Below are 112,894 nucleotides of genomic sequence, written 5' to 3'. Positions count from 1 at the left end.
CGCGTTCGGCGACGGACCGTATCGAGGCGCGGCCGTCGGCCTGGAGCATGCGCAGGATGTCCTGATCTATGGCGTCCAGCGGTCGAGGGGGCGGCAGGGCCGGGCCGTGCTCCGGCAGCTCGGCCATTTGTTCAGGTGCCATGTGCCCCCGCCTTCCTACCATGGACGTACTGCGTTCATTGCAGGCTGTGCAGAACCGTTTGTCCACAGCCTGAGGGTGCCTGTAGCCAAAATGCGTCAACGACCGAACAATCGGTAGGTGAGACGCGTCACAGCCGTGCCGCGTCCCGGAAGCCACTCCGACGAGGAGGTGCCGTATGACGGTCATGGAGCAGCGGGGCGCGTACCACCCGACACCGCCGCCCACCTGGCAGCCCCGCACGGACCCCGCGCCACTGCTGCCCGACGCGCTGCCGCACCGCGTGCTCGGCACCGACGCGGCCGCCGACGCCGACCCCGCGCTGCTGCGCCGGCTCTACGCAGAGCTGGTGCGCGGCCGCCGGTACAACGCGCAGGCCACGGCCCTGACGAAGCAGGGCAGGCTCGCCGTCTACCCCTCCAGCACCGGCCAGGAGGCCTGCGAGGTCGCCGCCGCGCTCGTCCTCCAGGAGCGCGACTGGCTCTTCCCGAGCTACCGCGACACGCTCGCCGCCGTCGCCCGTGGCCTGGACCCCGTGCAGGCGCTCACGCTGCTGCGCGGCGACTGGCACACCGGCTACGACCCGCACGAGCACCGCGTCGCCCCCCTGTGCACCCCGCTCGCCACCCAGCTCCCGCACGCCGTGGGCCTCGCGCACGCCGCCCGCCTCAAGGGCGACGACGTGGTCGCGCTCGCCCTGGTCGGCGACGGCGGCACCAGCGAGGGCGACTTCCACGAGGCGCTCAACTTCGCCGCCGTCTGGCAGGCCCCGGTCGTCTTCCTCGTCCAGAACAACGGCTTCGCGATCTCCGTCCCGCTCGCCAAGCAGACCGCCGCCCCGTCGCTGGCCCACAAGGCCGTCGGCTACGGGATGCCGGGCCGTCTGGTCGACGGCAACGACGCCGCCGCCGTGCACCAGGTCCTCGCCGAAGCCGTGGCCCACGCGCGCGCGGGCGGCGGTCCCACGCTGGTCGAGGCGGTGACCTACCGCATCGACGCCCACACCAACGCCGACGACGCGACCCGCTACCGCGGCGACGCCGAGGTCGAGACCTGGCGCGCGCACGACCCGATCGCGCTCCTGGAGCACGAGCTGACCGAACGCGGACTCCTCGACGAGGACGGCATCCGGGCCGCCCGCGACGCCGCCGAGACCATGGCCGCCGATCTGCGCGAGCGCATGAACCAGGACCCGGTGCTCGACCCCATGGACCTCTTCGCCCACGTGTACGCCGAGCCCACCCCCCAACTGCGCGAGCAGGAGGCACTGCTCAGGGCCGAGCTGGCGGCGGAGCGAGAAGGGGCGCACCGATGACCACCGTCGCGCTCAAGCCCGCCACCATGGCGCAGGCGCTCACCCGCGCCCTCCGCGACGCCATGACCGCCGACCCCACCGTGCACGTCATGGGCGAGGACGTCGGCACCCTCGGCGGTGTCTTCCGGGTCACCGACGGGCTCGCCCAGGAGTTCGGCGAGGACCGGGTCACCGACACCCCGCTCGCCGAGGCGGGCATCCTCGGCACGGCCGTCGGCATGGCCATGTACGGGCTCAGGCCGGTCGTCGAGATGCAGTTCGACGCCTTCGCCTACCCGGCCTTCGAGCAGCTCATCAGCCATGTCGCCCGCATGCGCAACCGCACGCGCGGGACGATGCCGCTGCCGATCACCATCCGCGTCCCGTACGGCGGCGGTATCGGCGGCGTCGAGCACCACAGCGACTCCTCCGAGGCGTACTACATGGCGACTCCGGGGCTCCATGTCGTCACGCCCGCCACCGTCGCCGACGCCTACGGGCTGCTGCGCGCCGCCATCGCCTCCGACGACCCGGTCGTCTTCCTGGAACCGAAGCGCCTGTACTGGTCGAAGGACTCCTGGAACCCCGAGGAACCCCAGACCGTCGAGCCGATCGGCCGCGCGGTCGTGCGCCGCGCCGGCCGCAGCGCCACCCTCCTCACCTACGGCCCGTCCGTGCCCGTCTGCCTGGAGGCCGCCGAGGCGGCCACGGCCGAGGGCTGGGACCTCGAAGTCGTCGACCTGCGCTCCCTGGTGCCCTTCGACGACGAGACGGTCGCCGCGTCGGTACGGCGGACCGGACGCGCGGTCGTCGTCCACGAGTCCGGCTCCTACGGCGGCCCGGGCGGCGAGATCGCGGCCCGCGTCACCGAACGCTGCTTCCACCACCTGGAGGCGCCCGTGCTGCGCGTCGCCGGATTCGACATCCCCTACCCGCCGCCGATGCTGGAGCGCCACCATCTGCCCGGCGTCGACCGCATCCTGGACGCTGTGGGACGCCTGCAGTGGGAGGCGGAGAACTGATGGCTCACGTGCTGGAGTTCAAGCTGCCCGACCTCGGCGAAGGGCTCACCGAGGCCGAGATCGTCCGCTGGCTGGTCCAGGTCGGGGACGTCGTCGCGATCGACCAGCCGGTCGTCGAGGTCGAGACGGCCAAGGCGATGGTCGAGGTCCCCTGCCCCTACGGCGGCGTCGTCACCGCCCGCTTCGGCGAGGAGGGCACGGAACTGCCCGTCGGCGCGCCGCTGTTGACCGTGGCCGTGGGCGCGCCCGCCTCCGGCGTCACCGCCGACGAGGGCTCCGGCAACGTGCTGGTCGGATACGGCACGGGAGCGCCTCCCGCGCGGCGCAGGCGGGTACGGCCGGGGGAGCCCGTCCGGTCCGCGGCGCCTGAGACACCCGCGGCACAGCCCACCGCCGTCGAGACCGCGGCCGCGTCGGTCGCCCGCCCCGGGCGGTCGGACGGATCAGTGCAGGCCGCCGCCCCCGAGCGACCGGACGGACCCGTGCCGGTCATCTCCCCGCTCGTCCGCCGACTCGCCCGCGAGAACGGCCTGGACCTGCGGACGTTGCACGGCTCGGGCCCCGACGGGCTGATCCTCCGGGCGGACGTGGAGCACGCGCTGCGGACCGCCACGGCCTCGGTGCAGGCACCGCAGGCCGTGACCGCGCAGCCCGTCGCCGCGCCCGTCGCGCACCCCGCGCCCGCTGAGACCCCCTCCGGCACGCGCCTCCCCCTCCGCGGCATCCGCGGTGCCGTCGCCGACAAGCTCTCCCGCAGCCGACGCGAGATCCCCGACGCCACCTGCTGGGTGGACGCCGACGCGACGGAACTGATGAACGCCCGTACGGCCATGAACGCGGCAGGCGGCCCCAAGATCTCCCTCCTCGCGCTGCTCGCCCGGATCTGCACCGCCGCGCTGACCCGCTTCCCGGAGCTCAACTCGACGGTCGACATGGAGGCCCGCGAGGTCGTACGGCTCGACCAGGTGCACCTCGGGTTCGCCGCGCAGACCGAACGGGGGCTGGTCGTGCCCGTCGTACGGGACGCGCACACCCGGGACGCGGAGTCGCTCAGTGCCGAGTTCGCCCGGCTGACCGAGGCGGCGCGGACGGGGACGCTGACGCCCGGCCAGCTGACCGGCGGGACGTTCACGTTGAACAATTACGGCGTCTTCGGCGTCGACGGCTCCACGCCGATCATCAACCACCCCGAGGCCGCGATGCTCGGCGTCGGCCGCATCGTCCCCAAGCCCTGGGTGCACGAGGGCGAGCTGGCGGTACGGAAGGTCGTCCAGCTCTCGCTCACCTTCGACCACCGGGTGTGCGACGGAGGCACGGCAGGCGGCTTCCTGCGGTACGTGGCGGACTGCGTCGAACAGCCGGCGGTGCTGCTGCGCACGCTCTGATCACCGGCTTCGACGACTGGCTCGCCCGTCGGCACCGATCGCGCTCCGCCACCGGCCCCACGGGCGGTGAACCCGGCCCCCACCGGGCCGTGAATGCGCGGCCTCCCCTCGTTCCCTGTGATCGTGACGGCACGCATACTCGGGGGATGACCGCGTACGAGCCCCCGGGCGGCCCCGGTACCGAGGCGTTCGACGCCGTCGTGCTCGCCGGAGGCGCCGCCCGGCGGCTCGGCGGCGCCGACAAACCCGCCGTACGCGTGGGCGGACGGGCCCTGCTCGACCGGGTGCTGGCCGCCTGCGCCGGGGCCGGGACGACCGTCGTCGTCGCCGACCGCCGCCCCACCGCGCGGCCCGTGCTGTGGGCCCGCGAGGAACCTCCCGGCGGCGGACCCCTCGCCGCGCTGGACGCCGGACTCCGGCACACCGCCGCCGCGTACGTCGTCGTCCTCTCCGCCGACCTGCCGTTCCTGGGCGAGGAGACGGTACGGCGACTGATCGACGCACTCCAGGACAGCGCGGGCCGCGCCGACGGCGTCCTCGTCACCGACCCCGACGGCCGTGACCAGCCACTCGTGGCCGTCTACCGGGCCGAGGCCCTGCGCCGTGAGCTCTCGCGGCTCGCCGTCGAGCACGACGGACTGACCGGGCTTCCCCTGCGGCGGCTGACCGCCGCGCTGCGCCTCACCCGAATCACCGACCCCGTCGCGTCCTTCGACTGCGACACCTGGGACGACATCGCCGCCGCCCGCGCACGGATCAGGGAGCATGGCCACGTGTTGGATGAATGGATTTCCGCAGTCAAGGACGAGCTGGGGATCGACCTCGACGTCGACATCACCGAGCTACTCGACCTCGCCCGTGACGCCGCCCACAACGTGGCCCGGCCCGCCGCCCCGCTGACCACGTTCCTCGTCGGCTACGCCGCCGCCAAGGCAGGAGGAGGCCCCGAGGCGGTCACCGAGGCCGCCCGCAAGGCCTCCGCCCTGGCCCTGAGCTGGGCCGCCGAGGACGCCCCGGACGTCCCGGATGCCAAGCCGGACGCAGGGACCCGCACCGGCACCGGCCAGGACACCGCCCCGGACGCCGGATGACCGCCCAGGACGCCGAGGAACTCGACGTGGAGGAGGCACTGGCCGTGGCCAACGACAGGGTGGCCAGAGGGCAGGGCGAGCCCCCCTCGTCCCGCGAAGCCCCTACGAGCGGTCAGGCCGGCGCGCACCGGGCCAAGGACGACTCCCACCACCAGGCCACCTCCTGGCCGGAGGCCCGGGCCGTCGCCGAGCGCGCCGCCCGCTCGGCCGGACGCCGGGCCCCCGTGTCCGTCACCGTCGACAACTCCCTCGGCCTCGTCCTCGCCGCCCCCCTCACCGCCCTCACCGATCTCCCCTCCTTCGACACCTCCGCGATGGACGGCTGGGCGGTCGCGGGGCCCGGCCCCTGGGACGTACGGGAGGACGGTGTGCTGGCCGGGCAAGCGGAGCCCGGGCGGCTCACGGACGGGGAAGCGGTCCGTATCGCCACCGGCGCGCGCATCCCGCCCGACACGACCGCCGTCCTGCGCAGCGAGCACGGCCGCACCGACGACAAGGGACGGCTGCACCCGACCCGGGACCTGGCGCACGGGCAGGACATCCGCCCACGCGGCCAGGAGTGCCGCACCGGCGACCAACTGCTGCCGCTCGGCACGCAGATCACCCCGGCCGCGCTCGGGCTCGCGGCAGCCGCCGGGTACGACACCTTGAGCGTGCTCCCCCGCCCACGCGTCGAACTGCTCGTCCTCGGCGACGAACTGCTCACCGACGGGCTCCCGCGCGAGGGCCTGATCCGGGACGCCCTCGGCCCGATGCTGCCGTCCTGGCTCCGGGCACTCGGCGCCGAGGTCACCGCCGTACGCCGCCTCGGGGACGACGCCGACGCCCTGCACCGGGCCGTGAAGAAGTCCTCCGCCGACCTCATCGTCACCACGGGCGGCACGGCTTCCGGACCCGTCGACCATGTCCATCCCACCCTGCGCCGGATCGGCGCGGAACTCCTCGTCAACGGCGTGAAGGTGCGCCCGGGCCACCCCATGCTGCTGGCCCGCGTCAAGCAGGACCAGCACCTCGTGGGCCTGCCCGGCAACCCCTTGGCCGCCGTGTCCGGGCTGGTCACGCTCGCCGAGCCCCTGCTGCGGACCCTCGCCGGACGTGCCGCCCCGGAGGCGTACACGATGCCCCTGCGGGAGGCGGTGCACGGGCACCCGTACGACACCCGGCTCATCCCGGTCGCCCTGCGTGGCGACGACGCCGTGCCGCTGCACTACAACGGTCCCGCTATGCTCCGCGGCATCGCCACCGCCGATGCCCTTGCCGTCGTACCGCCCGGCGGCGCCCGCCCCGGCCAGGAGCTGGAACTGCTCGACCTGCCCTGGGCGACCGCGGGGATTCAGGTGTGTTTCACGTGAAACATCCGTATGCCCAACTGCGCATGCGGACAACGTTGTTTCACGTGAAACAACGGATAGGCGGGGGCGAAGTACAGCCAGGGGATGTACGTCGAAACGGGGAGTGTTTCACGTGAAACTGCCGGGCTATGACGTGATCGCCCGCAACGCGGACGAGCGTCTGGTGACCCACCAGGTGAGACTGCCGAGAAGAGAGGTCGAGCGCCCGATCCGTCAGGTCGGCAAACGGCTGGCGATGGCGCTGTTCGTGCTGGTCTCCACCGCGCTCATCGTCTACGCCGACCGCGATGGCTACAACGACAACTCCGACGGCGCCGTCGATCTGCTCGACGCGTTCTACTACGCGACCGTCACCCTCTCCACCACCGGGTACGGCGACATCGCGCCCGTCAGCGATGCCGCCCGGTTCACCAACATCTTCGTGATCACACCGCTGCGCGTGCTCTTCCTGATCATCCTGGTCGGCACCACGCTGGAGGTCCTCACGGAGCGCACACGTGAGGAATGGCGACTGAACCGCTGGAGGGCGGCCTTGAGGGAGCACACCGTTGTCGTCGGCTTCGGGACGAAGGGGCGGTCGGCGATCCAGGCCGTCTGCGCGACGGGGCTGAAGAAAGAGCAGGTCATCGTCGTGGACCCCAGCTCCAAGGTCATTGATGCGGCCACGGCCGACGGATATGTGGGGATCGTCGGGGACGCCACCCGCAGTGATGTGCTGCTACAGGCGGAGGCACAGAAGGCACGCCAGATCATCATCTCGACCGCGCGGGACGACACCGCCGTACTGGTCGCGCTGACCGCCCGCCAGCTGAACCGCGGGGCGAAGATCGTGGCCGCCGTACGCGAGGAGGAGAACGCACCGCTGCTGAAGCAGTCCGGGGCCGACGTCGTGATCACCAGCGCCAGCGCGGCCGGGCGGCTTCTCGGGCTCTCCGTGCTCAGCCCCGCCGCCGGCATGGTCATGGAGGACCTCATCCAGCAGGGCAGCGGGCTCGACATCGTCGAACGGCCGGTCATAAAGGCCGAGGTGGGGCGCAGCGTGCGGGAGACGGAGGACCTGATCGTCAGCGTGCTGCGCGGGCATCGGGTGCTCGGCTACGACGACCCGTCCGTCGGCGCACTCCAGCTGACGGACCGGCTCATCACCATCGTCCGCGCCACACCGAGCACGAAGGTCACCCCCGAGACCAAGCACCTGCCGTAGCGGGAACGAAAGGGCGCCCCCAGGGGACGTGATCCCCTGGGGGCGCCTCTGTCTCTCGACCGCTACTTGCGGTTGTACAGCCGCATCGTGATCGGTCCGAAGACCAGCACGAACAGGGCGGACCAGCCCAGCGTCCAGGCGATCTCCGCGGTCGGCCACTCGCCCGCCATCAACTCGCGGACCGCCGAGGCCAGATGCGTGACCGGGCTGTTGTTGACGAAGGCCTGCAGCCAGCCCGGCATGGTGCTCGGGTCGACGAAGACGTTGGACAGGAAGGTCAGCGGGAAGATCACCATCATGCTGACGCCCATCACGGACTTCTCGGTGCGCAGCATGAGCCCGAACATCGTCCAGATCCACGAGAAGGCGAACGAGAAGACGATGAGCAGCGCGACCCCGGCGACCACGCCCACCACCCCGCCGTCCGGGCGGTAGCCGAGGATCATGCCGACGGTGAGCATCACCACGGACGCGATCGCATAGCGCAGGGCGTCGCCCAGCAGATAGCCGACCATCGTCGACGGCCGCCAGATCGGCAGGGAGCGGAACCGGTCGAAGACACCCTTCTCGATGTCCGTGTTGACCGAGACCCCGGTGTACATCGTGATCATCACGACCGACATCACCAGGATGCCCGGCAGCAGGAACTGGATGTACTCCTTCGGGGAGCCGGCCAGGGCGCCGCCGAAGAGGTACGTGTACATCAGCACCATCATGATCGGGAAGGCGGTGACGTCGAAGAGCTGCTCCGGTACGTGTTTGATCTTGAGCATGGCCCGCCAGCCGAAGGTCAGCGACGCCGACAGGGCGCTGGGCCGTGGCGGCCGCTCCTTGGAGATGAGCAGCGCGGCGAGCGACTCGGCGCTGACGGGGGCGAGGTCCTTGCTCTCGGTGGTGGTCGCGGTGCTCATGCCGCCGCCTCGTCCTTCTTGTTGACGACCTGGGAGTCGTGGGCCTTCGTGTCGTGTCCGGTGAGGGCGAGGAACACCTCGTCCAGGCTGGGCTGGCCCAGCGAGAAGTTGTCGACGGTGATGCCGGTGCGGGCCAGCTCGGCGAGCGCCCGGGCCGCCGCCTCGGCGGCACCCTGTCCGTTGGCGGATCCCGCGCCGACGCGTGCCGTCAGCGCCACCGGGTCCGGCTCGCGCTGGACCTCGGCGTCGAGGGCGAGCCGCAGCACCTCCTCGGCCTGCGGCCGCTGGGCCGCGTCGCGCAGGCGCAGATGGACGGAACCGGCGCCGACGGACGCCTTCAGCTCGCCCTTCGTGCCCTCCGCGATCACCTTGCCCTGGTCGATGACGGCGATCCGCGACGCCAGCTGGTCCGCCTCGTCCAGATACTGCGTGGTCAGCAGCACCGTGGTGCCCTGCGCGACCACCGCGCGCACGATGTCCCACACCTGGTTGCGGCTGCGCGGGTCCAGGCCGGTCGTCGGCTCGTCCAGGAACAGCAGGTCGGGGGTGTTGAGGATGGACGCGGCGATGTCGATACGCCGCCGCATGCCGCCCGAGTAGTGCTTGACCTGCTTCCCTGCCGCCTCGCTCAGCCCGAAGGCCTCCAGCAGCTGCTCGGCGCGATGTCGTGCCGCCCGTTTGTCGTGGCCGAGGAGCCGGGCGAGCAGCACCAGGTTCTCCGTGCCGGTCAGGTCCTCGTCCACGGACGCGTACTGCCCGGTCAGGCTCACCCGGCCGCGGACCTCGTCGGCCTCGTGGACGACGTCGTGACCGAAGACGTGCGCCTCACCGCCGTCGGGTCGCAGCAGGGTGGCGAGCATCTTCACCGTGGTCGTCTTTCCGGCGCCGTTCGGGCCGAGGACGCCATAGACCGTGCCGGCCGGCACGGCCAGGTCGACGCCGTCGACGGCCCGGGTCTCGCCGAAGGTCTTCACCAGACCGGCGGTCTCGATCGCGAGGCCGGACGTCTGTGCGCTCATCTCTGGGATCCTTCCGCGTGCGGGGCCCGTGTCCGGGGCTACGCAAAGGGAGACCACCGGCACCCCCGAAACTCATCGGTCGCCGCGCGGGAAAGCACGACTGCTCCGGTATCGGGTGAAGCACGTCGGCGAGAAACCGTGCGGCCGTAGAGTCTCCACGGTCTCTCCAAGGGAGGCCGATCGCACCTCAATTAGGACCAACGGCGCAGCGGAATCGGACCAATGAAGCAGCGGGGGCGGACCGGGGACGCAGGCCGACCGGGACCGGGGCGGTGCGTGGAGGCCGAGGAGTAGCGTCCCCTTCATGCATGCGATCACGATTCCTGAACCCGGTGGACCCGAGGCGCTGGTGTGGGACGAGGTCCCCGATCCGGTGCCCGGCGAGGGCGAAGTGCTCATAGACGTGGCGGCGAGCGCGGTGAACCGCGCCGACCTGCTCCAGCGACAGGGCTTCTACGACCCACCGCCCGGCGCCTCCCCCTACCCCGGCCTGGAGTGCTCCGGACGGATCGCGGAGATCGGACCCGGGGTGTCCGGGTGGAGCGTCGGCGACGAGGTGTGCGCGCTGCTCTCGGGCGGCGGCTACGCGGAGAAGGTCGTCGCCCCGGCCGGCCAGCTGCTGCCCGTGCCCTCCGGCCTCGACCTCGATCAGGCCGCCGCGCTGCCCGAGGTGACCTGCACGGTCTGGTCGAACGTCTTCATGATCGCCCACCTGCGCCCCGGCGAGACGCTCCTCGTGCACGGTGGCTCCAGCGGCATCGGCACGATGGCCATCCAGCTCGCGAAGGCCGTCGGCGCGAAGGTCGCCGTCACCGCGGGCACCAGGGAGAAGCTCGACCAGTGCGCCGCCCTGGGCGCGGACCTCCTGATCAACTACCGCGAGCAGGACTTCGTCGAGGAGGTCCGGAAGGCCACCGACGGCAGGGGCGCGGACGTCATCCTCGACAACATGGGCGCCAAGTACCTCGACCGCAATGTCCGGGTCCTCGCCGTCAACGGCCGTCTCGCGATCATCGGCATGCAGGGCGGTATCAAGGGCGAGCTGAACATCGGCGCCCTCCTCGCCAAGCGTGCCGCGATCAGCGCGACCTCGCTGCGCGCCCGCCCTCTGGAGGAGAAGATCACCATCGTCGCCGCCGTACGCGAACATGTGTGGCCGCTGATCGCCGGCGGCCACGTACGCCCGGTCGTCGACCGTGAGATCCCCATGAACGACGCGGCCACGGCCCACCGGGTACTGGAGGAGAGCGGCCACATCGGCAAGGTGCTCCTGGTCGTGCCGTAGCCGGCCGGAACGCCGTACGAGCCCTGGTCGAGCGCCGGCTCAGTACCGCCGTATCCGCAGCCCGACGAAGGCCAGCCCGAGGCCCAGGCCCATCAGCATGAGGCCGGTGCCGAGGGCATGCAGGACGGGCTCCTCGGCGGTCTCCGTGCCGGTTCCGGGCGGTGCGGTCGGGAAGGGCAGGGCGGCGTGCTGTGACGGGTCGGGGGCGATGCCCGCGTCCGGCCCGTCCGGTTCCGTGCCGGGCTCTTCCGAGGGCGCGTACGCGTCGTCCCCCGGTTCCACGGGACCGACGTCCTGGCGCCCGGGCCGCTCCCGGCCCTCGCCCGCGCGGCTGCCGGCCCAGGAGCCGGCGGGGTCGGGCTCGGCGGCGTACCCGGCCGTCACGGCCCCTGTCACCAGGACCACGAGCATCACCGTGACGAGGACCAGTCCCGTCACGCGCACCGAGCGGAGCGAAGGAGCCACGCCCCCAGACTCACACGCCACCCGCGCCCCGGCATCTCGGAACCCGGCCGCCCTCGGCTCGCCGACGATCGCCGCGACACCCCACCGAGCAGCCGGAACCCGGTCCGCCGTGAGAGAACAGCCTGTACGTAAACGGTGGATCACCCGCGTGGGGGGCACCACGGTGATGAGGTGTACGCGTGCGAGAGAATGGCGGCATGGAGATGCCGAGGAACGAACGGTCGCCCGAACAGCCCCAGATCCTGGTCGTGGGCCAGGACGGCATGGCGGTGGGCGGTGGAGGAGACGATGACTCCCGCGAGGTCCCGGTGACGGAGATGGTGGAACAGCCGGCCAAGGTCATGCGCATCGGCAGCATGATCAAACAGCTGCTCGAAGAGGTGCGGGTGGCTCCCCTCGACGAAGCCAGCCGGGCCCGGCTGAAGGAGATCCACGCCAGCTCGGTCAAGGAACTGGAGGACGGCCTGGCGCCCGAGCTGGTCGAGGAGTTGGAGCGGCTCTCCCTGCCCTTCACGGACGAGGCGATCCCCAGCGACGCGGAACTGCGGATCGCGCAGGCCCAGTTGGTCGGCTGGCTCGAAGGCCTCTTCCACGGGATCCAGACGACGCTGTTCGCCCAGCAGATGGCCGCCAGGGCCCAGCTGGAGCAGATGCGCCGCGCGCTGCCGCCCGGCGTCGGCGGCCACGAGGGCGACGACGACCCGCGCACGCTCGGCCGCTCGGGCGGCCCGTACCTCTAGGCCTCCGGCCACCCCCCACCACCCGTACGTACACAAAGGGCCCGGCACGTGAAGTGCCGGGCCCTTCCTACGACACGGGGGCCGAGGGCCCCGGGCGTCAGGCCGGGTTGCCCGTCGACACCTTCAGGATGATCGACGGCATGTCCTTGGGGTCGACGTCCTCGTCGGCGGTGGGGTACTGCTCCATGACCGTGCCCTCGCCGTACGTGTTCTCGTCGACGTCCTGGGTGTCGTACTGCCAGCCCGCCGCCTGGAGGCACTTCTTCACCGAGTCGATGTTCTTGAAGGTGAAGTCAGGCAGTTCGATCTTCTCGGGGTCGTTGTACGACTCCGTGGGTTCCGTGCACTCGGTCGAATCGATGACCTTCGACGTGTCCGGACCCTTGTGTCCCTCGACCACGGTCGGCGAGGCCGACGACGTCGGGGTGTTGTCGCCGCCCGCGGTCTCTGTTCCGTCGTTCAGGCTGAGCGCCGCGATCAGGCTGCCGACCGCGACGATCGACACGACGATCGCGCCCACGATGACGCCCTTGTTGCTCTTGCCGCCCCCGGAATGCCCCGCCGAGAGCGACGACTGCTGGGGCGTGAGGTTGTACGGCGGTGGGGTGGCGGCGCCCTGCTGCGGCGCGTACGCGGCGGTCTGCGGCGGCGTCTGGTAGCCGCCCTGCTGCGGGTAGCCGTAGGACGGGGCGGGCGTCGGAGCGGGTGCGGGCGTCGGCGGACCGTACCCGCCCGTCGCGTGCGGCTGGTACGGCGTCTGGACGCTGCCCGACTGCGGTGCGCCGGTCTGGTCGATCGGCGGGAAGACGGCGGAGGACACCCCCGCGCCGCTGGACGTCTGCGCGCCCGGCACGATGCTCGGCGCGACGGGCTGGAGGGACGCGGCGACCCGCAGGCACTCGTCGCGCATCGCCTCGGCGCTCGGGAACCGCTCGTTCGGGTTCTTCTTCAGCGCGCGGGCGACGATGGCGTCCACGGCCGGCGGCAGCGCACGGTTGATCGAGGAGGGAGCCACCGGCTCCTCCTGGACGTGGGCATACGCTATGGCCAGCGGCGAGTCCGCCTCGAACGGCAGCCGCCCGGTGGTCAGTTGGAACAGCATGATGCCGACCGAGTACAGGTCGGAGCGCGCGTCCACACCGCGGCCGAGAGCCTGCTCGGGCGAGAGGTACTGCGGGGTGCCGACGACCATGCCGGTCTGCGTCATCGACGTGACACCGGACTGCATGGCGCGGGCGATGCCGAAGTCCATGACCTTCACGACGTTGCGCTTGGTCATCATCACGTTGCCCGGCTTGATGTCCCGGTGGACCAGGCCCATCTCGTGGCTGATCTCCAGCGCCGCCAGAACGTCCGCGGTGATCTTCAGGGCCTTGTCGGCGGGCATCGCGCCGAGCTGTGCGACATCCGCGTCCAGCACCGAACCGAGGGGCTTGCCCTCGATGTACTCCATGACGATGTACGGCGTCGTCATGCCGTCCATCTCGTCCTCGCCGGTGTCGAAGACCGAGACGATGTTCGTGTGGGTGAGCTTCGCCACGGCCTGGGCCTCACGGCGGAAACGCTCACGGAAGGCCTGTTCGCGACCCAGCTCGGTGTGGAGTGTCTTGATCGCGACCTGTCGGTCGAGCACCGAGTCGTACGCGAGGTGGACGGAGGCCATGCCGCCCTCGCCGAGCAGGTCACGCAGCTGATAACGCCCGCCGGCTAGCGACCGCCCCGCGTACCGGCCCTGTGCGGCGTCCTGGCTCATCTTCCTGCGTCCCCCATCGGCGCGCGCGGAAGCTGCTGGCGTGGCTTCCGCGATCGGTGATCCCCTGATGATGCTGGTGATCCTTTGTGCTATTCCCGGCCAAGTCTGCCCCAGGCCACTGACACGTCAAGCGCGGTGCCCGATCCGTGACCGTACGCGAAAGAAGCGTCGCGGAAGCGTTACAGGGGGCGTACGCCCGGTACACAGAACTTGCACGAGTGAGCGCGCTGCGGGTTTCATGGCCGATCAACCTTTTGGATCCACCGTGAACCCGTCCAGAACCCGTCGCGCATCCAACTCGGACCGGCCTGTTGCATGAAGGCTGTAGCGTGGCCGACGGAGACCGTAACAAGAACCGCGCGGACCGCGGGCAGAAACGACGGCGAGGACTGATGGCACAGCAGCAGCGCTCTCAGGGCCCGTCCGACCCCGAGGCGACTGGCGGCGGCATGTCAGACGCGCCGGAGTTGTGGGGCAACGGCGGGCTTGTCGGCGATGGCCGGTACCGGATGACCCACAGACTCGGCCGGGGCGGCATGGCCGAGGTGTTCGCGGCCGAGGACGTACGCCTCGGCCGTACGGTCGCGGTCAAACTGCTCCGGTCCGACCTCGCCGAGGACCCCGTCTCCAAGGCCCGCTTCACGCGCGAGGCCCAGGCGGTGGCCGGCCTCAACCACCACTCGATCGTGGCGGTCTACGACTCCGGTGAAGATGTCGTGAACGGCACCCCGGTTCCGTACATCGTCATGGAACTGGTCGAGGGCCGCACCATCCGCGATCTGCTGATCAACGCGGAGGCGCCGGGGCCCGAGCAGGCGCTGATCATCGTCTCGGGTGTCCTCGAAGCGCTGGCCTACTCGCACCAGCACGGCATCGTGCACCGCGACATCAAGCCGGCCAACGTCATCATCACCAACAGCGGCGCGGTGAAGGTGATGGACTTCGGCATCGCGCGTGCCCTGCACGGTGCCCAGTCGACGATGACGCAGACCGGCATGGTCATGGGCACGCCCCAGTACCTCTCTCCGGAACAGGCGCTCGGCAAGGCCGTCGACCACCGCTCCGACCTGTACGCCACCGGCTGCCTGCTCTACGAACTGCTCGCGCTCAGGCCGCCCTTCATCGGCGAGACCCCGCTCTCGGTGGTCTACCAGCATGTTCAGGACATCCCGGTGCCGCCCTCCGAGGTCTCGGAGGGGGCGGCGCCGCCGGAGCTCGACGGCCTCGTCATGCGCTCCCTCGCCAAGGAGCCGGACGACCGGTTCCAGACGGCCGAGGAGATGCGCGGCCTCGTCCAGTACGGCCTGCAGATGCTGTACGACCAGGGCGGCCACACCGGCACCTGGAACACCGGGCCCGTCGCCACGCACGAGGGCAGGAACACGCCGCCCGGCGGCATGTCCGGCACGGCGGTCATGCCGCACCCCGGTGACATGGGCACCTCGCAGACCCCGCAGCCGATCCTGCCCGGGTACGGCGGCGGCGGTGGCCGGGGCGACGACGGCGGTTTCGAGGGGCACGGAAACCGGGGCAGCGGCCGAGGCAAGCTGTGGATCCTCGCCGTTCTCGCGGTGATCGCCATCTCGGCGGGTGTCGCGCTGGCGCTGAACAACAACGGCGGCGGCAGCGGCGGCGGCACCGAGACCACCAAGTCGCCGACGGCCTCGACGTCCAGCAAGGACAAGGACGCCAGCGAGTCGCCCAGCGACGAGGCGACCGAGGAGACCACGGACGAGAGCACCAGCTCGGGTGACAACGGCGGCGGCTACACGCCGTCGTACACCCAGTCTCCGTCCTTCAGCCAGTCGCCGACGCCGAGCCAGCCGACGCAGAGCCAGCCGTCGGAGGAGGATCCGACGACGACGGATCCGACGCCTTCGGGCGACGGGGAGGAGTCGCCCCCGCCGGAGGAGTCGCCCGACGACGGCAGCGGCGGCGACACCGGTGCCATCACGAGCGGTGCCATCGGCGGCGAAGAAGGTCAGTGAGCCGAGGCGTTCGTGGAGTGGCCCCTCCCCGGGTCACTCCACGAACGCCTCGCACACCGCGTCGTACTCCCGCGTCCACCACACCACCAGCGCCGAGGCCGCCGGGAACTGCGGATCGGCGCGGGTGTCGCCGCGCTCGTAGTGCCAGCGCAGCATCCAGAAGTCGTTGAGCCGCTCCCACCACACGCGGTGCACGGCGGCCGCGAGTTCGGCCGGGGCGGCGCCCGTGGCGCGGCGGTACGCGCGCGCGTAGGACCGCACTTTCGCCAGATCGAGGGCGCCGACCGGGCGCACGAAAAAGATCACCGCCGCCCGGACCGCCTCCTCCGCGCGCGGCTGCACACCGAGCCGGTCCCAGTCGAGGATCGCGGCGGGCACGTCCGGAACGTCGTCCCGGTAGAGCACGTTGAACGGGTGGAAGTCCCCGTGCACCCATCCCACCGGACCGCCCCTGGGCGGCCGCCGCTGCGCGTGCCGCTCCAGCAACTCCCGCCGCTCCAGGAGCCGGTGCCGGGCGAGCGCGTCGAAGGCGTCGGCCGGCCGACGACGCCGTACCCGGTCGAGCAGACCGTCGATGAGGGCGAAGGTGCCGACGGGATCCGCGCTCTCGGCCCCTACGCCCCCCGCGGCCGCCGCGTGATCTTCGGTGCGAGCCTTGGCGGACGGCCCTCCCCGGGCCTGCCGCTGGGCCGGAATCAGCCGTCGCCGCACCGGCGGCACCGGCTCCCGCCCCCGTATCGCCGGGTCGTGCACCGGCATCACCCGCTCCAGAGACGCGTGTACGACGCCCAGGAGCGCCCCCAGTCGGGCGCACTGCCCGGTGGTGAGCTGGCCGCCGTGCCGGTGGCGCCCCTCGATCCAGGGGTGCAGGGCGTAGGCGTGGCCGCCGACGACCGCGACCGTCCGTCCGTCGCGTCCGGCGAGCGGTGGGGCCACGGGGACGCCGAGGTCGGCGAGGCGCTGGGTGGCCCGGTGCTGGCGGACGATCGCGGCCGGATCGGCGGTCTCGGGGTCGAAGTGGTGCTTGAGGAAGTACCGGCCGTGGGTGGTGGAGAGCCGGTAGCCGCGGTTGAGCAGGCCCTCGTCGACGGGTTCACAGGTCAGGGCGGACCCGGCGGTGTACTGCTCCAGTAGGGGGCCCAGAGGGGGCGCGTGGAGCACAGAGGGTGGTACAGATGAGCGCGGCACGCGCCAGATGTTAGGGCACGCGCCGAGCCGCTGACCTCAGGCTTGTCACAGACAGTCGTTAGTGGTCACAGAGTGCACAGAACCGAACTGTGGCTCGACGCGCAGACATACGGGTTTGAGCCCTCCGGGGGTATCGCCGCGTCCGGACGGGTGGCCTGCGGCGAAGTCTTCCCGTGGCCGGGGTGGCCGGGATAACGTGCCGGTGTTCCGGCCCCCTGCCAGGCTGTGACCAGCGACTGTTCCCCACGGACGCGACTTACTTGGACCCCCTAGTACCGAATTACTTGGAAATCCAAGGAAAATCGCAGGTCAGTAGGGGTTTCACAGGAATGTGGCGCACTGGGTAACGTGCCTCGTGCAGGGCGCTCGCCGGGGCACCTGTCACGTCTGTTCCCGGCCAAGGGCACCCACCCCGTGCACGGGTTACCGGGATCAGGCGAGCCGCACTGGTCTTCCGGCAACCCCGGGGGCCGGACCGACGGAGGAGCACACGTGACCGTGGAGAGCACTGCCGCGCGCAAGCCGCGACGCAGCGCCGCAGGCAAGACCGGCACCACCGGCAGCAAGGCGGCCGGCACCACCGGAACCAGGCGCGCCACTGCGAAGAAGCCGACCGATGGCCGGCCCGAACTCGTTCAGCTGCTGACGCCCGAGGGCAAGCGCGTCAAGAACGCCGAGTACGACCCGTTCGTCGCCGACATCACCCCCGACGAGCTGCGTGGTCTGTACCGCGACATGGTGCTGACCCGCCGCTTCGACGCCGAGGCCACCTCCCTGCAGCGCCAGGGCGAGCTGGGCCTGTGGGCCTCGCTGCTCGGCCAGGAAGCCGCCCAGATCGGCTCCGGGCGGGCCACCCGCGAGGACGACTACGTCTTCCCGACCTATCGGGAGCACGGCGTCGCCTGGTGCCGCGGCGTCGACCCGACCAATCTGCTCGGCATGTTCCGCGGCGTGAACAACGGCGGCTGGGACCCGAACAGCAACAACTTCCACCTCTACACGATCGTCATCGGCTCCCAGACGCTGCACGCCACGGGCTACGCCATGGGCATCGCCAAGGACGGCGCCGACTCGGCGGTCATCGCCTACTTCGGTGACGGCGCCTCCAGCCAGGGCGACGTCGCCGAGGCGTTCACCTTCTCCGCGGTCTACAACGCGCCGGTCGTCTTCTTCTGCCAGAACAACCAGTGGGCCATCTCCGAGCCCACCGAGAAGCAGACCCGGGTACCCCTGTACCAGCGCGCCCAGGGCTTCGGCTTCCCGGGCGTCCGCGTCGACGGCAACGACGTCCTCGCCTGCCTCGCGGTCACCAAGTGGGCGCTGGAGCGGGCCCGCCGGGGCGAGGGCCCCACCCTGGTCGAGGCGTACACGTACCGCATGGGCGCCCACACCACCTCCGACGACCCCACCCGCTACCGCCACGACGACGAGCGCGTCGCCTGGGAGGCCAAGGACCCGATCGCGCGCCTGCGCGGCTACCTCGAGTCCGAAACGGACACGAACGAGGGATTCTTCGCGGAACTCGAAACGGAGAGCGAGGCGTTGGGAAGGCGAGTGCGCGAAGTGGTGCGTGCCATGCCCGACCCGGACCACTTCGCCATCTTCGAGAACGCGTACGCGGACGGACACGCGCTCGTGGACGAGGAGCGCGCCCAGTTCGCCGCGTACCAGGCGTCGTTCGCCGATGTGGACGAAGAGGAGGGCAAGTAGCGATGACCACGCAGACAGCCGCGCAGCCGGCCGTGAAGAGCCTGGCGCTCGCCAAGGCGATCAACGAATCGCTGCGCACGGCCCTCGAGGCCGACCCCAAGGTCCTCGTCATGGGCGAGGACGTCGGCAAGCTCGGCGGTGTGTTCCGGGTGACGGACGGCCTGCAGAAGGACTTCGGCGAGGACCGGGTGATCGACACCCCGCTCGCCGAGTCGGGCATCGTCGGCACCGCCATCGGCCTCGCCCTGCGGGGCTACCGCCCAGTCGTCGAAATCCAGTTCGACGGCTTCGTCTTCCCCGCGTACGACCAGATCGTCACCCAGCTCGCCAAGATGCACGCCCGCTCGCTGGGCAAGGTCAAGCTCCCCGTCGTCGTCCGTATCCCCTACGGCGGCGGCATCGGCGCGGTCGAGCACCACTCCGAGTCCCCGGAGGCCCTGTTCGCGCACGTGGCGGGCCTGAAGGTGGTCTCGCCGTCGAACGCGGCGGACGCCTACTGGATGATGCAGCAGGCCATCCAGAGCGACGACCCGGTGATCTTCTTCGAGCCGAAGCGGCGCTACTGGGACAAGGCCGAGGTCAACCGCGAGGCCATCCCCGGCCCGCTGCACAAGGCCCGTGTCGTCCGCGAGGGCACCGACCTCACGCTCGCCGCGTACGGCCCGATGGTGAAGCTCTGCCAGGAGGTCGCCGACGCGGCCGCCGAGGAGGGCAGGGCCCTGGAGGTCCTGGACCTGCGGTCGGTGTCTCCTTTGGACTTCGACTCGATCCAGGCCTCCGTGGAGAGGACGCGTCGGCTGATCGTGGTCCACGAGGCGCCGGTGTTCTTCGGCTCGGGCGCGGAGATCGCCGCCCGCATCACCGAGCGGTGCTTCTACCACCTGGAGGCCCCCGTCCTCCGGGTCGGTGGGTACCACGCCCCGTATCCGCCGGCCCGCCTGGAGGAGGAGTACCTGCCGAACCTGGACCGGGTGCTCGACGCCGTCGACCGCTCGCTGGCGTACTGAGGGAGAGGTCCGTGACGACGATGACAGACACGTCTCTGCGCGAGTTCAAGATGCCCGACGTGGGCGAGGGACTCACCGAGGCCGAGATCCTCAAGTGGTACGTCCAGCCCGGTGACACCGTCACCGACGGCCAGATCGTCTGCGAGGTCGAGACCGCCAAGGCCGCCGTCGAACTGCCCATCCCGTACGACGGCGTCGTACGCGAACTGCACTTCCCCGAGGGCACGACGGTCGACGTCGGCACGTCGATCATCGCGGTGGCCGTGGCGGGCGGTGCCGCACCGGCATCGGCCCCGGCCCCGGCTTCGGCTCCGGCCGGGGAGGCCGCTCCCGCCGAGCCCGCGGTGAAGTCGGCGCCCGCGCCCGCGTCGGCACCGGCGGCCAAGAAGCCCGAGGGCCGCAAGCCGGTTCTCGTCGGCTACGGGGTCGCCGAGTCGTCCACGAAGCGCCGCCCCCGCAAGGGTGTCCCGGCAGCCGCCGTGCCCGCCGAGGACACCCTGTACGCGGCTACCGCGATCCAGGGCGTCCAGGGCGAGTTGAACGGGCACGGTCATGCCCCTGGCGTGCAGCGTCCGCTGGCGAAGCCGCCGGTGCGCAAGCTGGCCAAGGACCTCGGCGTGGACCTGGCGACGATCACCCCGTCCGGCCCGGACGGGATCATCACCCGCGAGGACGTGCACGCGGCGGTGGCCCGGCCGAAGGCGCCCGAGCCCGTGGCGGAGGCGCCCGCGGCCCCTGCCGCGCCCGCCGTCGCGCCGGCGCCGGCGGTTTCGTACGACGGCGCGCGCGAGACCCGTATCCCCGTGAAGGGTGTCCGGAAGGCGACGGCGGCGGCGATGGTGGGCTCGGCGTTCACCGCGCCGCATGTCACCGAGTTCGTGACGGTCGACGTGACGCGCACGATGAAGCTGGTCGAGGAGCTGAAGCAGGATAAGGAGATGCAGGGGCTGCGGGTGAACCCGCTCCTCCTGATCGCCAAGGCCCTGCTGGTCGCGATCAGGCGTCACCCGGACATCAACGCCTCCTGGGACGAGGCCGCCCAGGAGATCGTCGTCAAGCACTACGTGAACCTGGGCATCGCCGCCGCCACACCGCGCGGCCTGATCGTCCCGAACATCAAGGACGCCCACGCGAAGACGCTGCCCCAGCTGGCCGAGTCGCTGGGCGAGCTGGTCTCGACGGCCAAGGAGGGCCGGACCTCCCCGGCCGCCATGCAGGGCGGCACGGTCACCATCACCAACGTCGGCGTCTTCGGCATCGACACCGGCACGCCGATCCTGAACCCGGGCGAGTCCGCGATCCTCGCCGTCGGCGCGATCCGGCTCCAGCCGTGGGTCCACAAGGGCAAGGTGAAGCCCCGGCAGGTGACGACGCTGGCGCTGAGCTTCGACCACCGGCTGGTGGACGGGGAATTGGGCTCCAAGGTGCTGGCGGACGTGGCGGCGATTCTTGAGCAGCCGAAGAGGCTGATCACTTGGGCGTAGGGGCGTGACCGGGCAGGCTCAGCGCGAAAGGGCTGGCCGCAATCTCGACTCGCGGCCGGCCCCTTCTGCTTCAACGGCGTGGAAGCCGTCGGATTCATGTCTCGGCACCACTCCCGACCTGCGGGAACGCTGAGACCGTAACCTCCAGTTACGGTCTCAGGAATCTCTCGCTGAGACCGTGACCTCCAGTCACTGTCTCAAGAATGTCTCGATGCCACTCCGGGACGTGGCCCGTCGTCGCGAAGGGACAGCCCTGTCCTGTTCGGCTGTCGGTCAAACGGCTGTGCTGCCGACCATGAGGATCTTGACGGAGACGGTTCCACCGTCGAACTCGTACGCGGCCCTGTAGACGCCGACGCGCAGGCGTCGCAGGTTGGTGTTGCCGAGCTTGCCGCTCGTGGTGGGCTCGGGATTCCGGGCGAGTGCGCTGATCGCTTGGACGAGGGGTTTCACTGCGTCGCCGTCGCGGTCTCGGAGTCGCTTGAGGCCTTCGGAAGCGCCTCGCTCCCAGATGATCGTGTAGCTCAAGGGGCTTCCGCTCCGGCGACGAGGGCTTCGATTTCGGCTTGGGTGGATGTGGGTCCGCCTGCGGATCGCGCGTACAGGGACACGGTCACGTCGGCGAACTCGATTGCCCGCTCGCGTGCGTCCTCGTCGGGCGCCGAGTCGGCGAGCGCCTGGGTCCACCAGTGGTTGAGGAAAGCCTCGAAGCCACCGGAATCAGCGAGGGAGCCCAGTTCCGCGTAGAAGCCGGCCCGGTGATCGAGTCGCAGGGCGGCTCCGATGCCGTCGATGTCACGCCGCACGACCACGCTGTTGAATCCCGTGACTTCTCGTGCTTCTGCCACCGTGCTCTGCCACTCGGCTGTCATCCTCGTCCCCTTTCGCCGTGCGGCCAAGGTACCGCCGCAGCACCTTCGGAGACGGCCGAAGAGCCTACGCATCCCCCCTCCCGGAACGTCCAGCTCCGCCCAGATCCTCTTGCCCACGGTGAGCTTCTCGACGGCCCAGCGGCTGGCGAGCGCGCGGACGATGAGCAGCCCACGCCCGGATGGATCGGTGTCCTCGACCCAGCGCGGCTCCGGTAGCCGTTCACCTCTCGTGCGGACATGGCAACTGGCGATCGTTCCGGGCCTGTTGCAGACGGCGGACTATGCGCGGGCGCTCGCGGTCGGCAACGGGTACTGGGAGGACCCGGACGAGATCGAACCGTTCGTCGAGTCCCGGATGGCACGCCAGGCTCGGCTGGACGGGGATAGAGCTCTGGAGCTGTGGGCAGTCGTGCACGAGAGCGCTCTGCGCCAACTCGTCGGTGGACGGGACGTCATGCAGGCGCAACTGGGCCACCTGCTGGACATGGCACGGAGGCCGAACGTGAAGCTGCAGGTGCTCCCATACCTTGCGGGTGCTTATCCAGGCATGACCAGTGCCTTCACCATTGTGTCGTTCGCCGAGCCGGGCGCGCTGGACGTGGTCCACACGGATACCACCTCGTCCACCCTCTGGCTGGAGAGCAATACTGATGCCGACCACCACAACGTGCTCTTCGACCGCGTCACGCGGCTGAGCCTCGCGCAGGGCAACTCGGTCAGCCTGATCGACGGGATCCTGAAGGAGATGTAGTCGGCGTGCCCGCATTCGAGTTCGTCAAGTCCAGCTACAGCGGCGGCAATGCGGGTCAAGAATGCGTCGAAGTCGCTCGCAACGTTCCCGGCACCGTCGCCGTCCGTGACTCCAAGGAGCAGGACGCGGACGGGCCGATAGTCCGGCTCGCGCCGGGGGCGTGGGCCGTCTTCGTGGAGTACGTGGGGCCAGTTCGAGGCTGAAACGGCGAAGGGGTCCACCGCGTACTGCGGTGGACCCCGTCCTCGTAGAGCCTGACAGGCCTGGCGCGACTTTACAGCGCCTTGAAGCCGTAGTTCAGGAGCGTCGTGGCGTCCGATGCGCGGGCGCCGGCCGACGAGGCGGTGAGGACCGTGCCGTAGATCGTCTTGCCGTTGCGGGTGGCGGCGAAGACGAGGCAGTACTTGGCCTGGGTGCCGGATCCGGTTTTGATGCCGATCGTGCCCGAGTAGCTGGTCAGCAGCGGGTTGGTGTTCGTCCAGGTCGGCATCGTGCGGGTGCCGCCCGACTTGGTGATCGTCTTGGCCGTGTACGACTTGGTCTTCACGATCGTCTTGAACGTGGAGTTCTTCATCACGTTGCGGCCGAGCGTGGTGAGGTCCTTCGGCGTCGAGTAGTTCGAGCCGTTGCTGATGCCGTCGAATGAGTCGAACTTCGTGTTCGTCATGCCGAGGCTCTTGGCGGTCGAGTTCATCTTGGAGATGAACGACTTCACCCGGGCCGCGCGCGTCGAACCCGTACCGAACTTGTCGGCGAGGGCATACGCGGCGTCACAGCCCGACGGCAGCATCAGCCCGTAGAGGAGCTGACGGACGGTGACCTTGTCACCGACGATCAGGCGGGCCGAGGAGGCCGTGTTCTTGACGATGTAGTCGCTGTACGCCTTCTGGATGGTGACCTTGGCGTCCAGGTTCAGGTTCTTCTGCGACAGCACGACCTTGGCGGTCATGATCTTGGTGGTGGAGCCCGTGGCGCGCGTGGTGTTCGCGGTCTTGCCCCAGCTCTTGCCGGTGGCCGGGTTGATCACGAACCCGCCCTTGGCGTTGATGGTCGGCTTCGCGACCGCGGCCTGCGCGGGAGCGGAGCCGACGACTCCGGTCGCGATCATCGCACCGGTGGTCACGACGACTGCAGCGGCTCTGCGGACACGTGCGCCCTTTATGGCGGTAATCAAGTCAGTACCCCGATTGCGTCAAATGTCTGAGGAGTGCGGCCACTTGGGCTCCGGTTGCGGGCAAGCAGGGCCGCTTCTCGTGTGACAAGTGAGTAGCACAAAAGGTTGTGCGCCGGGTGAGGTGGGGGTCAATTCAAGTCCATCTCACAGTCCCTTGACGGGTTCAGGGTGGGGGTTACCGTCCCGGATCGTGGACGGTGACAGCGATGGGTACGTGTTGTATCTATGCTGTGGGCATGCCCTCCGCCCCAGCCCCCGCCGTGAAGCAGCCGCCCGCCGCCGACCGTGTCTACGCCCACGTCAAACAGGGTGTGCTGGAGCGTCATTACGAGGGCGGCACGCTGCTCACCGAGGGCGAGCTGGCCGAGGCGGTCGGGGTGTCCCGGACGCCGGTGCGGGAGGCGCTGCTGCGGCTGGAGGTCGAGGGGCTGATCAAGCTCTACCCGAAGAAGGGCGCGTTGGTGCTGCCCGTCTCCGCGCAGGAGATCGCGGACGTCGTCGAGACCCGGCAGCTGGTCGAGGAGCACGCGGTCCGCAAGACGGTCCCGGCCTCGCCGCAGCTGATCGAGCGTCTGGAAGGCCTCCTGGAGCAGCAGAAGGCGCAGGCCGCCGCCGGGGATCTGGCGGGCGCGGCGGTGACCGACCGCTGTTTCCACGCCGAGATCGTCCGCAGCGGCGGCAACGCGATCCTCTCCCGCCTCTACGACCAACTCCGCGACCGGCAGCTGCGCATGGGCGTGGCCGTCATGCACGCCCACCCCGACCGCATCACCAAGACGCTCACCGAGCACGAGGAGATCCTCCAGGCGCTGCGCGCGGGCGACGCGGAGGCGGCCGTGGACCTCGTGCACCGGCACGTCAGCTGGTTCTCCAACCTGGCCCGGGGGGAGGTCCGTTGAGCCGCCCCGCCATATCCTCGTCCGCCGGGTCCCTGCCCGGGGATCCGCCCGGCGGCCGCCGCGCCCTCGCCGTCTGGGGTGTCGGCGTCTCCGTCTACTTCGTCGCCGTCATCTTCCGTACGTCGCTGGGGGTGGCCGGCCTCGACGCCGCCGACCGTTTCCATGTGGGCGCCTCCGCCCTGTCGACCTTCTCGATACTCCAGCTGCTGGTCTACGCGGGCATGCAGATACCCGTCGGCCTGCTGGTCGACCGGCTCGGTACCAAGAAGGTGCTGACGCTGGGCATCCTGCTTTTCACGGCCGGCCAGATCGGCTTCGCGCTGTCGCCGTCGTACGGCACGGCGCTGGCCTCGCGGGCTCTGCTGGGCTGCGGCGACGCGATGACGTTCATCAGCGTGCTGCGGCTGGGCAGCCGCTGGTTCCCGGCCCGGCGTGGACCGATGATCGCGCAGATGGCGGGCCTGGTCGGCATGGCGGGCAACCTGATCTCGACGCTGCTGCTGGCCCGGCTGCTGCACGGGGTGGGCTGGACGGCGGCGTTCGCGGGCAGTTCGGTCGCCGGGCTCGTCGTCCTCGTCCTGACCCTGCTGTTCCTGAAGGACCACCCCGAGGGACACGAGCCGGAGCCGTTCCCGCACCACGGGGCGGCGTACGTCCGGCGGCAGATCGCGGCGTCCTGGCGGGAGCCCGGCACCCGGCTCGGGCTGTGGGTGCACTTCACGACCCAGTTCCCGGCGATGGTGTTCCTGCTGCTGTGGGGGCTGCCGTTCCTCGTCGAGGCGCAGGGGCTGAGCCGGGGCACCGCCGGTGAACTGCTCACCCTCGTCGTCCTGTCCAACATGGTCGTCGGACTGGTGTACGGGCAGATCGTCGCCCGGCACCACGCCGCGCGGCTACCGCTGGCGCTCGGGACGGTGCTCGCCACGGCGGCGGTCTGGGCGACCACGCTCCTGTACCCCGGCGAGCACGCGCCGATGTGGCTCCTGATCGTCCTGTGCGCGGTCCTGGGCGCCTGCGGTCCGGCCTCGATGCTCGGCTTCGACTTCGCCCGCCCGGCGAACCCGCCGGAGCGTCAGGGCACCGCCTCGGGGATCACCAACATGGGTGGTTTCGTCGCCTCCATGACGACCCTGTTCGCGGTCGGCGTCCTCCTGGACCTGACCGACGACGACTACCGCATCGCCTTCTCCGCCGTCTTCGTCCTCCAGGCACTGGGCCTCAGCCAGATCCTCCGCCTGCGCGGCCGCGCGGCGCGCCGCGAACGGGAACGCCTGGTGGCGAGCCGGGTGGAGACGGTGCACGTACCGGCGTGAAAGGCCTGCCGCGGCGGCGCCCGGGCGGGCGGACGCGGTGGTGGGGACGGTGACGGAGACGGCCTTCGACCAGGTCGCGTGACCGCACGCACCGCACTGCGCCCGGGCCGTCACTACGGCCGGGCGGGAGCCGCCGGGAGTTACACGGTCACTGCGAACGCCCGCAGGATCGCGGCGATCAGATGGGGCTCGCCCTCACCCTTGATGCGGTCGGCCACGGCGTCGGCGGTCACACGGCCGCAGGCCAGCCGGACGTAGGTCTCCCAGTCGAGCGTGAGGGTGGCGGCGGGGCCGAGGGCGGGGGTGGTCTCCAGGGTGCCGCGGCCCTGGATGTCGACGCGGACGGTACGGAGGAACTCCACCGGGCCGTGCACGTCGAAGACGACCGCCGAACTGCGCGGCGCCTGCGCGTCCTCGGCGACGACCTTCGGCAGCACCGAGAGCAGCTCGTCACGGACGACGTACGCGCCCGGTGAGTCCAGGTTCCCCGGCTGGCCCAGCGCGGCGCGCAGGTCCTGCTCGTGGACCCACACGTCGAACGCGCGGTTCCGCATGGCCTGTTCGAGGGTCAGCTCCGTGCCGAGCGGGCCACGCACCTTGTGACCCGGGTCCCGCGACTCGTTCCGCAGCTGGCGGTTGCGCCGGATGATCGTGTACTCCAGCTCGGACGTCATCTCCGGGGCGGTGTGGTGACGACGGGCGTCGACCTGCATCTCCATGTACCGCTGGTGCTCGGTCCGTACGTGGTACAGGTCGCGCGGGAGGGTGTGGATGGGCCGCGGGTCGCCGAGCATCTCGCAGTCCAGGCCGATGACGTGGGAGACCACATCACGCACCGACCAGCCGGGGCATGGTGTCCGCCGGTTCCACTCGCCCTCCACGAGCGGCGTCACCAGCTCGGATATCGCGTCCACGGAGTGGGTCCAGGCGTCGGCGTAGGGCTGAAGAGTGGGATGCAGACTCACGGAACGGGACCCCTCGGGCGGTCGGTACCTGTCAGTACGGTCGATGCGTATCGGTATGTGGGTGGCGGATTTCAGTGGGGGCGTCGGCGTTGACGGCGGTGGAGTGGGCGTCGGCGGCTGTCAGTGGGTGCTGTGGAACGTTAAGTTACGCTGCCGTGAGGCACCCCGGCAGTGCTTTCGTGTGACGATCGTAGGCCGGTGTGGACGGCTCGAATGCCAGGACGGTGGTAGTGTGCGCGCCTCGCTCATCCAGATCAGCGTAGATGAGGATGAATCGGTCGATTCGCGCAGGCGGCGTGTGGCGTCGCTGGTGCGGGACCAGGCCGGTGCCGATCTCGTCGTCCTTCCGGAGCTGTGGACCACGGGTGCTTTCGCGTTCGAGTCCTTCGCCGCCACGGCCGAGCCGCTGGAAGGGCCGACGTACGAGGTGATGGCCAAGGCGGCGAGCGACGCGGGTGTCTGGCTGCACGCGGGCTCGATTCCCGAGCGTGCTGATGCGGACAGCGGCTCCGCCGCGGGCGACGGGCTCCTTTACAACACCTCCCTCGTTTTCTCACCCTCCGGCGATCTCGCCGCCGCCTACCGCAAGATCCACCGCTTCGGCTTCGACAAGGGCGAGGCGGTACTGATGGGCGCGGGCTCGGAACTCGTGACGCTCCGCCTCCCCGAGACGACCCTCGGCGTCGCCACCTGCTACGACCTCCGCTTCCCCGAACTCTTCCGCGGCCTCGTCGACGCCGGCGCCGAGACCTTCGTCGTCCCCGCCGGCTGGCCCGAACGCCGCCGTGCCCACTGGACGCTGCTGGCCCGGGCGCGGGCGGTCGAGAACCAGGCGTACGTCCTTGCCTGCGGAACGGCCGGTACGCACGCGGGAGTTCCCCAGGCCGGCCACTCGATCGTGGTCGACCCCTGGGGCGAGGTCCTGGCCGAGGCGGGCTCCGACGAGGAGATCCTCACGGTCGACTTCGACCCGGGGAAGGTCGCGACGACGCGGGAGCAGTTCCCGGCGCTGAAGGACAGGCTGCTGGGGCTGGAGACGCCGCGCGGCTGAGATGACCCCTGCGGGCCGTTCCTTCTCCGCTGACGCGTGCCGACCGTTCCGTCTCCGCTGACGCGTGCCGACCGTCCCCTTGCCGCTGCCCCCGGTCGGCCGTCCCTTCTTCACTGCCGTCAGTCGTCGTCCCTCTCCTTCTCCGCCAGGTGGATCACGCACACCGCGACGGCGATCAGCAGGGCCGGATCCGCGTCGTCCCTCACGACGTCGAGGCCGTACGTCTCGCGGACGCGCAGCCATCTGCGGGAGATGTGCGCGAGGAGTTCCCCGTCGTACTCGATGACGAACTCGCGGTCGAGGATCTTGCCACTGACGTCGAGTTCGGTGCCGTCAGCCAGGGAGACCCGGTAGTGGTTGCGCAGGAGGGACAGGCGTTTGCGGCGGACGGTGGCGAGGGGCTCGCCACCCCGTTCGACGACCATCGTGTCGCGCAGGGCGAACATCTTCTGGCGGATGTCGATCAGTACCTGACCCTGGGTGTCCTTCAGCTCGAAGGTGTCCCGCAGTCGCATGGCCTTGCCGTCGACGAGGAAGGCCTTTCTGCCGTGCTCGTCCTCGATCCAGTAGTCGTCACCGATGCCGAGGAGCCGGTCGCGTACGAGGAATCTCATGCCTTCAGGCGTTCCCCCGGGCTCGCTCCGAAACGTCGCCTATAGGCCGAAGGGCTCAGCCCGGTCTCCTGACGCAACCGCGCGCGGAGGTTCGCGGCCGTCCCGAGTCCGCTGCGCTCGGCGACCACGTCGAGGCGCTCCTCGCCGCGCTCGATGAGCCGCCGGGCCAGGGTCACCCGCTCCCCGATGAGCCAGGCCAGGGGGGTCGTGCCGAGCTGGGAGCGGAAACGGCGGTGCAGGGTGGCGGGCGACACGGCCGCGCGGGCGGCGAGGTCCGCGACGGTGAGCGGTGCGTCGAGCCGCTCCTGCGCCCACGCCAGCACGGGGCCGAGGGATGCGTCCGGTACGTGCGGAAGGGGCCGCTCCACGAACTGCCGCTGCCCGCCGTCACGATGAGCGGCGAACACCAGCCGTCGGCTCACCGCGTTGGCGAGCTCCGCGCCGTGGTCGCGGCGCCAGATGTGCAGCCCCAGGTCGAGTGAGGCCGCACTCCCGGCCGAGCTCAGCAGGTCGCCGTCGTCCACGTAGAGCACGTCCGGTTCCAGCAGGACCTTCGGATGCAGTTCCCGGAACGCATCCGCCCAGCGCCAGTGGGTCGTGGCGCGGCGCCCGTCGAGCACCCCCGCCTCCGCCAGCGCGAAGGTGCCGGTGCAGAAGCTCACGACCCGCGCCCCGCGCGCGTGGGCGCGCCGGATGGCGTCGAGCGCGGCGGCCCCGCGCGGCACGACGTTGTCCGGCCGGCCCGGTACGACGAGGGTGTCGGCGTCGTCGACGGCGTCGAGCCCCGCCACCCCCGTCATGGTGAAGAACCCGTGGTTCATCCGGACCTCGGGCCCGGGCGTGCACAGCGTCACCTCGTACAGCGGCCCGGACAGTCCCAGCTCGGGCCGTGGCAGGCCGAACAGCTCGGTCGCCACGCCGACCTCGAACGGGTTCGTGGCCTCGTCCACGACCACCGCGACGCGATGCGGAATCGGCGGGTTCGGGCTCCGGTGGTGCGAGGATCCTTGCTGCATGTGCGATTCCTAGCACTCGTACGGCGCAGGCGGCACCCCGCACGATGACCACATGGAAACCACGCGAGCCACGCAAGCCCCGGAAGTCCCGGAAGTCCTGGAAGTCACAGAAACTGCGGAAGCCGCGCAAGTCACGGAAACTGTGGGACTCACGGAACCGATCTCCCTGGCGGAGGCCCTCGCCTCATTCGACGCCCTGTGGAGCCCCCGCATCGTCACCACCGTCAACGACTACGACGTCCGCGTCGCCAAGGTGGAGGGCGAGCATCTCTGGCACGTCCACGAGAACACCGACGAGTTCTTCCTCGTCGTGGAGGGCGAACTGCACATCGGCCTGCGCGAAGCGGCGGGCGAGCGCACGGTCGTCCTGCCCCGGGGCTCGGTCTTCACCGTCCCGCGAGGCATCGAGCACAAGCCGTACGCCCCGGCCCGCGCCGCGATCCTCGTCATCGAGCCCACCGGCACCCTCACCGTCGGCGACCGGCACGAGGAGGTCCCGGACCATGTGGACGCGACGACGGGGCATGCGCTGAGCTGACCCGCGAGGGTTGTCCACAGGCCGGTGCACGAGGTTGTCCACAGGCTCGCGGGCGGGCCGCCGGCAAGTGGCACTCTTGATCCATGAGCGATTCCACGACCCAGCACCCGGCACCCCGCCGTGTCCGCGTCCGCGCCCCCGAGCTGATCGGGAAGGGCGGCTGGCTTAACACGGGCGGGAAGCGGTACACCCTTGCTGACCTGCGAGGGAAGATAGTGCTGCTGGATTTCTGGACGTTCTGCTGCATCAACTGTCTGCATGTCCTGGACGAGCTGCGGGAGCTGGAGGAGAAGCACCGGGACACGGTGGTGGTCATCGGGGTGCACTCGCCGAAGTTCGCACACGAGGCGGAGCACGGGGCGGTGGTCGACGCCGTCGAGCGATACGGCGTGGAGCATCCCGTGCTCGACGATCCGGAGCTCGCCACCTGGAAGCAGTACGCGGTACGGGCCTGGCCGACGCTCGTGGTGATCGACCCGGAGGGGTATGTGGTCGCTCAGCACGCGGGCGAAGGGCATGCGCACGCCATCGAGCGGCTGGTCGCCGAGCTGGAGACCGAGCACGGGGCCAAGGGCACGCTCCGGCGCGGCGACGGGCCGTATGTGGCGCCGGACCCCGAGCCGACGGTGCTGCGCTTCCCCGGCAAGGCGCTGCTCCTGCCGGACGGCGACTTCCTCGTCAGCGACACCACCCGGCACCAACTGGTCCGGCTGGCGGCGGACGGCGAGAGCGTCGTACGACGGTACGGGTCCGGCGAGCGCGGGTTCGTGGACGGCAGCGCGGAGCACGCCCGCTTCAGCGAGCCGCAGGGGCTGGCGCTGCTGGACAGCGGCGCCGTGGTGGTCGCCGACACCGTGAACCACGCCCTGCGCCGGCTCGACCCGGCCACCGGCCATGTGACGACGCTCGCGGGCACGGGCCGCCAGTGGTGGCAGGGCTCGCCGACCTCCGGTCCCGCGTGGGAGGTCGACCTGTCCTCGCCGTGGGACGTGGCGGTCTTCGGCGGCAAGGTGTGGATCGCGATGGCCGGTGTGCATCAGCTGTGGACGTACGACCCGGCGGACTGCACCGTGGCGGTGGCGGCCGGCACGACGAACGAAGGGCTTGTGGACGGGCCGGGCGGCGAGGCCTGGTTCGCACAGCCTTCCGGGCTCGCGGCCACTGCCGAGCGGCTCTGGCTGGCCGACTCCGAGACGTCCGCGCTGCGCTGGGTGGACCTCGACGGGGTGGTCCACACGGCGGTCGGGACGGGGCTCTTCGACTTCGGGCACCGTGACGGCGCCGCCGGACAGGCGCTGCTCCAGCATCCGTTGGGTGTCACGGCCCTGCCCGACGGTTCGGTGGCGGTCAGCGACACGTACAACCACGCGTTGCGCCGCTACGACCCGGCGACGGGCGAGGTCACCACGCTGGCGACGGACTTGAGAGAGCCGAGTGACGCGGTGCTCGTCGGGGACGACATCGTGGTCGTCGAGTCCGCCCGGCACCGGCTGACCCGGCTGCGGCTGCCGGAGGAGACGGTGAAGGTCGAGGCCGTCGCCCATCGCACCCAGCGTGCGGCCACCGAAGTCGCCCCCGGCAGCCTGCGGTTGGACGTCGTCTTCCAGGCTCCGGCAGGGCAGAAGCTCGACGAGCGGTACGGCCCGTCGACCCGTCTGCTCGTCTCCTCCACGCCGCCCGAGCTGCTGCTCCATGGCGAGGGCGCGGACACGTCCCTGTCACGCGCGCTCGAACTGAACCCTTCCATATCCGAGGGCGTGCTCCATGTCTCGGCGATGGCGGCCTCCTGCGACGACACCGCGTCCAACAGCGGCTCCGCCGCGTACCCGGCCTGTCACGTCCACCAGCAGGACTGGGGCGTGCCGGTCCGGCTCACGGAGGGCGGGGCGGACCGGCTGCCGCTGGTGCTGGCGGGGATGGACACGGGCGACGGGGATGACGAGGACCAGGGCATCGACGGACGCGTCTGACGCTGTCCGCCCTCGCCCCGCTGTCCGCCGGGACGGTCACACACCCCCGTACCCGTCGCGGTTGTGCCGGGTTTCGTCGATGACCGGAGTCGAGGGCGGAACCACCACCCGCCTCCGCTTGGCGATGCTGCTGAACGTCGCGACTCCGATGAGTCCGACGATCATGAAGATGATGCCGACCAGGTCGAGGTTGACCCCCTGCATGTCCCAGTCGGTGGCGAACGTGAGGATGGCTCCCACGGCGATCAGAATGATGCACCCGCCCAGGCCCATGAGTGTTCCCTCCCAGTGTCCGGTTGGGTCGGCCGGTCGATCCGGTCGTTCGGTCCTACCGGTCGACACCGGGTACCCGGACAGGCCGGTCGGTAACTAGGGGGTGCTGGGCGGGACTTTCAGAGCACTCCCTAGCCCTCCAGGAACGCCACCAACGCGTTCGCCAGGAGGTACGGGTCCTTCGCGCCGCACAGTTCGCGGGCGCTGTGCATGGAGAGGATGGCGACGCCGATGTCGACGGTGCGGATGCCGTGGCGGGCGGCGGTGATGGGGCCGATGGTGGTGCCGCAGGGCATGGAGTTGTTGGAGACGAAGGTCTGGAAGGGCACGCCGGCCTTCTCGCAGGCGGCGGCGAAGACGGCGCGGCCCGAACCGTCCGTGGCGTAGCGGTTGTTGACGTTGACCTTCAGGATCGGGCCGGCGTCCGCGCGGGGGTGGTGCGTCGGGTCGTGGCGTTCCGCGTAGTTGGGGTGGACGGCGTGACCGGTGTCGGAGGAGAGACAGACCGTGCCGGCGAAGGCACGCGCCCGGTCCTCGTAGGAGCCGCCGCGGGCGAAGACCGAGCGCTCCAGCACCCCGCCGAGGAGCGGGCCGTCCGCGCCGGTGTCCGACTGGGAGCCGTTCTCCTCGTGGTCGAAGGCGGCGAGGACGGGGATGTGGGGGAGTTCGTCGCCGGAGGTGGCGACGGAGGCGAGTGCCGCCGTACCGGCGTGCACGGAGAGGAGGTTGTCCATGCGGGGACCGGCGAGCAGTTCCTTGTCGCGGCCCAGGTACGCGGGGGGCTCGATGGAGTGGGTCATCAGGTCCCAGCCGGTGACCTCGCCCGAGGGCAGGCCCAGCTCCTCCTCCAGGAAGGCGATCAGGTCACCGTCGCTGACGTCGTCGCCCAGACCCCAGACGGGCTGGAGGTGACGTTGTTTGTCGAGCTTGAGGCCCTCGGAGGTGACCGAGCGGTCGAGGTGGATGGCGAGTTGGGGGACGCGGAGGAGGGGTCTGTCGACGTTGACGAGGCGGCTGGTGCCGTCGCGCAGGGAGAGGCGGCCGGCGAGGCCGAGGTCGCGGTCGAGCCAGGAGTTGAGCAGCGGTCCGCCGTAGATCTCGACGGCGACCTGGCGCCAGCCGTGCGCGCCGCTGTCGGGGCGGGGTTTCACCCGCAGATTGGGGGAGTCGGTGTGGGCACCGACGATGCGGAAGGGGGTGTGCGGTGTGGCGCCCTCCGGCACGTACCAGGCGATGATCGCGCCGCCGCGCAGGACGTACTTGCCGCCCAGCGAGCCGTCCCACGCGTCGGTCTCCGAGACCTGTCGGAAGCCGGCCTTCTCCAGCCGTTCCGCGGCGCTCGCCACCGCGTGGTACGGGGACGGGCTGCTCGTCAGGAACGTCATGAGGTCGTCGGTGTGGCCGCGATCGAAGCGTGGGGGTGTGCGCATGGGGTTCACCTTAACGACGTACGAGGGCCCGCTCCCGGGGGATGGGAGCGGGCCCTCGTAGGGAGCCTGTGGAGGGAGGGGCGCCGGACGGCCGGGCAGGGTCCGTCCGGCGCCATGGCCGGGGTGCGGCCGAAGGGCGGCTGTCTAGAACGCCGCCTCGTCCAGCTCCATCAGATCCAGGTCGACGCCCTCGGAGAGCTTGCGGGCGAGGGTGACGCCCGGCAGGACGTTGGCCGCGAAGAACTTCGCCGCCGCGATCTTGCCGGTGTAGAAGGCCTTGTCCTTTGCCGAAGCCGTCTCCAGCTTCTCGGCGGCGACGGCGGCGCCCTTGAGGAGCAGGTAGCCGACGACCACGTCACCGGAGGCCATCAGCAGGCGGGTGGTGTTGAGGCCCACCTTGTAGATGTTCTTGACGTCCTGCTCGGTGGCGGCGAGGTCGGTGAGGAGGAGGCCGACCAGGGACTCCAGCTCGACGGCGGCCTTGGCGAGGTGCTCACGGGCACCGGCCAGCTGCTCGCCGCCCTCGCCGAGCGCCAGGAACTTCTTGATCTCCTCGGCGAGGGAGTTCAGCGCGGCGCCTTGGTTGCGGACGATCTTCCGGAAGAAGAAGTCCTGGCCCTGGATCGCGGTGGTGCCCTCGTACAGGGTGTCGATCTTGGCGTCGCGGATGTACTGCTCGATCGGGTACTCCTGCAGGAAGCCGGAGCCGCCGAAGGTCTGCAGCGACTGGGCGAGCTGCTCGTAGCCCTTCTCGGAGCCATAGCCCTTGACGATGGGCAGGAGCAGGTCGTTCAGGGCCTCCAGGGCGGAGATGTCCTCGCCCGCCGCCTCCTTGACCTGGATCTCGTCCTGGATGGAGGCCGTATAGAGGACGAGCGCGCGCATGCCCTCGGCGTACGCCTTCTGCGTCATCAGCGAGCGGCGGACGTCGGGGTGGTGCGTGATGGTGACCTTGGGCGCGGTCTTGTCCATGAAGTTCGCCAGGTCGGGGCCCTGGACGCGCTCCTTGGCGTACTCGAGGGCGTTCAGGTAGCCCGTCGACAGCGTGGAGATCGCCTTCGTGCCGACCATCATGCGGGCGAACTCGATGATGCGGAACATCTGGCGGATGCCGTCGTGCTTGTCACCGATCAGCCAGCCCTTGGCGGGGTGACGGTCGCCGAAGGTCATCTCGCAGGTGTTGGAGGCCTTGAGGCCCATCTTGTGCTCGACGTTCGTGGCGTAGACGCCGTTGCGCTCGCCCAGCTCGCCGGTCTCGAAGTCGAAGAGGTACTTCGGGACGAGGAAGAGGGACAGGCCCTTGGTGCCGGGGCCGTGGCCCTCGGGGCGGGCCAGCACGTAGTGGAGGATGTTCTCCTCCATGTCGTGCTCACCGGAGGTGATGAAGCGCTTGACGCCCTCGATGTGCCAGGAGCCGTCCTCCTGCTGGATCGCCTTGGTGCGGCCGGCGCCGACGTCCGAGCCGGCGTCCGGCTCGGTGAGGACCATGGTGGAGCCCCAGGTCTTGTCGACCGCGATCTGGGCGATCTTCTTCTGGACGTCGTTGCCCTCCTCGTAGAGGATGCCGGCGAACGCCGGGCCGGAGGAGTACATCCACACGGCCGGGTTCGAGCCGAGCAGCAGCTCCGCGTACGCCCAGATCAGGGAGCGCGGGGAGGTGGTGCCGCCGATCTCCTCGGGCAGGCCGAGCCGCCAGTACTCGGAGTCCATGAAGGCCTTGTAGCTCTTCTTGAAGGTGGCCGGGACCGGAGCGGTGTTCGTCTCCGGGTCGAACACCGGCGGGTTGCGGTCGGCATCCGCGAAGGACTCCGCCAGCTCGTTCTCCGCGAGACGGGCCAGCTCCTCCAGGATGCTCTTGGCGGTGTCCGTGTCCATCTCCGCGAACGGGCCGGTGCCGTACAGCTTGTCGCGCCCGAGGACCTCGAAGAGGTTGAACTCGATGTCGCGGAGATTCGACTTGTAGTGCCCCATGGCGACGGCTCCGTAAGAGAGAGATCGGCGAGGCACTGGATCCTCGCGCTAGTTCACGTACCAACAAGTAGCTTCTATGCCGATGATGCTACCCATCAGTAATAAGAAGCAACCCCGATCGGGTCATCTGTGACTCGTTACGCTTTGCCGCATGTACGGCTACGACCAGAGCGCCGGCCCTCAGCAGCAGTACGCCCCGCCGCCGCAGCAGCAGATGCCGGGGCAGATGCCCGGCGGCCCGATGGGCGGTTACGGGCAGCAGCCACCGCTGTACCCCGAGCCGTCCCCACCCTCCCTCGCGGACGCGGTCCGCGCCTTCACCACCGGGCAGATGGCCGCGGAGGACTTCCAGCAGGTCTTCGCGACGTCCAAGGTGTACTGCCCGCGCGGCGACAACCCCGGGTTCCTGGCGCTGCACAACACCCAGCAGCCGGTGATCCCGATGTTCACCTCGCTCAAGGAGCTCCGCCGGTACGCGGGCAAGGAGTCCAAGTACTTCGTCATCACCGGCGCGGAGGTGATCGATCTGCTGCCGACCGGCTACGGCTTCGTCCTCGACATGGAGGGGGAGCACCGGATGGTCTTCGACGCGAAGGCCGTGGAGCAGATGGTGGAGTTCGCGATGCGCCGGATGTATGGCTAGACGCCATTGCTGCGCAGACGGCTGAGAGGCACCGCGCCATGCGCTGCTGACCGGCGCCCACGTCCTGAGTGACGCCCGGAGGGAATGCCCTCCGGGCGTTCTTCGTTGGGGCTGGCAGGAAGTTCAATAATCAACTAAACTGAGCGCACAAGGAGGTACCGACATGCCTGCAGTGACTGTCGAGAACCCGCTGACCCTGCCCCGTGTCGTCGCGCCGACCGACGCGGTGGCCCGTCCGGTGCTCACGGTGACGACCGCGCCCAGCGGTTTCGAGGGCGAGGGCTTCCCGGTCCGCCGTGCGTTCGCCGGGATCAACTACCGCCACCTCGACCCGTTCATCATGATGGACCAGATGGGTGAGGTGGACTACGCGCCGGGAGAGCCCAAGGGCACCCCCTGGCACCCCCACCGCGGCTTCGAGACCGTCACGTACATCATCGACGGGGTCTTCGACCACGAGGACAGCCACGGCGGTGGCGGCACCATCACCAACGGTGACACCCAGTGGATGACGGCGGGCTCGGGCCTCCTCCACATCGAGGCGCCGCCGGAGTCCCTCGTCATGTCCGGCGGTCTCTTCCACGGCATCCAGCTGTGGGTGAACCTCCCGGCCCAGGACAAGATGATGGCCCCCAAGTACCAGGACATCCGCGGCGGCCAGGTCCAGCTCCTCACCACCCCCGACGGCGGTGCGCTGCTCCGCGTCATCGCCGGTGAGCTGGACGGTCACGAGGGCCCGGGTATCACCCACACCCCGATCACCCTGCTCCACGCGACGGTCGCGCCGGGTGCGGAGATCACCCTGCCGTGGCGCGAGGACTTCAACGCCCTCGCGTACGTGCTCGCCGGGCGCGGCAGCGTCGGTGTGGACCGGCGTCCGATCCACCTCGGCCAGACGGCCGTCTTCGGTGCCGGTTCCTCGATCACGTTCCGGGCGGACGAGCAGCAGGACTCCCACGCGCCCGACCTGGAGATCGTCCTGCTGGGCGGCCGGCCGATCCGTGAGCCCATGGCCCACTACGGCCCGTTCGTCATGAACACCCGCGAGGAGTTGCAGCAGGCGTTCGAGGACTTCCAGAAGGGGCGGCTGGGGACGGTTCCGGCGGTCCACGGGATGACTGAGGGTGGTCTCTGAGACTCACCGTCTCAGCGTCTCGATCACTGAGGAACTCCGGTACGGTACGACGAGGCCCGAAGCCGCAACTTGGATTTGCGACTTCGGGCCTGTCCTATGCGGGGTCCGCCGCTACGGCTTACGGCAGGACGTACACCGGCGCCCCGTCCGGAGCGCAGCCCGTCTGCCGGACGCATCCCCGCTTGACCAGCATCCGCAGGCAGTCGTTGACGCGGTCCTGGGGCAGCCCCGTACGAGTGGAGATCACCTCCAGGCGGTGACGGGCCTCGCCGCGCACCAGCGCCGGAGCGAGAAAGGCCGCGACCGCGTGCACGTCCTCGGTGACCACGAGGTTCTTCGCCTTCCAAGCGGCGAGGAGGTCCTGGGGGGTCAGTTCCGGTTCCGGGGTGGGCCTGGAGGGACCGCCGGGGTGCCTGAGCGTTGCGGCGATGTCCTGCAGGCTGCGGCTGATCTGCCTCAGCAGGTCGTTCCGCTCCTCCTGGAACTCCGTCAGCATCTCGTCCGCCCGGATGTTCCGCTCTTCGAGTCGGACGATGGCGTCGGCCACTTGCTGGGGCATGGCGTAGGCCGTGCCGCCGGTGGGGGCGGGTTGTACGGGGTGGGTTCGAGGGCGTAGGAGCCGTCGCGCTGGATGGTCTCGATGACGTCGGACACCCAGTTCTTGGAGGGCTGCGCCTCCGGCTTTGTACACCCGTTGACTAGTTGGATGAGCCCCTGAAGGTTCACCGTCTTCATCGTCTTGCGAAGCCCGTGACCTGCGATATTGCGCGTTGCGTCGCTCTGATCGACGCTTCGCGCAATATCGCCGAGTGTTGTCACATGTTGTTGCGCGACCATGTTGTGTACGGCGTCTCGCGTGTTGGCGTAGCCGAGGTTCCCCGCCACGTCCATCGCCGGGAACCAGTGCGTCCCGTCCGGCAGCGTGAGCCTGCGGACCCGTGCCCCCGTCGCCGCGAACACGAAGTCGTTGATGCGCTGCGGCCGGTGCGGGGGGAGTGGGTGTGTGTGGGTATCCGTGGTGGTGCGGACGAGACCGAGGCGGTGGCCGTGGCGGAAGCCTGCGTGGACACGCCGACCAGCGTGGGGGCCGATCCTTCCAGGCAGAGGTTCCTGATCGACCGGGGGTGACGGGCCTCGCGGTGGAACGCGGCGGGCCTTCGAGGTGGTCGACGGGTTCATGCTGGGCCGCGCTACCCCAGGGACTCGCCGTCCGACCCGTCCGACCCGTCCGACCCGTCCGACCCGTCCGACCCGTCCGACCCGTCTGATCCATTCGGTCCGTCCGGTCCGTCCGACCCGTCTGATCCATTCGGTCCGTCCGGTCCGTCCGGTCCGTCCGACCCGTCTGATCCATTCGGTCCGTCCGGTCCGTCCGGTCCGTCCGACCCGTCTGATCCATTCGGTCCGTCCGGTCCGTCCGACCCGTCCGGTCCGTCCGGTCCGTCCGATGGTGCCGGCTCGTACAGCTCGAACCAGATGCTCTTGCCGTCGCCGCGGGGGTCCACGCCCCAGGCGTCCGCGAGCATGTCCATGAGGACGAGGCCGCGGCCGGAGGAGGCGAGTTCGCCGGGGTGGCGCTTGTGGGGGAGGTCGTCGCTGGCGTCGGTGACCTCGATGCGCATCCGGCGCTTGCCGCCGTCGCCGGTCATCTCGGCGACGAGGAGCGCGTCGGCGTCCGTGTGGACGAGGACGTTGGTGAGCATCTCGGAGACCAGGAGGACGGCGGAGTCGACCTGGTCGTGGCAGTTCCAGTCGTGGAGCAGTTCGCGTACCTGTTGGCGGGCACCGGCGATGCGCTCGGGCTCGGCCTGGGCGACGGTCAAGGCGGTGCGGCGCACGGGGGGCCGTACGGCGGTGGTGTCCCCGCAGCCACAGCCCTCGCTCTCCCGGCACAGCAACAGCATCGCGATGTCGTCCTCGCGACGGTCGGCGAGCGGACCGGGGGTGTGGTGGGAGGAGGGACCGTGCACACCCTGGACGAGCGCGTCGGCCAGTGCCTCCAATCGGCCCGGCGCCAGGCCGATCGGTTCCGCACGGCCCGGCGGGCGGGCGGGCGATTCCGGGTTCGCCGGTGCGAGGGCGCCGGCTTCCTGCCGGCCCTGCCTCAGCCCATCGACGACCGAGCCACCGGAATCCCGCCCCTCGCCGTCCACCCGATCGGCCCCCCGCCCACCAGCCGGCCCCTCCCCCTCCCCCTCCTCATACGGTCTCGCGTCGAAGGACTCCAGGATCGTGCGGATGCGGCGCCAGCCCGTGTCGAGGTCGTGGCCGCCCGTCTCGATCAGGCCGTCCGTGCAGAGGAGCATGGTTTCGCCGGGCTCCAGGACCAGGCGAGTGGTGGGGTAGTCGGCGTCGGGGTCGATGCCGAGGGGGAGGCCGCCCGGGGTCGGGCGGACGAGGACCGTGCCGTCGGCCATGCGGATCACCGGGTCGGGGTGGCCGGCGCGGGCGATGTCGAGCACGCCGGACACCGGGTCGACCTCGACGTAGAGGCAGGTCGCGAAGCGCAGGTCGGTGAAGTCGGCGGCGGAGTCGTTGGTGACGCCGTGCAGGAAGCGGGAGGCGCGGGAGAGGACGGCGTCCGGGGGGTGGCCCTCTGAGGCGTAGGCGCGCAGGGCTATACGGAGCTGGCCCATGAGACCGGCGGCGCGTACGTCGTGGCCCTGGACGTCGCCGATGACGAGGGCGAAGCGGCCGCTGGGCAGGGCGATCATGTCGTACCAGTCGCCGCCGACCTGGAGTCCGCCGCCGGTGGGGACGTAGCGCGCGGCGACGCTCATGCCGGGTATCTCGGGGCCGAGCGTGGGGAGCATCGTGCGCTGGAGGCCGTCGGTCAGCTCGCGCTCGGTCTCGGCGGCCCCGGCGCGGGAGAGGGCCTGGGCGAGCATGCGGGCCACGGTGGTGAGCACCGAGCGCTCGTCGGGCGTGAAGGTGACGGGGTAGGTGAAGCCCGCCATCCACGCGCCCATCGTGCGGCCGGCGACGATCAGCGGCAGGAACGCCCAGGACTGGCGGCCGAACTGTTCGGCGAGCGGCCAGGCGGTGGGGTAGCGCGCTTTGTACTCCTCGGGGGAGGAGAGATAGACGGCGCGGCCGGTGCGGACCACCTCGGCGGCCGGGTAGTCCGTCTCCAGCGGCATATGGGTGAAGGGACCCTCGTCGCCCTGGCTGTGCCCGTGGTGCCCGATGACGGTGAGGCGGTCGGCCTCCACCCCGAAGACGGCGAGCCCGTCCGGGGAGAAGCCCGGCATCGCCAGGCCCGCCGCGACCCGCAGCACCTCCGCCGTGGACCGCGCCTCGGCCAGCGCCCGGCCCGCGTCCAGCAGGAACGCCTCGCGCGAGCGGCGCCAGTCGCCGGTGACGGACGGGGCGCGGGCGGCGGTCTCCGGCGACGGCTCGGTGACCTCCTGGATGGTGCCGATCAGTTCGAAGGACTTGTGCACCGGGTCGAAGGTGGGTTTCGAGCGGCTGCGGACCGTGCGGAGCACCCGGCCCCGGTCGTCCATGACCCGGACCCGTACCTCGGCGAGGGTGTCCTCGACGACGGCGAGCTGCACGACCGAGACGATCTCGTTCCAGTCGACGGGGTGCAGGCGCGACCGAGCCCCGGCCTGGGTGAGTGTCGTCGGCTCCGCGGGCAGCCCCAGGAGCCTGGCGGCTTCGGCGTCCAGGGTGACGGTTCCGGCAGCGCTGTCCCAGGTCCACAGTCCCGTCGCGAGGGCGGACAGGACCTCCCCCACGGTGGGCGGGAGCTCACCAGTGCGCATTGACCCACTCTAAGAACAGCTGATCGGACCGTGCCACCGTAGCGCTCCGCCGGGACCGGGGCGGGGCTTTGGGACGAGGCCGTGGGAAGCAGTGGGTTCGTGGGGCTGCTCGCGCAGCTCCCCGCGCCCCTCGCGAAGTTCCCCGCGCCCCTTGCGGGGCGCCCCGGCCGGTACCCTGGGTTCCGTTGTTTCACGTGAAACACGGACAGTGAACCGTCAGTGAACCGTGCGACACGGCCCCAGATCCCCGATCAGCGAAGACTGGATGAACGACGATGCATCGGTACAGGTCCCACACCTGCGGCGAGCTCCGCGCCTCTGACGTCGGCACCGACGTCCGGCTGAGCGGCTGGCTGCACAATCGGCGCGACCTGGGCGGCATCCTCTTCATCGATCTCCGCGATCACTACGGCATCACGCAGCTGGTGGCCCGTCCGGGCACCCCGGCGTACGAGGCGCTGGACAAGATCTCCAAGGAGTCGACCGTCCGCGTCGACGGCAAGGTCGTCTCCCGCGGCACCGAGAACGTCAACCCGGACCTCCCGACCGGCGAGATCGAGGTCGAGGTCGGCGAGGTCGAGCTGCTCGGCGCGGCCGCCCCGCTCCCCTTCACGATCAACGCGGAGGACGGGGTCAACGAGGAGCGGCGTCTGGAGTACCGCTTCCTCGACCTGCGTCGCGAGCGCATGCACCGCAACATCATGCTGCGTACGGCCGTGATCAGCGCCATTCGTCACAAGATGACGGCCCTCGGGTTCAACGAGATGGCCACGCCGATCCTGTCGGCCACCTCCCCCGAGGGCGCCCGCGACTTCGTCGTGCCGTCGCGCCTCAACCCGGGCAAGTTCTACGCCCTCCCCCAGGCCCCGCAGCAGTTCAAGCAGCTGCTGATGATCTCGGGCTTCGACCGGTACTTCCAGATCGCGCCCTGCTTCCGTGACGAGGACGCGCGCGCGGACCGTTCGCCGGGCGAGTTCTACCAGCTCGACGTCGAGATGAGCTTCGTCGAGCAGGAGGACGTGTTCCAGCCCATCGAGAAGCTCATGACCGAGCTGTTCGAGGAGTTCGGGAACGGCCGGCACGTCACCTCCCCCTTCCCGCGCATCCCGTTCCGTGAGGCGATGCTCAAGTACGGCTCCGACAAGCCGGACCTGCGCGCCCAGCTGGAGCTGGTGGACATCACCGATGTCTTCGAGGGCTCGGAGTTCAAGGCGTTCGCCGGCAAGCACGTGCGGGCGCTGGCCGTGCCGGACGTCTCGGCCCAGCCGCGCAAGTTCTTCGACCAGCTCGGCGAGTACGCGATCGAGCAGGGCGCGAAGGGCCTGGCCTGGGTGCGGGTCGCCGAGGACGGTTCGCTGTCCGGCCCGATCGCCAAGTTCCTCACCGAGGCGAACGTCGCCGAGCTGACCAAGCGTCTGTCGCTTGCCGCCGGTCACGCGGTGTTCTTCGGCGCGGGCGAGTTCGAAGAGGTCTCGAAGATCATGGGCGCGGTGCGGGTGGAAGCCGCCAAGCGTGCCGGGCACTTCGAGGAGGGCGTCTTCCGCTTCTGCTGGATCGTCGACTTCCCGATGTACGAGAAGGACGAGGAGACCGGCAAGATCGACTTCTCGCACAACCCCTTCTCCATGCCGCAGGGCGGCCTGGAGGCCCTGGAGACCCAGGACCCGCTGGACATCCTCGGCTGGCAGTACGACATCGTCTGCAACGGCGTCGAGCTGTCCTCCGGCGCGATCCGGAACCACGAGCCCGAGATCATGCTCAAGGCCTTCGAGATCGCGGGCTACGACCGTGACACCGTCGAGGAGCAGTTCGCGGGCATGTTGCGCGCGTTCCGCTTCGGCGCCCCGCCGCACGGCGGTATCGCGCCGGGCGTCGACCGCATCGTCATGCTCCTCGCGGACGAGCCCAACATCCGCGAGACCATCGCCTTCCCGCTCAACGGCAACGCCCAGGACCTGATGATGGGCGCGCCGACGGAGCTGGAGGAGGCGCGGCTGCGCGAGCTGCACCTGTCGGTGCGGAAGCCGCAGCCGAAGTAGGTAATGTCCGGCCAGCCGAAAGTAAGGCAAGCCTTTCTCGGGCTGTTCTGAAAAGGGTCCTGAAGTCGTCCGTCGATTTCAGGGCCCTTTTCCGTGCCTGGGGAAAAGGCATCGTTTTCTCAGCTCGCTGACAGCCTTCTTATCTAACTTCCCGGCGCATGACAGCCAATCAAAAGGATCAGCAGCCCCAAGAGCCGACCGGAAGGGAGGACGTGACGGACTCGCGGGATGTGACGCGCCGCAAGGTCGTCGTGGCGGGCGTCGGTGTCGTCGCGGCGGTGGGTCTGGGCGGTGCCATGGCGGCGAACGCCGTCGCCGGCGAGAAGAGAGAAGAACCCGGCGGCCGCGGTCCCCTCCCGGAGGAGTGCTACCTGCTGACGTCGGAGACCATGGAGGGCCCGTACTACATCGACGCGGACAAGCTCCGCCGGGACGTCACCGAGGACCGTGAGGGCATCCCGCTCCTGCTCCGCCTCAAGGTGATCGACTCCGAGACATGCCGGCCGATCCGCAACGCGGCCGTCGACATCTGGCACTGCGACGCGGTCGGCGTCTACTCCGGCTACGAGGACGTGGGCAACGGTGATGGCGGCCCGGCCCCCACCGGCCAACCCCCGACCGGTGAGCCCCCGAGCGGCGATCCCTCCGGCCCGCCCCCGGGCGGCGGCCACCAGGAGCCGACGGACGACACCCGCTATCTGCGCGGCACCTGGCGCACGGACCGGCAGGGGTTCGTCACCTTCAAGACCGTCTTCCCGGGCTGGTACACGGGCCGCTGCGTGCACATCCACACGAAGGTCCATGTCAACGGCGAGTGGACGGACGCGGGCTATGAGGGCGGCACCACCTGCCACACCGGCCAGTTCTTCTTCGACGAGGAGTCCGTTCTCGCCTCCGCGGTCGTGGAGCCGTACGCGTCCAACACCGCCGACCGTACGACGCTCGACGAGGACGGGCTCTACGACGGCAGCGGCGCCCAGGGCGGCCTGCTGAAGCTTCGTTACGACGAGCGGGACATCTCCAAGGGTGTCCGGGCCTCCCTCACGGTGGGTGTGGACCCGGAGGCCACGAACACCGGCACGGACTAGTTCGCACCGTTCGGCGCGAGGCCCGGAACTCCACCCCCTGGGTTCCGGGCCTTTGCCGTGCCCTCGTCGCCGCATCGGGTACCCGCTGGGGAAGTCATCAGGAGACGCACAGGATTCTCGACGGACGGTCACAGCGGGAGGGGGTGTCATGGGACGTACAGGGTGAGAAACCCGTACGAGCCGTTACAAGCCGTACGGGATGTACGACCCGTACGGGACGCGCCGCCGTAGGGGACGCACCGCCCGTCGGGGACGGAACAGGGACGGAACGTCGGAATGCTGGAGGAGGCCATGAAGCTGGCCGTGCTGGTGGCAGTGTTGCTGATCGTCGGGGCGGTGGTCGCGATCGTCGCGCGGCGGCGGTCCGTGGACGAGCCCGGCCCCGCGTCCGACCTCGACGCGGAGGCCGACGCCAACCGCTGGGTGGTACGGCTGGGCGGCAGCCTGGCCGGTATCGACGTCCGGGCGCAGGCCGGGGCGGGCGGCAGCGCGGCCCACGCCCTGACCGACGCCACCGAATGCCTCCGCACCGCCCGCGCCCAGCTGACCAAGGCCCGCACGCCCGACCAGTACGCCCAGGTCACACGGACGGCGGTCGAGGGACTGCACCGTGTGCACGCGGCGCGTACGGCACTGGGCATGGACGCGGGCCCGAGAGGGGGCGCGGGTTCGGGTGTGGCAGGTCAGGTCGAGGGGTCGGCGTCGGCTTCGGTGCCGGTTCGTACGGCGGTCAGCAGGCCGCTCGACCAGGTCAGCCGGGTCGTACGGAAGTCCGAACGCCCCTCCAGAACCGCGAGCAGGTCGAGGTCGGTCACCGCCGCATCGTGACCCTCCGGCCTGTCGGGGGCCGGCTTCGGAACTACCGATTTCCCGCCCGCGTCCTACTGATCATGACCACGCCACCAGCCACCACTTCCGCCACCAGTCCCGTCCCCACCCCCACGACCCTCGGCGAGGAGATCCTCCTCCTCTCCCTCGATGACACGACAGGAGAGGCCCGGCTCCCCCTGCGAACGCCCTACGCGATCGCGGCGGCGGCCCTGCTGGAGCGGGCCCTGGCCGCCGACACCGACGACACCGCCAACACCGACGACACCGACGCAGCCGTCGGCACCGCCGGCTCGGCCGAGGCGGTGCTTCCGGACGACGCGGAGAAATGGGTCGCGGAACACCGTACGGAGGAGTACGAGGCCGCCCTCCAAGGCCTGCTGGCCAAGGGCCTGATCCGTAAGGAGAAGCGCCGCGTCCTGCTCGTCTTCCGTACCACCGGCTACCCGGAGTCGGACGGCACGGTGGAGGCGGCACTGCGTGGCCGCCTGGCGAAGGTGGTCCTGGAGGGCGCCGAGCCGGACCACCGCACCGCCGCCCTGATCACCCTCCTCCACCACGGCGACCTCCACACCCTCGCCTTCCCGGACGCCGACTCCGACGACTCCCCGGCCAAGCGGCGCATGACCGAGACAGCCGAACGGCACTGGGCCGACCCGGCCCTGCGCCGTATGGCCGAGACGGCGGCGGCGGCCTCGGCCGCCCTCACGGCGGCGACGATGGCGACGACGGTGGTGGTGATCACGGCCGTGACATGAGCGGTCGGGTGGTGAACGGTCAGACGGTGACGACGAGCTTGCCCCGGGGGTGGCCGTTCTCCAGGTGGCGGAGGGCCGCGGGTGCCTCCGAGAGGGGGTACACGCGGTCGATGGCCGGGGTGATGCTGCCCTTCTCGGCGAGGTCCTTGAGGGTCACGAGGTCCTCGCGGCGGGCGACGGAGACGAGGTTGCGCAGGTTCTGCCCGATGAACGGGGAGAGCAGCACGGCCCGGAGACCTCGGCTCATACCGCCGAAGAAGCCGGTGCCGCCCTCGCCGCCGACGATGACCAGGGTGCCGCGTGGGGTCAGGGCGCTGCGCAGCACGGGCAGGGAGCGAAGGCCCGCGTTGTCGACGATGACGTCGTAGCGGTGGGGGCTGTCGCTGATGTCGGCTGTGGTGTAGTCGATGACGTGGGTGGCGCCCAGGGAGCGGACGAGGTCCGCGCCGCCGGGACCGCAGACGCCGGTGACCTCGGCGCCGTACATCGTGGCGAGTTGGACGGCGTACGTCCCCACGCCGCCGGACGCGCCGATGACGAGGACCCGTTGACCCGGCTGCGGGCGGGATGTGCCGCTGAGGGCCTGGAGGGCGGTCATGCCGGAGACGGGGAGGGCGGCGGCCTGCTCGAAGGTGAGGTTGGCGGGCTTGAGCGCGATCTTGTCGGCCTTGGCGCGCGCGTACTCCGCGAACGAGCCCTCGCAGTTGCCGAAGACCTCGTCCCCCGGCTTGAAGTCGGTCACCTTCGCCCCGACCGCCTCGACCCGCCCGGCGCCGTCCCAGCCCCGCACGGGGTTCTTGGGCTTACGCAGCCCCAGCACGGCACGGGCCACGTACGGCCGGCCCGTCATCAGATGCCACACCTCGGGGCCCACACCGGCGGCACGCACTTCGACCAGCACCTCGTCGTCCCGGGGGACGGGGCGGTCGATGTCGCGCAGTTCCAGGAGGTCCGCGGTGCCGTAGGCATCCTGAACGATCGCCTTCATGGCGTAACTCCCCTTTGTGACTCCCGGCACCGTACGTCCCGGTTCCTCTGAGCATCCCGGCAGCTCGAACGCCTGACCAGATTCCTGGGGACGGTCTTGGGGGTGGGCGCGATGAGTTTTCCTACGGCGGAAGCCTTACCGGCTGACGACCTGGTGAGCTGGGTGGGGTGCCGTTCGCTGTCTCTTCAGGTGAACAGATCCCTGGCGTCGGTCGCGGCCCAGGCACGGTCGAACCAGTGGGTGAGGGTGTCGAGGTCGGTGCAGGTGGTGATGCGTTCCCGGATGTCGTCGGGTGGGTGGATGCCCTTCCACTTCAGAGTGCGGAGGATCCCATCGGCGCGGCTCTCGGCCATTCCCTTGGCGTATGCGACGGCCCAGCCTTCCGCGTACTCCGGGGACCATCCCTCGATCTTGCCGCGCAGATAGGAGATTTCCTGTGGCGAAAGCCCTTCTCGTTTGAGGATCTCCCTGAATCTCCCGTGGAGTTCCTCCATCGCCTTTTCCAGAGGGAGCCCTACGAGAGCCACTGCGGCCATCAGGGACGTGGCGATTCCCGAGACTTCTTCTTGTAGTTCAGGATTCAGTTCCAGAGCCATACGCGCACGCTAGGAGCGCGTGGGGCACGGAGTCCTGCGAACGGAATGTGATCACTCTTTCGTGGGGCGTGCGGGTGTTCGGCGAGTGCTGGTGAGTGGGGGCCACGCAGTTGAGGGCGCCTGGGGCCTGTGGTCCCTGGCGCCCTCGGCGTCGGCCAGATGTGGTCCGGGCCCCCTTACTGGGCTTCTGACTCCTCGGAGAACAGTTCCTCCGCGTGCGTGACTGTGCCGGATCGGTCGAGCCAGTTGTTGAGGCGGTCGAGGTCGGTGCAGGTGGTGATGCGCTCGCGGGCGCTCATCGAGACAGGAATGCCACGTACTTCCAGTACGCGCAGAACCCCCTTGGCCTCGCCCTGGGCCTGGCCCGCAAGATACGTCTCCTCGAAGAGGGTTCCCCGTCCCGGGAAATAAGTGCCGACCATCTTTTGCAACCCTCTCCATGTCTCGCGGGCCGGAGTGTCCCTCAGGCCTACTTCCAACATCTCACACCAGTATTTCGCCGTGTCCCTGTCGAAGGACCGCATACCGCGGGCCAGCATGTTCAGTATGGCGGTGATTCTCTTGCCCTCGCTATGCACGATCGCCGAGAACGTCGCGATCGCCGGCTGCCGCGCCACCGAGGACTCGTCGGTGATCTCCGGAACGTTGTCCGGTCCCAGGACGAACGGTTGCGTGATCTGGGTCGTCCAGGTGCCGACCCGGCTCATGAAGGGTCCGACCGCCCAGGCCGCGGTGGGGCGGTTCTTGCACACGGTGATGAGCAGCACCGGCAGGTTGAACTTCGCGTGCAGGTAGGCGACGTAGTAGGCCCAGCTGATCCCCTTGCCCGGGGCTTGTTTGGTCTGGGCCTCGATCGCGATCAGGAAGCCGTCGCCCTCGGACGGCTCGACCTTCAGCACCGAGTCCACACGGCGCTCCAACGGCCGGATCTCCGTGGTGTCCGGGGTGAGCGCCTGAATGAACGCCTTCGGTGGCGGCGGTAGTCCCAGCGCCTCGAAGACAGGGGTGAGAACCTCCGGATGATCCTGGAAGATCCGGTGTGCGGCCTCGTGGGTGGATGTGACCATGTGGGCAACCTAGGTGGATCGAGCCCCCGGGCATCCGGCCGATCGGGGTGCGTTCACTCCTTCGGGAACCGGAAAAACGTTCACGCCGCCCTGGCCAGCTCGCACCACACGAACTTGCCCTGGTGTACGAGGTCGTGCTGCACGAGCCCGTGCTGCGTACGCGTGTCGCCGACCGTCGCGTGGCGCGAGCCCAACTCGACTCGCTCCTGTCTCAGTCGGAGATGCCCACGGTGACCGTGCGGGTCATCCCGTTCGACGTCGACGGCTTCGCGGGGGCCAGCGCGGAGTTGCTGTACGCGGGTGGCCGGGTCTCCGCGTTGGACACGGCCCAGCGGGACACTCCGCAAGGCGTGGCCTTCATGGACGCGGCGGCGCAGCTGCGGTCGATGCGAACGCTCTTTCGTAAAGTGGAGGGGGTGTCCCTCGACCCGGTTCGGTCGCGGGACTACATCCACCGCTTGGCGAAGGAGCTGTAATCGTGGCCCAGTGGCAGAAGCCGACCTTCTCCAGCGGGACCGATGGAAGCAACTGTGTTGAACTCGCCGGCAGCGGGACCGGAGTGCTCCTCCGCGAGAGCGACGACCCGACTCGAATACTTCCCGTCTCCCCCGACGCCTTGGCCGCCCTCATCCGGAGCACCCGTCGTTCATGACTCACCAGCCCCCGGAGTTCACCGAAGCCCTGGCCGCCGTCCTGCGCGACCTCCGTGTCCAGGGCCCCGTCCAACCCGACGTCCGCGAGGAGGACGACTACCCCGGCGTCATGCTCTTCGCCCCCGACGGCTCCGGGCACGGCGTTTACGCCGAGCCGGACGGGCGGCCGGCGGTGCTGCTCGCCGAGGTGGCGGGTCAGGTGCAGGGGTGGGCGGTGGAGGCGTTGTGGGCGGCGGGGGTGTCTGCGGTGTGGCCGCAGTGCCCGGAGCATCCGGATACCCATCCGTTGAGGGCGACTGTCGAGAAGGGCGCGGCGGTGTGGGTGTGTCCTCGGAGCGGGGCGGTGGCTTGTCGTGTGGGTGAGTTGGGTTTGGGAGGGTGAGACGCGCTCGGCCGGGGTCAAGGGCTGAGTTGCCGGCGAGCTCATCACCACGCCGATGGGGCCAGCGGTGGCTATTGATCTGTCGCCGGACGCCTCAACCCCGCCCGGTACCGGGGCTGCTCGCCGATCACGGTCGTGGCGTGTCGTGGCCGTCGCCGGTGATCGCTACGCCGATGTTGCCGCCTGCCGCGATGGAACGCGTGCCCGATGCCGTGACCGTCACGCTTGCCCCGCCGCCGGACGGCAACAGTTCCGCCAGCTCGCGCCGCAGCTCCGCGTCCTCGCGCACCGCCCGCTTGATCTGCTGGCGCAGGGCCGCCGCCGCGTCCTCGTCCTCCGGTTCCGACGCGGCGTCGGCGACCGCCGACTCCAGTTCCGCCCGTCCCTGGTCGTCCCGGCGGTGCCATACCGCCTGGAGCATCCGGCGGCCGATGTTCGCCGTGGCCTCCACCGCCGCGCTCTCCGCCCGCGTCAGCACGCCGGTGCCGTACGCGACCACGGCCGCCGTCAGGTACGGGCCCGCCTGGCCCACCAACTGAACAATCTCCGCGCTCATCCCCAGCCCCTTCCCCCGCACGGCCCGTCGCCAACACAGCGTAGGGGAGCGTAGGGATACGCCACTTCCCGTAGGTCGGAAACGCCGGATGAGCACGTATCGGTTCCGGCGGTCAGCGCTTCAGGGCTCGGTACCGCTTCAGCAGGGCCGACAGCTTCGCCGGATCCTTTCCGCCGTTCAGCTCCGTCAGGAGGTCGTCGGGGCAGAGTTCGTACAGGTCGCCCCACCAACCCCGGCGACGGTTGTCGTAGATGCGGTAGCCGCCGGGGACGCCTCGGGCCACATAGCGCCGCTTGCTCACCAGGTACTCACCAAGGGTCGTCCTCCGTCGGGGGATTCAGCGCCTCCTCTTCCAGGAGGCGTTCGGCGATGTCGTCGGCCCAGGTCTGGGCCCATTGGCGGAGTGACATGGTGGCCCGGTCGTCGAGGCCGTGGCGAGTGAATTCCCGGTCGGCGAGCCACTCGATGCCCTCCAGACGGGACTGGAGGTCGGCGAGGTCGAAGCCGGCGGAGGTGTGGCGGCGGGCCAGTTCCTCCAGTTCGGGGAGGGTCCAGCGGTCGGCGGCGGCGTGGACCGCGATGAGGTCCCGCGGGGCGCCCCGGTCGGCCAGGGCGCGGACCTTGGTGCCGACCACGTCTTCGAGGGAGAGGGCCGGTCCCAGGGACGTCTCGACCGGGGGGTGCCACAGGGTTTCCTTGAGGATGTCGAGGGTGCGTTCCTCGGCCGTGGTCGGGTCGGTGATGCGGAGGCGGGCGGAGAGGGGATCGGTCTCCACCTCCTCCAGCAGCCAGCCTCGTTCCGTCAGGCCTGTCCGGACCGTGGCGGCGATCTGGTCCATGGGGGCCGGGTGCTCCGTCGCCACTTCCAGGTGTCGGCCGGGCGGTCTCGCCTCGGTCAGGCCGTGCGCCCGTACCGCGTGGTCGCCGGTCAGGGCCAAGGCGTAGGGGGTGCCGATCGTCAGGATGTCGGTGAGGAGGTGGTGGACCGGGTCCGGCTCGGGGAGGCCGAGGTCGAGGTCGGGGCCGAGGCCGTTCACGTGGTGACCTGGGGGATGGTCTCTGGGGTGACCTGTGGGGCGGTCTCTGGGGTGGTCTGTGGGGTGGTCGTGGCGGGTGAGGGTGGGGCCATGGGGGGATTATCACGGCCCCGGCCCCCGTCGACCGGTCAGTACGGCCGTCGGCCCACCCAGTTGCCCGGTGGGTCGAAGTTCGCCACCACGTACGTCCAGCCGTTGCCGCACCTGACCTTCGCCGCGCCGATCCGTGTCGTGCTGCGCCACACCACCTGGGTGTAGTGGAGGCACGGCTTGCCGCTTACACAGGTGTTTGAGGCGCGGTCGTAGTCGGGCTTCTCCTCCACCCACAGGCGGGCCGCGTCCGACATCGAGAAGTCGGGGCTGGATCCCTTGGCCAGGTTCTCGCCGTACCGGCTGTTCGAGTGGATGAGGCGGCAGTCGTCGACGCGCAGACGGGCCCAGTAGCGGGCGTGGGAGGCGAGCGTGCGGTCCCAGACCAGGGGTGGGACGCCTACGTCCGCTCGCGCCTTGTTGACGATCGTCATGAAGCCGTTGATCTCCGGCTTTCGCGCCACCGCGGTGCCCGCCCCCGTAGCCCCCGCCGCCGCTTCGACTGCCTCCACGATGGCCGGTGGCGGAACGACGGCCTGTGCCGTAGCGGGCGTCGGCGCCAGTGTCGTCGGCGTCAGTGTCGTCGCCGCCACCATCGCCACCGCGGCGATCGTCCGCAGTCCGTGCTGCCGCACGATGCGTACCTCCTCGATCCTCGATCCTCAACTTCCCTACTGACGTCGCCACTTGTAGACGAGGTGTGGGAAACGTCGTTGAGGATGGAGCGACCTGCCATCCCATCGGGGGAAACCGGAGTGGCGAGGGTTTGAGGGGATGCGCGAACCGCCCGTGACTCCAAGGGAGTTCACGGGCGGTTCGTTCGACGTTGGCGTCAGCTGGAGAAGGGGACGGCGTCGGCGGGGTTGGCGTGCCAGTTGGTGGCGATGGGCTGGTCGACCGTGACCGTGCGGGGGAGGCGGAGGGTGACGAAGTTGTCCACGTCGCCCGCGACGGAGAGGTGGATCGCCTCGAACTGCCTGCCGTTGTCGTTGTCCGTGGTCTTGGGGTTGATGCCGGCGTAGGCGGCGGTGGAGCCGGAGAGCTTGATGGTGTCGCTGACGCCGTGCTCGGCGGGCGAGAGCTCGGTGTCGGCGGAGGATCCGAAGGACCCGGAGGGGAAGACGCCCTCCAGGTAGCAGGTGATGCCGGGCAGGGCCTTGGCGGTGACGAGGAGGTAGCCACCCGCCTGCGTCTTCTCGCTGACCTTGAAGGTCAGGTCGTTGGTGCCGCAGGCCTGTCCGACGTCCTTGCCGTTGTCGGCGGTGGCAGTGGTGGCCGCGGTGGCGGTGAGGGTCACCGCCGCGACCGTGGCCAGGGCGAGGCGGGCGGAGCGGGCGAGAAGACGCGAACGCATTGAAATCTCCAGTGCGGAAGTGGGTCGTCCAGCGGGTTGCTTGGACGACTCCAGCTTGTTCCGCGATCTGTCCCACCCGCCACAAAAGGCGGCCACTACGGGACGCTGGAACGCCGGAACGGGCGCTGACCAGCACAGACGCTGACGGTCTGGAACGTTCAGCGGGACGGGGGAGCCGTGAGGCCATCCGGCTCCATGGCCTCATGGCGGTCTCATGGCCGCCCGCCGCGACCAGGTCTCGACGCCGTACCCTGCGTCAGGGCGCTCTACAACTACGACCACAGCCGTTTCGCACTCAGCTGTCCCCTGGTCGAGGGACGCCTGTCGTTCACCTTCCGAACTTCTCAAGTTCAGTTAAGGGAAGACAAAGGAAGCTCAAAGCTTGACCCGCGATCGTCCATCGTCATGGACCAGACCCTTCTCGTGGTCGCCGATCTGGCCGCCATCTCCGTACTGACCTTCGCGGTCTACTTCCCGCGCCACCACCGCCGGGACCTCATCGCCGCCTTCCTCGGCGTCAACGTCGGTGTCCTCGCGGTGGCGATGACGCTCAGCTCGTCGTCGGTGGGCATCGGGCTCGGGATGGGGCTGTTCGGAGTCCTGTCGATCATCCGGCTGCGCTCCAACGAGATCGCCCAGCACGAGATCGCGTACTACTTCTCCGCACTCGCCCTCGGCCTGCTGGCCGGGCTGCCGGAGGAGGTCAACATCCTGTCGGCCCTGCTCATGGCGCTGATCGTCGCCACGATGTACGTCGGCGACCACCCGAAGCTGTTCGGCCGTCACCGGCAGCGCAGCCTGCGCCTCGACGCCGCCTACACCGACGAGGACGCCCTGCGCGCGCACCTCGAAGTGCTGCTGGGCGGGCGGGTGGTGAACCTGTCCGTGCAGAGCGTCGACCTGGTCAACGACATGACCCTGGTCGAGGTCCGGTACGTCGTCACCGACGAGGGACCGCGCGCGCCGCAGGAGGCGGGCGACCGGGTCGAGCAGGGGCAGACGCAGGGGCAGCGGCAGGCGCAGGCGCAGGGGCAGGCGCAGGGGCAGCGGCAGGCGCAGGGGCAGGGCATCCGCGCATGACGGTCCTCGACTCCGTCGCGCCCGTGGTCGGGGCGCTGCGTCCCATCGGCCTCGACGAACTCGTCGACCGCGCCGAGCTGCTGACCCGCCTGGACCGCAAGTACATGCTGCCGCTCACCGACCTTCCGCTCGTGGTCGGCGGGCTCGACGGTGGGGGCACCTCCCGGTCGAGCGGAGCCGAGACTGGGGGAGTGCGGGTCCTGGAGGTCGACGGCGAGCGGCAGTTCGCGTACCGGTCCGTGTACTTCGACACCCCGGACATGGACGGCTATCTGGGCGCCGCCCGCCGCCGACGCCGCCGCTTCAAGCTGCGGATACGGACGTACCTGGCGTCCGGGCAGCACTTCCTGGAGGTCAAGACGCGCGGCCCGCGCGGCACCACCGTCAAACAGCGCGTCCCGTACGACGGGGAGCTGGGGCGGCTGGGGCCCGAGGCGCGGGCGTACGCCGAAGAGGTGCTCGGCGCGGCGGGCATCGACGCGCGCGGCTTCCGGCTGGTGCCCACACTCACCACCCGCTACCGCCGGACCACGCTGTTCCTGCCCGGCAGCGGCAGCCGGGTCACCGTCGACACCGACCTGACCTGGGCACTGCCCGACGGCACCGCACTGCGCACCCCCGAGCGGACCATCGTCGAGACCAAGGCCGGGCGCGCGGGATCCGGCGCCGACCGGCTGCTGTGGTCGCTCAAGCACCGGCCCTGCCCGGTCTCCAAGTACGGCACCGGGCTCGCCGCGCTGCGGCCCGACCTGCCCGCCCACCGCTGGCTGCCCGTTCTGCGGCGCCACTTTCCCACCACACCGGCACTGAACGGGAGTTCCGCATGAACATCCGCACGACCACCTGGAAGAGAAGCGCGCGACGACTGCGTACGAAGGTGGCGGGCGCTCTCGCCTCCGTCGTCCTCGCGACCGCCGCGCTGGCCGGGTGCTCCTCCGGGAGCGACTCCGCGTCCGCGTCGTCCGACGCGTCGTCGAGCGCGAGCGCGGCGGCCGCGGTGGACGGCTCCCGGACGGCATCCGCCGTCCTCGCCGACAACGAGGACACGCACGCCGAGGACGGCGACACGGAGTACGACGAGTCCGAGGCCGTCGGTGTCGAGCTGAACGGGGACGCGGCCGAGGCGGACGGCAAGGGCGTGGACGTCGACGGGTCCACCGTCACCATCACCGCCGGCGGGACGTACCGGCTCAGCGGCTCCCTCGACGACGGGCGGATCGTCATCACCGCCCCCGAGGCGACCGTGAAGCTGGTCCTCGACGGCGTCGACATCTCCAGCTCCTCCGGTTCCGCGATCGCCGCGACCGAGGTGGAGCGGCTGGTCGTCGTCCTCGTGGACGGCAGCGAGAACAAGCTGAGCGACACCGACTCCTACGCCGACGACGCCGAGGCGAACGCCGCCCTGTACAGCGCGGGCGACCTGACGATCGGCGGCAGCGGCTCGCTCACGGTGCGGGGGAACGGCAACGACGCGATCGCCGGCAAGGACGGGCTGGTCGTCGAGGGCGGGAACATCACCGTCGAGGCCGCCGACGACGGCATCCGCGGCAAGGACTATCTGGTGGTCAACGGTGGCACGGTCACCGTCACCGCTCAGGGCGACGGGCTCAAGTCCGACAACGCGGACGAGGAGGACGCCGGGTACATCGTCGTCGACGGCGGGACGGTCAAGGTCACCGCGAACGGTGACGCCGTGGACGCCGCCACCGATCTCGTCGTCACCGGCGGCGGGCTGACCGTGAAGAGCGAGGCCTCCGACGACACCTCCGCGCACGGCCTGAAGTCCGGTGTGATCACGGTGTTGGAGGGCGGCACGGTCGACGTCTCGGCCTCCGCCGACGCCCTGCACGGCGACGCGGCCGTCCACCTCAACGGCGCGACCGTCAGCCTCTTGGCGGGCGACGACGGCATCCACGCCGAGGGCGACCTGGTCATCAGCGAGGGCACCTTGAAGATCACGGACTCGAACGAGGGTCTGGAGGGCAAGGACATCCTGGTCAGGGGTGGTACGACGACGGTCACGTCCAACGACGACGGCGTCAACGCCTCCGGCAGCGAGGCGACCACCGAAGACCAGGGCGGACGCGGCGGCCCCGGCGGTGGTGGCATGGGCGTCGGCGACTACTCCGCCAAGGTCACCGGCGGCACCCTGATCCTCAACTCCCAGGGCGACGGCTTCGACTCCAACGGCACCGCCGAGATCACCGGCGGCACGGTCGTCGTCAACGGGCCCGAGACGGGCGGCAACGGCGCGCTCGACGTCAACGGCAGCTTCACCGTCAGCGGGGGCACGCTCCTCGCCGCCGGCAGCGCGGGCATGGTCGTCGCCCCGGACGAGGAATCGGAACAGGGCTGGCTGTCGGCGACGCTGGACGCGTCGGTCGAGGCGGGCACCACCCTGCACATCGTCGACTCCGATGGCGAGGTCGTCGCCTCGTACGTCACCTCGAAGACCATCCAGAACGTCGTCTACTCGGGCGAGTCGATCAAGAGCGGCGAGGAGTACACCGTCTACTCCGGAGGCTCCACCTCCGGCTCCGACACCGGCGGCCTCGCGGAGTCCGGCAAGCTCGCCTCCGCCGAGAAGATCGCCACGGTCACCGCGGGCGAGGCCCCGGAAGGCGGAGGCTTCGGGGGTGGCGGGCCGGGCGGCAGGCAGTAGCGGACTCCGCCCGGGGTGCTGTAGCCGGACTCCATCCGGGGTGCTGTAGCTGGACTGCGCCCCGGAGCGCTGTAGCTGGACTGCACCCCGGAGCCCTGTAGCCGGACTCCGCCGTGAGCCGGGCCCTGTCCCGCTACGCGGACGACCCGAAGTTCTGGGTCCAGTAGTTGCCCGGCTGTGCCAGGCCGATGCCGATCTCCTTGAAGCCGCAGTTGAGGATGTTGGCCCGGTGGCCGGAGCTGTTCATCCAGCCGTCCATGACGCTCTCGGGGGTCCCGTACCCGGCGGCGACGTTCTCGCCCGCCGACCTGTAGGCGTACCCGACGCGGGCGAGCCGGTCGGTCATGGACGAGCCGTCGGAGCCGGTGTGGGACATGTTCTGGTGGTCGGCCATGTCCTGGCTGTGGTTCTGCGCGGCCTTGGTGAGCTTGGCGTTCTCGGTCACCGGCGCGCAACCCGCCTTGTCGCGTTCGGCGTTGACCAGAGCCAGCACGCGAGCCGTGGGCCCGGAGTCCACGCTGCTCGTGGAGGTGCGGGGAGCGGTGGCGGGACGCGTGGCCTTCGGGGTGCTCGGCGGCGACGTCGTCTTCCTGGGTTGGTCCGCGGTGGGCGTGGGCGTCGGGCGGGCGGACTTCGAGGGAGACGCGCTCGGGCTGGTGCGGGAGCGAGAGGGGCTCGGGGTGCCGGACGGAGAGGCGGAGGAGTCCGTGGCGGAGGGCGTCGCGGACACGGACGGTGTGCGCGACGGCGTCCGGGAAGCCGTATTCGACTCCGACGTGTCCCCTCCCCACCAGGAGAACGCCACACTGCGCAGGCCTCCGAGTCCGACACCGCTCGCCTGCGCGGCCACGGGGACACCCACGGCGCCCACAGCCAGCACGGCGGCGGAGGCGATGGCTATCTTGCGGCGTTTCGAGCGTGTCCTTCTCTGGCGGTGCTTGCTCATCCGTGGCCTCACTCACAAGCGACATCGGCCGGCCCTGGCCCTGGCGAGCCGCCATTATGGGGACGGTCGCGCGCTCCGGGCAACGAACACCCGTACTAACGCTGAGTGGTGCCGAGGAGGCCCCGGCCGGGGTGTGAAGGCCCGCCGATCCGGCCGCCGGCACTCGCGAACAGGCCCTCGGGAACAGGCGGAAGGCGTTCTCCCGTGGTGACGGGCGCCGAAATCATCGAGCCGGAAGACCGGTTGAATTGACACCCATGGCGAAAGATGCCTGATTCATGGCCAAAAGAAAGTAGTTGTCATCGAAGAGAAATCGGACAGTCAGCGATATTCAGGAACAACCCCGGCGTGACGCATGTCACCGGGAAGTGTCCGCCTGCGACCCCGGGGGCTCCAGGGGCAGGGCGTACGGGATCGGTGCAGACTGGAAGTGCGGGGTTTCCCGAGAGAGCGGACCCCTGTACGGAGATTCCCCGAGGCCCTGCGGTGATCCAGTCATGGAGGAAACATGACGGCAGTCACGCGGACGGATGTACCCGTCGAGATCGAGGGCAACGGCGTCGAACTGCGGATGCAGGACATCGGCGGCGACACGGATGTCGCGTTCGTCCGGCTCCCCAAAGGCGCGGACATGCGGCCGGCCCTCAAGGACGAGCCCGACAACCTGTGCCAGGTCCCCCACTGGGGCTACATGTTCAAGGGCCGGCTCGTGATGCACACCAAGGAGGGCGACAAGACCTACGAGGAGGGCGAGGCCTTCTACTGGCCGCCCGGTCACGCGCCGGAAGCCCTGGAGGACTGCGAGTACGTGGACTTCTCGCCCCGCAAGGAGTTCGAGCAGGTCATCAGCCACGTGAAGTCGAACCTGGGCTGACCACGACTCAGATTCCCTGACGCGAAAGGAAGTTGGCGGCAACCTTTCCCCGCACGGCGACCACACATGAGTCAGAACCCCCTTCACGGGGGCTCCACACGAACCACGTGTTCTCCCGAACCACGTACGTTACGTAAGGACTCATCCGTGGCCTCTGCCTCTCCGCGCCCGTCCCACCGCCGGTCCCTCCGAGGGCGCCGGACCCTCGTGGTCTCCGCTGCCGCCGTGGCCGCCGCTGTCGGCGCCGGCGTCCTCGTGATGAACGCCAAAGCCAGCCCCGTGGACCTGTACCACCAGGTGCTGCCCGCCAAGGACGGCTGGGCGGCGTCCGGTTCCGGTACGACCGGCGGCACGAAGGCCGACGCGGCGCACACCTTCACGGTGTCCACCCGGGCGCAGCTGGTGAAGGCGCTGGGCTCCGCGACCGACACCACGCCCCGGATCATCAAGATCAAGGGCACGATCGACGCCAACACGAACGACTCCGGCAAGAAGCTGACCTGCGCGGACTACGCCGCCGGCACCGGCTACTCGCTCTCCGCCTACCTCAAGGCGTTCGACCCGGCGACGTACGGCAAGAAGGCGCCGTCCGGCACCCAGGAGACCGCCCGCAAGACCGCCGCGGACAAGCAGAAGAAGAACATCGTCTTCCGGGTGCCGTCCAACACCACCATCGTGGGCGTCCCCGGCACCAAGGCCGGGATCACGGGCGGCAGTCTCCAGGTCCAGAACGTCAAGAACGTCATCGTCCGCAATCTGACGTTCGCCGCGACCGAGGACTGCTTCCCGCAGTGGGACCCCACCGACGGCTCGTCCGGCGAGTGGAACTCCAACTACGACTCCGTCACCCTGCGCGGCGCGACCAACGTCTGGGCCGACCACAACACGTTCACCGACGAGCCGACCTTCGACAAGTCGCTGAAGACGTACTTCGGCCGCAAGTACCAGATCCACGACGGCGCCCTCGACATCACCAACGGCTCCGACCTGGTGACCGTCGAGCGGAACCTCTTCTACTGCCACGACAAGACGATGCTGATCGGCAGCAGCGACACCGACTCCACCGGCAAGCTGCGCGTCACCATCCACCACAACCTGTGGAAGGGCGTCGTCCAGCGCGCCCCGCTGGCCCGTATCGGCCAGATCCACCTCTACAACAACGTCTACGACACGACGTCCCTCAACGGCTACGAGCCGAAGTACAGCATCGACTCCCGGGCCAAGGCCCAGGTCGTCGCCGAGCGCAACGTCTGGAAGGTCCCCGCCGGCGCGAAGGTCGGGAAGCTGCTGAGCGGCGACGGCACGGGCTCGGTCGCCGGCACCGGCAACATCGTCAACGGCAAGGCCACCGACCTCGTCGCCGCGTACAACGCCGCGAGCTCGAAGAAGCTGAAGACGACCGTCAACTGGACCCCGGCCCTCACCGCCGGCCTCCAGACCTCGGTCACCGACCTCCTGACCGGTCTGACGGGCACGACGGGCGCGGGCACCCTCTCCTAGTGCCGCGTCAGCCAAGGTTCGCCCCGTCGCGACGCCCGGCACGCTCCCCCATTCTCGGCTTCGCTCGAACGGGAGGGGCCCCCACCGCCGCACCGGCCGAAAGCCCAAGTACGTCCGGTCCATCGACGGGGCCTTCCGGCCGGCACGCCGAGAGCACGCACCGGACGCCGCTCCTTGACGGGCAAACCTTGGCTGACGCGGCACTAACTCCTGGCCGACCCAAGAGTGAGGGCCCGGGAAGAAGCTCGCTCCCGGGCCCTGAACTCAAGGATGCGTGCGCTACGCGCTCGGCTTCTCCTCCAGGCGGGGGAAAAGGATCGCGCCCTTGGTGATCGTCGAGCCGACCGGGAGTGTGCCCCACTCGCCCGCCTCTTGGACCTTCTGGTCCGCGAGGGCGCCGAGCGAGACATCCGCGCCCAGGGAGTTCCAGAGCTGCTGGGACGTGTCCGGCATGATCGGGTTGAGAAGGACGGCGACGGCGCGGAGGGACTCGGCGGCCGTGTAGAGGATGGTGGCCAGGCGGGCCTTGCCCTTGTCGCTCGTGTCCTTGGCCACCTTCCACGGCTCCTGCTCCGTGATGTAGCCGTTGACCTGCTTGACGAAGTCGAAGACGGCCAGGATGCCGCCCTGGAAGTCCAGCTCGTCGCCGATCTTCCGGTCGGCCTCGGCGACCGCCTTGGCCAGTCCGTCGTGCAGCGCCTTCTCGGCCTCGCCGTCGGCCGTGGCCTCCGGCAGGGCGCCGTCGAAGTACTTGCCGACCATGGCCGCGACACGGGAGGCGAGGTTGCCGTAGTCGTTCGCGAGTTCGCTCGTGTAGCGGGCGGAGAAATCCTCCCAGGAGAACGAGCCGTCCTGGCCGAAGGCGATCGCGCGCAGGAAGTACCAGCGGTAGGCGTCGACACCGAAGTGCGAGGTCAGGTCCTGCGGCTTGATGCCTGTCAGGTTCGACTTCGACATCTTCTCGCCGCCGACCATCAGCCAGCCGTTCGCCGCGATCTTCCCCGGCAGAGGGAGGCCCTGTGCCATCAGCATGGCGGGCCAGATCACCGCGTGGAAGCGGAGGATGTCCTTGCCGACGAGGTGGACGTTCGCCGGGAACGTGGCCTCGAACTTCTCCTGGTTCTCGTTGTAGCCGACCGCCGTGGCGTAGTTGAGCAGCGCGTCGACCCATACGTAGATCACGTGCTTCTGGTCCCACGGAATCGGGATGCCCCAGTCGAAGGTCGAGCGGGAGATCGACAGATCCTGCAGGCCCTGGCGGACGAAGTTCACGACCTCGTTGCGCGCGGACTCGGGCTGGATGAAGCCGGGGTTCGCCTCGTAGTGGGCGAGGAGCTTCTCGCCGTACTCGCTCAGCTTGAAGAAGTAGTTCTCCTCGCTGAGGATCTCCACGGGCTTCTTGTGGATCGGGCAGAGCTTCTGACCCGCGAAGTCGCCGTCGCCGTCGAGCAGCTCGCCCGGCAGCTTGTACTCCTCGCAGCCGACGCAGTACGGGCCCTCGTAGCCGCCCTTGTAGATCTCGCCCTTGTCGTACAGGTCCTGCACGAACTCCTGGACACGGTCGGTGTGCCGCTTCTGCGTGGTGCGGATGAAGTCGTCGTTCGCGATCTCCAGGTGCTCCCAGAGGGGCTTCCAGGCCTCCTCCACGAGCTTGTCGCACCACTCCTGCGGAGACACTCCGTTGGCGTCGGCGGTGCGCATGATCTTCTGACCGTGCTCGTCCGTGCCGGTGAGGTACCACACCTTCTCGCCGCGCTGACGGTGCCAGCGCGTGAGCACGTCCCCTGCGACGGTCGTATAGGCGTGGCCCAGGTGAGGAGCGTCGTTGACGTAATAGATGGGGGTGGAGACGTAGAACGCCTTGCCACCCTGCTTCTCGGTTCCAGTGGCCGCCATGCCCGAAATCCTACTGGGCCCGTGAGGATCGACTCACCTGCGTTTCGGGTGTCGGACGGGCCCCCGGATTTCGCGGGGGCCCGTCCGACACCTGGTGACTAAGGGCGCCAGGCGGCCAGGATGCCCTCGTAGACCTCGGCGTCCGTCAGCTCGCGCGGGGTGTCGCCGGCCAGGAAGTGGGACGTGTTGTCCGTCTTCAGCTTGCGGAGGTAGTCGAACGCCTTGTTCTCCGGGTCACCGAACGCGACGAACGCGAAGTGGACGGCCGGGTGGTTCTTGGCGGCGTCCGCGAGCGCCTGGTTCGCCGGGGTCTTGGCGTCCGGGGCGCCGTCGGTCTGGAAGACGACGAGGGCGGGGGCGCCGGGGTCGGCTGCCTTCCGGTGCTGGGCGAGGACCTCCTCGACGGCCACGTGGTAGCTCGTACGGCCCATACGGCCGAGTCCGCCGTGCAGGTCGTCGACCTTGTTCTCGTACGAGTCGAGGGTGAGCTCGCCGGTGCCGTCGAGCTCGGTGGAGAAGAAGACGACGGGGACGGTGGGGGACTCGGGGTCGAGGTGGGCGGCGAGGGCGAGGGTCTGCTCACCGAGGGCCTGTGCCGAGCCGTCCTTGTAGTAGCCCCGCATCGAGGCGGACCGGTCCAGCACGAGGTACACCTTGGCGCGGGCGTCGGTGAGGTCCCGCTTCTCGAGTACGGCCTGTGCGGCGGTGTACGCGGTGCGCAGGCTCGCCGGCACCTCGGCTCCGCCCTCGGCCGTCTCCGTCTTCCCACCCGCACCACCCGTGCGACTTTCGTCGTCGACCGCGGGTACCTCCTGCGGGGCGCCCTCACCGCCGCCGAGCGCGGGCTCGGGGGTGGCGTCCACGGCGGCCGCCAGGGGTTCGGGGGTGGCCTGGGGCTCAGGGGCGGCTTCGGGCTCCGGCTCCGGGGTGGCCTGGGGCTCGGAGGCAGCCACCGGCTCGGGCTCCGGCTCCGGGGTGGCCTCGGGCTCCGGGGCGGTCTCGGGCTCCGGCGTGGTTTCCGGCTCCTTCGCCGCTTCCGGCTCGGGCTCCGGTTCGACGACGGCCTCGGGCTCCGGCGCGTTCACGGCCTCCGGCTCCGGGGTGGCCTCAGGCTCCGTCGCGGCTTCCGGTTCCCGCACAGCCACCGGCTCCGGCTCGACCTGCGACTCGGCCTCGACCGCAGGCTCCGCCTCGGCCGCAGGCTCCGCCTCGGCGCCCGGCGTCACCGTCTCAGCGTCCGCTTCCGGCTCCGACTCGGCCACCGGCGCCACAGACTCGGCGGCGGCCTCCGACTCCGCCCCCACCTCGCTCTTCGACGCCGCAGGCTCGGCCTCGTCTTCGGCGACTGCCTCCGACTCCACCTTGGCCACAGCCTCAGCCTTCGGCTCTACCTCAGCCTCAGCCTCAGCCGTGAGCTCGTTCTCCGCCGCCGGCTCCACCTCGGCGGACAGGACTGGCTCGGCTTCAACGACAGGCTCCGGCTGGACCACCGGCGTGGACTCGACGACCGGCGTCTCCGCCTTCGTCTCCCCCTCCACCTCAGCCTCAGCCGTCAGCTCGGTCGCAGCCTCAGCCTCAGCCTCCGGATCCACCGTCGGCTTCGCCTCAGCCTCAGCCTTCGGCTCGACCTCAGCGTCTGGCTTCGCCTCAGCCTTCGGCTCTACCGCCGCCTCAGCCTTCGGCTCTACCGCCGCCTCAGCCTTCTGCTCCGCCGCTGCCCTCGGCTCAGCCTCTCTCGTCCTCTCGGCGCTCTCCTCGGCCCGCGGCTTCGGCACCGTCACGTTGTCGAAGGCCGCGGAGACGAGTTCGTCGACGACGGAGGGGGTCGGCGTGGGCGCCGCAGGCTCGGCAGCGGCGGTGGTGGAGGTCGGCTCGGCCGACGGGGCCGGAACCTTCGGCTCGGCCTCCCGCAGGGAAGCCCGCTCGGGCTCCCGCTGGGGAGCCGACTCGGCCTCCGTCGCGGAGGCGGCTGCGGCCTCCGTGGAGGAAACCCGCTCCGCCTCCTGCGAAGGAACCGTGTCGCGCCCCTTGTGTGAGCGGCTGAACGCATTCCGCAGGAGAGAGAGAATGCCCATGTGCGCAACCCTTCGGGTGAGTTGAAGCCCGTCAATCCCTGGCCAGGACGGACACGTAAGGTTAGCGGCCAGGATTGGTGATCTTGGGGTGGGGCGGGGTGTTTCACTATCTCCACCACCCCGCGCTGTCAACACCGCCTGAACGGCCGCAGGTTCACCCCCTGTTCACCTTCCGGCTCCGTTCTCGAACGCGCGCCCCCCTAACGTCGCGCTCACACCAAAGGCACATAAGAGGAGCGCAACGTGCGCAAGCTGCTGCCCATGATCGCCTCGCACCCCGGCGGCCGTTCCGCCCTGACCTGTCGGTTCCGTTGTGGTGACGCCTGCTTCCACGAGGTGCCGAACACCAGCACCAACGAATACGTGGGTGATGTCATCGCGAGCGCGCTGAGCCGCCGCTCGGTGATGAGAGCCGCCGCCGTCGTCTCCGTGGCCACCGCGGCCGGGGCGACCGCCCTCGGCACCGCCGTGCCGGCCGCCGCGGCCACGACCGAGACCGCCACCACGTCCAAGGGCAAGGGCAAGGCCGCCCGTGGCCTCCGGTTCACCGCCGTCGCGCCCAACACCACCGACGCCGTGACCGTCCCCGAGGGCTACAAGCAGAACGTCGTCATCCGGTGGGGCGAGCCCATCCTGCGCGGCGCCCCCGCCTTCGACCCGGAGAACCAGACGGGCAAGGCCCAGGCCGGCCAGTTCGGCTACAACTGCGACTTCCTCGCCCTGCTCCCGATCCCCGGTGAGCGCGGCCGCCAGCTCCTCGTCGCGAACCACGAGTACACCGACGAGATCCTGATGTTCCGCGGCTACGACGCCGCCAACCCGACCCGCAACCAGGTCGAGGTCGCCTGGGCGGCCCACGGCCTGGCCGCCGTGGTCGTGGAGGAGGACCGGCGCACCGGCAAGCTCACCGCCGTGCCCCGCCACCACCTCAACCGGCGCGTCACCGCCACCACCGAGTTCCGCCTGACCGGCCCCGCCGCCGGCTCGGACCTCCTCAAGACCTCCGCCGACCCGACCGGCACGAAGGTGCTCGGCACCCTCAACAACTGCGCCGGCGGTACGACCCCGTGGGGCACGACCCTCCACGGCGAGGAGAACTTCAACCAGTACTTCGCCAACAGCAGCCGGGCCACCGACAAGCGGTACGGCATCGGCACCGGCGCCACCGAGCGCAAGTGGGAGCGGTTCGACAAGCGGTTCGACGTCGCCCAGGAGCCGAACGAGGTGCACCGCTTCGGGTACGTCGTCGAGCTCGACCCGTACGACCCGTCGTCCACGCCCCGCAAGCACACCGCCCTCGGCCGCTTCAAGCACGAGGGTGCGACCGTCCGCCTCACCCACGACGGCCGCCCCGTCATCTACTCCGGTGACGACGAGCGCTTCGACTACTTCTACAAGTTCGTCAGCAGCAAGCGGATGAAGAGGGGCAGCTCGCGGGCCGTACGCGAGCACAACCTCTCCCTGCTCGACGAGGGCACGCTCTACGTCGCCAAGCTCACCGGCGACTCCCCGGCGATCGAGATCGACGGCACGGGCAAGCTGCCGGCCGACGGTGAGTTCGACGGCGCCGGCGAGTGGATCCCGCTGGCCACCGCCACCGCCAAGGGTGCCGTCTCGCACGTGGACGGCATGACGGCCGACGAGGTCTTCGTCTTCACCCGGCTCGCCGGTGACAAGGTCGGCGCCACGAAGATGGACCGCCCCGAGGACATCGAGCCCAACCCGGTCACCGGCAAGGTCTACGTCGCCCTCACCAACAACACCAACCGCGGCAAGACCGGCTTCGCGCCCGCCGACGAGGCCAACCCGCGCAACGCCAACAAGCACGGCCAGGTCCTCGAACTCACCGAGCACCGCAACCGGCCCGAGAGCACCAAGTTCGGCTGGCTGCTCTTCCTCGTCGCGGGCGACCCCGAGGACCCGGCGACCTACTTCGCGGGCTTCCCGAAGGACGACGTCAGCCCGATCTCCTGCCCGGACAACGTCGCCTTCGACCCGTACGGCAACCTGTGGATCTCCACCGACGGTGCCCAGCTCGGCTCGCACGACGGTCTGTTCGGTGTCGCCACGCGCGGTGAGCGGCGTGGTGAGCTGAAGCAGTTCCTGACGGTTCCGAGCGGCGCCGAGACCTGCGGCCCGATCGTCCAGGACCGTCGCGTCCTGGTCGCCGTCCAGCACCCGGGCGAGCTCGACGGAGCCACCGTCGAGAACCCGAAGAGCGCCTGGCCCGACGGAGCCGGCAAGTACGTCCGCCCGGCGGTCGTCGCGGTGTGGCGCGCGGACGGCTGCGACATCGGCGTCTGATCCGCGTAGGTAAGTGACGTACGTACACATGTGAACGCGGGCCGTCCTCCTGTCGGGGAGGGCGGCCCGCGTGTGTGTGCGCTGAGGCTGGGCTCAGGGGGCCAGGCAGCTCACGCCCGGGAGGGCGGTCGGGTCCAGGAGGCCCGCCGGGTCGAGGAGCGCGGCCGGGTCGACGAGCTCCGTCACGCCGGCCGGGGTCTCGGTGACACAGGTGACGGTCCCGACCGGGTCCGGGATGGCGTTGGCGGCCGGGGCCATGGTGCCGGCGAGGGCGAGGGTTCCGAGCAGGACGGTCGCGGTGCGACGCATGAAAAATCCCCTTATAGGTAGGGCGGTTGAACAGGATTGATCATTGCGCCTTTTCGCCTGCGAATGCGCCCTCAGTCACTCGTGCGGGGATGACGTAACGATTCAGCGCCCTGCGTCGAGTTGACCTCACAGATGCTGATGCCAGTACAGATGCCAGTACAGATGCCGGTGTCAGTGCGGTGACGTGATCGTCCGGGCCGCCGCCACCTCCTGCCGCAGCGGCTCCAGCACGCTCCCCGGCGGCCCGCTCAGATCGGACCGGACCTCGTACAGTACGTGCGTCTTCCGCAGCCCCTCCGCCAACTCCCTCAGCTGCAGGGCGACTTGGTCGACCTCGGCGGCGGACGGCGGCTCCGCTCCCTGCTTGATCCGGACCCGCCCGGCCGTCGTCGCGTCGACGATCCGCTCCACCGCCACGACCAGCGGCCACCAGGCGGCGGCGCGCCGGCCGATGGGCGGCGGTTCGGTGAGGGCCCGCTGGAACTCCGTACGGATGGCGGAGAGGTCCCGGTAGAGACGGCGGCGCATCCGGGCCCGCCCGGCGGGGTCCGCGGGGACCTCACCGAAGGCGCGTTCGACGTACGCGGCCGTGTCGGCGACGGCGTTCGCGAGCCGGTCGCCGACGCGCGCGTGCCAGCTCTCCGGCCAGAGCAGATAGCCGGCGACGAGGGCGATCGCGCAGCCGATGAGGGAGTCGACGAGACGGGGGACGAGCAGGCCGGTGCCCTGGTGGTTGAGGGTGTCGGAGAGGAGCAGGATCACCGGGGTGATGGCGGCGGTCTGATAGCCGTAGCCCCGGGGTGTGAACACCGGGATGAGCGGCGCGAGGACCAGCATCACCGGCACGTCCCACCAGCCGCGCGGCACCTGCGAGAGGATCCCGGCGGCCACCACCAGACCCACGACCGTGCCGAGCGCCCGCAGCAGCGCCCGGGAGAACACCGACCCGAAGTCCGGCTTCAGGACGAACGTGATGGTCAGCGCCACCCAGTACGAGCGCGGCACGGCCACCAGCGACACCAGGGCCTGGGCGATGCCGATGCACAGGGCGAGGCGCAGGCCGTAGCGCCAGGAGGCGTCGGAGAGGGCGACGTTCCGGGCGACCCGGACGGCGCGTACGCCCAGCGGGGCGGGGCGGCCGGCCCGGTCGCCGGCCTTCTTCAGCGCGTCCGGCGACTTCTCGGTGACGACGTCGGCGGCGTGCCGCAGCGCCTGGTCGACCGCCCGCCCGATCGCACTCGCGGGCTCGGGCAGCCGCAGTCCCAGCGGCCCCGAGTACCCCGTCTCGACGGCCTCCGCGAGGTGGCGTACGGCCGTGGGGATCTCGGCGGGCAGCGGCCGACCGGACAGCCGTACCGCCGGGGCGGCCTCCACCAGCGGGGTGATCGCGTTCAACTGGGCCAGCAGCCGCACCAGTTCGGGACTGCGGCCGTGGTGGCGGGCGCGGCGGGCGAGGACGAGGTCGTAGGACTGGTCGAGGGACTGGGTGACGAGGTGCCGGGCGGCGTCGTACGCGTCGGTGTGCCCGGCCAGGTCGTCCGTGGTCGTGGTCGCGAGGAGGTCCGCGACCTTGCGGTACGTGTCCGCGACGGCGGCCCGTTCCGGTACGCCCGCCCTGAGCGGCCAGGCGAGAAGGGCCTGCGCGAGGACGAGGAGGCCGCCACCGCTCATCAGCAGCGGGGCCAGCCACCACGCCCCGGGCATCGGGAGGCCCGCGCCCACCACCGAGTTGAGGAGCAGCAGCAGTCCCGACACGGAGGCCACGGCGCCGATCGACGAGATCATCCCGGAGACGAGCGCGACCCCGGTGAGCGCGGCGACGGTGACCCAGCCCTGGCCGTACACCAGTGAACCGAGCGTGATGCCCACGGCGCTGAACAGCTGCGGGATCGCGATCTTGAGCAGCCGCATCCGGTACGCGTCCGCCGTGTCGCTGATGACGCCCGAGAGGGCGCCCATGGAGGCGAGCGCCCCGTACTCGGGCCGCCCGGCGGCGAGGCCCAGCGCGAGCGGCAGCGTCAGCGCGATCGCCGCGCGGGCGACGGCGGGCCGGTTGACCGGCGTCTGCTGCGGCTGGAGGTTCCGCACCAGCCAGTCGGGTGGGGCGAGGCTGCTGGGGAACGGGCGGGGCATGGCCCCATTATGGCGGGGCGCACATGCGGCTTATGGGGGCTTTGTCTCACCTTCTTCCGTGCAGGACGACGTCGACGGTGACGGCGTTGTGGTCGGTGCCGGACAGTCCCTGGAAGCGGACCTCGCGTGCGGAGAAGTCCTTGGAGGAGACCAGGACATGGTCGATCTGGGTGCCGATCCTCGGGGTGGTCCGGGAGGGCCAGGTCGGCCTCCGGTCCTGCCCGACCAGACGGGCGGCGTCGCTCAGGCCCGTGTCGAGGATGGCGCGGAAGGCCGCGTGGTCCTGGGAGGCGTTGAAGTCCCCGGCGAGGATGGTCGGCGTCCGGGTGTCCTTGGCCGCGTACGCCCGCAGCGCGCCGAGCTCCCGCCGCCAGGTGTCCAGCTCTCCCGGCAGCGGGGGCATGGGGTGCGCCAGCTGCAGCCGTACGGGGTTGCCCTCGATGTCGGCCACGGCACCGGGCATGCCCATCGTGCCGGGGATCGGGTCGGCGGGCTTGAGGGGGTAGCGGCTGAGGATGACGGAGCCGGTGGAGCCGTAGCCCTCGACGGCCTGGCGGTGGGGGTAGGCCGGGCTCTTTCCACTCTTGCCGCTCAGGTCGCCGAGCGTGTCACGCAGCTTGGCCGAGCAGGTGAGCTCGCACTCCTCGACGAAGACGATGTCGGGCCGGTCGCGCCGCACGGCCTTGACGAGGGCATCGGTGCCCCACCCGAACTGCACGTTGGACGTCATCACCCGCACCTGGGCCAGCGCCGTCCCGCCCGGCTCGGTCGTCTTCCCGTACGGCTCGATGTACCAGGCGAGCACCCCGAGCAGCACGACACCCCAGGTCAGCCCGATCCACCAGCGGGCGAAGAGGGAGAGGAGCAGGGCGAGGCCGGTGGGGGCGAGGAGCCAGGGGAGGAAGGCGAGGAGTTGGGTGACGGGGGTGAAGGCGTCGACGTCGAGGACACGACAGCCGACGACCACACTGACACCGAGGAGGAACAGAGCGGCGAAGGCCTTCTTGCCGCCGTGCGTTTTCCGCCGTGCGTTCACCACCGGCCGCTCGATCGTCGCGCTCTCCACGGGCCGGCCTTTCCGTTCTGCTCTTGCTGTCTGTGTCTCCCTCAAGGACGGGGAACGCGGGGCGAAGGTTGCGACGCGGCCACTCGGGCGGCGAGTACCGGAATGGAAGCGATCTTCTCCGCGTCCAGATCCTCCCAGACCAGCCCGGCCGGGCGGTGCGGCGACGGGCAGGAGATGACTTCGTCCGGGGTGACGATCAGGTCGACTCCGAAGTCGTGGCCCGTGGACGGGAGGTCCTCGTCCAGCACCTGCAGCGAGTGGACGGTGGACACGACCACCGTCCGGGCGCCGATCAGCCCGGCCTCCATGAGAAACGCGAACTCAAGGTCCGAATACCCGGCCCCCTTGGAACGAGTCGAGGCAGCCGTACGGCAGACCGAGATCCCCATGTTGCGCGCGTACCGCCTGTGGTTCGAGCACACGCGCAAGTGCGGCCACTGCAAGGGTGTGCGCAAGGCGCAGGACGGCTGCACGGACGGACGGGAACTCTGGGGCGAGTACCGCCTCGCGCGGATCGGCGGCACGTCATGACCTGGACCATCGAACGAACTCCGAGACGCCCCGTGTACCGCACGGATGCCGGCCAACTCGCCCTTCCCTTGCGTCTCTCCAAGAAGGGCGAACACGCGACGGACGCCGAACTCGTGCTCTCGCTGATCGACGCCGAGCACCTGCACGCGGCGCTGTGCCGTGCCCTCGACGGGCAGCCGGCGCCCTCGTCCGCGCCGGACTGCCGCGACTCGGTCTCCGCAGCGGATGTCGTCGAGGCAGCGCACGTGCTGAGCGCGAGGGTGGCCGACGTGAACCGGCGCAGCAGGAGGCGGCTGTGACCCGTTCGATCATCAAGGCCGCCGAGTGGACCCTGGCACCGGAAACCGCCGAGGGCACTCCACGGGTCCTCTACTCGGCTGTGTGCCTGGCCTGCGGGGCAGAGTCCCCCACGTCGGACAGCGAACGCCTACCCGTAGAAATCTGGGCGCTCAAGCACACCGGCCCTGAACCCCCAGCACCGGCACCGTCACTCTGGCCTCGCCGAAACCCCACCTGACCTGCTCGAACGCTGCGTAAGCACCGCTCGGCCGGCCTGCTGGCCCACGGATGGCCCATGAGGTCCTCTCAACGAACGGAACTGTTGCAGCGACCAGCCGCTCGGCTGGTGGCGTCACGCGCCAGACCTACGCATTACAAGGTGTCTCGCGGAGGGCGGAGCGCCTGCCTGTCCCCACCGTCGGCCAGACACCGAGCTAGGTGTGTATGGGTGACGAGAGACCCGCGAGCACGATCCGGGGCTACCAATCCTGAGTTTTCGCCTACGGCGCGCGACGGAATCGATGGCGATCCGCCGCGCGCCGTTTGTTCCACTGGCTTCTCAGGGCGGCAACCCTGAGCACTCGCCTTTCGGTAAGGGCGCCCGCGTGAGTAGCAACGACTTGACGAACCCGCAGGGCGAGCGGAAGTCGCACTACCTGCCGTGTTGATCCCTATGCCCCGATGTCGGGCAAGCTCTACCAGGCCGATGGCCAGGTCAGCTATCACCCAGAGCACGACGGGAGGTCTGTCTAGCTAGGACCGTCGTGCCCATCGTGCTTCTTGCCGCCGTCGTGGTGACCGTGCTCATCGTGCTTGTTGCCGCCGTCGTGGTGACCGTGCTCATCGTGCTTGTTGCCGCCGTCGTGGTGACCGTGCTCATCGTGCTTCTTGCCGCCGTCGCCCGGAGGGGTGGTGGCCGGAGGGGTGGTGGCGGGAGGCGTCGTAGCCGGAGGGGTGGTGGCCGGGGGGTGGTGGCCGGAGGGGTGGTGGCGGGAGGCGTCGTGGCCGGGGGGGTGGTGGCCGGAGGCGTCGTAGCCGGAGGGGTGGTGGCGGGAGGCGTCGTGGCGGGAGGCGTCGTAGCCGGAGGGGTGGTGGCCGGAGGGGTGGTGGCCGGGGGGTGGTGGCCGGAGGGGTGGTGGCGGGAGGCGTCGTAGCCGGAGGGGTGGTGGCCGGGGGGGTGGTGGCCGGAGGGGTGGTGGCGGGAGGCGTCGTAGCCGGAGGGGTGGTGGCCGGAGGCGTCGTAGGGACGGCGCTGCACTCACCCTGGAAGATCGTGTTGGAGTCCAGCGTCACGGCGCCGTTGCGGGCCAGTAGCCGGCCATTAACGGTCGTCCCCGTGGTGGCACTGATCGAGGCCAAGGCCATGATGTTGCCCACGAACGTGGAATTGGTACCGAGAGTGGCCGAGCTGCCGATCTGCCAGTACACATTGCACGGGTTGGCGCCATTGGTGAAAACCACCCGGCTGGCCGACGCCGTCGTCAGCGTCGAACCGACCTGGAACACCCAGACGGAATTGGAGTTTCCCTGGCCGTTCAGGGTGAGGGTGCCGGTGATCTGGGCGCTGACGGGCACCTTGTAGACGCCCGGCACCAGCGTCTGGCCACCGAGCTCAACGGGATCTCCGGTGTACGTGACATCCGCTGCCTGCCCGGCGGCCTGGTTGTACGCCGTGGTCAGATCGTTCTGTGCCTGGAGAGCAACGTCGCCGCCATTGTGGATGGTTCCGGGCGGCAGCACCGCGCCGGGCGGGAACCCCACGACGTGCGGACCCGCCCCCGAACCCGGACTCACTCCGACGCTACGCTCGACCGCCGTTGGGCCGGTGTTGGTGACTGTCGTACCAGCCAGTACTCCGAAATTCCCTGCCGTACCCAGAGGCACAGGCGTGGCAACGGCTGCTGCGCGTGTCGGTGACATCGCGATTGCGGCAGCGGCGATCAGCGCGGTTACTAGCGCCGCGATCCAAAGCGACATGGTGCGCCGTCGTGGCGCACCAAAAATATTCAGTGTCATCGAGGGGCCAACTCCTGTGAGAGGGCGGTGCCTAGTTCGGCGGTTCTGACGGCGGCACCTTATTCGAGGAATGGATCGATTTACGGTCGCCTCAAGAGCCTTCGCTGGAATTGACCAACCAATCGTGAAATACTTAAAAATACTCAATGGGCCGAATGGCACTGACTGCTTTACTCCGGACGGGCGACCGGGAAACGCCACCAAAAATGCGATTTTCCAGAGTCGACTGTCACGGAGGCGAAGCTTCTTCACGACTCTCGCGACGCTCCTGAAACCGTGGAGTCTGGTCCGACGCTCGTGTCGCGGGCGGCGAGGAAGCCGCACGGATGGCTCACAACCCGAACCCTGCGGGCACGGCGACGGCGTGCGGCGCCGGACGGATCGGAGAGGATTCCTCACAGACAGCGCGCGCACGCCGTATGGCCCACAGGCATCTGAACCATGGGGGTTCCTCAACCGGTCGCGCTGCCCGTCGCTCGTCGGCGGACGTCGCCGGGGCCGTTCTCCGTATCCGGCAGTCACCCCGCCGTGGGGCGCGGGCCCGACTGGAGGGGGCGCCCCAGTCGGGTGTCTATGTCGTGCGGTCGCCGTCGTGGGACGTCGCCAGGGACCACATCACGAAGACGGCGACGGCGATGGCGATGACGGACCAGACGGGGGCGTACGGGAGGAACATGAAGTACTCGATGGCGAAGAGGGAGGCGAAGGCTATGCCCAGGCCTCGGGCCCAGTCCTTGCCCTGGAGGATGCTGTAGCCGGTGAGGGTGACGATGATGCCGAGGGTCAGGTGGATCCAGCCCCAGGTGGTAAGGCTGAACTCGAAGACGTAGTCGCCGATGGGCGTGTACACGTCGTCCGTGGCGATGCCGGCGATGCCGTTGAGGATGCCCATGATGCCGCCGACCATCATGAGGACACCGGCGAAGACCGTGCCGCCGAGAGCCCAGGCCGAGCCGGAGTGCTTCGCGTAGGAGGGTGTCGGTGTCGGGATGGTCTGGTCGGACTGGGGGTTCTCGCGTGGGGCGGTGCTGTGCTGTGCCATGCGGGCCTCCTCGAGCGTCATTGAGCGTCATTGAATGGGGGGACAGCTCATCCGCAGGGTCGCTCCGCGTGGGGAGGGGTGCATCTGGCGTGGGCCGAATGGGTGACGGCGGTGATGTCAGTCGAGGCTTGACAGGAAGTCCGCCAGGGCCTTGTTGAACTCGGCCGGGCGTTCGAGGTTCGGGAGGTGGGCCGCGTCGGGGATGACCTGGAGGGTGGAGTCGGGGAGGGCCGCGTGCATGGCTTCGGCGTCGGTGACGGGGGTGTACTCGTCGTCCGCGCCGACGATGACCAGGGTGGGGACGGTGACCGTGATGAGGAGGTCGCGGTAGTCGGGGCGTTCGGCGCGGCCGCGCAGGGCCGCCGCGGCGCCCTCGGGGTCGGTGGCCGTCATCATGCGGTGTACGTGGGCCGCGACCTCGGCATTCGCGTACGGCGCGACCATTTTGTACAGCACCTCGTCGGCGTAGCCCGTCATGCCCTCGTGCAGCAGGCGGTCGGCCATGGTGTTCCGGGTCCGCTTGCCCTCCGGAGTCTCGGCGGCCGGGAAGGTGTCGGCCAGGATGAGGGCGCGTACGCGGTGCGGGAACTGGCGGTAGCACTCCATGGCTATCTGGCCGCCCATGGAGAGGCCGGCCAGGGCGAAGTCGGTGACGCCGAGGTCGTCCAGGAGCGTCGCTATGTCCTCGGCGAACGTCGAGAGGGGCGTGATGCCCGGGACGACCGGGGACTCGCCGTAGCCGCGCAGGTCGGGGGCGATGACGCGGCGGGAGGTCGCGAATGCCGTGATCTGGGGGTGCCACATCGTGCGGTCGAAGGGGTGGCCGTGGATGAGGACGAGGGGGAGGGGGAGGGACGGCGAGGAGTCTGCTTTCCCTTTGTCCTCGTATGCGAGGAAGGTGGCGGTCATGGGGTCGACCCTAGGGTTGCTCAACTCCTCGGTGCAATAAGATCTTTGCCCTCGGTGCAATGTGGGGAGGGGGCGGAGGGGGCGTGGCTGCTGACTATCGGCGTATCGCCGATCGCGTCGCGGACGACATCGCCGCCGGGCGGCTGAAGCCGGGGGACCGGCTGCCGCCGCAGCGGGTGTTCGCGCGGCGGCGGGGGATCGCCGGGTCGACCGCCGGGCGGGTGTACGCGGAGCTGGTGCGGCGTGGGCTGGTGGTGGGGGAGGTCGGGCGCGGGACGTTCGTACGGGCCGCGCCGCCGGTGTCGGCGGGGTGGGCGTTGGCGGAGCCGGCCACGTCGGCGCCCGTGAATCTGGAGCTCAACTACCCTGCCGTGCCGGGGCAGTCGGAGCTGCTGGCCGCCGGGATCGCGCCGTTGCTGCGGCCCGATGTGCTGGCGGACGCGCTGCGGACGGCTCCCGCGACCGGTACGGCCGCCGCGCGCGAGGCCGCGGCCGGGCTGCTCGCCACGGGGGGCTGGCGGCCGGCTCCGGAGCGGTTCCTCTTCACCGGGAACGCCCGCCAGGCCATCGCCGCGGCCCTCGCCCATCTCGTACGGCCCGGGGGGCGGGTCGGGGTCGAGTCCCTCACGTATCCGCTGGTCAAGGAGATCGCCGGGCGGTTGGGGGTGACGTTGGTGCCGCTCGCGACGGACGGGGAGGGGGTGCGGCCGGAGGCCGTGGTGGCGGCGCATCGGGCGGCGCCCTTGTCGGCGGTGTATGTGCAGCCGACGTTGCACAATCCGACGTCCGTGACGATGGGTGGGGTGCGGCGGGCTGAACTCGCGGGTGTGGTGCGGGAGTTGGATCTGCCGGTGATCGAGGACCGGGTCTGGGCGTTCCTGGCGGGCGGGGATGCGGGCGGGGATGCGGGCGGGGATACGGGCGGGGATACGGGCGGGGATACGGGGGGAGATGCGGGTGGGGATTTTGGTGGGCGGGTGCCGCCGCCGTTGGCCGCGTACGCGCCGGAGCGGGTGTTCGTTGTCGACGGGCTGTCCAAGCGGGTGGCGCCGGGGCTGACGGTCGGGTTTCTGGTGGTGCCGGAGGGGCGGGTCGAGGGGGTGGCGGCGGCGTTGCGTTCGGGGGGCTGGGCGGCGGGGCGGTTCGCCCTGGAGGCGGGGGTGCGGTGGATCGGGGACGGGACGGTCGGGCGGCTGGTCGAGGCGAAGCGGGCGGATGCGGCGGCGCGGCAGCGGCTGGTCGCCGAGCATCTCGCGGGGTTCGCGGTGCGGGGGGATGCGCGGGCGTACTACGTGTGGTGGGAGCTGCCGGAACCGTGGCGCGCCGACACGTTCTGTGCGGCGGCGGCGGAGCGGGGGGTGGCGGTGACTCCGGGGTCTGCGTTCAGTGTGCCGGGGGTGGGGGCTGGGCGGGGGGCGGGCACGCTTACCGGCGCTGACAGGGTGCCGCTGCGCCCACCCGTGCCGCCCCATCGGCACGATTGCCCGCAGCTAGGGGAGCCAGGGCAGCTGGGGCGGCCCGGGGTGCTGGGGCGGCCCGGGGCCGCCGCGTCCGCTGCCGGGCCTGGGGGCGTCGCGTCCGCTGCCGGGCCCGGGGCCGCCGTCTCCGCCGCCGGGCCCACGGTCGCCGCCTCCGCCGCCGACTGCGTCAGGCTTGGGCTTGGTTCGGTTTCTCTGTCGGAGTTGGCGGGGGCGTTGCGGGTGCTGGGGGACGTCGCGCGAGGCGGGACGTGAGCCAGGCGGCCGCGGCGACGGTGGCGCCGATGCCCAGGAGTCCCCAGGTCACCGTGCGGAGGGTGGCGGTGAGGGCGTCGTAGACGGCGCCGGCGGCCGCGGGGGAGACGCCCGGGGGCAGGTCGGCGAGGGTCAGGTGGCGGCCCAGGGCGACGGCGACGCCGAGGAGGGCGCCGCCGAGAGCGGTGCCGAGCCCCGTCGCGCAGACGGCCCGGCGGCGCTGCGTAGCGACGAGGATGCCACCGGCGGCCAGCGCGAGCGCGCCGACCGGGAGCCAGAACGCGGCGACTTCGAGCACGCGATACCCCTTCCGAAGCTGAACCAGTTCCGCGGCCGACAGCACCTCGACCTCGGTGTGCGCGACCGGGATGCGATGGGCGAACGGCACATGGTCGCGGACGAGTTGACGCTTGACGCGTTCGCCGACGGGCGCGAGGTCCAGCGTCACCGGACGCCCCTCGCCACCGCCCGCGCCCCGGTCGTACGGGCCCTCCTCGCGCACCGCCGTCAGCACCGCGTCGTGCGCCGCCCGGTTCGCCGTGTGCCACGCCGTGCGGAACGCCTCCGTCTGTGTGAAGGAGCGCGCCGCGTCGTGCGTGAAGTCCCGTACCCGCTCCCGCAGCGGCGGCCCCACCCGGATCTCGCGCAGGATCCCGGTGGCGACCGCGTCCGCGAGCGCCTCCCGCACGTCCGGGTCGACGGCCAGCGGCGCCATGACCGCCTCGTACCGCGTCCGGTCCGCGATCTCGTACGTCGCCCACGCGGCCAGCGCGCCCACCGGCGTGAGCAGGCAGGCGAGCACGGTCAGCACGGCCGACAGGGTGCCGCGGGCACGAGGGGACACCCCTCCAGGCAAGTCCCCCGCCCGCCCCCACGCGAGTGCTCACGCCCGATGTGACTGCGAATGGCATCACAGGACAATCCGAACGGGGAGTACATGTACATGCCTGGGAGGGGGAGGAGGGGGACATGCCTGGAAGGGGAGGAGGGGGACATGCCTAGGAGGGGAGGAGGGCTGGTCAGCGGGGGCGCGGGGGACTGATCTCCTGGGGCGTCGGGGGGCGCGGTCCCACCCCGGACCCCAGCGGGTGGCCCTCCTCGTCCTCGTGCGCGTAGTAGTGGTAGAAGGTCACCGCGAACACCGCCGCCGCGATGCCGAGCGACATGAGTGTGGAGCGCAGCACGGTGTGCTGGGGCGCCTGGTTGTAGAGGAAGCCGAAGGCGCAGCCCGCGAAGGTGGCCCAGAGGAGGGCGTACGGTTCGCGGCGCAGGCGGGGGGCCACGGTCGCCACGGCGAGGCAGAGCGCCGCGAACACGAACGCGGTCCCGAAGCCGAAGAGGAGGTTCCAGCCGGTGATGGGGCCGCCGTCGCGGTTCATGGCCGCGGCCCAGTAGCCGTAGACGAGGCCGAGGACCACGGGCAGGACCCTCTTCGTGAGCGTGTGGGCGCGCTCGCCGAAGACATGGGGGGTGGCCGGTTCGGGCCGTGTGCCCGGGGCCGTGGGCCTGTCCGGAACCCCCGGCCGGCCCGGAGTGGGTGCCGCTTGAACCATCGGAGCACTCCTCTCTTCCATTCCCCGCCTCTTCCCTCCCCCGTCTCTTCCCTCCTCCGTCGTCTCTTCCCTCCCCCGTCACTCTCCGCCCCGACTACCAGGGCACACCTGGGGAGGGGCCCCTGGCAAGTCGGGGCGCGAGGTCGGCCGTAGCCGGTCGGGACGCGGGCCGGTCGGGATGCGGGCCGGTCGGGATGCGGGCCGGTCGGGATGCGGGGCCCGTGCCGGCGTGCTTCGCTGTGGGGCATGCGGATGCCGATGCCGCGGGTGCCTCGGGAGACGGACCCCGTCGAGCGGCAGCAGGTGCTGCGGGTCCGCGGGCGGAACATCGCCTGGCTACCGCCGCTGGTCGTGCTGCTCACCGTGCCGGTGCTCGACTGGGTGACCGGCGGCGACTTCCGGGTCATCTCGTGGCTGGTGCTGGCGCCGGGCACGGCCGCCGCGGTCTGTGGTGTGCGGACGACGGCGGTGTTCGCGGGGCTCGCGATGTTCACGTACGTCGTCGGCGACAACTCCTGGTCGCACCAGGACCGCACCGGGCTCCCCGACTTCATCCTCGTCGCCCTGGGCGGGATCCTGTCCGTGCTGGCCTGCGCGGTACGGCTGCGCGGGCAGGAGCGGATGCTGCACATGCGGGCCGTCGTCGACACCACCCGCCGTATCCTGCTGCGCCAGCTGCCGCCGGACGTCGGCGGCCTCGACCACGCGGAGATCTACCTCGCCGCCGACAGCGAGGCCCGCGTCGGCGGCGACTTCTACGACATCCAGCCGAGCCCGCACGGCACGCGCGTCGTCATCGGCGACGTCCAGGGCAAGGGGCTCACGGCGGTGGAGGCGGCGTCCGTGCTGCTCGGCACGTTCCGCGAGGCCGCCTACTACGAGCCCGCACCGGCCACCGTGGCCGAGCGGCTGGAGACGCGGATGGTCCGCCACCTGCGCTACGCCGCGCACGTCGGCCGCGACGACGCCGAACGCTTCGCGACCGCCGTGCTGCTCGACTTCCCCGAGCTGCGCAGCGAGCGCACCGACTGGGGTCCCGACCTCACCGGGCTCGGCAGCGCGCTCACCGTGGACGTCGTCAACTTCGGCCACGAACCCCCGCTCCTGGTCTCCCCCGGCGGAGTACGGCCCCTGCCGCTCAGGGACGGACTGCCGTTGGGGCTCAGCGAGTTGGCGCCGCAGGCGCCCCGGACGACCACGGTGCGGGTCGCCGCCGACGAGACGCTCCTCCTCGTCACCGACGGGGTGACGGAGGCCCGCGACGGCGACGGGGCCTTCTTCCCCCTCCGCGCGTACCTCACCCGGGCCCTCGCCGACGGACCGTGCGCCACCGACCCCGAGTCCCTCGTCCGCCTCGTCCGCGACGGTGTTCTCGCCCACACCGGCGGCGGCCTCGACGACGACACGACGATCTTCGCGGTACGGCGGGCGTCGGAGCCGATGCGGACGGGTGCCGGTGGCGGGGGAGCGGTGGGGTGAGAGGGAGGGGCGAGGGGGGAGAGGGGGGAGAGGGGCGGGTGAGAGGGCCCGATGTGGGCGGTCCTTTCCCGCTCCTTTCCCCGTTTGCACGCGCAGCGGTTACCGTGCTGGCTGGCGTACGTGATCGACGGGGAACGATGGGGAGGGAACGATGCCCGGAACAGTGCTGCTGCTCGCGGCCTCGCCCATGGGCAAGGGGTGCCTCGTGGACGCGGCCTCCGTGCTTCCCGTACTGGCGGCCGTGACGCCCGAGGTGCTGTCCGGCACGGGTACGGCGAACGTGGTCGAGCTGGCCGATCCGCTGGAACCGCAGGCCGTCCTCACCCGGCTGCGCGCGGCGGCCACCGCGCCCGGGCCGCTGACCGTGTACCTCGCCGGGCAGCTCCAGCTCGACCGCAAGCAGCGGCTGGTGCATCTGGCGCTGGCGCGTACGACGCCGGCGACCGTGCGCTACACGGCCTTCCCCTGGCACTGGATCGTGGAGGAACTGCGGCTGCGTACGCCCGGATCCACGACGTTGTTCGTGGATCTGCACGCCGACGCGGAGGTGTGGCGGGAGTTGGCGGGGCGGCCGCTCGTGGTCGGGCCGGGGGTGAGTGTGTACGGGCGGATCGCGCCGCCCGTCACGGGGGTGCGGCGGGGGGTGGCCGTGCCGGGGTACATGAAGGCGCTGGCGACGATACTGCGCAGTGGGCAGCGGCCGGAGGCGGGGGTGCTGCACGAGCAGGTGCTGGCGCGGACGGGGGGTTACGGGGATCTGGTGCTGGCGTGGGATGCGACCGTGCCGGGTGGGGGTGGCCCCCGGGGAGGTTTCGCCCCCGCCGCCCCTACCCAGTCCCGTCCCCTGGGGGCTGCGCCCCCAGACCCCCACCATCGCCCTCCGGGCTCGTCCTCAAACGCCGGACGGGCTGAGAACGGTGCGGCCGGGCCGGGGGAGAACGGCTTGCCCGCGCCGGTGAGGGAGAACCCGTCCGGGCTGGTGAGGGAGGACCCGTCCGGGCTGGTGAGGGAGGACCCGTCCGGGCTGGTGGGGAAAGGCCTGACCAGGGCAGTGGCGGACGGCTCGGCCGGGGCCGCTGCGATTGTCGACCCCCATACCGCCATCACCGCCGCCGTCGAAGCCGGGCGGCATGCCGAGGCCGCTGAGCTTGCGGATCGGTGCGAGCAGGGGGCCTTGCGGGAGTTCGGGGCCGGGTCGGAGGCGGTGTTGCACTGGCGGGAGGTGCGGGCGGATCTGGCGATGTTCGCGGGGGACGCGGCGCGCAGTTGTGAGGCCTGGATGGGGGTCGCGGAAGCGCGGCTCGCGGCGGGGCAGCCGGCGCGGGACCCTGTGGTCGAGGCGGCGGTCGACCGGGCGCACCATCAGTGGGGGCTGGTCGCGGACGCCGGGCGGGCCCGTGAACTGGGTGTCGCGCTGGCGGAGTTGCGCGGACGCGTACCGGGGCGGCGGGCCGGGGCGCTGGAGCACGTACGGCAGCATCTGGCCGAACTGGAGCAGCGGAGCGCGGAGTTGAGGTCGGCCCAGCACGTACCCGGTTAGCCGAGCCGGTCGATGAGCCGTCGTTCCGTTCGTCGTAGATCGATGAGCCGTCGATCAGGGCGAATGCCGGGCCGACCTCGGAGGGGAGTTGTACGGGGCCACACCGTCAGCACACGGCGCGGACACCGCACGATGATCACTTAAGCGGGCGTACTTCCGGAACGGATCGGAGCCTGATCGGAGAATGATCAGAAACTCCCCAACCACCGGCAAAATCCACCCACCGCCACCACCCGCCGGTTATGACGGGGCTGGGATACGGACTCTGAACCACGCACCCCGGTGGGACGGGTGGGGCGGGTGGGACGGTTCCAGCGTGACCATGCCGCCGTGGGCCGCCGCGATCGCCGTGACGATGCTGAGGCCGAGCCCGCTGCCGGCGGCCCGCGTCTCCTCGCCGCGTACGAAGGGGTCGAAGAGCCGGGCACGGAGTTCGCCCGGGATTCCGGGGCCGTCGTCCAGGACCTCGATGACCCGGTAACCGTCCTCCGTGCCGAGGCCGAGTGTGGTCGTGGTGCCCGGCGGGGTGTGGACGCGGGCGTTGGCCAGCAGGTTGGCGACCAGTTGGTGGAGCCGCAGCGGGTCGCCGGTGACCGTGTGGTCGCCGGGGGCGAGGAGCAGCCGTACGGGGTGGTCGGGGTGGCAGTCGCGGGCGGCGGAGGCCGCGTCGCGGCACAGCTGGGCCAGGTCCACGCAGGTGAGCTGGAGGGGCTGGCCTAGGTCCAGGCGGGTCAGCAACACGAGTTCGTCGATGAGCGTGCTCATCCGGCCGACCTCGGTGGCGATGCGGCCGAGCGCCTCCTGCCGCATGGGTTCGTACGCGGGGTCGCCGACCCGGGCGAGTTCGGCGTAGCCGGAGATCGTGGTCAGCGGGTTGCGCAGTTCGTGTCCGGCGGACGCCATGAACTCGCGCAGCCGGCGCTCGCCGTCCTCACGTTCTTTGACCTCGCGGCGGCCGAGGCGGCGGGCGCCGATCAGGACGGTCGCGAGGAGGGGGAGCGCGGCGGCCGTCTCGGTCTGGAGCAGGCGTTCGACCGCCTGCCGGTCGTCGGCCGTCGAGACGGCCGTGACGAGGTAGCCGCGTTCGCCGTTCCGGCCGGCCCCGGGGGCGCGCACCACCTTCGCGCGGTAGTTCTCGCCGAACGCCGAGGGGTTCGCGCGGGCCGCGTACGCCGTCAGCCGGGCGGGTGTGAGGGTGGGGAACTCGGGGAGGTTGTCGGAGCCCGGGTGGCGTTCCACGACGTTGCCCTTGGCGTCGAGGACGAGGATCAGAGTGTTGGCGTTGGCGTTGGTGTCGGTGTCGGTGTCGGTGTCGGTGTCGGTGTCGGTGTTGACGTTGGCGTCGGCGTTGGCCTTCGGGGTGGGGGTGCTGGGCGGGGTGGGGCCGAGGGCGCTGAGCCGCGCTATCTCCTGGTCGGTGCGGGTGGTGAGGTGGTGGGCGAGGGTGTGGGCGGAGAGGGCGGCGACCGCGCCCAGGGTGGTGAGGGTGGCGATCAGCCAGAAGCCGACGGTGCGTCGGCCGGTGTGGTGGGGGCGGATCGGTTGCTCGACGGGAGGGAGGGGGTGAGGGCCGGGGTGGGGCCGGGAGTGTGTGTCGCTCGGTGCGAGCAGTCCGGCCGCCCTGATGTTTCCGCCCAGCCCGCTGAATCCGCTCATCCGCCCGGCCCGTCCATGTCGCCCAGTTTTCCTTCGCCCCCGCCGCCCTTACCCGTCCCTCCCCCAGGGGCTGCGCCCCTTCAACCCCGCACTGCCACGGGGCTCCGCCCCGGACCTCCGTCAGGGTGCTGCGCCCTCCGGACCTCCGTCTGGGTGCTGCACCCCGGCCTCCGCCACGGGCTTCGCTCTGGCCTCCGCCCCGGCCTCCGCCCTCGGCCTCCGCCACGGGGCTTCGCCCTGGACCTCCGCCACGGGCTTCGCCCTGGACCTCCGCCACGGGCTTCGCCCTGGACCTCCGCCACGAGGCTCCGCCCCCGAACCCCGCCACGAGGCTCCGCCCCCGAACCCCGCCACGGGGCTTCGCCCTGGACCTCCGCCACGGGGCTTCGCCCTGGACCTCCGCCACGGGGCTTCGCCCCCGAACCCCGCCAGGGGCGCTCCGCCCCGAACCCCCGCTGAACTCCCCCGATCCTCTCCAGCCAGTCCGGCGTTCGACGGCGAGCGCGGGGGGCCGTCCACCACCCGTTCCGTCGCCGACAAGCCTTCCTCCGCAGCGCTCAGTTCGCGCACAGCTGATAGCCGACCCCCCGCACCGTCCGTATGAGGGATTGCCCCGGTTCGCCCAGTTTGCGGCGCAGGTAGTAGATGTACGTGTCGACGACGCCGGACCCCTCGTCGCGGTGGTTCCAGACGCGTTCCTGGATCTGGCCCCGGGAGAGGACGCGGCCGGGGTTCTCCATGAGGTAGCGGAGCAGGGCGAACTCGGTGGTGGTGAGGTCGACGGGGCGGCCGGCGGCCCAGACCTGGTGGGCGTCGGCGTCGAGCTGGACCGCGCCGGCGCGCAGCCGGTTGCGGTCACCCGTGGGGCCGGCGCCACCGGCCCGGCGCAACAGCGCACGCACCCGGGCGGCGACCTCCTTCAACTCGAACGGCTTGGTGACGAAGTCGTCCCCGCCCATGTCCAGCCCGCGCACCCGGTCGTCGACGCCACCGAGCCCCGTGAGGAACAGCACCGGCACGTCGTTGCCCCGGTCCCGCAACGTCCGGCAGACCTCGAAGCCGCTGAGGTCGGGGAGGTTGACGTCGAGGAGGATCAGATCGGGATCGTGCCGGGTGACGGCCTGCAGGGCCTGACGGCCGGTGGCCGCGGCGCTCACCTGGTAGCCGAGGAATTCCAGCGCCATGGTGAGCATGGAACGGATGCCCTCCTCGTCGTCCACGACGAGCAGCCGTCCCGTGGACGCCGATGTCGCTGGTGGGAGGGGTGTCGCTGCTGACTGAACCGAGGGCACAGGGGTGGTCATGTCCTGTTCCTTTGCGACCGTGACCTCGTTTGAGGTCTCAAGTTCCGGCAGGTTCGTATCGTCACATGTACCCGCAGGTAAGGGAGAACGCTTTCGAGATGAATCGGAATCCCGCGTTCCCTGCGTTCCCCGCGTGAACGACGAAGGCGCGCCCGGTCGTTGACCGAGGCGCGCCCTCGAAGGGAGAACCTGAACAGAGCACCCGAACCAGTAACCCGACAGGAAACCCGCTGGCTCAGCTGGTGAAGATGAAGTACTTCCAGGAGCCGTGCGTCGTGGTGTTCACGTTGTCACCGGACGTCGTGTCGATGTACGACGACCGGATCCGGAAGCGGACACCCGTGGCCGGCGTGCCCGTCAGCTCGACCGCCGCCCTGCCGTCGGCCTCCAGCGGGAAGTACTCCGTGCCCGTGGTCCGCCAGGCGCCGTCGTAGTACCCCTGGACCTGTACGCGGTAGTCGCGGCCCGGGTACATCGACATCGAGGTCGTGAACAGCGGGTCCACGGACTTCCGGAAGTAGTAGTACGTCTGGTTCCAGGCGTAGTTGGTCTTGTAGTGGCGGCTCGGCGTCGTCGACACCCTCACCTTGGTGTAGACGCGGCTCTCCGCCGTCTTCGGCGCGTAGCGCGCGTCGCCCGCGAACTTGGCCGTGAGCTTGGTGTCGCGGGTCAGGTCGAGGGTGACGGACAGGTTGCCCGAGGAGTTGACCGTGCCGGACTTCACCAGCTTGTTCGGCTTGTCGGAGCCGTAGGGGTCGGCCCAGATCTCGACCTTGCGGTTGTTGTAGGTCGTGCCGAGGTGCGCGGTGAACGTCACGTCCGCGCTGTACGCGTACACGTTGCCGTTCTTGTTGAGCGTCAGCGTGGGCGTGGCACGGGAGACCTGGACCGTGTCGGACGCGGAGGCCGCCTCGTGCGTGGCGTCGCCCGCGTAGGAGACGGTGTACTTCACCGAACCACCGGCTGGCGGGGTGTCCTTGAAGGAGTACGTGCCGTCCGCGGCGACCGTGGCGGGGGCGAGCGCCTTGCCCGCCGCGGACTCCAGGTCGGTACGGGTGACCGTGAGGGTGGTCCCGGAGGCGAAGGCCGCGTCCGAGGTCAGCTTGCCGGTGACCGTCAGCTCCTTGGCGCGGGTGGCCGTGGCGGGAGCGTTCACCGTCAACGTCGTCGGGGCCGGCGTGGGGGCCGGCGGCGGGACCTGGTCGTTCAGGTCGCGCAGCGCGTAGCCGCCCGTGCTGGTGGCGACGACCGCGAACAGGTGCGACTCGTCCGGCGTGAAGGCGAGGCCGCCGGACACGAGCGTGCCCGCGCCGGTGCCGTCGGCCGTGTTCGTGAAGTCGTAGATGTGGGCGGCCGTGGCGGCGCCCGGCTCGTAGACCCACACGTCCGGCTCGTACATGCCGTTGATGCCCGCGGCGACCGTGCCGTCGGGGGCGATCTCCACGGCGTTCGGGTACGCGTCGGTCGGGTACTTGCCGTCCGGCGTCAGGTCCGAGGTCTTGTACACCTGGTGGAAGTACGGGGCGCCGCTGGCCACCACGAGGTGGGAGCCGTCGGGGGTGAGGGCGAGGTCGCTCAGGTTGCTCGCCACGTACTCGCTGGTGTTGGGGCCGCTCGCCGTCTTCGTCGCCGTACCGGACGACACGTCGTAGACGGCCACGGTGATCGGGCTCATGCCCTCGATGCCCGCCGCCAGGGTGCCCGGGGCACCGGGGGTGGAGGTCAGGGTCGGGGCCGCGTACCAGCCGCGGTCCTGGCCGAGCGTGAGCACGGGGTCGGTGCCGGAGAGGTCCAGCGAGCCGATGTTGCCCTGGGCGGCGGCGCCGTAGCCGAACCACAGCTTGCCGCCCGCCCACGCCGGGTACTGCGGGTCGGTGCCCTCGCCGGTCGGGTAGCGCTTGGTTTCGGCCACCGTCGCCGTGTCGATGGCCACGATGGCGTCGTCGCCCGGCACGGCCGCGTAGAGCGTGCCGGAATCGGGGGACAGCTCTAGGCCCTTGGCGCCGGGCAGGGAGGGCACGGTGCCGAGGACCGTGCCCGCGTAGTCGGTCGCGACGACCTGGCCGCCGGTCGGGTCGGAGACGAAGACCCGCTGGTGGACACCGTCCACGACGATGTCGCCGGACGACTGCACCGGCAGGGGCGTACTGGTGTCGGCCACGGCGGGCGCGGCCGTCCCGACCGCGAGCGCGGCCGAGCTGAAGAGAACGGCCAGCGCGGTGCCGGCCGGAAGCGTACGTATGTGTCTGCGCACGGTGTTTCGAACCCCCGGAAGGAAAACGAAGGGACAGCGAAAGAGACGCCGTCGCATACGGCCGCCGGCGCGGGACCGAGGACGTGCCTGATCCGTGGACCGGGTGGGGGGACCGTGTGGGGCGCGTGTGGCGCGTGAGCGAAGACTAGATCACGCCACTGACAGGAGCTTCACAGGGGCGCCGAGAACGCGGTGTTCAGCAGCCGGCCGGAGCGTGACGGGTCACCCTGTGGGGCATTGCAGGTCGGGCAGGGAGCGGTTCGGGGAACAGGTCACCAGGGCCACGGCGAGATACGTGGGGCGTTCGAGGTAGCGGCCGAGGGAAACGTCCGCTCCCGAATTCAGCCGCTCCACAGCGGAGTCGACGAGCCTGGCCAGGTGGGTGGTGTCGCGGTCGTGGCCGGAGGCGAACCGGTGCGCGTACTCGGCCAGGCGCTCGCCGAGCCAGGCTGCCGCGTCCTTCGCCTCGCTCCACGTACCGCGGACCAGGATCGGCGGCTTGATCAGCCAGTACGCCGTCTCCAGCGGCGGAAGGTCGACGACCGGGAACTCCGCCGCCACCCCCGTCGGCCTGACGCACCACGGCACGGGAACGGCCGGTGCCGTCACCGGCTGTCAAGTGGCGTGAGAGTCCCAGCGACACGCCGCCTGCACGGCGTGTCGCTGGGACTACGCGCCCACTTGGCTCTCGCTTGGCGATTCGCCAACAGCGGCCGTTCGACGTCGTGGGCCACCGGCACGGAGGGCGTCGCCCCCGGACTGCTCGGACTACTGCGTGAAGATGAAGTACTTCCACGCGCCGTACGTCGTCGTGTTCACGTTGTCGCCGGAGCTCGTGTCGCGGTACTCCGAGCGGAAGCGGAAGCGGATGTTCGTGGTCGGGGTGCCGGTCAGGGTGATCTCGGACTTGCCGGCCGTGCCGAGGGGGAAGTACTCGGAGCCGGCGTCGCGCCAGGCGCCCTGGTAGTAGGCCTGGAGCTGGAGGCGCTGCTTGCGGCCCTTGTAGTAGGTCATCGTGGTCTTGAGGACCGGGTCCTTGGACTTGCGGATGTAGTGGTACTTCTGGCCCCAGGCCGACTGGGTCTTGTAGTGGCCCGCGATGGAGGAGGAGATCCTGACCTTCGTGTAGACCGTGTTCGTGACCGTCTTCGCCTTGTAGCGCGCGTCGCCCGCGAACTTCGCCGACAGCTTGGTGTCGCGGGTCAGGTCGAGGGTGACGGACAGGTTGCCCGAGGAGTTGACCGTGCCGGACTTCACCAGCTTGTTCGGCTTGTCGGAGCCGTACGGGTCGGCCCAGATCTCGACCTTGCGGTTCTTGTACGTCTTGCCGAGGTGCGCGGTGAACTTGACGTCCGCGCCGTACGCGTAGGTCTTGCGGTTCTTGTCCAGCGTCAGCGTGGGCGTCGCGCGGGAGACCTCGACCGTGTCGGAGGCGGACGCGGCGGTGTGGTCCGCGTCGCCCGCGTACGACACCTTGTACGTGACCCTGCCGCCGGCCGGCGGGGTGTCCGTGAAGGAGAACTTGCCGCCGGTGCCCAGCTTCTTGGTGCCGAGCGACTTGCCCTTCGGGGACTCCACGTCGGTGCGGGTGACCGTGAGCGGGGTGCCGGCGGGCAGCGCCAGGTTCGAGGTGAGCTTGCCGGAGACGGTGAGCTGCTTGGCGCGGGTGGCCGTCGCCGGGGCGCTGACCGTGGCGGTGCTGACGTACTTGCGGGGCGCGTCGACGACGTGGAAGCGGGTCTCGTACGACGACGAGGTCAGCGCGAACAGCTTGTCGCCGTCGGGGGACCACACCACGCCGTTGTCGTTCCACAGCGTTGAGCCGTGCAGGTCACGGACGCTCGCGGGCTGGTCCGCGCCCTTGGCGAAGACATGGGTGTCGCCCTGGTCGTCGAAGTCGTAGATCGTCGCCGCGACCGTGCCGTCCGGGGCGATGTCGACGCCCATCGGCTCGTCCGGCACGGGGAAGCTGCGCGTCTGCTCCAGGTCGGAGAGGCGGTACTCGGTGAGCGCGCGGTTGCCGGGGCCGGCCATCACGAGGTGGGTGCCGTCCGGGGTGAGGGCCGCGTCGTTCGGGAAGCCGCCCTTGTTCGCGGAGACCCGGATGACCGGCGTACCGGAGGCGATGTCGTAGACGATGACCGGGCCGGAGCTGATGCCCGCGTCGAGCGCGACGAGCGTGCCCGGGTTGTCCGGGTCGGCGTACAGCATGGGAGGGCTGGCGTAGTCGTGGCCCGCGGCGAGGTCCAGCGTGACCGTCGGGGTCTCGGCGGTCAGGTCGACCGCGCCGAGCCCGGAGTCCCACTGGTCGCCGTAGGCGAACCACAGCTTGCCCTCGGCGAAGACCAGCCGGGACGGATCGGTGTTCTCGCCGGTCGCGTACTCGGCGGTCTGCGTCTGCGTCGCCGTGTCGATGGCGACGATCTTGTCGGCGCCGTACACGGCCGCGTACAGCGTGCCGTTGTCCGGGCTGAGTTCGAGGTCCCTGACCTGCGAGAGTCCGGTGATCTGACCGACGACCACACCGGCGTAGGTGGTGACGACGATCTTGTCGTTGCCCGGGTCGCTGATGAACAGCCGCTGGTGCTTGGCGTCCACGACCGTGTCGTACGGCTGCGATACGGCGATGGCCCTGCTGCTGTCGGCGGACGCCGGTGCGCCCGTGCCGACGGTGAGCGCGGCCGAGCTGAAGAGGACTGCCAGCGCGGTGGCAGCCGGAAGAGTGCGGATACGCACGTGGTTTCGAACCCCCCGGAACGAAAGAAATGGGCGCGTCGTCGCGCGGGGCCGGTGTGTTCGACCTGTGCGGCGCGTGTGACGCATGTGACGCGTGTGCGAAGACTAAGTCATGTCACTGACAAGAGGGTCACAGGGGGTGGTGGAGAACTCAATGCATTTACGTACGCCAGCGGCGGAGGTACGCGTCGGCTCAGCCGCGTGCCGCTGTCGAGGGCCCGGCGTCAGGGCGCGTTGTACGTGGGGCTGAAGGAGATGCCGGACGGCGACCTGCTCGCGGCGCGCATGGAGCGCCGGTCTTCAACAACGCCGCCGCCTGACGGGTACGACGACCTGACGGGTACGACGACCTGACGGGTACGACGGACCCGCGCCCCTGACGGGTACGACGGACCCGCGCCCCTGACGGGTACGACGGACCCGCGCCCCTGTCGGGGCGCGGGTGCCGGGCGCCACGGCCCTGGAGGTCAGCCCGCGCCGTTCGGGTCGAAGGAGATGCCGGACGGCTTGGCACGCTCCAGTTCGAGGTTGAAGCGGCCGTCCTTCAGCGGGAAGTTGGCATCGCCCCAGGTGGCGTTCTGCAGCCGGCTCTGGAGGTTCACGCCGTTGGTGCCCGTGCCCATGCTGTTCCAGCTGACCAGGCGCGGGAAGTCCCAGCCGCCGTCGCCCCAGGCCTCCGCGACCTCGCCCGACTTGGCGAAGCGGAAGGTGTGGGTGAGCGCACCGTCCTTGTGGTAGACGACCTTGAGGCGGACACCGTCCCTCGGGACCGAGCCGAACGACGTGGTCGTGTAGTTGCCGTGGCCGGAGACGGACGCGTACTCGGGCGTGCTCGCGCCCTGCCGTATCCAGATCACCGCGGCTTCCCAGTCGTGACGGTGCGACGTGGCGGTGCAGTTGTCGCAGCTCATGTCCTTCTCGAAGTACAGGGTGTAGACGATCCCGCACCAGCCGTTGTTGCACTTGACTCGCGAGTAGGTGTTGGCGTTACCGAGGTGGCCCGAGCGGCACTGGCCGGTGACGGGCCCGCTGTCGTCGAGGCCGCCGTTGAGGGTGCCGTTGATGTCGATGGCCGCCACGGGGAGGCAGCCGTTCGTGTCGTAGTCGAAGACTGGCTGGAACTGCTTCTGGAACGAGGTGGTGCGCTCGGACAGCGGGGTCAGCACGGCGGCGCTGGCGCTGCCTGTGAACCCGATGGTCAGCGCGGCGGCGGCGCCCGCGACGAGCGCGGTCCGGCCGAGGCTCCTGAGACGGGGGAAGCGGGACGTTCTGCCACTCGGGGCCGCGGCTGCGGCTGCGTTCGACATCAGCGGTTCTCCACTTGTCACTTGTCGCCTGCTCTGCACGGGGGAATACGGGAGATCAGGAGATACGGGGATGCCGCCGGTGACCCGGTTCGGCGAGGCAAGGCTGGCAGAGCCATGCCAACCCCGGAAGTGGAGAAAGCGTCTGTTCGTCAACGCGTCGGACTGCCGTCACGAGTACCGCGTTCCGGGCGATCGGGGTTCACTTCCGCTCTGCATGGCATAGGGGAGGCTTACTGCGGATGACGGGAATTCGATGGCTGGTGGGCCTTGGCGTCGGCGTCCCCATGAAGAGGTGCTCGGTCCCCTCCCGGCCGACCCGCTGGGGCTCGGTGACGGGCAAGGGTGCCGCCCCGTAAGGAGCGGCACCCTTGAAGAACCTCGGTCGGCCGTCGTGCGTCAGCGGTCGAGGACGATCTTCGTCGTGGTGACCGGGCCGGCGTTCGGCGACGCGGACGCGGACTTCTTCTTGTCGGGGTTGATGGCGTACTTGAAGGAGAAGCCCACCGTGGCCTTGCCGGGCTTGCCGCCGACCTGGACGTTGAACACGCAGGTGCCGGAGAGGGTGTAGTTCTTCTTCTTCTTGTGCGGGTGGGCCTTGCTGCCCACCGTGGAGTGCCACTGGTAGCCGACCGGGATGGCGGCGTGGTTGTCGTGGTACTTGCCGTTGAGCCCCGTGGCCTTGCAGTTCATCTTGCTGGTGGCGATGGCCTTCAGCTTCTTGTTGGTGATCTTGAAGGACCAGGGCATCGGGTAGTGCTTGGGGTACTTGCCCGTCAGCTTGACCTGGGCGTGCAGGATCCCGGCCTTCTGCTTCGCCTTGGGCGTGTTGTAGCCCTGCTTCTTCGGCGTGAAGACGGTCGTCTCCTGGGCCGTGGCGCCCGTCGCGCCCGTCGCGCCCGTCGGTGCGGCCTCCGCGGCGCCGAGCGCGCCGAAGGTCAGGGCCAGGGCGGCTCCGGACACGACGGCTATGCGGCCGACCTTGTTCATTTCGTTCTGCAAGGTGTCCCCGTTTCAGAAAAGCGTGAGACCAGGGGAGTTGCCTGGTCATCAACAGCTCATCAGAGAGAGCGGGGGCGGCGGTAGGTCCTTTGGGACAGTGCGCGTGCGAAAGTCGGGGGAGAGTGCGTGAAGCCACTGTGCCCGTTCCGCGACGCGGACTTGGCCGATTGACCCTCCTGCCGATGTGTGCCGACAATGCGCGTCCGGAACGCTCACCAGCATCTGTCCGTAGGGGGAACGATCAGCAGTCATCCGGTTCATGGCACCGTCCGGTCGTGGGACGACGAGTCCGGCTGGGGCGTACTCGCCTCGCCCGAGGTCCCCGGCGACGTCTGGGCGCACTTCTCGGCCGTCCACACCCCGGATCCGGACGCGTTCGCGTCCCTGGAACCCGGCGAGGCCGTCCTCTTCACCTGGGAGGAAGCCGACCAGGACGGCTACTCCTACCGCGCCCTGCGGGTACGCCGCCCCGGCGACCCGGAGACCGACTGGGACGAGGACGACGACGAGGACGAGGACGAGGAGGACGACGTGTTCGCACTGACCGACGTCCACATCGAGTTCGACGACGAGTGACCTGGCCGGTCAAGGGCATCTCGCCGGTGACCCGCACGGAAACGTAACAGCACACCCGTTCGAGTGAATGGCTCCGGGTTCCTTGTGCGGGCTTCCGGTCCACCGTGAAAGCGTCGCGCTGAGCGAAGGAGGTCTGTCATGGCGACGGCGGAGCCGACCACGCCTGCGCCCGAGGGTGCCGATGTGCAGCAGGTCTTCGAAGTGTTCAGCGCGGTCGCTCCCAAGGGCTGGCGCGTGGAGCTGATCGAGGGTGACGTCTGTGTGACGTCGCTGGGCGACGGGCGGCACGCGGGGATCGTGTCGGAACTCAGCGGGCAGGTCATCGACCGTCGACAAGACCGGTCTCTGTGCAACTACACCGGCATCGGCCTGACCGTCCCCGGCTCCTCCGCGACAGGTCACGTCGTCCCAGACCTGGTCATCGCCCCCAAGGGGAGCTTCGGCGACCAGGAAGAGTGGCACGATCCCTCCCCCGTCCTCCTCGTCGCCGAGGTCACCTCCGACAGCACGGCCGACCGTGACCGTGAGAAGAAGATCCGCGGCTACGCCCGGGCGGGTATCCCCGTCTACCTCCTCATCGACCGGGAGGAGGGGCAGGTGACTGTGTACTCGGAGCCGTCAGGTGACGAGTACGCCAAGGGTGCCAAGCACAAGATGGGGCTGGCCGTGCCCCTGCCCGCCCCCCTCGGCTTCGAGCTGGACACCGCCGAGTTCTGAGCGGAGGGAAGCGGGCTCGCGTCAGCGGGGGAACACGTTCGCGAGGGTCATCAGCGCGGCGATCGCGAGGAGCGCCGCCGTGACGGAGCGGGCGTGGCGGGTGAGCAGGTCTCGGATCATGGGGACCTCCCAGCGGCGACGTCAACGGGAACAGGGGTGGCTGCGGCGGGGGCCGGCCGGCAGCGGGCACTGAACCGCTGAGTGGCTTATTAAGCGTGGTTAACGTGTCACTTAATGTGTCGGCTCAAGGTAAGGCTTCGGTCTGCCAACGGCAAGAGGGCGTTGGGGAGTTGGGGTAAAGCGGCCGGCGTAAGCGGGCTTACTGGCATGCTTACTTCATGGTAGGCATGGCCGAGCGTGACGACCCCGAGGTCATCGGGCGCAGAGTGCAGCGGATGCGGACGGAACGGGGCCTCACCCAGCGTCAGCTGGCGGAACCGGCGTACACCCCGGCGTACATCTCGACCCTGGAGGCCGGCCGGGTCCGAGCCTCCGAACCCGCGCTGCGGCACATCGCCGAACGGCTCGGGGTCGGATACGAGGAACTGGCCACCGGCCGCCCCGCCGGATTCGCCACCGAGCTGCGGCTGCGGCTGACCGGCGCCCAGCGCACCCTCGCCGGCGGTGCCACGGAGGCCGCCGCCGAGGGGTTCACGGTCGTCCTCGCGGAGGCGGAGGAGTACGGGCTGACCGCCGAGCAGGCCGACGCGCTGCTCGGGCTCGGTGAATGCGCCCTGGAGACGGGGGACCTGGAGACCGCCCAGCTGCGGTTCGAACAGGCCGAGCAGCGGCTCGGCGACGCCCCGCTGCCGGCCCGGGTCCCCGCCCTGCGCGGCCGCGCGGTCGCCCACTACCTCGCCGGTGAACTCCGTTACTCCTGCTACCTGTACGAGTCCACGCTCGACGAGCTGAACCGCACCGGCATGCACGACCCGGACGCGTTGCTCCTCCTCTACACCGGCGTCATCGCCCCCTACATGGACATGGGCGCCCACGCCCGCGCCGCCCAGGCCGCCGAGCTGGCGCTCGCGCTCGCCCCGCAGTCCGGCGACCCGGCCCTCGTCGCCCGTATGCACCGGTCCGTCGCCCGGACGATGATCGCCGAGGGGCGGATCGCCGAGGCCGACGCGTCGCTCGCCAAGGCCTCCGAGCTGTACCGGCAGCTCCAGATCCGCACCGAACTGGCCAACTGCCACTGGATGCGCGGCTATCTGCACGCCCAGAACGGCGACTACGCCCGCGCCGAGGAAGAGCTGCGCGAAGCCCGCCGCATGCTCTCCGCCAAGCGCGCCGCCCTCTACACCAGCCAGGTCGCCGTCGAACTCGCCGACGTCCTGCACCGCCGGGAGAAGTCCGACGAGGCCGCCGAACTGCTCCGCGAGGTCCTCAGCGACCTCAACTCCGAACGCGGCGCCCTGCACTCCGCCGCCGCCCACCGTCTCCTCGGCATCATCGCCGAGGACACCCGCGACGCGGACGCCGCCGAGGAGCACTACGTACGGGCGCTGAGCCTGCTGGAACGGGCGGGCGCCGCCGGGGACCTGGCCGACCTGTGCCGGCTGCTGGGGGATCTGTACCGCCGCGGCGGCCGGGTGGAGGCCGCCCTCGACGCCTACCGCACGGGCCTCGGCCACCGCACCGCCCCCGGTACCACAACACTCGGACCGGCGCCCGCACAGCCGCCTCTTTGACGATTCCGGGGCGCCGTACAGCCCCGCTCAATACCTTCCTCATGTGAGGAAGCTGGAGACCGCGGAACAGCACAGAAGCGCCGAGGAGCGGCCGGGCACCGGAGAGCGGCAGCCGAGCGACGGAGGACGGAGAAACGTCCTCGACGGCATACGGCTCGTCGTGCGCGTCCTGCTCTACGCCGTGCCCGGCGGCCTCGCCCTCATCGCCATCGCGACCGTCGCCTCCGTTCTGGGACCGATGGTCGCGCTCGACCTCGCGACCCCCGCGATGGCCGCCTGGTGGACCGTCTTCACGGCGGTCGTCGTCCAGGGCGTCCCCTTCCTGCTCCTCGGCACGCTCGTGTCGGCGGCGATCGGCGCGTTCGTCCCCGAGCGGGTCTTCAGCCGGCTGCTGCCGCGCAACCCCGTGCTCGCCGTCCCCGTCGCGGGCGCGGCCGGCGTCGTCCTGCCCGGCTGCGAGTGCGCGTCCGTACCGGTGGCCGGGAGCCTGATGCGACGCGGGGTCGCGCCCGCCGCCGCCCTCGCCTTCCTGCTCTCCGCCCCCGCGATCAACCCGGTCGTCCTCGTCGCCACCTCCGTCGCCTTCCCCGGCCAGCCGATGATGGTCCTCGGCCGGCTGGTCGCCTCCCTCGCCACGGCCGTGGTGATGGGCTGGCTGTGGGTGCGGTTCGGGCGGGACGAGTGGCTGCGGCCGCCCAGGCGCGGTACGGGGCCCGCCCCCGAGGACGGCTCCCGCTGGGGCGCCTTCGCCGCCGGGCTCCAGCACGACTTCCTGCACGCGGGCGGCTTCCTCGTCGTCGGCGCGGCAGCGGCGGCCACGTTCGACATCGTCGTACCGAGGAGCCTCCTGGACGTCTTCACCGGCTCCGTCTGGCTGTCCGTCCTCCTCCTCGCCGCCCTCGCCGTCGTCCTGTGCGTGTGCAGCGAGGCCGACGCCTTCGTCGCCGCGTCGCTGAGCGGCTTCTCGCCGACCGCGCGGCTGGCGTTCATGGTGGTCGGCCCGATGGTCGACCTGAAACTCATCGCACTCCAGGCGGGGACCTTCGGGCGCGCGTTCGCGGTCCGCTTCTCCGCCGCGACCTGGGTGGTGGCCGTGGCGAGCAGTGCGCTGGTGGGCTGGTGGCTGCTGTGAAGCGCTACGGGCCGACCGTCCTCCTGCTCCTGTCCGGCGCGGCGATCCTGCGCGTCTCCCTCTTCAGCGAGCTGTATCTGCGGTACGTGCAGCCGGGGCTGCGCCCCTTCCTGATCGTCTCCGGGGTGCTGCTGGTCGTGCTGGGCATCACCGCCGGGGTACGGGTACTCCGCGCCGACGACGAGGGCCATCACCCGGGTGGTCACGGCCACGGCCCCGGCGGCCCCCGGGTCGCCTGGCTGCTCGCCGTGCCCGCGCTCGTCCTCCTCCTCTCCCCGCCCCCGGCGCTCGGCTCGTACAGCGCGGACCGGGAGGCCGCCGAGTACGCGGCGCGGGGCGTCGGGACGTTCCCGGCGCTGCCGAAGGGGGACCCGGTCGAGCTGACCCTCGGGGAGTTCTCGTCCCGGGCGATCTACGACAGCAAGCGGTCGCTGAAGGGCCGTACGGTCCGGATGACCGGGTTCGTCACGCACGGGGACGACGGCACCTGGTACCTCACCCGGCTCCTCGTCTCCTGCTGTGCGGCCGACGCCAGCCCCTACAAGGTCGAGATCAGGGACGACGACGCTCCGACCGCCGACGCCTGGGTCACCGTCACCGGCACCTGGCACCCCAGGGGCGAACTCGGCTCCGAGAAGGCCTGGCCGCCCGCGCTGGACGCCGAGTCGGTGCGGCGGGTGGCCGAGCCGGAGAACCCGTACGAGAAGAGGTGAGCCTTCAGGGCATCAGGGGCATCGGGTGGGTCAGGGGCATCGGGTGGATCAGGGGTGTCACGGGCGTCAGGGGCGTCAGGGGCCGAACCCCATCTTCGCGAGCACCTTGCCGTCGGTGTCGTAGACCCTGACCTCGTGCACGGGGTCCTGGAAGTCGAGGGAGCGGGCCAGTTTCTCCGGGACCTTCACATGGGAGTACCAGACACCCCAGCTGGTGTTGCCCTTCAGGCGCAGGACCATGCCGTCGATGACCTCGCCGTCGTAGGTCGTCACCTCGACACGGGCCGCCGGGGACCGGACGCCGTAGAAGAGGCCGTGGACCGTGTAGCCGGCGGTGGCGGAGCCCGAACCCTGCATGGTGATGCCCGGTTCGCCGGTGTCGAGGTTGCCGTCGACCAGGCTGCGGAACTCGTCGGGACTGGTCACGCCCGGCTCCGGGGCCGGATCCCGCCAGTGCTTGCCGTCCGCCGTCAGCCACAGCTGCGTACCTTCCTCGGTGGTCACCCGCTCGTCGGGCGCGACGACCCGGGCCTTCGGGGCGGGCGGCGTGGAGGTCGCGGAGGTCGGTGTCGGTGAGGGCGAGGCGCTGGCGCTCGGGACCGGGCTCGGCGGGGCCATCGGCAGGACCGTGGAGGAGGGGCCGTCGGGGCGGAGCGCCAGCACGACCAGCGGGGCCAGCACCAGCCCGCAGCCCGTGCTCAGCGCGGCGGCCCGGCGCCGACGGCGACGCCTGCGGCCGTCCCGTTCGATCGCCTCCAGCGGTACGGGTGGCGGCGTGACGTCGTACGCGGCCTCCGTGAACGCCTCGCGCAGCCGCTGCCCCGTGGCGTCGGCGGCGTCCTCGCCACCGGCTCCGGTCGCGTCGGTCCCGGCGGTCGGGTGGTTCATGGGCGGGCTCCGGGGACGGGCGAGGGGGGCGCCGGGGCGGACGGGGGAGAGGCGGAGGGAGCGGGGGAGGCGGTGGGAGCGGGGGAGGCGGTGGAGTCGTGGGCGTCGTCCGTGTGGGGGGCGGCGGCGAACACGGGGTGGGCGCGCAGGGCCTGGAGGCCGCGTCGTACATGGGTCTTGACCGTGCCGAGCGAGCAGCCGAGCACCTGGGCGATCTCGTTCTCGCCGAGGTCCTCCCAGAAGCGGAGCACCAGCACGGACCGCTGCCGGGCCGACAGCGTGGCCAACGCCTGGGTGACGGCGGCCCGTTGGGCGACCGACTCCGCGTGCCCGGCCTGCCGCTCGTGCACCCGCTCCGGCAGGAACGGCGTCAGCAGATGGGCCACGCGTCTCTTGCGTACGCGGCTGATGTTGTTGTTCACCAGTGAACGCCGTACGTAGAAGTCGACGTCGTCGCGCGGTATGCGCCGCCAGCGGGCGTACACCTTCGCCAGGGTCGTCTGCACGAGATCCTCGGCCTCGTGGAAGTCGCCGGTCAGCATGTGCGCGGTGCGCACCAGACGGGGCCAGGCCGCGGTGGCGTACGCGGCGAAGTCGCCGCCCTCGGGCGGTCCGGGCTGCTCGTGCGGCGCGGCCTGCTCGTGCGGTCCGGATTTCTCGTGCGGCACGGACGACGGTCCTCGGGGTTGGGAGTGGGGGAGCGTGCCGAGCGTGCGGGGGAGTGGTCAAGTCCCCCGCCCACACGGTCACTTCGAGCGGCCGAACGCGTCGGCGTCTGCCGATCGCGTCGGCCGTCTGCCGATCGCGTCGGCTGCCGGTCAGTTCAGCTGCAGCTGGGAGTAGACGCGGCCCTTGGTGTCGTAGACGGTGACATTGCGGAGGAAGTCCCCCCCGTCGTCCCCCGGGGGCAGGTCGGCGATGGCGTACCAGACGCCCCAGCCCGGCTTCCCGGCCAGCTCGATCAGCTTGCCGCGGACCTTGCCCGTGCTCGTGGCGACCTCGACACGGGAGGCCGTGCCCTTGCCGCCGTAGTAGAGGCCGGAGAGGTAGTAGTGGCCATCGAGGCCGCTCGCCTGGAGGGAGACCCCCGGCTGCGTCGGGTCGATGTTGCCGTCGACGACGCTGCGGAACTGCGGGTCGTCGGGCATGTCCGGGTCCGTCCAGTGCTTGCCCTCCGCCGTCAGCCACAGCTCGAAGCCGGGCGCGGCGACGACGTGCTCACCGGGCTTGACGATACGCGGAGTCGGCGCCTTCTTGGCCGCCGCGGCGGCCGTCTGCGCGGTGGTGTGCGCCGTCTCCCCCTGTGAGACGGCGTACGACAGTGTCGGAGCCCCCGCCAGCAGCGTGGTCAGCGCGGCGACGGCGACGTACTTGTGCATCCGTGTCATGGTCACGAACGGACTACCCCCATAGGTGTGTTGGTCTGACACCCTTGAAAACCCGCGGAACGCAGGGGATGGATGACACCGGCGGCCAAGTTGTTTCCGGCCTCAGCCGACTTTTTTTCCTGCGACTTTTTCCTGCGACTTTTTCCGGCGACTTTCTTCCGGCCTCAGGAGCGGCCCACCGTGAAGTGACGGGTGAGGTCCGCGCCGACCTGGACGGTGACCTTCGTGCCGGGCTTCCAGGAGACGCGCGGCCGGAAGGCGACGCGCTGCCCGTCGGCGAGGTCGCGGTCCTCGACCCAGCTCCAGGAGCCGTCGACACCGGAGTCCATGACGACCTTCAACTGTCTTTCCACCTGGGCGCGTTCGGCTGCCGGAACCGGGCGGTCGAAGGTGACGGATATCGGTCCGCCGACGCCCACGGTCTGCCCGTCGGCGATGTCGACGCGCGCGCCGTCGATCCCGGCGTCCACCTCGGCCTGGGCCTGCGGTATCGAGCTCGGCCCCTCGACCCGCACCCCCGTCCCGCTCCCCGAACAGCCCGTGAGCGCGAGCGTGAACGCACAGGCGGCGGTGGTGACGAGCACGCGAACGTGGCGGCGCGCTTTCCCCGTTCCCGCGGCCCTGTTCCTCGTGGTCATGGTCTTCCCCCAGCGATGTCTTCAGCGATGTGTTCGGCCGTGTGTTCCAGCGATGTGTTTCGATGTGCGGCGTGGCGTACGGGACCTGTACGCACGACGGGGGCGACCGGGTTGCACGGCGATGCACGGGACTTCGGACAATGGCAGGGGCATGACCGAGGAAGAGTTCGACGCGTTCTACGCCACCGCGTTCCCCCGGCTGACCGGCCAGCTCTACGCCTTCACCGGGGACCACGGCGAGGCGCAGGACGTCGTGCAGGAGGCCTTCGTACGGGCCTGGGACCGGCGGCGGGACTTCCTCGCGGAGGGGGCGCCCGAGGCGTGGCTGCGGACCGTGGCGATGCGGCTCGCGGTGAGCCGCTGGCGGCGGGCGCGCCGTTGGCTGGAGCTGGTCCGCCGCGATCCGCCCCCGGACCACGCGCCGGGGCCCGATCCCGAACGCGCGGTACTGGTCCAGGCGTTGCGCAGGCTACCGGAGGCCCAGCGGATGGCAGTGGTTCTGCACCATCTGTGCGACTTGAGTGTCGAGCAGGTAGCCTCCGAGACCGGTGCGCCCGTGGGCACCGTCAAGGCCCGGCTGTCCCGCGGCCGGGCGGCGCTGGCGCGCGAACTGGCCCCCGGCGAGGGTGAGAAGGAGGACGGCCGTGTCCGATGAACTCACCACCCGTCTACGCGAGTTGGCCGAGACCGCCGAGACGTCCCCGCCCGGCTCCGGCGCCGATGTCCGCGCCACCGCGGGACGCCGCCGACGCCGTCGCCGTACGACCGCCGCGACCGCCGGAGGCTGCGCGGCGGCGGCTCTGGCCGCGTTCCTCACCCTGAGCGTCGCCTCGTCCCACGGCACGGAAGACCGACGGGAGCCGGCGGCTTCCGCCACCCCCACCGTCGACGTGTCCGCCGCCCCCGACGCCACCGTGGACCTCTCCCGCCGGACCCTCACCGTCGCCGGGCGCGAACTGCCCATCTCCTCCGGCACCCTCAAGACTCCGACCCCGACCGGCCTCATGACCGTCACCGCCAAGAGCACCGACAAGATCGTCACCGGCGAGACACTCGGCTTCGGTGACGGGTACGAGATGAAGCTGCCGTGGGTCCTGGAGCTGACCCCGGTCGAGGCGAGCGACGCGGGGGACGAGGGCGGGAGTGACGTGGGCGAGGACGGGGGTGCGGAGGACGGGGCTGACGTGGGCGATGAGCGTCGCGGTACGGCGACTCTGCCCGGTACGGGGGCCGAGCGCGCCACCACGGCCCCGAGCGAGCCAGCGAGCGGGAGCCCGACGCGGCGCGTGGCCGGCACCGTGGTCTACATCGCCGCCCTCACCTACGACGAGAAGGCCCCCGGCACCTACGACACCACCCCCGGCTGGATCGGCCTCCGCACCGCCGACGCGCGCTGGCTGTACGAGCGGCTGCGGCAGGGCGCGCTCGTGGAGATCCGGGGCGCGCCGACGACACCGGAACCGCGCCCGACCGGGACACCGACCGTCACCCCACCCACGACGGACGAGGGCCGGGTCGTCCCGACCGCCCTGCCCGAGAGCGCCTCGCCCGGGTAGCCGCCCGGCCGGGACGGGAAGCCGGCCTCGCACGCGCCCGGGGTTGCGACGCCCGGGGCTGCGCCGTACGGGGGAGGCGGTCACCCGTACGCCCTTGTGCGCTGGTGGGCGGGCCCGGGTGGTGCTGGCCTAGGAGACGAAACGTCGTGCTCTCGGGAGGCTCCGCCATGCGTCGTCCGTACCGTGTTCTCGCCCGGGTCGTGGGCGTCGGGATGCTCGCGGGGGTGGCGGCCTGCGCGGTGGACGATCCGGGACACCCGCGCGGCTTCCCGGAGGCCGCTGTCGTCGACGAGACCACGGCCTCCGGCTCGCCCACCGCCCCGTCGGCCTCCGCCCTCACCGACGCCCACGCCCGCAGCGCCCTGCTCCGCCAGGGCGACCTCGGCGACGCCTGGTCCGACACCCAGGGCGCGGCGACCTGGCGGGACGGCGTCCTCAAGGGCCGCACCGACCGCCCCGAGTGCCAGGAACTCCTCGACGCGGTCTACACCGAGGACCTCCTCGGCGAGCCCAGGGGCGGCACGGCCGTCACGGGCTTCGACGACAACGAGTACGGCGCCCAGCTGCGCTACCAGGTCGGCGCGTACGACAGGGCCGACCTCGACACGCGCCTCGGCTATTTCCGGCAACTCATGGACAGCTGCGGGGAGTTCACCATCACCGGCGTCCAGGGACGGGAGTACGACGCCGAGGTCACCCCCATGGAGATCCCCGGCGGCATCGGCGACGCCCGGCAGGGGCTGCGGCTGACCGTCAGCGGTGACGTCGACGGCGAGGACGGTGCCCTCACCCTCGACCTCGTCACCGTACGCGTCGGCGACACCGCCGCCCTCCTCACCCACGGCGGCCTCTACGGCATCGACGAAGCCGCCACCAGGGAGGCCACCCTGGCGGGCGCCCAACGCCTCCAGGACCTCCTGAAGAAGGAGAAAGAGGAGAAACAGGAGAAAGAGGAAGAGGAGTAAGGGGAGCGGGAAGAAGGAGAAGCGGGCGACGCCTACTGCTCCTCCAGCATCGTCGTGACGACGCTGCGCACGTCCTTCTCCGACACCTTGCTCTGCACGGCCCCGGCGATCCGGCCGTCGCGGTCGACGAACAGGGTGAAGGGGAGGATCCGCGGGTTCACCAGACCGTTCGGCAGCTTCAGGAACTGCTTGCCGCCCGGGTCGTACAGGCTCGGGTAGGACAGGCCGAGGTCCCGCTCGAAGGCGAGGGCGTTCCGCCGGGACGCGTCGGTGCTGACACCCAGGACCCGCACGCCCCGCGACTTCAGCTTCCGCTGCGTACGGTCGAGATCGGGTGATTCGGCGCGGCAGGGGCCGCAGGTGGAGGCCCAGGCGTTCACGACGACGACGTGCCCCCGGTAGTCGGAGAGCCGGACCGGCTCGCCGTCGACGGTGGTGCCGGCGAAGTCGGGCGCGGCGGGCCGCTCGGCCACCGGGATGCTCCGGAACAGCCCCGGCCCGCCCGCTTGTTGAGCCGACTCCGCCTGTTCGGCGTCTGTCGGCAACGCCTTCGGGGTGGCGCAGCCGGTCACCACGAGCCCGGCCACCACCACGCACAGGGCCGCGCGGGGGTTCGTCTTCATCGCCGTACAGCTTAGGGCCCTAAGCAACTCCCTCGGGGAGGCTGCCGATCGCCCTCCCGTTGACGGCTGGGACACTGCTGTGGTCACCGGTTGACCGCCGGTGACATACGGGGATGCGAGGAGTGCAGATGATTACGCCGTGGCGCCGCGCGGTCGAGTACGCGGCCATGGTCACCCTTCCCTCATGGCTGTGGGCGGTGGTCGTGATGAACGTGGTGGCGGCCGGAGTGAACATGTCGGTCTGGGACTTCGGCCTGGAGATGATCGTCGGGGGCGGGCTCTTCTTCCCGCCGGTGGCGGTCCTCGTCCTGACGGTGGTCCGGAAGGTGCTTCCCGCGCTGTCGCGCTGGCGCACCGCGACCATCGACATCTCCGTGTACGCGGTCCTGTATCTGCTGTCCCTGGTGGCGACCGCGGTGTTGGCCGGGGAGGGGCTGGCCGACGCGGTGGACTGGGCCTTCCTGCTGATGATCGCCGCCCTGCTCAATCTGCAGTTCGTGATGGCCCTGGGCCTGTGCGCCTGGCGCTACGACCGCCTCATCCCGACGGCACCCTCGGGCAGCCTCGGCGGCGGCCGCGCCCACACGGCCTGACCGCCACCTCAACTGCTGTCGCGGCGCTGCCCTTTGGGGCAGTGCCCCGGGGAACACCTCCCCATGAGACGTCGCGGGGCGTCCCGGCTCCGGCCTAGATTCGTGCAGGTCGGGGGCACCGATGGGTGGCACCGATGGGTGGCACCGAGGGGGGAACACTGGCGGGCGGACGTGGATCGGGAGGGCGGGCGGGGTGGTGGGTGGCGTGGTGGGTGCGTCAGCGCGGAGCGGCCACGCACTCGTCGTCGGGCGACCGCTCGATCGGTCTCACCACATCGCTGAGGTCCACCAGCACGCCGTCGATCGCCGTGATCCGGTCGTCGACGAAGGCCTGTACGGCGGGGTCGCGGCCGTAGGTGATGAGGATGCGGTAGCCGGAACCGGCGGACCGGTCCTCCCTGAACACCCAGTCGACGCCGTCGACCTCGACACACGGGTCGCCGGTCTCGGCCGGGGGTTCGAGGCCGCAGCGCAGCACCACGCCGCCGTTGCCCCAGGAGGCCACGCCGGTCACGGAGACGGGGTCGCGGGACTCGCCGACGATCCGGGCGGGGTAGCGGCCGGCGATCCCGGTGCAGGCGGGGTCCCCGGCCCGCGCGGCCGGCCGCACGTCGAGGGCGGGGGAGGACACCTCCCGGGCCACGAGCACCCCGGCGACCACCGCGGCGGCCGCACCCACCCCGATCGCGACCTGCCCACGCCTCGAAGGGCGCCTCATCCTGGTCAACTCCCGTGCTCCGTCGTCGTACGGCGGAGGAGGGGCCCGCGGTGGGACCCCTCCTCACACCTGTCATTTCTGATCGCGGACTAGCTCAGCCGGGACATCAACAGCTGGGACATCGAAGGCTGGGACATCGAAGGACTGCGCACATGGTCGTATTCACCCCGTAAGTTGCTCGACTGGTTGATGTGTTGCCGATGTGTTGCTGACGAGCGGGCGCGTCCAGGTCTCGGCGAATGGTCAAAATTTCCACAAGTAAACGCCAAAACCTGGTCTGCGAGGCGCCTTTCGAAGGGTTCCCCGCAGCCGGCGGCGCTCAGACCGTGGACGCCCCGACGAGCCGGGGCAGAGGCGCGGCGGAGCCGCAGGCGCACCGCGGATCGGCGCACAGCAGTTCGTGGGCGAGGACGGAGAGCACCGCGGCCTGCAGTCGCGTCTGCTGCTCCAGCTTCTCCACTATGCGTGCGACATGCGCCTTCACCGTCCGCTCGGCTATGCCGAGTTCCCGGGCCAGTTGCCGGTTGCCCAGGCCCGTGCCCAGCAGAAGCAGGACTTCCTTCTCCCGGTCCGTCAGCGTCTTGAGCCTGCTGATGTCCCGGACCGGATCGGCCCCCGTGCGCCGGTAGGCGCAAGCCGTGTCTCCTACGTCAGACCTCTTGGTCATTGGTCGGCCCTTCCCGATGCCGCTTTCCCGACAGAGCCCCGTGCCCCGGGTGCGGCGGCGATCTACCCCCCAACTTAGCGTCCGCTACTGACAAGAAGAACCCTGGAATGACACGGCCACGTCACAGAGAGGGGTCCCTTGAGGACACTGCCCCAAAGGACAATTTCCGCCACCCCGGCTGATCCCTACGCTCGTTGCCGCGCACCGACAGAAACTCCACTACACAGGGGGACCACTGTGTACGGAGCTGAACGGGGACCGGAACGGGGACCGGCATCGGCTCGTGTCTCAGCGCAGCCGGCGCGCCCGCAGCACCACGTCGTCGGTGTGGTGTGCGCCGGCGCCGCCGTCGGGTGACAGGCGTGGCCGTTGCTCGTCCACCTCCACCTCCCAGTCGTCGTCGAGCAGATCGGCGACCATCGAGGGCCAGACGTAGTCGGCCGGGTCGAAGCCGCCCTCGTCCGCCTGCTGGGTGTCCATCCCCGCGTGGTGGACGAGCAGCAGCACGCCGCCGGGCGCGACGGCCGCGAGCAGTGCTCGCTCGGCCGCGGCGTCGGGGGTGCGCCGCAAGGCCGGGTACTGCGCGGACACCAGGTCGAAGGAGGCCGACGGGAGCGCCGCCTCGGTGAGGGCGGCGTGGACCCAGTGAACGGCGAGGCCGGCGTCCCGCGCGTGCCCGGCCGCCCGCTCCAGCGCCACGCCGGAGACGTCGAGCGCGGTCACGTCCCAGCCGCCGCGCGCGAGCCAGACGGCGTCCGCGCCCTCGCCGCAGCCGACGTCGAGCACCCGCCCGGGGGTGAGTCCGGCGACCTCGGCCACGAGCGCACCGTTGGGCCGGCCGCTCCACAGCTGTTGTCGGTCGGCGTATCGGTTGTCCCACTCCGCCCGTACCGCGGGATCTCCGACGTATCCGTCGGCGGGCGAGGGAAGGTCGGACGCGGGCGAGCCTGCTGCGTTGTCGTCAGTCACGGGCCCACCGTCGCCCACCACTGTCCCGGTCTGCCACTCCTGTTGCCGGTCCGGCAAAACGGCGTCCCAAGGGCGCCGCACCGGACGTCGTCGAGGTACTTCGGATGCGGGCGGGCCGTCCACCGCTGTCGACCGGTGGACGGCCCGCTCCATGTCACCCTCTCGGTTCAGAGGGCTGCTCGGGGTGTCAGCACTTCGTGCCCTTGCACGGCTCTCCCCGCTTGTCGAAGAGCTTCGTGAAGAGGCCGGTGCCGTACGAGGCGTTCTTCGGGGTGAGGACGTACGGGCCGGTGACCGGCCGTTCCGGCAGGCGGTAGCCCTCGGGGACGTCCGTCTCGACCAGGTAGTACGTACCGGGCAGGAGCGAGCCGAAGGAGCAGCGCCCGGTGCGGGAGGTGGCGCAGTCGTCGACGAACCTGTCCTTCTTCAGGCCGCGCCGCTGGAGGCCGCGGACGCCGTTGGTGTCCCGCCACAGCTCGAGGACCGCGCCGGCCAGCGGCTTGTCGCTCTTCCTGTCGAGCTTCACGAGGGTCAGCCGCACCGACCTGGTGAGGCCGGCGTCGACCATGTGGTTCACGTCGCCGGGGTCACCGACGTGGACCGTCGTCCCGCCGCGGGAGTCGACGTCGGAGTCGAGCGCGCGGCTCGGACCGGCCCCCTTCACCGTCCACTTGAGGGCCGAGCGGCTCGGACGGCCGGGCAGCGACTTCGTGCTGATGCCGCCGTGGTCGAAGGACACCTGGTAGGTGGTGTTCGGCCGCAGACCCTGCTGACCGCCGACGTGGTACTCACCGTTCGCGTCCGTGTACGTCGTGATGTCGGGGCCGTACGACGTCGGGTGGAGCGTCACCTTCACCCGCGGGACGGCCGGCTCGGACGGGTCCTTGATGCCGTCGCCGTCGGCGTCGTACCAGACGCGGTTGCCGATCTGGACGGGCGCCTGGTCGCAGACCGGCTCCAGGTCGGCGAGCCCGTTGGCCTTGCCGAAGAGCAGGGCGCGTTCCCGGAGGCCGGCGTTCCAGGTCCCCTGGATCAGGAGACTGCCCTCCGCCCGGCCGCTGTCGGCGGTCCAGCGGCGTACGCCCTGCTCGTACGGGTGGTGGTCGAACGGGTCGTAGACCGTGCTCCACAGCTTGTTCCGGAACGGCTGGAGGACCGTGCCGCCCTGGGTGACCTGGTCGTGGTGCGCGTCCGCCGGCCTGGTCGAGTGGTCGTAGAACTCGCCGTGGCCCGGGCCCTCGTCGTTGTTCGGCCGCGCCCCGTAGAGCGAGTCGCACCGCGCGTTGTTCTCCAGCGTGTACGTCGTACGGGACTTGCAGACGCGCAGGACGTCACCGGCGGCGACGGCGCTGACCAGGGGGCGGTCACGGTTGTACGGGTACGTCGCCGTGCCCTGCATGTCGCCGAAGCGGTCGCGGAAGCCGAGGACCAGGTCGCCGTTGTCGGCGATCTCGATGTCGGACAGGATCGGCTGCGGCGCGGAGACGAGGGAGGAGTGCGCGGGCTCGGGGACGCGCTCGTTCCACGCCTCCCACATCGCGCTCAACGGCTGCCCGACGGTGGAGGGCTTGGTGCAGCGGGCGCTGGTCGTGGGCAGCCCGGCGGACCGGTACGCACAGCCGCGCGGGTAGTTCATCGCCGTGCGGAACAGGTGGTCGAACGACCCTCGGGTGAACTCGTAGACATGCGAGGTGACCTGGGACGGGTCGCCCCACGGGGCGTCCGAGGTGACCGTGTCCTCCGCGCCGCACACCCCGCCGACGAGTACCCGCCCGCCGCGCACCCCGATGCCGTACGGATGCCAGTAGCCGGCGCAGTCGTCCGGCTCGGGGATGACGTACGACCGGTACATACCGGGATAGACCCCGTCGCCGGTGCCGCTGATCGGCACGGCGTACAGCCTGGAGTCGTTGAGGTTGACCGCGTAGAGGGTCCTGCCGTCGCCGGAGACGTCGACGTCGCCGATGCCCTCCCGGCCGACCCTGCCGTGGACCGGGTTGTCGCGCAGCCAGTCGTCGCCCGGGTCGTGCGTGGTCAGCGAGCCCGGCAGGGTGACGAAGGTGCTCACCCCGGAGGCGCTGTTCCGGCGGTAGATCGTGTTGGTCGGGCCCGCCGGGCCGTAGGCCGCGTGCCGCTTGACCAGCGTGCCCATGTACGTGTTGCCGGTACGGTCGTTGGCGATGCCGAACACGGCCTGCTGCTGGGCGTTGTTGGTCAGCTGGTCGACCCTGCCGCCGGGGTGGGTGTCGGAGAAGGTCCCCGCGAACCGGACCAGTCCCTTGTGGGTGTCGGGCGCGTCGCCCTTGGTCAGGTTGCAGGTCACCAGGTCCGGGTTCTCCTGGCAGTAGAGCCCGGGCTCCCAGAAGCCGGTCGTGTACGTCGCGCTCCGGTTGCCGGAGACATCCACGAAGCCGACGTTGCCGCGCATGACGTCCGGGCCGTCACCGGAGCCCGCGACCGCCGGCTGGAGGATGCCGGGCCGGGGGTTGTGGGCCTGGACGCGGTACTTGCCGCCCCGCAGCGGGGACGCCGCCGCGTCGAACCGGGCGAGGCCGTAGGAGTCGGTCGTCCGGGTCACCACATGGCCGTGGTCGTCGGTCAGCGTGACCCGCACACCGTCCCGGCCCGCCTCCAGCCCGTAGTCGTACGCCCCGTCGGCATCCACCTCGTCGACGACCCGTACGGTCACGGTGCCGTCGCCGGGAGCCTTGCCGTCCGCGGTGCTCCTGGCGCCGGGGGCGGCGGGGACCGCCTGGCCGGCCAGTCCGACCACCAGCGCCGCAGAGAAGGCCAGCGTCAGACCCACACCCCCCGGTGTTCTTCGCTTCACCACGTCCCTCTTCTCCTGAATGCCCTGCCGTGGCGACGGAGCCCGGTGCCCGAAGCCGACCTCCGCATTCATATGAAGTGCCAAGGGCCACTAATCAGGCCGAACGGGGCACGAGGGGCGGGCGAGTGCGGCGGAATGCCGGGAATGTGGAGATTCGGGGGAGGTGGGAGAGGGGTGCGGTCCAGTGGTTCATCCGGTCGGGCCAGCGGGGGCATCCCCGCACGGCGTACGACCGGCGACCGGCGACTGACGACCGACGACCGGTGATACCGACGACCGACAACCGGTGATACCGGCGACCGGCGACCGACGGCGATTCAGACCGGCGGATCCGCCAGTGACTGTTCCGCCCAGATCACCTTGCCTTCGGGGAGGAAGCGGGTGCCCCAGCGCTGGGTGAACTGGGAGATGAGGAAGAGGCCGCGGCCGCCCTCGTCGGTGGTGCGCGGGTGGCGCAGATGGGGCGCGGTGGCGCCGCCGTCGAACACCTCGCAGATCAGGGTGCGTTCGAGGATGAGCCGGAGCCGGATGGGCCCGGCGGCGTGCCGGATCGCGTTGGTCACCAGCTCGCTGACGACCAGTTCGGTGGTGAACGCCAGTTCGTCCAGCCCCCACGTGCCGAGCTGCCGGGTGGTGGTCTTGCGGGCCTCCGCGACCAGCGCCGGGTCGGAGGGCAGCTCCCAGGACGCGACCCGGTGCGCGGGCAGCCGCCGGGTGCGGGCCAGGAGGAGGGCGACGTCGTCGACGGGGCGGGCCGGGGCGAGGGAGTCGAGGACGCCCTGGGCGTGCCGGTCGAGGGAGGGCTCGGGCCGGGCCAGGGCACGGCACAGCGCCTCGCGGGAGGCCTCGGCGAGCAGCCCGTCGGTGTGCAGGGCGATCACCGTGCCCTCGGGCAGCTCCACCTCCAGCGCCTCGAAGGGCCGCCCGCCGACGCCGAGCGCCGGTCCCTCGGGCAGCGCGGGGAAGGTGACCGCGCCGCCGGGGGCGACCAGGGCCGGGGCGAACGGCCCGGCGGCGGCCATGGAGCAGGTCCCGGACACCGGGTCGTGGACGACGTACAGACAGCGCGCCCCGACCGTCTGGACGCTGCCCGTGCCAGGCTCGGGTCCCTCCTGGCGCGCCGACTTGGCGACCATGTCGTCGAGGTGGGCGAGCACCTCGTCCGGCGGCAGATCGAGGTCGGCGAGGGTGCGTACGGCCGTACGGAGGCGGCCCATCGCGGCGGCGCCGTCGATGCCGTGGCCCGCGACCTCGCCGATGACGAGGGCGAGGCGGGCGCCGGAGAGGGGGATGACGTCGTACCAGTCGCCGCCGAGACCGGTCAGTTCGTCGGCGGGCCGGTAGCGGACGGCGACCTCGGCCGCGTCCTGCTCGGGCAGCCGGCGTGGCAACAGGCTGCGCTGGAGGACCAGTGCGGCGTCGCGTTCACGTGTGTACCGGCGGGCGTTGTCGACGCAGACGGCGGCCCGGCCGACCAACTCCTCGGCGAGACCCAGGTCGACCGCGTCGAAAGGGTCCTGTCGGTCGCGCCGGAAGAACGTGGTGATGCCGAGCGTGATGCCTCGCGCCCGCACCGGCACGATCATCACGCTGTGCAGGCCCAGCGCGTCCGCGGGCACCGCCCGGCCGCCCGGGATCGCCTTCGCCCACTCCGCCGACAACGGGTCCAGCCGTGGTTCCGACCACGACCGCCCGCTGACCAGCGCCCGCACCGGGGGCGATCCGGCGGCGTACGAGGCGAGCGCGCCGATCTCCAGGACGGCCTCCGGCACTCCGGCGTGGACGGACTGCTGGGCGCACCGCCGCAGCGGGACGGAACCGTCGCCGAGGGGCCCCGGTTCGGCGCCGCGCAGCACCGAGTCCAGCAGGTCCACGGTCACGAAGTCGGCGAGCGCCGGCACGACCACGTCCGCCAGCTCCTGCGCGGTCCGCCCGAGGTCGAGGGTCCGGCCGATGTGCTCCCCGGCCCGGTCCAGCAGGGCCAGCCGGGTACGGGCGCGGTGCCGTTCCGTCACGTCCACCACCGTGTAGTACACGCCGATGGGCCGGCCGTGGTCGTCCTCCAGCCGTGTGAACGACATCGCGTGCGCGGTCTCGCGGTACGGCGACGACCGCACCCGGCCCACGTGCTCGTAGTCGAGCACGGGCACACCGGTCTCCAGCACCTGCCGCATCCGCTCCTCGATGCGCTCCGCGTCGAGGCCCGGCTGCACCTCCGCGAGCCTGAGCCCGACCCGCTCGTGCGCCCGCCCGCCGCCGAACCGCTCCAACGCCGCGTTCGACCACACGAACCGCAACTCCGTGTCCACGATCGCGATCCCGACCGGCGACCGCGCCGTCATCCGCTCCAGCACGGTCCGGCTCATGTCCCAGCCGGGCGCATCGGTGGCATCGGAGACGAGGGCCACCCAGTGGGCGGGGCGGTGGGGCGCGGGCGGGCGTGGGGTGCCTTGCGGTGCCGGTGGAGGGGCGGGCACGGGGGCGTGCGCGGTCTGCCGGTGGGGTGGGCTCCCGGCGCTCCCGGCGGCCGGCCAGGTGCCCGGCTTCCGGGCCGAGGGGCGTCCGGCCTCGGGTGCGGCCGGAGTTGGGGACGCGGGTGGCTTGAGGGACCGGGATGGACTGGTGGACGGGGGTGGAGTGGTGGGCTGAGGTGACGCGGTGGACGTGGGCAGAGCGGTGGACTGAGGTGGAGTGGTGGACGTGGGCAGAGCGGTGGACTGAGGTGGAGTGGTGGACGTGGGCAGAGCGGTGGACCGGGGTGAAGCGGTGGGCCGGGGTGGTGCGGTGGATCGAGGTGGGTCGGGGTAGCCGGGGCGGGGCGCGGGCCAGGCGGTGGGCCGGGGTGGGGTCGACGCGGTCGGGTCGGCCGGTGGGGCCGGAGGCGCTGGGCTGGTCGCTTCCCGGGTCGGTACGACGCGGACCATCACCTTGACGCGGTGGCCGTCCCGGTGGCGGGCGGTGAGGATGCCGGACCAGCCGCCGAGGGCGCGATGGGATTCGGCCAGCCTGCCGATGCGTTCGTCGTCCTCGTCGACCAGGAGCGTACGCACACTGCGGCCCAGGATCTCGGCCGCCGGATACCCGAACAGCCGCTCGGCGTCCCGGGTCCAGCTCGTCACGAGCCCGTCCGCGTCGATCAGCAGCGGCGCGGCGTCGGCCACGTCGAAGCGCTGACGGGTGACGGCACTGTCCCTGTCGGTCCCCACGGCGGCCCTCTCTGTCGCTGAGACGCCCTCTGGCCCCATTATTCACCTTGTGTGATCGCAGATAGGCCACCTCGTGACGGCGCACATCACACGACCGCACGCCGTGGCGCGCGAACCGGCACGCACAGGACACACAACCAGGCACACACCAGGCACGGGACGCCCCGCAAGACCCCCCCGGGTCCGGGCCGGATCGGGCGCGATCGGGACGAAGTCGCCCGCACGAACACCCCGAAGCCGCACACACGGACGCCCCCACCCCCGGCCGCCCGTGCGGCCGTACGCCGGTAACGCGCCCCCGTACGCCCCCAGAGCTCCGGCATGTCGAACCGACCGCCCCCTCCGCGTGAGGGATGCGGAGGGGGCGGTCGATGGCCGGTTTCGGCTCCCCGCCAGGACCGGGCGGGGTCGGGCGCGGCCGATCGTGGCCAGGCGGGCCAGGCGGGCCAGGCGGGCCGGGCCGGGCGGGGCGGGTGGTGGCCGGTCGGCGCCAGCCGGGCCGATCCAGGCCGATCCGGGCCGATCCGGGCCAATCCAGGATGAACCAGGCCGATCTGGGCCGATCCGGTCCGGCATCGAAGGTCGGCATCAGGGCCGGCCGAGGCCGGTCGCGTGCTCGTCGGGCGTCAGCAGTCGCGGAACTCCGGCGACTGGTTGAGGATCTGCGACCGCAGCGACGTGAAGCGCGTGTACGTCTCGCCGCCGCGCGCCTCCGTCGGGAAGACCGCCACCCGATGGCAGTTCTGGAAGGCGAGCGCCACCCCGAAGTGCCGCTCCAGACTCCCCCGGATCGCGTCGCTGGACAGCGCCCGCAGCAGCTGCCCACGCTCCTTCTCCGACGGCGGCGGGGTCTGGTTGTCGGCGAACTCCGCGGTACCCGCGCGCAGTTCACCGACGAGGGAGGCGACCAGGTCGTAGGCGTACGGCAGCGACGTACGCACCGTTTCCACGAACTCCTCCTCCCGCACCTCGCCCTTCTCGGCATCGGCGAGCAACTGCGGGGAGACGTCGAGCGACATGGATGTTCCTGTTCCGTTCAGAAGGAGACTAGGGAAGGGGCGGCGGACCCGGCGGCGGCGAGCGCCTGGGGCCCGTGGCGGAACTCGGGGTCCACCTGGGCGGCCAGATCGTGCCCGGTGGCGTCGTTGGCCCAGGCGGCGGCGTTGCGGAGGTGGAACTCGACGGCGTGGCGCTGGAAGGTGGCCCAGTCCTTCGTACGGGCGTCGACGGCGCCCTTCAGCTGTTCCAGGGCATGCAGGTTATGGGCCTCCAACTCGCCCTCCTCCCGCCCCTGTTCCTGCGCGCGGACGTACGACGACTGCACGCAGTGCGTCAGCAGGTCCTCGCCGACGTGCTCCTTGAGGAAGAGGAGGTCGTCCTCGCCGGTGACCTTGTTGCCGACGACGGCGATCGGGATGCCGAACTCGGCGGCGTGCTCCCGGTACTGCCGGTACACGGACACACTCTTCCGCGTCGGCTCGACGACCAGGAAGGTCATGTCGAACCGGGTGAAGAGCCCCGAGGCGAAGGCGTCGGCGCCCGCGGTCATGTCGACGACGACGTACTCGCCGGGCCCGTCGACGAGATGGTTGAGATACAGCTCCACCGCGCCGAGCTTGGAGTGGTAGCAGGCCACGCCGAGGTCGCTCTCGTCGAAGGCGCCGGTGACCATGAGCGGAACGCCGGCGACGTGCTCGACGTGCCGGCCGTGGACGTCGTCGTCGCCGAGGAGCCGCAGCAGCCGTGAACCCCGGCCGGGCGGGGTCGTCTTGACCATGGCCTCGCGGGAGACGATCCGCGGGTTCGTGCCGCGCAGGTAGTCCTTGATCTCGCCGGTGCGCGAACTCAGCGGCGGCGCGCCGAAGTCGTCGTCCTCGTCGAGGCCGAGGGCGTGCGCGAGGTGCTGATTGATGTCACCGTCGACCGCCACCAGCGGCGCGCCCGACCGGGCGAGGTGCCGGGCGAAGAGCGCGGAGAGCGTCGTCT

At 70.7% G+C, this 112,894-nt stretch carries 105 protein-coding genes and 3 pseudogenes (2 of these 108 running past the window's edge); 50 read left to right on the top strand and 58 right to left on the bottom strand.

Annotated elements, in window-relative coordinates:
* Positions 1-127, bottom strand: partial view of an Lrp/AsnC family transcriptional regulator gene (locus tag JIX56_RS23220; RefSeq protein WP_257551051.1) — the 5' portion only. Its footprint begins 359 nt before the window's first position; 127 of the gene's 486 nt are visible here — the first part of the coding sequence; it begins with the start codon at positions 125-127; its stop codon lies beyond the left edge, outside the window.
* A gap of 190 nt (positions 128-317) precedes the next feature.
* Here JIX56_RS23220 and pdhA (JIX56_RS23215) point away from each other — a divergent pair, with 190 nt between their 5' ends.
* The 6 genes from pdhA (JIX56_RS23215) (at position 318) to JIX56_RS23180 (ending at position 7,487) form a co-directional block, all read left to right on the top strand.
* A complete protein-coding gene (gene pdhA / locus JIX56_RS23215) occupies positions 318-1,454 on the top strand; it encodes a pyruvate dehydrogenase (acetyl-transferring) E1 component subunit alpha (protein WP_257543172.1) in 1,137 nt (378 codons plus the stop codon).
* Positions 1,451-2,455: an alpha-ketoacid dehydrogenase subunit beta gene (locus JIX56_RS23210; protein WP_257543170.1), complete on the top strand. Its 1,005-nt coding sequence runs from the start codon at positions 1,451-1,453 to the stop codon at positions 2,453-2,455. The genes pdhA (JIX56_RS23215) and JIX56_RS23210 overlap by 4 nt, the downstream gene beginning before the upstream one ends.
* Positions 2,455-3,840, top strand: a complete 1,386-nt coding sequence (locus tag JIX56_RS47675) for a dihydrolipoamide acetyltransferase family protein (RefSeq protein WP_306819874.1) — start codon at positions 2,455-2,457, stop codon at positions 3,838-3,840. The genes JIX56_RS23210 and JIX56_RS47675 overlap by 1 nt, the downstream gene beginning before the upstream one ends.
* A 146-nt stretch (positions 3,841-3,986) precedes the next feature.
* Positions 3,987-4,931 carry a molybdenum cofactor guanylyltransferase gene (locus JIX56_RS23190; RefSeq protein WP_257543168.1) on the top strand — a complete coding sequence of 315 codons (945 nt, stop codon included), beginning with the start codon at positions 3,987-3,989 and terminating at the stop codon, positions 4,929-4,931.
* Complete coding sequence (locus JIX56_RS23185; RefSeq protein ID WP_257543166.1) at positions 4,928-6,283, top strand: molybdopterin molybdotransferase MoeA; 1,356 nt, start codon at positions 4,928-4,930, stop codon at positions 6,281-6,283. Before JIX56_RS23190 ends, JIX56_RS23185 begins: the two co-directional genes overlap by 4 nt.
* A 103-nt stretch (positions 6,284-6,386) precedes the next feature.
* A complete protein-coding gene (locus JIX56_RS23180) occupies positions 6,387-7,487 on the top strand; it encodes a potassium channel family protein (protein WP_257543164.1) in 1,101 nt (366 codons plus the stop codon).
* A gap of 62 nt (positions 7,488-7,549) precedes the next feature.
* On the opposite strand, the gene JIX56_RS23175 is transcribed toward JIX56_RS23180, so the two are convergent.
* Entirely contained in the window at positions 7,550-8,398 is an 849-nt protein-coding gene (locus JIX56_RS23175) for an ABC transporter permease (protein WP_257543163.1), read from the bottom strand.
* The gene (locus tag JIX56_RS23170; RefSeq protein ID WP_257543161.1) at positions 8,395-9,417 is read right to left on the bottom strand and encodes an ATP-binding cassette domain-containing protein; all 1,023 of its coding nucleotides are present in this window, start codon (positions 9,415-9,417) and stop codon (positions 8,395-8,397) included. The genes JIX56_RS23175 and JIX56_RS23170 overlap by 4 nt, the downstream gene beginning before the upstream one ends.
* Positions 9,418-9,721: 304 nt before the next feature.
* Between JIX56_RS23170 and JIX56_RS23165 the strand changes: the two genes are divergently transcribed.
* Positions 9,722-10,702: an NAD(P)H-quinone oxidoreductase gene (locus JIX56_RS23165; RefSeq protein ID WP_257543159.1), complete on the top strand. Its 981-nt coding sequence runs from the start codon at positions 9,722-9,724 to the stop codon at positions 10,700-10,702.
* 39 nt (positions 10,703-10,741) lie between these two features.
* Here the strand turns inward: JIX56_RS23165 and JIX56_RS23160 are convergent, their stop codons facing one another.
* On the bottom strand, positions 10,742-11,167 hold the full coding sequence (locus tag JIX56_RS23160; RefSeq protein ID WP_257543157.1) for a hypothetical protein: 426 nt from the start codon (positions 11,165-11,167) through the stop codon (positions 10,742-10,744).
* A 197-nt stretch (positions 11,168-11,364) separates the two neighbouring features.
* Here JIX56_RS23160 and JIX56_RS23155 point away from each other — a divergent pair, with 197 nt between their 5' ends.
* Positions 11,365-11,907 carry a bacterial proteasome activator family protein gene (locus JIX56_RS23155; protein WP_257543156.1) on the top strand — a complete coding sequence of 181 codons (543 nt, stop codon included), beginning with the start codon at positions 11,365-11,367 and terminating at the stop codon, positions 11,905-11,907.
* Between the two features lie 97 nt (positions 11,908-12,004).
* On the opposite strand, the gene JIX56_RS23150 is transcribed toward JIX56_RS23155, so the two are convergent.
* Complete coding sequence (locus JIX56_RS23150) at positions 12,005-13,660, bottom strand: protein kinase domain-containing protein (protein WP_257543154.1); 1,656 nt, start codon at positions 13,658-13,660, stop codon at positions 12,005-12,007.
* A gap of 392 nt (positions 13,661-14,052) precedes the next feature.
* Between JIX56_RS23150 and JIX56_RS23145 the strand changes: the two genes are divergently transcribed.
* Entirely contained in the window at positions 14,053-15,648 is a 1,596-nt protein-coding gene (locus JIX56_RS23145) for a protein kinase domain-containing protein (protein WP_257543153.1), read from the top strand.
* 33 nt (positions 15,649-15,681) lie between these two features.
* On the opposite strand, the gene JIX56_RS23140 is transcribed toward JIX56_RS23145, so the two are convergent.
* Positions 15,682-16,836, bottom strand: a complete 1,155-nt coding sequence (locus tag JIX56_RS23140; protein ID WP_443031865.1) for a phosphotransferase — start codon at positions 16,834-16,836, stop codon at positions 15,682-15,684.
* Positions 16,837-17,328: 492 nt separating this feature from the next.
* Between JIX56_RS23140 and pdhA (JIX56_RS23135) the strand changes: the two genes are divergently transcribed.
* From pdhA (JIX56_RS23135) to JIX56_RS23125, 3 genes are read left to right on the top strand one after another with little or no spacing between them, the layout of a single operon-like run.
* Positions 17,329-18,546, top strand: coding sequence for a pyruvate dehydrogenase (acetyl-transferring) E1 component subunit alpha (gene pdhA, locus JIX56_RS23135; protein ID WP_257543152.1), 1,218 nt, complete (start codon positions 17,329-17,331; stop codon positions 18,544-18,546).
* Between the two features lie 2 nt (positions 18,547-18,548).
* A complete protein-coding gene (locus JIX56_RS23130) occupies positions 18,549-19,553 on the top strand; it encodes an alpha-ketoacid dehydrogenase subunit beta (RefSeq protein ID WP_257543151.1) in 1,005 nt (334 codons plus the stop codon).
* 11 nt (positions 19,554-19,564) lie between these two features.
* Positions 19,565-21,037, top strand: coding sequence for a dihydrolipoamide acetyltransferase family protein (locus tag JIX56_RS23125; protein ID WP_257543150.1), 1,473 nt, complete (start codon positions 19,565-19,567; stop codon positions 21,035-21,037).
* Positions 21,038-21,310: 273 nt separating this feature from the next.
* On the opposite strand, the gene JIX56_RS23120 is transcribed toward JIX56_RS23125, so the two are convergent.
* Together JIX56_RS23120 and JIX56_RS23115 are read right to left on the bottom strand one after the other, a co-directional pair.
* Positions 21,311-21,565: a type II toxin-antitoxin system RelE family toxin gene (locus JIX56_RS23120; protein ID WP_257543148.1), complete on the bottom strand. Its 255-nt coding sequence runs from the start codon at positions 21,563-21,565 to the stop codon at positions 21,311-21,313.
* Positions 21,562-21,909 (bottom strand): hypothetical protein, encoded by a 348-nt coding sequence (locus JIX56_RS23115; protein ID WP_257543146.1) that lies wholly within the window; start codon positions 21,907-21,909, stop codon positions 21,562-21,564. The genes JIX56_RS23120 and JIX56_RS23115 overlap by 4 nt, the downstream gene beginning before the upstream one ends.
* Before the next feature lie 229 nt (positions 21,910-22,138).
* Between JIX56_RS23115 and JIX56_RS23110 the strand changes: the two are divergent.
* Together JIX56_RS23110 and JIX56_RS23105 are read left to right on the top strand one after the other, a co-directional pair.
* Positions 22,139-22,660 (top strand): annotated as a pseudogene (locus JIX56_RS23110) (DUF5753 domain-containing protein); the annotation flags it as partial.
* Between the two features lie 5 nt (positions 22,661-22,665).
* Positions 22,666-22,863 (top strand): DUF397 domain-containing protein, encoded by a 198-nt coding sequence (locus JIX56_RS23105; RefSeq protein WP_257543142.1) that lies wholly within the window; start codon positions 22,666-22,668, stop codon positions 22,861-22,863.
* A gap of 71 nt (positions 22,864-22,934) precedes the next feature.
* On the opposite strand, the gene JIX56_RS23100 is transcribed toward JIX56_RS23105, so the two are convergent.
* A complete protein-coding gene (locus JIX56_RS23100) occupies positions 22,935-23,768 on the bottom strand; it encodes a D-alanyl-D-alanine carboxypeptidase family protein (protein ID WP_443031864.1) in 834 nt (277 codons plus the stop codon).
* A gap of 302 nt (positions 23,769-24,070) precedes the next feature.
* Between JIX56_RS23100 and JIX56_RS23095 the strand changes: the two genes are divergently transcribed.
* Positions 24,071-24,733 carry a GntR family transcriptional regulator gene (locus JIX56_RS23095; RefSeq protein ID WP_257543138.1) on the top strand — a complete coding sequence of 221 codons (663 nt, stop codon included), beginning with the start codon at positions 24,071-24,073 and terminating at the stop codon, positions 24,731-24,733.
* Positions 24,730-26,046, top strand: a complete 1,317-nt coding sequence (locus tag JIX56_RS23090) for an MFS transporter (RefSeq protein ID WP_257543136.1) — start codon at positions 24,730-24,732, stop codon at positions 26,044-26,046. Before JIX56_RS23095 ends, JIX56_RS23090 begins: the two co-directional genes overlap by 4 nt.
* 140 nt (positions 26,047-26,186) lie before the next feature.
* On the opposite strand, the gene JIX56_RS23085 is transcribed toward JIX56_RS23090, so the two are convergent.
* Positions 26,187-27,011: a maleylpyruvate isomerase family mycothiol-dependent enzyme gene (locus JIX56_RS23085; protein WP_257543134.1), complete on the bottom strand. Its 825-nt coding sequence runs from the start codon at positions 27,009-27,011 to the stop codon at positions 26,187-26,189.
* Positions 27,012-27,243: 232 nt separating this feature from the next.
* Between JIX56_RS23085 and JIX56_RS23080 the strand changes: the two genes are divergently transcribed.
* Positions 27,244-28,062 carry a carbon-nitrogen family hydrolase gene (locus JIX56_RS23080; RefSeq protein ID WP_257543132.1) on the top strand — a complete coding sequence of 273 codons (819 nt, stop codon included), beginning with the start codon at positions 27,244-27,246 and terminating at the stop codon, positions 28,060-28,062.
* 119 nt (positions 28,063-28,181) lie between these two features.
* Here the strand turns inward: JIX56_RS23080 and JIX56_RS23075 are convergent, their stop codons facing one another.
* Positions 28,182-28,676 carry an LURP-one-related/scramblase family protein gene (locus JIX56_RS23075; protein WP_257543130.1) on the bottom strand — a complete coding sequence of 165 codons (495 nt, stop codon included), beginning with the start codon at positions 28,674-28,676 and terminating at the stop codon, positions 28,182-28,184.
* Positions 28,673-29,692, bottom strand: coding sequence for a helix-turn-helix domain-containing protein (locus JIX56_RS23070; RefSeq protein WP_257543128.1), 1,020 nt, complete (start codon positions 29,690-29,692; stop codon positions 28,673-28,675). The genes JIX56_RS23075 and JIX56_RS23070 overlap by 4 nt, the downstream gene beginning before the upstream one ends.
* A gap of 142 nt (positions 29,693-29,834) precedes the next feature.
* Here JIX56_RS23070 and JIX56_RS23065 point away from each other — a divergent pair, with 142 nt between their 5' ends.
* Positions 29,835-30,230, top strand: a complete 396-nt coding sequence (locus JIX56_RS23065) for a cupin domain-containing protein (RefSeq protein ID WP_257543126.1) — start codon at positions 29,835-29,837, stop codon at positions 30,228-30,230.
* 83 nt (positions 30,231-30,313) lie between these two features.
* Entirely contained in the window at positions 30,314-32,200 is a 1,887-nt protein-coding gene (locus JIX56_RS23060; protein ID WP_257543124.1) for a thioredoxin-like domain-containing protein, read from the top strand.
* Between the two features lie 36 nt (positions 32,201-32,236).
* Here JIX56_RS23060 and JIX56_RS23055 read toward each other — a convergent pair whose 3' ends face one another.
* From JIX56_RS23055 to JIX56_RS23045, 3 genes are all read right to left on the bottom strand, one after another.
* The gene (locus JIX56_RS23055) at positions 32,237-32,473 is read right to left on the bottom strand and encodes a DUF6458 family protein (protein WP_257543122.1); all 237 of its coding nucleotides are present in this window, start codon (positions 32,471-32,473) and stop codon (positions 32,237-32,239) included.
* A gap of 131 nt (positions 32,474-32,604) precedes the next feature.
* Entirely contained in the window at positions 32,605-33,903 is a 1,299-nt protein-coding gene (locus JIX56_RS23050; RefSeq protein WP_257543120.1) for a M18 family aminopeptidase, read from the bottom strand.
* Positions 33,904-34,047: 144 nt separating this feature from the next.
* Entirely contained in the window at positions 34,048-35,874 is a 1,827-nt protein-coding gene (locus JIX56_RS23045) for an acyl-CoA dehydrogenase (protein WP_257543118.1), read from the bottom strand.
* Between the two features lie 151 nt (positions 35,875-36,025).
* On the opposite strand from JIX56_RS23045, the gene JIX56_RS23040 reads away from it, so the two are divergent.
* A complete protein-coding gene (locus tag JIX56_RS23040) occupies positions 36,026-36,517 on the top strand; it encodes an SseB family protein (RefSeq protein WP_257543116.1) in 492 nt (163 codons plus the stop codon).
* 163 nt (positions 36,518-36,680) lie between these two features.
* A complete protein-coding gene (locus tag JIX56_RS23035) occupies positions 36,681-37,652 on the top strand; it encodes a pirin family protein (protein ID WP_257543114.1) in 972 nt (323 codons plus the stop codon).
* Between the two features lie 118 nt (positions 37,653-37,770).
* On the opposite strand, the gene JIX56_RS23030 is transcribed toward JIX56_RS23035, so the two are convergent.
* From JIX56_RS23030 to JIX56_RS23020, 3 genes are all read right to left on the bottom strand, one after another.
* Positions 37,771-38,211 (bottom strand): hypothetical protein, encoded by a 441-nt coding sequence (locus tag JIX56_RS23030; RefSeq protein WP_257543112.1) that lies wholly within the window; start codon positions 38,209-38,211, stop codon positions 37,771-37,773.
* On the bottom strand, positions 38,142-38,543 hold the full coding sequence (locus JIX56_RS23025) for a BRO family protein (protein WP_257551044.1): 402 nt from the start codon (positions 38,541-38,543) through the stop codon (positions 38,142-38,144). Before JIX56_RS23025 ends, JIX56_RS23030 begins: the two co-directional genes overlap by 70 nt.
* A gap of 299 nt (positions 38,544-38,842) precedes the next feature.
* Positions 38,843-41,419, bottom strand: a complete 2,577-nt coding sequence (locus tag JIX56_RS23020; protein WP_257543110.1) for a SpoIIE family protein phosphatase — start codon at positions 41,417-41,419, stop codon at positions 38,843-38,845.
* A 275-nt stretch (positions 41,420-41,694) separates the two neighbouring features.
* Between JIX56_RS23020 and aspS the strand changes: the two genes are divergently transcribed.
* The 4 genes from aspS to JIX56_RS23000 all read left to right on the top strand — a co-directional run bounded on the left by aspS (position 41,695) and on the right by JIX56_RS23000 (position 46,132).
* Positions 41,695-43,458, top strand: a complete 1,764-nt coding sequence (gene aspS, locus JIX56_RS23015) for an aspartate--tRNA ligase (RefSeq protein WP_257543108.1) — start codon at positions 41,695-41,697, stop codon at positions 43,456-43,458.
* 158 nt (positions 43,459-43,616) lie between these two features.
* Positions 43,617-44,546, top strand: a complete 930-nt coding sequence (locus JIX56_RS23010; protein ID WP_257543106.1) for an intradiol ring-cleavage dioxygenase — start codon at positions 43,617-43,619, stop codon at positions 44,544-44,546.
* 276 nt (positions 44,547-44,822) lie between these two features.
* Entirely contained in the window at positions 44,823-45,374 is a 552-nt protein-coding gene (locus tag JIX56_RS23005) for a hypothetical protein (protein WP_257543104.1), read from the top strand.
* 62 nt (positions 45,375-45,436) lie between these two features.
* Positions 45,437-46,132: a GOLPH3/VPS74 family protein gene (locus JIX56_RS23000; protein ID WP_257543102.1), complete on the top strand. Its 696-nt coding sequence runs from the start codon at positions 45,437-45,439 to the stop codon at positions 46,130-46,132.
* A 19-nt stretch (positions 46,133-46,151) separates the two neighbouring features.
* Here JIX56_RS23000 and JIX56_RS22995 read toward each other — a convergent pair whose 3' ends face one another.
* From JIX56_RS22995 to JIX56_RS22985, 3 genes are all read right to left on the bottom strand, one after another.
* Positions 46,152-47,120, bottom strand: a complete 969-nt coding sequence (locus tag JIX56_RS22995; protein WP_257543100.1) for an NAD(P)-dependent alcohol dehydrogenase — start codon at positions 47,118-47,120, stop codon at positions 46,152-46,154.
* A 185-nt stretch (positions 47,121-47,305) separates the two neighbouring features.
* The gene (locus JIX56_RS22990; RefSeq protein ID WP_257543098.1) at positions 47,306-47,716 is read right to left on the bottom strand and encodes a hypothetical protein; all 411 of its coding nucleotides are present in this window, start codon (positions 47,714-47,716) and stop codon (positions 47,306-47,308) included.
* A 176-nt stretch (positions 47,717-47,892) separates the two neighbouring features.
* Positions 47,893-48,624 (bottom strand): hypothetical protein, encoded by a 732-nt coding sequence (locus JIX56_RS22985; protein WP_306819873.1) that lies wholly within the window; start codon positions 48,622-48,624, stop codon positions 47,893-47,895.
* A gap of 230 nt (positions 48,625-48,854) precedes the next feature.
* On the opposite strand from JIX56_RS22985, the pseudogene JIX56_RS22980 reads away from it, so the two are divergent.
* The 3 genes and pseudogenes from JIX56_RS22980 to JIX56_RS22970 all read left to right on the top strand — a co-directional run.
* Positions 48,855-49,259 (top strand): annotated as a pseudogene (locus tag JIX56_RS22980) (Scr1 family TA system antitoxin-like transcriptional regulator); the annotation flags it as partial.
* A gap of 2 nt (positions 49,260-49,261) precedes the next feature.
* Entirely contained in the window at positions 49,262-49,435 is a 174-nt protein-coding gene (locus tag JIX56_RS22975; protein ID WP_257543094.1) for a DUF397 domain-containing protein, read from the top strand.
* Complete coding sequence (locus tag JIX56_RS22970) at positions 49,432-49,818, top strand: hypothetical protein (protein WP_257543092.1); 387 nt, start codon at positions 49,432-49,434, stop codon at positions 49,816-49,818. The genes JIX56_RS22975 and JIX56_RS22970 overlap by 4 nt, the downstream gene beginning before the upstream one ends.
* A 127-nt stretch (positions 49,819-49,945) precedes the next feature.
* Here JIX56_RS22970 and JIX56_RS22965 read toward each other — a convergent pair whose 3' ends face one another.
* The 5 genes from JIX56_RS22965 to JIX56_RS22945 all read right to left on the bottom strand — a co-directional run bounded on the left by JIX56_RS22965 (position 49,946) and on the right by JIX56_RS22945 (position 52,855).
* Positions 49,946-50,374 carry a hypothetical protein gene (locus tag JIX56_RS22965; protein WP_257543090.1) on the bottom strand — a complete coding sequence of 143 codons (429 nt, stop codon included), beginning with the start codon at positions 50,372-50,374 and terminating at the stop codon, positions 49,946-49,948.
* Between the two features lie 112 nt (positions 50,375-50,486).
* On the bottom strand, positions 50,487-50,675 hold the full coding sequence (locus JIX56_RS22960) for a hypothetical protein (protein WP_257543088.1): 189 nt from the start codon (positions 50,673-50,675) through the stop codon (positions 50,487-50,489).
* Positions 50,676-50,682: 7 nt separating this feature from the next.
* Entirely contained in the window at positions 50,683-51,339 is a 657-nt protein-coding gene (locus tag JIX56_RS22955; RefSeq protein ID WP_443032060.1) for a hypothetical protein, read from the bottom strand.
* Between the two features lie 200 nt (positions 51,340-51,539).
* Positions 51,540-52,136 (bottom strand): pathogenesis-related family 1 protein, encoded by a 597-nt coding sequence (locus JIX56_RS22950; protein WP_257543084.1) that lies wholly within the window; start codon positions 52,134-52,136, stop codon positions 51,540-51,542.
* A gap of 197 nt (positions 52,137-52,333) precedes the next feature.
* A complete protein-coding gene (locus JIX56_RS22945) occupies positions 52,334-52,855 on the bottom strand; it encodes a DUF4232 domain-containing protein (protein WP_257543083.1) in 522 nt (173 codons plus the stop codon).
* A gap of 405 nt (positions 52,856-53,260) precedes the next feature.
* Between JIX56_RS22945 and JIX56_RS22940 the strand changes: the two genes are divergently transcribed.
* The 3 genes from JIX56_RS22940 to JIX56_RS22930 are packed head-to-tail and all read left to right on the top strand — an operon-like array spanning position 53,261 to position 56,597.
* On the top strand, positions 53,261-53,935 hold the full coding sequence (locus JIX56_RS22940; protein ID WP_257543082.1) for a DUF4956 domain-containing protein: 675 nt from the start codon (positions 53,261-53,263) through the stop codon (positions 53,933-53,935).
* Positions 53,932-54,762 (top strand): VTC domain-containing protein, encoded by an 831-nt coding sequence (locus tag JIX56_RS22935; RefSeq protein ID WP_257543081.1) that lies wholly within the window; start codon positions 53,932-53,934, stop codon positions 54,760-54,762. Before JIX56_RS22940 ends, JIX56_RS22935 begins: the two co-directional genes overlap by 4 nt.
* The gene (locus JIX56_RS22930; RefSeq protein ID WP_257543080.1) at positions 54,759-56,597 is read left to right on the top strand and encodes a carbohydrate-binding domain-containing protein; all 1,839 of its coding nucleotides are present in this window, start codon (positions 54,759-54,761) and stop codon (positions 56,595-56,597) included. Before JIX56_RS22935 ends, JIX56_RS22930 begins: the two co-directional genes overlap by 4 nt.
* 133 nt (positions 56,598-56,730) lie before the next feature.
* On the opposite strand, the gene JIX56_RS22925 is transcribed toward JIX56_RS22930, so the two are convergent.
* Positions 56,731-57,543 carry a CAP domain-containing protein gene (locus JIX56_RS22925; protein ID WP_257543079.1) on the bottom strand — a complete coding sequence of 271 codons (813 nt, stop codon included), beginning with the start codon at positions 57,541-57,543 and terminating at the stop codon, positions 56,731-56,733.
* 508 nt (positions 57,544-58,051) lie between these two features.
* On the opposite strand from JIX56_RS22925, the gene JIX56_RS22920 reads away from it, so the two are divergent.
* Together JIX56_RS22920 and JIX56_RS22915 are read left to right on the top strand one after the other, a co-directional pair.
* Positions 58,052-58,417 carry a hypothetical protein gene (locus tag JIX56_RS22920; RefSeq protein ID WP_257543078.1) on the top strand — a complete coding sequence of 122 codons (366 nt, stop codon included), beginning with the start codon at positions 58,052-58,054 and terminating at the stop codon, positions 58,415-58,417.
* 147 nt (positions 58,418-58,564) lie between these two features.
* Positions 58,565-59,917 carry a pectate lyase family protein gene (locus JIX56_RS22915; protein ID WP_257543077.1) on the top strand — a complete coding sequence of 451 codons (1,353 nt, stop codon included), beginning with the start codon at positions 58,565-58,567 and terminating at the stop codon, positions 59,915-59,917.
* 279 nt (positions 59,918-60,196) lie between these two features.
* Here the strand turns inward: JIX56_RS22915 and metG are convergent, their stop codons facing one another.
* Both metG and JIX56_RS22905 read right to left on the bottom strand, forming a co-directional pair.
* A complete protein-coding gene (gene metG / locus JIX56_RS22910) occupies positions 60,197-61,813 on the bottom strand; it encodes a methionine--tRNA ligase (protein ID WP_257543076.1) in 1,617 nt (538 codons plus the stop codon).
* Positions 61,814-61,911: 98 nt separating this feature from the next.
* Complete coding sequence (locus JIX56_RS22905; RefSeq protein ID WP_257543075.1) at positions 61,912-63,888, bottom strand: VWA domain-containing protein; 1,977 nt, start codon at positions 63,886-63,888, stop codon at positions 61,912-61,914.
* 243 nt (positions 63,889-64,131) lie between these two features.
* Here JIX56_RS22905 and JIX56_RS22900 point away from each other — a divergent pair, with 243 nt between their 5' ends.
* Positions 64,132-66,192, top strand: a complete 2,061-nt coding sequence (locus JIX56_RS22900) for a PhoX family protein (RefSeq protein ID WP_257543074.1) — start codon at positions 64,132-64,134, stop codon at positions 66,190-66,192.
* A 93-nt stretch (positions 66,193-66,285) separates the two neighbouring features.
* Here the strand turns inward: JIX56_RS22900 and JIX56_RS22895 are convergent, their stop codons facing one another.
* The 4 genes from JIX56_RS22895 to JIX56_RS22880 all read right to left on the bottom strand — a co-directional run bounded on the left by JIX56_RS22895 (position 66,286) and on the right by JIX56_RS22880 (position 70,008).
* Positions 66,286-66,501 carry a hypothetical protein gene (locus JIX56_RS22895; RefSeq protein WP_257543073.1) on the bottom strand — a complete coding sequence of 72 codons (216 nt, stop codon included), beginning with the start codon at positions 66,499-66,501 and terminating at the stop codon, positions 66,286-66,288.
* Positions 66,502-66,672: 171 nt separating this feature from the next.
* Entirely contained in the window at positions 66,673-68,634 is a 1,962-nt protein-coding gene (locus tag JIX56_RS22890; protein WP_257543072.1) for an FUSC family protein, read from the bottom strand.
* Positions 68,635-68,680: 46 nt separating this feature from the next.
* On the bottom strand, positions 68,681-69,700 hold the full coding sequence (locus JIX56_RS22885) for an endonuclease/exonuclease/phosphatase family protein (protein WP_443031863.1): 1,020 nt from the start codon (positions 69,698-69,700) through the stop codon (positions 68,681-68,683).
* Between the two features lie 41 nt (positions 69,701-69,741).
* Positions 69,742-70,008, bottom strand: a complete 267-nt coding sequence (locus tag JIX56_RS22880; RefSeq protein WP_257543071.1) for a hypothetical protein — start codon at positions 70,006-70,008, stop codon at positions 69,742-69,744.
* Between the two features lie 37 nt (positions 70,009-70,045).
* Here JIX56_RS22880 and JIX56_RS22875 point away from each other — a divergent pair, with 37 nt between their 5' ends.
* From JIX56_RS22875 to JIX56_RS48075, 3 genes are read left to right on the top strand one after another with little or no spacing between them, the layout of a single operon-like run.
* Entirely contained in the window at positions 70,046-70,231 is a 186-nt protein-coding gene (locus JIX56_RS22875; RefSeq protein WP_257543070.1) for a hypothetical protein, read from the top strand.
* A complete protein-coding gene (locus tag JIX56_RS22870; RefSeq protein WP_257543069.1) occupies positions 70,228-70,530 on the top strand; it encodes a hypothetical protein in 303 nt (100 codons plus the stop codon). The genes JIX56_RS22875 and JIX56_RS22870 overlap by 4 nt, the downstream gene beginning before the upstream one ends.
* Positions 70,527-70,748, top strand: coding sequence for a DUF7848 domain-containing protein (locus JIX56_RS48075; protein ID WP_443031862.1), 222 nt, complete (start codon positions 70,527-70,529; stop codon positions 70,746-70,748). Before JIX56_RS22870 ends, JIX56_RS48075 begins: the two co-directional genes overlap by 4 nt.
* A 511-nt stretch (positions 70,749-71,259) precedes the next feature.
* Here JIX56_RS48075 and JIX56_RS22865 read toward each other — a convergent pair.
* The 4 genes and pseudogenes from JIX56_RS22865 to JIX56_RS22850 form a co-directional block, all read right to left on the bottom strand.
* A complete protein-coding gene (locus JIX56_RS22865) occupies positions 71,260-71,772 on the bottom strand; it encodes a hypothetical protein (RefSeq protein WP_257551564.1) in 513 nt (170 codons plus the stop codon).
* A 67-nt stretch (positions 71,773-71,839) separates the two neighbouring features.
* Positions 71,840-72,430: pseudogene (locus tag JIX56_RS22860) on the bottom strand (ice-binding family protein); the annotation flags it as partial.
* Positions 72,431-73,097: 667 nt separating this feature from the next.
* The gene (locus JIX56_RS22855) at positions 73,098-73,568 is read right to left on the bottom strand and encodes a DUF7144 family membrane protein (RefSeq protein WP_257543068.1); all 471 of its coding nucleotides are present in this window, start codon (positions 73,566-73,568) and stop codon (positions 73,098-73,100) included.
* Positions 73,569-73,685: 117 nt separating this feature from the next.
* On the bottom strand, positions 73,686-74,477 hold the full coding sequence (locus tag JIX56_RS22850) for an alpha/beta fold hydrolase (RefSeq protein WP_257543067.1): 792 nt from the start codon (positions 74,475-74,477) through the stop codon (positions 73,686-73,688).
* Between the two features lie 83 nt (positions 74,478-74,560).
* On the opposite strand from JIX56_RS22850, the gene JIX56_RS22845 reads away from it, so the two are divergent.
* Complete coding sequence (locus tag JIX56_RS22845) at positions 74,561-76,210, top strand: aminotransferase-like domain-containing protein (RefSeq protein WP_257543066.1); 1,650 nt, start codon at positions 74,561-74,563, stop codon at positions 76,208-76,210.
* Here JIX56_RS22845 and JIX56_RS22840 read toward each other — a convergent pair.
* Both JIX56_RS22840 and JIX56_RS22835 read right to left on the bottom strand, forming a co-directional pair.
* Positions 76,125-77,054 carry a hypothetical protein gene (locus JIX56_RS22840; protein WP_257543065.1) on the bottom strand — a complete coding sequence of 310 codons (930 nt, stop codon included), beginning with the start codon at positions 77,052-77,054 and terminating at the stop codon, positions 76,125-76,127. The genes JIX56_RS22845 and JIX56_RS22840 overlap by 86 nt on opposite strands.
* Before the next feature lie 175 nt (positions 77,055-77,229).
* The gene (locus JIX56_RS22835; protein WP_257543064.1) at positions 77,230-77,763 is read right to left on the bottom strand and encodes a hypothetical protein; all 534 of its coding nucleotides are present in this window, start codon (positions 77,761-77,763) and stop codon (positions 77,230-77,232) included.
* A gap of 246 nt (positions 77,764-78,009) precedes the next feature.
* Here JIX56_RS22835 and JIX56_RS22830 point away from each other — a divergent pair, with 246 nt between their 5' ends.
* Both JIX56_RS22830 and JIX56_RS22825 read left to right on the top strand, forming a co-directional pair.
* Positions 78,010-79,242 (top strand): PP2C family protein-serine/threonine phosphatase, encoded by a 1,233-nt coding sequence (locus JIX56_RS22830; RefSeq protein WP_257543063.1) that lies wholly within the window; start codon positions 78,010-78,012, stop codon positions 79,240-79,242.
* Positions 79,243-79,393: 151 nt separating this feature from the next.
* Positions 79,394-80,782: a hypothetical protein gene (locus tag JIX56_RS22825; protein ID WP_257543062.1), complete on the top strand. Its 1,389-nt coding sequence runs from the start codon at positions 79,394-79,396 to the stop codon at positions 80,780-80,782.
* Between the two features lie 240 nt (positions 80,783-81,022).
* On the opposite strand, the gene JIX56_RS22820 is transcribed toward JIX56_RS22825, so the two are convergent.
* The 5 genes from JIX56_RS22820 to JIX56_RS22800 all read right to left on the bottom strand — a co-directional run bounded on the left by JIX56_RS22820 (position 81,023) and on the right by JIX56_RS22800 (position 88,732).
* Complete coding sequence (locus JIX56_RS22820) at positions 81,023-82,438, bottom strand: sensor histidine kinase (protein WP_257543061.1); 1,416 nt, start codon at positions 82,436-82,438, stop codon at positions 81,023-81,025.
* Positions 82,439-82,995: 557 nt separating this feature from the next.
* Positions 82,996-83,742 (bottom strand): response regulator transcription factor, encoded by a 747-nt coding sequence (locus tag JIX56_RS22815; RefSeq protein ID WP_257543060.1) that lies wholly within the window; start codon positions 83,740-83,742, stop codon positions 82,996-82,998.
* Positions 83,743-83,977: 235 nt separating this feature from the next.
* Complete coding sequence (locus JIX56_RS22810; protein WP_443031861.1) at positions 83,978-85,996, bottom strand: Ig-like domain repeat protein; 2,019 nt, start codon at positions 85,994-85,996, stop codon at positions 83,978-83,980.
* A gap of 222 nt (positions 85,997-86,218) precedes the next feature.
* Entirely contained in the window at positions 86,219-86,605 is a 387-nt protein-coding gene (locus tag JIX56_RS22805; RefSeq protein ID WP_257543059.1) for a hypothetical protein, read from the bottom strand.
* A gap of 159 nt (positions 86,606-86,764) precedes the next feature.
* On the bottom strand, positions 86,765-88,732 hold the full coding sequence (locus JIX56_RS22800) for a WD40 repeat domain-containing protein (RefSeq protein WP_257543058.1): 1,968 nt from the start codon (positions 88,730-88,732) through the stop codon (positions 86,765-86,767).
* Positions 88,733-88,933: 201 nt separating this feature from the next.
* On the opposite strand from JIX56_RS22800, the gene JIX56_RS22795 reads away from it, so the two are divergent.
* Positions 88,934-89,086, top strand: coding sequence for a hypothetical protein (locus tag JIX56_RS22795; protein WP_257543057.1), 153 nt, complete (start codon positions 88,934-88,936; stop codon positions 89,084-89,086).
* 113 nt (positions 89,087-89,199) lie between these two features.
* Here JIX56_RS22795 and JIX56_RS22790 read toward each other — a convergent pair whose 3' ends face one another.
* Both JIX56_RS22790 and JIX56_RS22785 read right to left on the bottom strand, forming a co-directional pair.
* Positions 89,200-90,039 carry an NPP1 family protein gene (locus JIX56_RS22790; RefSeq protein WP_257543056.1) on the bottom strand — a complete coding sequence of 280 codons (840 nt, stop codon included), beginning with the start codon at positions 90,037-90,039 and terminating at the stop codon, positions 89,200-89,202.
* Between the two features lie 396 nt (positions 90,040-90,435).
* The gene (locus tag JIX56_RS22785) at positions 90,436-91,038 is read right to left on the bottom strand and encodes a hypothetical protein (protein ID WP_257543055.1); all 603 of its coding nucleotides are present in this window, start codon (positions 91,036-91,038) and stop codon (positions 90,436-90,438) included.
* A gap of 195 nt (positions 91,039-91,233) precedes the next feature.
* Between JIX56_RS22785 and JIX56_RS47670 the strand changes: the two genes are divergently transcribed.
* The 5 genes from JIX56_RS47670 (at position 91,234) to JIX56_RS22760 (ending at position 95,867) form a co-directional block, all read left to right on the top strand.
* Positions 91,234-91,614, top strand: coding sequence for a cold-shock protein (locus JIX56_RS47670; protein WP_306819871.1), 381 nt, complete (start codon positions 91,234-91,236; stop codon positions 91,612-91,614).
* 138 nt (positions 91,615-91,752) lie between these two features.
* Positions 91,753-92,331 carry a Uma2 family endonuclease gene (locus JIX56_RS22775; protein ID WP_257543054.1) on the top strand — a complete coding sequence of 193 codons (579 nt, stop codon included), beginning with the start codon at positions 91,753-91,755 and terminating at the stop codon, positions 92,329-92,331.
* A 347-nt stretch (positions 92,332-92,678) separates the two neighbouring features.
* A complete protein-coding gene (locus JIX56_RS22770) occupies positions 92,679-94,022 on the top strand; it encodes a helix-turn-helix domain-containing protein (protein ID WP_257543053.1) in 1,344 nt (447 codons plus the stop codon).
* Between the two features lie 148 nt (positions 94,023-94,170).
* Positions 94,171-95,154 carry a permease gene (locus JIX56_RS22765; RefSeq protein WP_257551040.1) on the top strand — a complete coding sequence of 328 codons (984 nt, stop codon included), beginning with the start codon at positions 94,171-94,173 and terminating at the stop codon, positions 95,152-95,154.
* Entirely contained in the window at positions 95,151-95,867 is a 717-nt protein-coding gene (locus JIX56_RS22760; RefSeq protein WP_257551039.1) for a TIGR03943 family putative permease subunit, read from the top strand. The genes JIX56_RS22765 and JIX56_RS22760 overlap by 4 nt, the downstream gene beginning before the upstream one ends.
* A 75-nt stretch (positions 95,868-95,942) precedes the next feature.
* On the opposite strand, the gene JIX56_RS22755 is transcribed toward JIX56_RS22760, so the two are convergent.
* From JIX56_RS22755 to JIX56_RS22740, 4 genes are all read right to left on the bottom strand, one after another.
* Positions 95,943-96,755, bottom strand: coding sequence for a hypothetical protein (locus tag JIX56_RS22755; protein ID WP_257543052.1), 813 nt, complete (start codon positions 96,753-96,755; stop codon positions 95,943-95,945).
* The gene (locus JIX56_RS22750) at positions 96,752-97,423 is read right to left on the bottom strand and encodes a SigE family RNA polymerase sigma factor (protein ID WP_257543051.1); all 672 of its coding nucleotides are present in this window, start codon (positions 97,421-97,423) and stop codon (positions 96,752-96,754) included. Before JIX56_RS22750 ends, JIX56_RS22755 begins: the two co-directional genes overlap by 4 nt.
* Positions 97,424-97,573: 150 nt before the next feature.
* Positions 97,574-98,143: a hypothetical protein gene (locus JIX56_RS22745; protein ID WP_306819870.1), complete on the bottom strand. Its 570-nt coding sequence runs from the start codon at positions 98,141-98,143 to the stop codon at positions 97,574-97,576.
* Between the two features lie 164 nt (positions 98,144-98,307).
* Positions 98,308-98,781 (bottom strand): Ig-like domain-containing protein, encoded by a 474-nt coding sequence (locus JIX56_RS22740; RefSeq protein WP_257543050.1) that lies wholly within the window; start codon positions 98,779-98,781, stop codon positions 98,308-98,310.
* Positions 98,782-98,932: 151 nt separating this feature from the next.
* On the opposite strand from JIX56_RS22740, the gene JIX56_RS22735 reads away from it, so the two are divergent.
* The 3 genes from JIX56_RS22735 to JIX56_RS22725 all read left to right on the top strand — a co-directional run bounded on the left by JIX56_RS22735 (position 98,933) and on the right by JIX56_RS22725 (position 101,302).
* Positions 98,933-99,436 (top strand): SigE family RNA polymerase sigma factor, encoded by a 504-nt coding sequence (locus JIX56_RS22735; protein ID WP_257543049.1) that lies wholly within the window; start codon positions 98,933-98,935, stop codon positions 99,434-99,436.
* Positions 99,426-100,337 (top strand): L,D-transpeptidase, encoded by a 912-nt coding sequence (locus JIX56_RS22730; protein ID WP_257543048.1) that lies wholly within the window; start codon positions 99,426-99,428, stop codon positions 100,335-100,337. The genes JIX56_RS22735 and JIX56_RS22730 overlap by 11 nt, the downstream gene beginning before the upstream one ends.
* 167 nt (positions 100,338-100,504) lie before the next feature.
* Complete coding sequence (locus JIX56_RS22725) at positions 100,505-101,302, top strand: hypothetical protein (protein WP_257543047.1); 798 nt, start codon at positions 100,505-100,507, stop codon at positions 101,300-101,302.
* Between the two features lie 32 nt (positions 101,303-101,334).
* Here the strand turns inward: JIX56_RS22725 and JIX56_RS22720 are convergent, their stop codons facing one another.
* Positions 101,335-101,925, bottom strand: a complete 591-nt coding sequence (locus tag JIX56_RS22720; protein ID WP_257543046.1) for a TlpA family protein disulfide reductase — start codon at positions 101,923-101,925, stop codon at positions 101,335-101,337.
* A gap of 128 nt (positions 101,926-102,053) precedes the next feature.
* Between JIX56_RS22720 and JIX56_RS22715 the strand changes: the two genes are divergently transcribed.
* A complete protein-coding gene (locus JIX56_RS22715; RefSeq protein ID WP_257543045.1) occupies positions 102,054-102,518 on the top strand; it encodes a hypothetical protein in 465 nt (154 codons plus the stop codon).
* 217 nt (positions 102,519-102,735) lie between these two features.
* Here JIX56_RS22715 and JIX56_RS22710 read toward each other — a convergent pair whose 3' ends face one another.
* The 7 genes from JIX56_RS22710 to JIX56_RS22680 all read right to left on the bottom strand — a co-directional run.
* Complete coding sequence (locus JIX56_RS22710; RefSeq protein ID WP_257551037.1) at positions 102,736-103,236, bottom strand: DUF3515 domain-containing protein; 501 nt, start codon at positions 103,234-103,236, stop codon at positions 102,736-102,738.
* A 319-nt stretch (positions 103,237-103,555) separates the two neighbouring features.
* Positions 103,556-103,903, bottom strand: a complete 348-nt coding sequence (locus tag JIX56_RS22705; protein WP_257543044.1) for a helix-turn-helix domain-containing protein — start codon at positions 103,901-103,903, stop codon at positions 103,556-103,558.
* A gap of 288 nt (positions 103,904-104,191) precedes the next feature.
* Positions 104,192-104,872: a class I SAM-dependent methyltransferase gene (locus JIX56_RS22700; protein ID WP_257543043.1), complete on the bottom strand. Its 681-nt coding sequence runs from the start codon at positions 104,870-104,872 to the stop codon at positions 104,192-104,194.
* Between the two features lie 187 nt (positions 104,873-105,059).
* On the bottom strand, positions 105,060-107,705 hold the full coding sequence (locus JIX56_RS22695) for an SdrD B-like domain-containing protein (protein ID WP_257543042.1): 2,646 nt from the start codon (positions 107,703-107,705) through the stop codon (positions 105,060-105,062).
* 314 nt (positions 107,706-108,019) lie between these two features.
* Positions 108,020-110,908, bottom strand: coding sequence for a SpoIIE family protein phosphatase (locus tag JIX56_RS22690; RefSeq protein WP_257543041.1), 2,889 nt, complete (start codon positions 110,906-110,908; stop codon positions 108,020-108,022).
* A 626-nt stretch (positions 110,909-111,534) separates the two neighbouring features.
* Positions 111,535-111,927: an SCO5389 family protein gene (locus JIX56_RS22685; protein WP_257543040.1), complete on the bottom strand. Its 393-nt coding sequence runs from the start codon at positions 111,925-111,927 to the stop codon at positions 111,535-111,537.
* Positions 111,928-111,944: 17 nt separating this feature from the next.
* Positions 111,945-112,894: the 3' portion of an ATP-binding protein gene (locus JIX56_RS22680; RefSeq protein WP_257543039.1), read on the bottom strand. The gene runs 37 nt beyond the window's last position; only the last 950 of its 987 coding nucleotides appear in the window; the start codon falls outside the window, past its right edge — the gene reads right to left on this strand; its stop codon occupies positions 111,945-111,947.

It is taken from the genome of Streptomyces sp. CA-210063, from assembly GCF_024612015.1.
Lineage (GTDB): Bacteria > Actinomycetota > Actinomycetes > Streptomycetales > Streptomycetaceae > Streptomyces.
This window is presented reverse-complemented; position numbering and strand designations above follow the sequence as displayed.

Excerpts from the sequence above, each read along its gene's own strand:
- pdhA (WP_257543172.1), top strand. The coding sequence starts at position 318 with ATGACGGTCATGGAGCAGCGGGGCGCGTACCACCCGACACCGCCGCCC.
- JIX56_RS23210 (WP_257543170.1), top strand. The coding sequence starts at position 1,451 with ATGACCACCGTCGCGCTCAAGCCCGCCACCATGGCGCAGGCGCTCACC.
- JIX56_RS47675 (WP_306819874.1), top strand. The coding sequence starts at position 2,455 with ATGGCTCACGTGCTGGAGTTCAAGCTGCCCGACCTCGGCGAAGGGCTC.
- JIX56_RS23190 (WP_257543168.1), top strand. The coding sequence starts at position 3,987 with ATGACCGCGTACGAGCCCCCGGGCGGCCCCGGTACCGAGGCGTTCGAC.
- JIX56_RS23185 (WP_257543166.1), top strand. The coding sequence starts at position 4,928 with ATGACCGCCCAGGACGCCGAGGAACTCGACGTGGAGGAGGCACTGGCC.
- JIX56_RS23175 (WP_257543163.1), bottom strand. The coding sequence starts at position 8,398 with ATGAGCACCGCGACCACCACCGAGAGCAAGGACCTCGCCCCCGTCAGC.
- JIX56_RS23170 (WP_257543161.1), bottom strand. The coding sequence starts at position 9,417 with ATGAGCGCACAGACGTCCGGCCTCGCGATCGAGACCGCCGGTCTGGTG.
- JIX56_RS23165 (WP_257543159.1), top strand. The coding sequence starts at position 9,722 with ATGCATGCGATCACGATTCCTGAACCCGGTGGACCCGAGGCGCTGGTG.
- JIX56_RS23155 (WP_257543156.1), top strand. The coding sequence starts at position 11,365 with ATGGAGATGCCGAGGAACGAACGGTCGCCCGAACAGCCCCAGATCCTG.
- JIX56_RS23150 (WP_257543154.1), bottom strand. The coding sequence starts at position 13,660 with ATGAGCCAGGACGCCGCACAGGGCCGGTACGCGGGGCGGTCGCTAGCC.
- JIX56_RS23145 (WP_257543153.1), top strand. The coding sequence starts at position 14,053 with ATGGCACAGCAGCAGCGCTCTCAGGGCCCGTCCGACCCCGAGGCGACT.
- JIX56_RS23130 (WP_257543151.1), top strand. The coding sequence starts at position 18,549 with ATGACCACGCAGACAGCCGCGCAGCCGGCCGTGAAGAGCCTGGCGCTC.
- JIX56_RS23115 (WP_257543146.1), bottom strand. The coding sequence starts at position 21,909 with ATGACAGCCGAGTGGCAGAGCACGGTGGCAGAAGCACGAGAAGTCACG.
- JIX56_RS23100 (WP_443031864.1), bottom strand. The coding sequence starts at position 23,768 with ATGATCGCGACCGGAGTCGTCGGCTCCGCTCCCGCGCAGGCCGCGGTC.
- JIX56_RS23095 (WP_257543138.1), top strand. The coding sequence starts at position 24,071 with ATGCCCTCCGCCCCAGCCCCCGCCGTGAAGCAGCCGCCCGCCGCCGAC.
- JIX56_RS23075 (WP_257543130.1), bottom strand. The coding sequence starts at position 28,676 with ATGAGATTCCTCGTACGCGACCGGCTCCTCGGCATCGGTGACGACTAC.
- JIX56_RS23070 (WP_257543128.1), bottom strand. The coding sequence starts at position 29,692 with ATGCAGCAAGGATCCTCGCACCACCGGAGCCCGAACCCGCCGATTCCG.
- JIX56_RS23060 (WP_257543124.1), top strand. The coding sequence starts at position 30,314 with ATGAGCGATTCCACGACCCAGCACCCGGCACCCCGCCGTGTCCGCGTC.
- JIX56_RS23055 (WP_257543122.1), bottom strand. The coding sequence starts at position 32,473 with ATGGGCCTGGGCGGGTGCATCATTCTGATCGCCGTGGGAGCCATCCTC.
- JIX56_RS23050 (WP_257543120.1), bottom strand. The coding sequence starts at position 33,903 with ATGCGCACACCCCCACGCTTCGATCGCGGCCACACCGACGACCTCATG.
- JIX56_RS23045 (WP_257543118.1), bottom strand. The coding sequence starts at position 35,874 with ATGGGGCACTACAAGTCGAATCTCCGCGACATCGAGTTCAACCTCTTC.
- JIX56_RS23040 (WP_257543116.1), top strand. The coding sequence starts at position 36,026 with ATGTACGGCTACGACCAGAGCGCCGGCCCTCAGCAGCAGTACGCCCCG.
- JIX56_RS23035 (WP_257543114.1), top strand. The coding sequence starts at position 36,681 with ATGCCTGCAGTGACTGTCGAGAACCCGCTGACCCTGCCCCGTGTCGTC.
- JIX56_RS23030 (WP_257543112.1), bottom strand. The coding sequence starts at position 38,211 with ATGCCCCAGCAAGTGGCCGACGCCATCGTCCGACTCGAAGAGCGGAAC.
- JIX56_RS23025 (WP_257551044.1), bottom strand. The coding sequence starts at position 38,543 with ATGGACGTGGCGGGGAACCTCGGCTACGCCAACACGCGAGACGCCGTA.
- JIX56_RS23020 (WP_257543110.1), bottom strand. The coding sequence starts at position 41,419 with ATGCGCACTGGTGAGCTCCCGCCCACCGTGGGGGAGGTCCTGTCCGCC.
- aspS (WP_257543108.1), top strand. The coding sequence starts at position 41,695 with ATGCATCGGTACAGGTCCCACACCTGCGGCGAGCTCCGCGCCTCTGAC.
- JIX56_RS23010 (WP_257543106.1), top strand. The coding sequence starts at position 43,617 with ATGACAGCCAATCAAAAGGATCAGCAGCCCCAAGAGCCGACCGGAAGG.
- JIX56_RS23005 (WP_257543104.1), top strand. The coding sequence starts at position 44,823 with ATGCTGGAGGAGGCCATGAAGCTGGCCGTGCTGGTGGCAGTGTTGCTG.
- JIX56_RS23000 (WP_257543102.1), top strand. The coding sequence starts at position 45,437 with ATGACCACGCCACCAGCCACCACTTCCGCCACCAGTCCCGTCCCCACC.
- JIX56_RS22995 (WP_257543100.1), bottom strand. The coding sequence starts at position 47,120 with ATGAAGGCGATCGTTCAGGATGCCTACGGCACCGCGGACCTCCTGGAA.
- JIX56_RS22990 (WP_257543098.1), bottom strand. The coding sequence starts at position 47,716 with ATGGCTCTGGAACTGAATCCTGAACTACAAGAAGAAGTCTCGGGAATC.
- JIX56_RS22970 (WP_257543092.1), top strand. The coding sequence starts at position 49,432 with ATGACTCACCAGCCCCCGGAGTTCACCGAAGCCCTGGCCGCCGTCCTG.
- JIX56_RS22965 (WP_257543090.1), bottom strand. The coding sequence starts at position 50,374 with ATGAGCGCGGAGATTGTTCAGTTGGTGGGCCAGGCGGGCCCGTACCTG.
- JIX56_RS22945 (WP_257543083.1), bottom strand. The coding sequence starts at position 52,855 with ATGCGTTCGCGTCTTCTCGCCCGCTCCGCCCGCCTCGCCCTGGCCACG.
- JIX56_RS22940 (WP_257543082.1), top strand. The coding sequence starts at position 53,261 with ATGGACCAGACCCTTCTCGTGGTCGCCGATCTGGCCGCCATCTCCGTA.
- JIX56_RS22935 (WP_257543081.1), top strand. The coding sequence starts at position 53,932 with ATGACGGTCCTCGACTCCGTCGCGCCCGTGGTCGGGGCGCTGCGTCCC.
- JIX56_RS22930 (WP_257543080.1), top strand. The coding sequence starts at position 54,759 with ATGAACATCCGCACGACCACCTGGAAGAGAAGCGCGCGACGACTGCGT.
- JIX56_RS22925 (WP_257543079.1), bottom strand. The coding sequence starts at position 57,543 with ATGAGCAAGCACCGCCAGAGAAGGACACGCTCGAAACGCCGCAAGATA.
- JIX56_RS22920 (WP_257543078.1), top strand. The coding sequence starts at position 58,052 with ATGACGGCAGTCACGCGGACGGATGTACCCGTCGAGATCGAGGGCAAC.
- metG (WP_257543076.1), bottom strand. The coding sequence starts at position 61,813 with ATGGCGGCCACTGGAACCGAGAAGCAGGGTGGCAAGGCGTTCTACGTC.
- JIX56_RS22905 (WP_257543075.1), bottom strand. The coding sequence starts at position 63,888 with ATGGGCATTCTCTCTCTCCTGCGGAATGCGTTCAGCCGCTCACACAAG.
- JIX56_RS22895 (WP_257543073.1), bottom strand. The coding sequence starts at position 66,501 with ATGCGTCGCACCGCGACCGTCCTGCTCGGAACCCTCGCCCTCGCCGGC.
- JIX56_RS22890 (WP_257543072.1), bottom strand. The coding sequence starts at position 68,634 with ATGCCCCGCCCGTTCCCCAGCAGCCTCGCCCCACCCGACTGGCTGGTG.
- JIX56_RS22880 (WP_257543071.1), bottom strand. The coding sequence starts at position 70,008 with ATGGAGGCCGGGCTGATCGGCGCCCGGACGGTGGTCGTGTCCACCGTC.
- JIX56_RS22870 (WP_257543069.1), top strand. The coding sequence starts at position 70,228 with ATGACCTGGACCATCGAACGAACTCCGAGACGCCCCGTGTACCGCACG.
- JIX56_RS22855 (WP_257543068.1), bottom strand. The coding sequence starts at position 73,568 with ATGGCACAGCACAGCACCGCCCCACGCGAGAACCCCCAGTCCGACCAG.
- JIX56_RS22850 (WP_257543067.1), bottom strand. The coding sequence starts at position 74,477 with ATGACCGCCACCTTCCTCGCATACGAGGACAAAGGGAAAGCAGACTCC.
- JIX56_RS22835 (WP_257543064.1), bottom strand. The coding sequence starts at position 77,763 with ATGGTTCAAGCGGCACCCACTCCGGGCCGGCCGGGGGTTCCGGACAGG.
- JIX56_RS22830 (WP_257543063.1), top strand. The coding sequence starts at position 78,010 with ATGCGGATGCCGATGCCGCGGGTGCCTCGGGAGACGGACCCCGTCGAG.
- JIX56_RS22825 (WP_257543062.1), top strand. The coding sequence starts at position 79,394 with ATGCCCGGAACAGTGCTGCTGCTCGCGGCCTCGCCCATGGGCAAGGGG.
- JIX56_RS22820 (WP_257543061.1), bottom strand. The coding sequence starts at position 82,438 with ATGAGCGGATTCAGCGGGCTGGGCGGAAACATCAGGGCGGCCGGACTG.
- JIX56_RS22815 (WP_257543060.1), bottom strand. The coding sequence starts at position 83,742 with ATGACCACCCCTGTGCCCTCGGTTCAGTCAGCAGCGACACCCCTCCCA.
- JIX56_RS22790 (WP_257543056.1), bottom strand. The coding sequence starts at position 90,039 with ATGTCGAACGCAGCCGCAGCCGCGGCCCCGAGTGGCAGAACGTCCCGC.
- JIX56_RS47670 (WP_306819871.1), top strand. The coding sequence starts at position 91,234 with ATGCGCGTCCGGAACGCTCACCAGCATCTGTCCGTAGGGGGAACGATC.
- JIX56_RS22775 (WP_257543054.1), top strand. The coding sequence starts at position 91,753 with ATGGCGACGGCGGAGCCGACCACGCCTGCGCCCGAGGGTGCCGATGTG.
- JIX56_RS22770 (WP_257543053.1), top strand. The coding sequence starts at position 92,679 with ATGGCCGAGCGTGACGACCCCGAGGTCATCGGGCGCAGAGTGCAGCGG.
- JIX56_RS22755 (WP_257543052.1), bottom strand. The coding sequence starts at position 96,755 with ATGAACCACCCGACCGCCGGGACCGACGCGACCGGAGCCGGTGGCGAG.
- JIX56_RS22745 (WP_306819870.1), bottom strand. The coding sequence starts at position 98,143 with ATGACACGGATGCACAAGTACGTCGCCGTCGCCGCGCTGACCACGCTG.
- JIX56_RS22740 (WP_257543050.1), bottom strand. The coding sequence starts at position 98,781 with ATGACCACGAGGAACAGGGCCGCGGGAACGGGGAAAGCGCGCCGCCAC.
- JIX56_RS22735 (WP_257543049.1), top strand. The coding sequence starts at position 98,933 with ATGACCGAGGAAGAGTTCGACGCGTTCTACGCCACCGCGTTCCCCCGG.
- JIX56_RS22725 (WP_257543047.1), top strand. The coding sequence starts at position 100,505 with ATGCGTCGTCCGTACCGTGTTCTCGCCCGGGTCGTGGGCGTCGGGATG.
- JIX56_RS22720 (WP_257543046.1), bottom strand. The coding sequence starts at position 101,925 with ATGAAGACGAACCCCCGCGCGGCCCTGTGCGTGGTGGTGGCCGGGCTC.
- JIX56_RS22715 (WP_257543045.1), top strand. The coding sequence starts at position 102,054 with ATGATTACGCCGTGGCGCCGCGCGGTCGAGTACGCGGCCATGGTCACC.
- JIX56_RS22710 (WP_257551037.1), bottom strand. The coding sequence starts at position 103,236 with ATGAGGCGCCCTTCGAGGCGTGGGCAGGTCGCGATCGGGGTGGGTGCG.
- JIX56_RS22705 (WP_257543044.1), bottom strand. The coding sequence starts at position 103,903 with ATGACCAAGAGGTCTGACGTAGGAGACACGGCTTGCGCCTACCGGCGC.
- JIX56_RS22685 (WP_257543040.1), bottom strand. The coding sequence starts at position 111,927 with ATGTCGCTCGACGTCTCCCCGCAGTTGCTCGCCGATGCCGAGAAGGGC.